84 protein-coding genes and 4 pseudogenes are annotated in these 92,984 nt (G+C 36.2%); 53 read left to right on the top strand and 35 right to left on the bottom strand.

The annotated features are described in order from the left end of the window. The first annotated feature begins 585 nt into the window (after window positions 1–585). The gene (locus IC621_RS17600; RefSeq protein WP_191159833.1) at window positions 586–1,044 is read left to right on the top strand and encodes a YopX family protein; all 459 of its coding nucleotides are present in this window, start codon (window positions 586–588) and stop codon (window positions 1,042–1,044) included. Window positions 1,045–1,268: 224 nt separating this feature from the next. Here IC621_RS17600 and IC621_RS17595 read toward each other — a convergent pair whose 3' ends face one another. After that, complete coding sequence (locus IC621_RS17595) at window positions 1,269–1,424, bottom strand: hypothetical protein (protein ID WP_191159831.1); 156 nt, start codon at window positions 1,422–1,424, stop codon at window positions 1,269–1,271. A gap of 523 nt (window positions 1,425–1,947) precedes the next feature. Here IC621_RS17595 and IC621_RS17590 point away from each other — a divergent pair. From IC621_RS17590 to IC621_RS26885, 6 genes are all read left to right on the top strand, one after another. Further along, the gene (locus IC621_RS17590) at window positions 1,948–2,967 is read left to right on the top strand and encodes a LacI family DNA-binding transcriptional regulator (protein WP_191159830.1); all 1,020 of its coding nucleotides are present in this window, start codon (window positions 1,948–1,950) and stop codon (window positions 2,965–2,967) included. Between the two features lie 15 nt (window positions 2,968–2,982). After that, window positions 2,983–4,305 carry an ABC transporter substrate-binding protein gene (locus IC621_RS17585; RefSeq protein WP_191159828.1) on the top strand — a complete coding sequence of 441 codons (1,323 nt, stop codon included), beginning with the start codon at window positions 2,983–2,985 and terminating at the stop codon, window positions 4,303–4,305. Between the two features lie 69 nt (window positions 4,306–4,374). After that, a complete protein-coding gene (locus IC621_RS17580) occupies window positions 4,375–5,241 on the top strand; it encodes a carbohydrate ABC transporter permease (RefSeq protein ID WP_191159826.1) in 867 nt (288 codons plus the stop codon). Further along, the gene (locus IC621_RS17575) at window positions 5,241–6,071 is read left to right on the top strand and encodes a carbohydrate ABC transporter permease (RefSeq protein WP_191159824.1); all 831 of its coding nucleotides are present in this window, start codon (window positions 5,241–5,243) and stop codon (window positions 6,069–6,071) included. The genes IC621_RS17580 and IC621_RS17575 overlap by 1 nt, the downstream gene beginning before the upstream one ends. Window positions 6,072–6,091: 20 nt before the next feature. Further along, window positions 6,092–8,428, top strand: coding sequence for an FAD-dependent oxidoreductase (locus IC621_RS17570; RefSeq protein ID WP_318153077.1), 2,337 nt, complete (start codon window positions 6,092–6,094; stop codon window positions 8,426–8,428). 169 nt (window positions 8,429–8,597) lie between these two features. Then, window positions 8,598–8,720: a hypothetical protein gene (locus tag IC621_RS26885; protein WP_263575995.1), complete on the top strand. Its 123-nt coding sequence runs from the start codon at window positions 8,598–8,600 to the stop codon at window positions 8,718–8,720. Window positions 8,721–9,375: 655 nt separating this feature from the next. Here the strand turns inward: IC621_RS26885 and IC621_RS17565 are convergent. Genes IC621_RS17565 through IC621_RS17555 form a run of 3 tightly spaced genes read right to left on the bottom strand, consistent with a single transcriptional unit; the run spans window position 9,376 to window position 11,649 of the window. Further along, window positions 9,376–10,122 (bottom strand): glycosyltransferase family 2 protein, encoded by a 747-nt coding sequence (locus IC621_RS17565; RefSeq protein WP_191159820.1) that lies wholly within the window; start codon window positions 10,120–10,122, stop codon window positions 9,376–9,378. After that, window positions 10,119–11,054, bottom strand: a complete 936-nt coding sequence (locus IC621_RS17560; protein ID WP_191159818.1) for a Gfo/Idh/MocA family protein — start codon at window positions 11,052–11,054, stop codon at window positions 10,119–10,121. Before IC621_RS17560 ends, IC621_RS17565 begins: the two co-directional genes overlap by 4 nt. A gap of 37 nt (window positions 11,055–11,091) precedes the next feature. Further along, a complete protein-coding gene (locus IC621_RS17555; RefSeq protein ID WP_191159816.1) occupies window positions 11,092–11,649 on the bottom strand; it encodes a dTDP-4-dehydrorhamnose 3,5-epimerase family protein in 558 nt (185 codons plus the stop codon). Between the two features lie 1,142 nt (window positions 11,650–12,791). Here IC621_RS17555 and IC621_RS17550 point away from each other — a divergent pair. Both IC621_RS17550 and IC621_RS17545 read left to right on the top strand, forming a co-directional pair. Continuing rightward, window positions 12,792–13,667: an endonuclease/exonuclease/phosphatase family protein gene (locus IC621_RS17550; protein WP_191159814.1), complete on the top strand. Its 876-nt coding sequence runs from the start codon at window positions 12,792–12,794 to the stop codon at window positions 13,665–13,667. A 253-nt stretch (window positions 13,668–13,920) separates the two neighbouring features. Next, complete coding sequence (locus IC621_RS17545; RefSeq protein ID WP_191159812.1) at window positions 13,921–14,787, top strand: glycerophosphodiester phosphodiesterase; 867 nt, start codon at window positions 13,921–13,923, stop codon at window positions 14,785–14,787. Window positions 14,788–14,986: 199 nt separating this feature from the next. Here IC621_RS17545 and IC621_RS26580 read toward each other — a convergent pair. Continuing rightward, window positions 14,987–15,121 (bottom strand): annotated as a pseudogene (locus tag IC621_RS26580) (hypothetical protein); the annotation flags it as partial. 331 nt (window positions 15,122–15,452) lie between these two features. On the opposite strand from IC621_RS26580, the gene IC621_RS17540 reads away from it, so the two are divergent. Further along, entirely contained in the window at window positions 15,453–16,016 is a 564-nt protein-coding gene (locus IC621_RS17540; RefSeq protein ID WP_191159810.1) for a Uma2 family endonuclease, read from the top strand. A 95-nt stretch (window positions 16,017–16,111) separates the two neighbouring features. Here the strand turns inward: IC621_RS17540 and IC621_RS17535 are convergent, their stop codons facing one another. Both IC621_RS17535 and IC621_RS17530 read right to left on the bottom strand, forming a co-directional pair. Continuing rightward, entirely contained in the window at window positions 16,112–16,639 is a 528-nt protein-coding gene (locus IC621_RS17535) for a helix-turn-helix transcriptional regulator (protein WP_191159808.1), read from the bottom strand. Window positions 16,640–16,832: 193 nt separating this feature from the next. Then, on the bottom strand, window positions 16,833–17,162 hold the full coding sequence (locus IC621_RS17530; protein ID WP_191159806.1) for a YckD family protein: 330 nt from the start codon (window positions 17,160–17,162) through the stop codon (window positions 16,833–16,835). Between the two features lie 218 nt (window positions 17,163–17,380). On the opposite strand from IC621_RS17530, the gene IC621_RS17525 reads away from it, so the two are divergent. The 6 genes from IC621_RS17525 to IC621_RS17500 all read left to right on the top strand — a co-directional run bounded on the left by IC621_RS17525 (window position 17,381) and on the right by IC621_RS17500 (window position 22,890). Further along, the gene (locus IC621_RS17525) at window positions 17,381–18,028 is read left to right on the top strand and encodes a helix-turn-helix transcriptional regulator (RefSeq protein ID WP_318153079.1); all 648 of its coding nucleotides are present in this window, start codon (window positions 17,381–17,383) and stop codon (window positions 18,026–18,028) included. Window positions 18,029–18,284: 256 nt separating this feature from the next. Further along, a complete protein-coding gene (locus tag IC621_RS17520; RefSeq protein ID WP_191159802.1) occupies window positions 18,285–19,367 on the top strand; it encodes an alanine racemase in 1,083 nt (360 codons plus the stop codon). 13 nt (window positions 19,368–19,380) lie between these two features. Further along, on the top strand, window positions 19,381–20,574 hold the full coding sequence (locus IC621_RS17515) for a M20 family metallopeptidase (RefSeq protein ID WP_191159799.1): 1,194 nt from the start codon (window positions 19,381–19,383) through the stop codon (window positions 20,572–20,574). Between the two features lie 23 nt (window positions 20,575–20,597). Further along, window positions 20,598–21,059, top strand: a complete 462-nt coding sequence (locus tag IC621_RS17510; protein WP_191159797.1) for a RidA family protein — start codon at window positions 20,598–20,600, stop codon at window positions 21,057–21,059. A gap of 117 nt (window positions 21,060–21,176) precedes the next feature. Further along, complete coding sequence (locus tag IC621_RS17505) at window positions 21,177–21,395, top strand: hypothetical protein (protein ID WP_191159795.1); 219 nt, start codon at window positions 21,177–21,179, stop codon at window positions 21,393–21,395. Between the two features lie 31 nt (window positions 21,396–21,426). Continuing rightward, complete coding sequence (locus IC621_RS17500) at window positions 21,427–22,890, top strand: sodium:solute symporter family protein (protein WP_191159793.1); 1,464 nt, start codon at window positions 21,427–21,429, stop codon at window positions 22,888–22,890. Window positions 22,891–23,160: 270 nt separating this feature from the next. Here IC621_RS17500 and IC621_RS17495 read toward each other — a convergent pair whose 3' ends face one another. Beyond that, window positions 23,161–23,748 carry a CBO0543 family protein gene (locus IC621_RS17495; protein ID WP_224752616.1) on the bottom strand — a complete coding sequence of 196 codons (588 nt, stop codon included), beginning with the start codon at window positions 23,746–23,748 and terminating at the stop codon, window positions 23,161–23,163. 373 nt (window positions 23,749–24,121) lie between these two features. Here IC621_RS17495 and IC621_RS17490 point away from each other — a divergent pair, with 373 nt between their 5' ends. Beyond that, on the top strand, window positions 24,122–24,700 hold the full coding sequence (locus IC621_RS17490; protein ID WP_191159791.1) for a TetR family transcriptional regulator: 579 nt from the start codon (window positions 24,122–24,124) through the stop codon (window positions 24,698–24,700). A gap of 423 nt (window positions 24,701–25,123) precedes the next feature. Continuing rightward, complete coding sequence (locus tag IC621_RS17485) at window positions 25,124–25,864, top strand: SDR family oxidoreductase (RefSeq protein WP_191159789.1); 741 nt, start codon at window positions 25,124–25,126, stop codon at window positions 25,862–25,864. Window positions 25,865–26,074: 210 nt separating this feature from the next. On the opposite strand, the gene IC621_RS17480 is transcribed toward IC621_RS17485, so the two are convergent. The 6 genes from IC621_RS17480 to IC621_RS17455 all read right to left on the bottom strand — a co-directional run bounded on the left by IC621_RS17480 (window position 26,075) and on the right by IC621_RS17455 (window position 31,592). Next, window positions 26,075–26,668 (bottom strand): DUF6944 family repetitive protein, encoded by a 594-nt coding sequence (locus tag IC621_RS17480; protein WP_191159787.1) that lies wholly within the window; start codon window positions 26,666–26,668, stop codon window positions 26,075–26,077. A gap of 200 nt (window positions 26,669–26,868) precedes the next feature. Continuing rightward, entirely contained in the window at window positions 26,869–27,348 is a 480-nt protein-coding gene (locus IC621_RS17475; protein WP_191159785.1) for a hypothetical protein, read from the bottom strand. 430 nt (window positions 27,349–27,778) lie between these two features. Further along, a complete protein-coding gene (locus IC621_RS17470; RefSeq protein ID WP_191159783.1) occupies window positions 27,779–28,549 on the bottom strand; it encodes a hydroxypyruvate isomerase family protein in 771 nt (256 codons plus the stop codon). 38 nt (window positions 28,550–28,587) lie between these two features. Beyond that, complete coding sequence (locus tag IC621_RS17465) at window positions 28,588–30,252, bottom strand: GMC oxidoreductase (RefSeq protein WP_191159781.1); 1,665 nt, start codon at window positions 30,250–30,252, stop codon at window positions 28,588–28,590. Window positions 30,253–30,543: 291 nt separating this feature from the next. Continuing rightward, window positions 30,544–30,870 (bottom strand): AzlD domain-containing protein, encoded by a 327-nt coding sequence (locus tag IC621_RS17460; protein WP_191159778.1) that lies wholly within the window; start codon window positions 30,868–30,870, stop codon window positions 30,544–30,546. Continuing rightward, window positions 30,867–31,592: an AzlC family ABC transporter permease gene (locus tag IC621_RS17455; protein WP_191159776.1), complete on the bottom strand. Its 726-nt coding sequence runs from the start codon at window positions 31,590–31,592 to the stop codon at window positions 30,867–30,869. Before IC621_RS17455 ends, IC621_RS17460 begins: the two co-directional genes overlap by 4 nt. Window positions 31,593–31,687: 95 nt before the next feature. On the opposite strand from IC621_RS17455, the gene IC621_RS17450 reads away from it, so the two are divergent. Further along, a complete protein-coding gene (locus IC621_RS17450; RefSeq protein WP_191159775.1) occupies window positions 31,688–32,245 on the top strand; it encodes a helix-turn-helix domain-containing protein in 558 nt (185 codons plus the stop codon). A gap of 103 nt (window positions 32,246–32,348) precedes the next feature. Here the strand turns inward: IC621_RS17450 and IC621_RS17445 are convergent, their stop codons facing one another. Both IC621_RS17445 and IC621_RS17440 read right to left on the bottom strand, forming a co-directional pair. Further along, the gene (locus IC621_RS17445; RefSeq protein ID WP_191159773.1) at window positions 32,349–32,759 is read right to left on the bottom strand and encodes a VOC family protein; all 411 of its coding nucleotides are present in this window, start codon (window positions 32,757–32,759) and stop codon (window positions 32,349–32,351) included. Window positions 32,760–33,219: 460 nt separating this feature from the next. Continuing rightward, window positions 33,220–34,506 (bottom strand): MFS transporter, encoded by a 1,287-nt coding sequence (locus IC621_RS17440; protein ID WP_224752615.1) that lies wholly within the window; start codon window positions 34,504–34,506, stop codon window positions 33,220–33,222. A 765-nt stretch (window positions 34,507–35,271) separates the two neighbouring features. On the opposite strand from IC621_RS17440, the gene rpe reads away from it, so the two are divergent. Beyond that, complete coding sequence (gene rpe / locus IC621_RS17435; protein ID WP_191159771.1) at window positions 35,272–35,967, top strand: ribulose-phosphate 3-epimerase; 696 nt, start codon at window positions 35,272–35,274, stop codon at window positions 35,965–35,967. Between the two features lie 17 nt (window positions 35,968–35,984). Beyond that, window positions 35,985–36,938, top strand: a complete 954-nt coding sequence (rbsK, locus tag IC621_RS17430) for a ribokinase (protein ID WP_191159769.1) — start codon at window positions 35,985–35,987, stop codon at window positions 36,936–36,938. Window positions 36,939–37,043: 105 nt separating this feature from the next. Here the strand turns inward: rbsK and IC621_RS17425 are convergent, their stop codons facing one another. Next, a complete protein-coding gene (locus IC621_RS17425) occupies window positions 37,044–38,036 on the bottom strand; it encodes a LacI family DNA-binding transcriptional regulator (RefSeq protein WP_191159767.1) in 993 nt (330 codons plus the stop codon). A 443-nt stretch (window positions 38,037–38,479) separates the two neighbouring features. Here IC621_RS17425 and IC621_RS17420 point away from each other — a divergent pair, with 443 nt between their 5' ends. The 6 genes from IC621_RS17420 to IC621_RS17395 all read left to right on the top strand — a co-directional run bounded on the left by IC621_RS17420 (window position 38,480) and on the right by IC621_RS17395 (window position 43,285). After that, window positions 38,480–38,980: a VOC family protein gene (locus IC621_RS17420; RefSeq protein WP_318153075.1), complete on the top strand. Its 501-nt coding sequence runs from the start codon at window positions 38,480–38,482 to the stop codon at window positions 38,978–38,980. A gap of 431 nt (window positions 38,981–39,411) precedes the next feature. Further along, window positions 39,412–39,735, top strand: a complete 324-nt coding sequence (locus IC621_RS17415; protein WP_191159763.1) for a hypothetical protein — start codon at window positions 39,412–39,414, stop codon at window positions 39,733–39,735. 71 nt (window positions 39,736–39,806) lie between these two features. Further along, on the top strand, window positions 39,807–40,517 hold the full coding sequence (locus IC621_RS17410) for a response regulator transcription factor (protein ID WP_191159761.1): 711 nt from the start codon (window positions 39,807–39,809) through the stop codon (window positions 40,515–40,517). After that, window positions 40,514–41,596 carry a HAMP domain-containing sensor histidine kinase gene (locus IC621_RS17405; protein WP_191159759.1) on the top strand — a complete coding sequence of 361 codons (1,083 nt, stop codon included), beginning with the start codon at window positions 40,514–40,516 and terminating at the stop codon, window positions 41,594–41,596. The genes IC621_RS17410 and IC621_RS17405 overlap by 4 nt, the downstream gene beginning before the upstream one ends. Beyond that, window positions 41,568–42,794: a molybdopterin-dependent oxidoreductase gene (locus tag IC621_RS17400; RefSeq protein ID WP_318153074.1), complete on the top strand. Its 1,227-nt coding sequence runs from the start codon at window positions 41,568–41,570 to the stop codon at window positions 42,792–42,794. The genes IC621_RS17405 and IC621_RS17400 overlap by 29 nt, the downstream gene beginning before the upstream one ends. A 68-nt stretch (window positions 42,795–42,862) precedes the next feature. After that, complete coding sequence (locus IC621_RS17395) at window positions 42,863–43,285, top strand: VOC family protein (protein ID WP_191159757.1); 423 nt, start codon at window positions 42,863–42,865, stop codon at window positions 43,283–43,285. A 558-nt stretch (window positions 43,286–43,843) separates the two neighbouring features. Here IC621_RS17395 and IC621_RS17390 read toward each other — a convergent pair. Further along, window positions 43,844–44,497, bottom strand: coding sequence for a flavodoxin family protein (locus IC621_RS17390; protein WP_224752614.1), 654 nt, complete (start codon window positions 44,495–44,497; stop codon window positions 43,844–43,846). A 291-nt stretch (window positions 44,498–44,788) separates the two neighbouring features. Here IC621_RS17390 and IC621_RS17385 point away from each other — a divergent pair, with 291 nt between their 5' ends. After that, window positions 44,789–45,640, top strand: a complete 852-nt coding sequence (locus IC621_RS17385; RefSeq protein ID WP_191159755.1) for a LysR family transcriptional regulator — start codon at window positions 44,789–44,791, stop codon at window positions 45,638–45,640. Between the two features lie 479 nt (window positions 45,641–46,119). Here IC621_RS17385 and dhaL read toward each other — a convergent pair whose 3' ends face one another. The 3 genes from dhaL to IC621_RS17370 are packed head-to-tail and all read right to left on the bottom strand — an operon-like array spanning window position 46,120 to window position 48,714. Next, on the bottom strand, window positions 46,120–46,758 hold the full coding sequence (dhaL, locus tag IC621_RS17380) for a dihydroxyacetone kinase subunit DhaL (RefSeq protein ID WP_191159753.1): 639 nt from the start codon (window positions 46,756–46,758) through the stop codon (window positions 46,120–46,122). An 18-nt stretch (window positions 46,759–46,776) separates the two neighbouring features. Then, window positions 46,777–47,781 carry a dihydroxyacetone kinase subunit DhaK gene (locus IC621_RS17375; RefSeq protein ID WP_191159751.1) on the bottom strand — a complete coding sequence of 335 codons (1,005 nt, stop codon included), beginning with the start codon at window positions 47,779–47,781 and terminating at the stop codon, window positions 46,777–46,779. A 33-nt stretch (window positions 47,782–47,814) separates the two neighbouring features. Then, complete coding sequence (locus IC621_RS17370) at window positions 47,815–48,714, bottom strand: dihydrodipicolinate synthase family protein (protein ID WP_191159749.1); 900 nt, start codon at window positions 48,712–48,714, stop codon at window positions 47,815–47,817. A 201-nt stretch (window positions 48,715–48,915) separates the two neighbouring features. Between IC621_RS17370 and IC621_RS17365 the strand changes: the two genes are divergently transcribed. Next, a complete protein-coding gene (locus tag IC621_RS17365; protein WP_191159747.1) occupies window positions 48,916–49,563 on the top strand; it encodes a GntR family transcriptional regulator in 648 nt (215 codons plus the stop codon). Window positions 49,564–49,584: 21 nt separating this feature from the next. Then, window positions 49,585–50,595, top strand: coding sequence for a tripartite tricarboxylate transporter substrate binding protein (locus IC621_RS17360; RefSeq protein ID WP_318153073.1), 1,011 nt, complete (start codon window positions 49,585–49,587; stop codon window positions 50,593–50,595). A 50-nt stretch (window positions 50,596–50,645) separates the two neighbouring features. Here IC621_RS17360 and IC621_RS17355 read toward each other — a convergent pair whose 3' ends face one another. Then, window positions 50,646–50,816 (bottom strand): hypothetical protein, encoded by a 171-nt coding sequence (locus IC621_RS17355; RefSeq protein ID WP_191159745.1) that lies wholly within the window; start codon window positions 50,814–50,816, stop codon window positions 50,646–50,648. A 267-nt stretch (window positions 50,817–51,083) separates the two neighbouring features. On the opposite strand from IC621_RS17355, the gene IC621_RS17350 reads away from it, so the two are divergent. From IC621_RS17350 to IC621_RS17325, 6 genes are all read left to right on the top strand, one after another. Further along, entirely contained in the window at window positions 51,084–51,530 is a 447-nt protein-coding gene (locus IC621_RS17350; RefSeq protein WP_191159743.1) for a tripartite tricarboxylate transporter TctB family protein, read from the top strand. Between the two features lie 13 nt (window positions 51,531–51,543). Continuing rightward, a complete protein-coding gene (locus IC621_RS17345; protein ID WP_191159741.1) occupies window positions 51,544–53,016 on the top strand; it encodes a tripartite tricarboxylate transporter permease in 1,473 nt (490 codons plus the stop codon). Window positions 53,017–53,052: 36 nt separating this feature from the next. Continuing rightward, window positions 53,053–54,522 carry an alpha-ketoglutaric semialdehyde dehydrogenase GucD gene (gene gucD / locus IC621_RS17340; RefSeq protein WP_191159739.1) on the top strand — a complete coding sequence of 490 codons (1,470 nt, stop codon included), beginning with the start codon at window positions 53,053–53,055 and terminating at the stop codon, window positions 54,520–54,522. Window positions 54,523–54,784: 262 nt separating this feature from the next. After that, window positions 54,785–55,165 (top strand): VOC family protein, encoded by a 381-nt coding sequence (locus tag IC621_RS17335; RefSeq protein WP_191159737.1) that lies wholly within the window; start codon window positions 54,785–54,787, stop codon window positions 55,163–55,165. Window positions 55,166–56,134: 969 nt separating this feature from the next. Continuing rightward, window positions 56,135–56,770 carry an RNA polymerase sporulation sigma factor SigH gene (sigH, locus tag IC621_RS17330; protein ID WP_191159735.1) on the top strand — a complete coding sequence of 212 codons (636 nt, stop codon included), beginning with the start codon at window positions 56,135–56,137 and terminating at the stop codon, window positions 56,768–56,770. Window positions 56,771–57,033: 263 nt separating this feature from the next. Beyond that, the gene (locus IC621_RS17325) at window positions 57,034–58,308 is read left to right on the top strand and encodes a DUF418 domain-containing protein (RefSeq protein WP_191159733.1); all 1,275 of its coding nucleotides are present in this window, start codon (window positions 57,034–57,036) and stop codon (window positions 58,306–58,308) included. 342 nt (window positions 58,309–58,650) lie between these two features. On the opposite strand, the gene IC621_RS17320 is transcribed toward IC621_RS17325, so the two are convergent. Both IC621_RS17320 and IC621_RS17315 read right to left on the bottom strand, forming a co-directional pair. Next, a complete protein-coding gene (locus tag IC621_RS17320) occupies window positions 58,651–61,296 on the bottom strand; it encodes a polysaccharide lyase 8 family protein (protein WP_191159731.1) in 2,646 nt (881 codons plus the stop codon). 863 nt (window positions 61,297–62,159) lie between these two features. Further along, the gene (locus tag IC621_RS17315; protein ID WP_191159729.1) at window positions 62,160–63,587 is read right to left on the bottom strand and encodes an NAD(P)H-dependent oxidoreductase; all 1,428 of its coding nucleotides are present in this window, start codon (window positions 63,585–63,587) and stop codon (window positions 62,160–62,162) included. A 197-nt stretch (window positions 63,588–63,784) separates the two neighbouring features. On the opposite strand from IC621_RS17315, the gene IC621_RS17310 reads away from it, so the two are divergent. Then, on the top strand, window positions 63,785–65,695 hold the full coding sequence (locus IC621_RS17310) for a sigma-54-dependent Fis family transcriptional regulator (RefSeq protein ID WP_191159727.1): 1,911 nt from the start codon (window positions 63,785–63,787) through the stop codon (window positions 65,693–65,695). Window positions 65,696–65,933: 238 nt separating this feature from the next. On the opposite strand, the gene IC621_RS17305 is transcribed toward IC621_RS17310, so the two are convergent. Further along, window positions 65,934–67,235, bottom strand: a complete 1,302-nt coding sequence (locus IC621_RS17305) for an SLC13 family permease (RefSeq protein ID WP_191159725.1) — start codon at window positions 67,233–67,235, stop codon at window positions 65,934–65,936. 624 nt (window positions 67,236–67,859) lie between these two features. On the opposite strand from IC621_RS17305, the gene IC621_RS17300 reads away from it, so the two are divergent. From IC621_RS17300 to IC621_RS17255, 10 genes are all read left to right on the top strand, one after another. Beyond that, entirely contained in the window at window positions 67,860–69,194 is a 1,335-nt protein-coding gene (locus IC621_RS17300) for a four-carbon acid sugar kinase family protein (RefSeq protein WP_191159723.1), read from the top strand. Continuing rightward, complete coding sequence (locus tag IC621_RS17295) at window positions 69,154–69,819, top strand: class II aldolase/adducin family protein (RefSeq protein WP_191159721.1); 666 nt, start codon at window positions 69,154–69,156, stop codon at window positions 69,817–69,819. Before IC621_RS17300 ends, IC621_RS17295 begins: the two co-directional genes overlap by 41 nt. A 401-nt stretch (window positions 69,820–70,220) precedes the next feature. Further along, on the top strand, window positions 70,221–70,910 hold the full coding sequence (locus IC621_RS17290; protein WP_191159719.1) for a methyltransferase family protein: 690 nt from the start codon (window positions 70,221–70,223) through the stop codon (window positions 70,908–70,910). 296 nt (window positions 70,911–71,206) lie between these two features. Continuing rightward, window positions 71,207–73,309 carry a BglG family transcription antiterminator gene (locus IC621_RS17285; RefSeq protein WP_191159718.1) on the top strand — a complete coding sequence of 701 codons (2,103 nt, stop codon included), beginning with the start codon at window positions 71,207–71,209 and terminating at the stop codon, window positions 73,307–73,309. Between the two features lie 12 nt (window positions 73,310–73,321). Further along, window positions 73,322–74,338: a 6-phosphofructokinase gene (locus tag IC621_RS17280; RefSeq protein WP_191159716.1), complete on the top strand. Its 1,017-nt coding sequence runs from the start codon at window positions 73,322–73,324 to the stop codon at window positions 74,336–74,338. Continuing rightward, a complete protein-coding gene (locus tag IC621_RS17275; RefSeq protein WP_191159714.1) occupies window positions 74,335–74,634 on the top strand; it encodes a PTS sugar transporter subunit IIB in 300 nt (99 codons plus the stop codon). The genes IC621_RS17280 and IC621_RS17275 overlap by 4 nt, the downstream gene beginning before the upstream one ends. A 30-nt stretch (window positions 74,635–74,664) precedes the next feature. Further along, on the top strand, window positions 74,665–75,924 hold the full coding sequence (locus IC621_RS17270; protein ID WP_318153078.1) for a PTS sugar transporter subunit IIC: 1,260 nt from the start codon (window positions 74,665–74,667) through the stop codon (window positions 75,922–75,924). A gap of 28 nt (window positions 75,925–75,952) precedes the next feature. Further along, window positions 75,953–76,336 (top strand): hypothetical protein, encoded by a 384-nt coding sequence (locus IC621_RS17265; protein ID WP_191159710.1) that lies wholly within the window; start codon window positions 75,953–75,955, stop codon window positions 76,334–76,336. Window positions 76,337–76,354: 18 nt separating this feature from the next. Continuing rightward, window positions 76,355–77,209, top strand: a complete 855-nt coding sequence (locus IC621_RS17260; RefSeq protein WP_191159708.1) for a class II fructose-bisphosphate aldolase — start codon at window positions 76,355–76,357, stop codon at window positions 77,207–77,209. A gap of 503 nt (window positions 77,210–77,712) precedes the next feature. Next, window positions 77,713–77,895 carry a YolD-like family protein gene (locus tag IC621_RS17255; RefSeq protein WP_191159706.1) on the top strand — a complete coding sequence of 61 codons (183 nt, stop codon included), beginning with the start codon at window positions 77,713–77,715 and terminating at the stop codon, window positions 77,893–77,895. A 341-nt stretch (window positions 77,896–78,236) separates the two neighbouring features. Here IC621_RS17255 and IC621_RS17250 read toward each other — a convergent pair. Further along, window positions 78,237–78,776, bottom strand: a pseudogene (locus tag IC621_RS17250) (SDR family oxidoreductase); the annotation flags it as partial. A 335-nt stretch (window positions 78,777–79,111) separates the two neighbouring features. Between IC621_RS17250 and IC621_RS17245 the strand changes: the two are divergent. Together IC621_RS17245 and IC621_RS17240 are read left to right on the top strand one after the other, a co-directional pair. Next, window positions 79,112–79,433 (top strand): annotated as a pseudogene (locus IC621_RS17245) (ArsR/SmtB family transcription factor); the annotation flags it as partial. Next, window positions 79,434–79,952: an SRPBCC domain-containing protein gene (locus IC621_RS17240; protein WP_224752618.1), complete on the top strand. Its 519-nt coding sequence runs from the start codon at window positions 79,434–79,436 to the stop codon at window positions 79,950–79,952. Between the two features lie 610 nt (window positions 79,953–80,562). On the opposite strand, the gene IC621_RS17235 is transcribed toward IC621_RS17240, so the two are convergent. Continuing rightward, complete coding sequence (locus IC621_RS17235) at window positions 80,563–81,585, bottom strand: alpha/beta fold hydrolase (protein ID WP_191159704.1); 1,023 nt, start codon at window positions 81,583–81,585, stop codon at window positions 80,563–80,565. A 143-nt stretch (window positions 81,586–81,728) separates the two neighbouring features. Between IC621_RS17235 and IC621_RS17230 the strand changes: the two genes are divergently transcribed. After that, window positions 81,729–82,637 (top strand): LysR family transcriptional regulator, encoded by a 909-nt coding sequence (locus IC621_RS17230; RefSeq protein WP_191159702.1) that lies wholly within the window; start codon window positions 81,729–81,731, stop codon window positions 82,635–82,637. Between the two features lie 1,051 nt (window positions 82,638–83,688). On the opposite strand, the gene IC621_RS27205 is transcribed toward IC621_RS17230, so the two are convergent. The 5 genes and pseudogenes from IC621_RS27205 to IC621_RS17205 form a co-directional block, all read right to left on the bottom strand. After that, window positions 83,689–83,934, bottom strand: a complete 246-nt coding sequence (locus IC621_RS27205; protein WP_191159700.1) for a methyltransferase domain-containing protein — start codon at window positions 83,932–83,934, stop codon at window positions 83,689–83,691. Then, a complete protein-coding gene (locus tag IC621_RS17220; RefSeq protein ID WP_191159699.1) occupies window positions 83,927–84,073 on the bottom strand; it encodes a hypothetical protein in 147 nt (48 codons plus the stop codon). The genes IC621_RS27205 and IC621_RS17220 overlap by 8 nt, the downstream gene beginning before the upstream one ends. A gap of 304 nt (window positions 84,074–84,377) precedes the next feature. Next, window positions 84,378–84,839 (bottom strand): annotated as a pseudogene (locus IC621_RS17215) (aldo/keto reductase); the annotation flags it as partial. 104 nt (window positions 84,840–84,943) lie between these two features. Further along, the gene (locus IC621_RS17210; protein ID WP_191159697.1) at window positions 84,944–85,348 is read right to left on the bottom strand and encodes a MerR family transcriptional regulator; all 405 of its coding nucleotides are present in this window, start codon (window positions 85,346–85,348) and stop codon (window positions 84,944–84,946) included. A gap of 161 nt (window positions 85,349–85,509) precedes the next feature. Further along, complete coding sequence (locus tag IC621_RS17205; protein ID WP_191159696.1) at window positions 85,510–86,070, bottom strand: sugar O-acetyltransferase; 561 nt, start codon at window positions 86,068–86,070, stop codon at window positions 85,510–85,512. 191 nt (window positions 86,071–86,261) lie between these two features. On the opposite strand from IC621_RS17205, the gene IC621_RS17200 reads away from it, so the two are divergent. Beyond that, window positions 86,262–87,602 (top strand): MATE family efflux transporter, encoded by a 1,341-nt coding sequence (locus IC621_RS17200; RefSeq protein ID WP_191159695.1) that lies wholly within the window; start codon window positions 86,262–86,264, stop codon window positions 87,600–87,602. Between the two features lie 315 nt (window positions 87,603–87,917). Here the strand turns inward: IC621_RS17200 and IC621_RS17195 are convergent, their stop codons facing one another. Continuing rightward, window positions 87,918–88,661, bottom strand: a complete 744-nt coding sequence (locus IC621_RS17195; RefSeq protein ID WP_191159694.1) for an SDR family oxidoreductase — start codon at window positions 88,659–88,661, stop codon at window positions 87,918–87,920. A gap of 172 nt (window positions 88,662–88,833) precedes the next feature. Then, window positions 88,834–89,616 carry an SDR family NAD(P)-dependent oxidoreductase gene (locus IC621_RS17190; RefSeq protein WP_191159693.1) on the bottom strand — a complete coding sequence of 261 codons (783 nt, stop codon included), beginning with the start codon at window positions 89,614–89,616 and terminating at the stop codon, window positions 88,834–88,836. A gap of 299 nt (window positions 89,617–89,915) precedes the next feature. Here IC621_RS17190 and IC621_RS17185 point away from each other — a divergent pair, with 299 nt between their 5' ends. Next, window positions 89,916–91,100, top strand: a complete 1,185-nt coding sequence (locus IC621_RS17185; RefSeq protein WP_191159692.1) for an MFS transporter — start codon at window positions 89,916–89,918, stop codon at window positions 91,098–91,100. A gap of 218 nt (window positions 91,101–91,318) precedes the next feature. On the opposite strand, the gene IC621_RS17180 is transcribed toward IC621_RS17185, so the two are convergent. Then, complete coding sequence (locus IC621_RS17180) at window positions 91,319–92,185, bottom strand: SDR family oxidoreductase (protein WP_191159691.1); 867 nt, start codon at window positions 92,183–92,185, stop codon at window positions 91,319–91,321. Window positions 92,186–92,328: 143 nt separating this feature from the next. Between IC621_RS17180 and IC621_RS17175 the strand changes: the two genes are divergently transcribed. Beyond that, on the top strand, window positions 92,329–92,709 hold the full coding sequence (locus IC621_RS17175; protein ID WP_191159690.1) for a winged helix-turn-helix transcriptional regulator: 381 nt from the start codon (window positions 92,329–92,331) through the stop codon (window positions 92,707–92,709). Window positions 92,710–92,984: the final 275 nt, after the last annotated feature.

The following is a 92,984-nucleotide window of genomic DNA, read 5'->3' as shown; positions in this document are numbered from 1 at the left end:
AAAATAAGCGGAGATTTTCCGGTTAAACTGTAGAATAGAGCTCAGTTAGGTGTATATAAGCGGAAGTTTTCCGATTAAGCAAAGCAAATGTACCCATTTTCACTTTTTTCGAGTCAATAGTCGGAATCTTTCCGTCTATTTTGGCTATTTTCAGTGCTATTAGATAAATAAGAGAAATTTCTCCGCTTATTTATCAAACTCGCTTTAGCGGTTAATTAACTTGTACAACTTAAAAAAGTGAAAATTTAAAAAAGGCTTAGAGATATTTGCATCTCTAAGCTTTTTTATTGTGTTGTAAAATTTATGAGTTTTGCTATGTGATTAGGTTTGTGATTTGCCGTTTTGCACCTCACAAGTAAACCCGTTATCTATCACACTGGTGGTTTTGATTATCCATATTGTAGAAAAGGTCCAGATTATCGAAGATAGTTTTGAAGGTATTTAGGAGGATTTATCAGCATCCGCAACTAGGTTTTTGTCGATTCATTCGACAATTTTCGGCTAGTGACAGGTCTCTCATGCTAATGTTAAAATGGGTTATACATGGAAATCGTTTATAACATGGGGACAAAGGGGGCATGGATCATGAAAAAGAATAAATTTAGAATTTGGGACACAAATGGAATGTACAGTGGCACTCCAGGAATGCTGGAGGATGCAGCAAGTATGGAGATTGGACAAGCAGTCTGGAATGATCATAATTACATAAAAATGCAATTTATCGGGATAACAGACCAAAAGGGGAACGAAATTTACGAGGGAGATATTTTAAAAGGTTTTAAACAAATGTATATTCCAAGTTGGGACGGGTTCCAATCCGATTCGAATAATTATCACGTCGAACTGGATGAAGAGGAAATCGGAATCGTCGTTCACCAAACAAAAGGATTCAAATCAGAGTTTGTCATTCAAAGCCTTCATGAAGATAAGCATTTCACTTTCCACGAAATAAGCCGAATGGAAGTAATCGGAACCGTCCATAAAAATCCTGAGCTGCTTAATGGACAAGCTGCTTCTTTCCTTAAAGAACAAACAGTGATGTAATCTTAACACTCTCAATAATAGGAGCTCATTGTCGACTCTTTTGACGGAACATTTCAATTTTTCAAACTATATTCAAATACGATTGTTCTGAACCACTCATAAACATGAACTTTATAAAAAAGGACCGTCACGGAACCCTTAATTTTACTGGATTTTCATGACAGGTCCTTTCAGGGGATGAATCAAAACGGTGTTTTTTACCCTGTTGATTCATCCTCTACTTTTTAATCTGTTAGAGCGAAACAAGGATCATTAAAGTAAACAACTTCGGTAATAATCCTGCATCCTTGAATATTCTCAAAAGCTTCTCTTGCTTCTGTTTCTGTGTCAAATTCAAACATCGTAGTGTTTCCCTTTGAATAGGTAGTGATGATCCACAAAAAAATCTCCTCCTTTTCCATATATTTATAGATAATTTTTTAGAAACAATATAACATTTTTTATATGCTTTCAGGGACAAGTAAGGGAATGGAGTATACTAATAAAATTTACTTTTCAGGCGCATTAATATTGAACAATTTTCACATATAATCTTTTGCTATTTTCAATGTAATTTTACTCATATCTTATCTCCTCTCTAAAAATTTTTTAGTAGATTCCACATTTATAATTATGATTCAATCAATTGTGTTCGCCAACCCATGTGTAATATTTATTAACAGAAAATTTAAAATTTTTAGAAATAAATAATGGTTTCTTATTTTTGATGAATCAAAGGGATAGTACCAGCGAAGCTAAAATTACTCGCTAATTATATGGATATATATGTAAATTCTGGTATCTAAATATTCAAACTAAAAAACTTGCAATAGTCTGAATTTTCATTTATATTAATTATTGTAAGCGATATCAGAAACGTTACCGGTAACGTTTCCGAAAAAGTTAATGTTAAGGAGGGAAGTAATGAAAACAATAAAAGATATAGCAAAAGAACTGGGATTGTCCGTCTCAACCGTATCAAGAGCATTAAATGATAAACCTGATATTAAAAAAGAAACAAAAGAAAAAATATTAGAGGAGATGAAACGATTAAATTATTCGCCGAATGCAAATGCGAGAAGTTTAATTCAAAAGAAGTCAAATATAATAGGACTTATGCTTTCTGATATTACAGACCCTTTCTTTTCTGAAGTAGCTTTGGGTGTAGAAGAAGTTTCTTCAAAAAGCGGCTACCAAGTTATCTATGGAAATACATTTTTAAATCTTGAAAAGGAGAAACGGTTTTTATCTAGTTTATTAGAAAGAAAAATAGATGGGTTAATTATGAAGCCTGGTAAATTGGATGAAGAACTTTTAAGGCTAATTGAACAATTAGAAATTCCAATTGTATTCTTAAGGAAATTAAGGGAAAATGAACAACATTTAAATGTATCTTCAATCGACGTGAATCACTATAAAGCTGCTTATAGAGCAGTTGAATATCTTATAAAACTAGGTCATGTGAATATTGGTTTTATAGGTATGTCAAAGGATGTATCAGAAGAAGAAGATAGGTTAAAAGGTTTTTTAGATTGTTTGGAAAACCACAACATTAACTATACAGATGACAACATTATCATTTCTGGAACTGGAATAGAACATGGTGGAACGGGTGTTAAGCAACTATTAAATAAAAAGTCGAATATTACTGCAATTTTTACAGCAAATGATCTATTAGCTATTGGCGCCTTAGAGTGGTTGGTGAAAAACAACTATAAAGTTCCAGAGAATATTTCAGTCGTAGGTTTTGAAAATCTAGAGATTTCTAGTTTGCATTGGATCAATTTAACGACTGTTGATTTACCGAGAAAGAAAATTGGTATTCAGGCTGCAGAAATGCTAATGAACATGGTGTCTTCTGATCATGTTAAAAAAGAAGAGGTTGAACTGGATACGAAATTAATTATTAGAAAGTCTACTGGCGGCAATCAACTACATTCTTAAATATAGGAGGAGCAAATGAAATATGCTAATTTCTCCAAAAACTTGTTGTTGGGTGTAACAATGATCTTCATGATAATTTTGACTGCGGGGTGCTCAAGTGATGCGGAAACTGGAGGTGAGAACGGAAAAACAAAGATTAAAGTTTGGCTTTTACCATTTATTGAGCCAGAAGAATTTGAATCGCTAGTATCAGAATTTAATGCGTCACATCACTCAGTTGAAGTCGAACTAACCATGTTAGGATGGTCGGATGGTCGGGAACAAATAAAGACTGCGATTACCTCAGGTACTGGACCAGATGTTTTTTATTTAGGATCATTGGATGAAGAATATACTCAAGCAAATGTATTAGTGCCCGCAGAAGTCTTAGGATTCTCCCAAAAAGAGATCGAAACTTTTAATCCACTAATTGAAGGATATAAAGAAAACGGCCAAATCATGGCATTTCCTCTAGGGTATGAAATGAATATGTTATTTTACAGAAAAGATATATTAAGTAAATATGGCTTTGAAGGACCGCCTGCAACTTGGGATGAGTTGTATCATACCGCTAAAACTATTTCAGAAGCAACTATGGATAATGGAAAACCTGGGGTTATGGGACTACAGATCAATGGCATGGATGAACATCGAAATGCGATGAATCTTTCATGGGGATCCATGTTTGCAGCTGCAGGGGGACAGTATATTAAAGACGGAGAATCTGTGTTGAATTCTCCAGAAGGTCAGGAAGCATTATCTTTTATGAAAAGATTTTATGAGGAAAACCTTGCAATTCCGGGGCTTAGCGCTGTAAACGGTTTCGCTAATGGCGAAGTGGCGATGTTCTACTTTACACAGCCTACAGCTGACCAGCAAGATTGGTATAACGATTCCAATATGGCAGATAAATGGGGGATGGCACCTATGCCGAAAGGGCCTGAATCAGCTGCAGGTCACTTTGGTGGACATGGGGTTGCTGTAAACTCAAGATCTGACAAGATTGAAGCTGCTGGAGAATTTGTAAGGTGGCTTGCATCACCGGAAAGAACAAGAGTATTTATGGAAAGTGCACATTATATCTCTCCATTTAACCTTGAAAAAGTAGATTCAGAAGTAAAAGCAGAAATTGAGGAATTTACGAGTAAGCAGCCTGAAGTATGGGAAGCTCTTAACCAGCAGCTTGATAATAATATAAATGCTGATTCTGCGGAATTATTCATTCAATCTAGACAAGGATACACAGAGAGGTGGGCTGCTCAGCCTTCTCACCTCATTCCTGCTATAACCGGTGAAACATCTATTGAAGAATCTTTAGAAAATATTGATGTTCAAGTTAATCATGCCATCAACTATTAATCTTGCAGATATGATGGGTTATCCTATCATATCTACAAAATTCTCATAAAAAAGGGGGAAGGAAGATTCTTGTTAACAAACAAAAATCATAATTTACTAGGTTGGACCCTCTCATTACCAGGAATTATTTTTTTAGGCGGTTTTTTCATTTTTCCAATGTTCTATGCTTTTGTAATAAGTTTTTTTAATTGGAATCTACTAGGGGATAAAACGTTTATTGGATTATCTAATTATAAGTTTTTATTACTTGAAGACAGCGTTTTTAAAACAACTTTGTGGAATACACTGTACTTCTCACTTTTTTATGTCTTTGGCAGCTTAATTTTGTCATTAGGAACAGCTTTAATTGTTCATAAACCTTTAAGAGGTGTTCGTGTAATTCGAACCATACTGCTTACACCTCTTGTTATCCCAATGGCTATAACCGGAATTATATGGACTTTGCTTTATTCACCTCATGGTTTCATCAACGCATTTCTGAATACATTTGGGATTCAAGGTCAACAATGGCTTTTTGACTCCGATTTAGCGATGCCAGCAATTATTTTGGTTAGTATTTGGCAAAGCTTCGGTTTGTACGCAATTATCTATGTGACAGGGCTGCAACAAATACCTCAAGAATTATATGAAGGAATGGAAATAGATGGAGCAGGAACTTGGCAAAAATTTATACATCTTACTCTTCCTTTGCTTCGTCCAACTACATTTTTTGTTGTAGTATTACTACTTATCAATTCATTTAAAATTTTCGATCAGATATGGGTCATGACTAAGGGGGGACCAGGAAACGCAACAATGACTTTAGTTGTCTACATGTATCAAAAAATCTTTACATCTTATGGTCTCGCAACAGCAGCATCCGGTATTCTGTTTATCATAGTCTTTGGTCTTGTATATGGCCAGTATTACTTTATGGGAAGGGAGGATAAAAGATAGTGAATAGGTATAAAAACTCATCGGGTTTTATTTCATATGTAATATTAATCCCAATCGCGCTTTTTGCGTTATTTCCTTTTTACATTATGTTTAAAAGTTCATTTGAGCCGCTTAGTCAAATTATATCTAGCTTTCATTTCTTCCCTGAAAGTTGGTTATATCTAGAAAACTTTAAGGAGGTATTTGAAAAATATCCAATATCTCGTTGGTTTATTAATAGTTTTATAATCGCAATAATTGCAGTAATAGGCAATTTAGTCTTTTGTCCATTAATAGCTTACGCATTAGCACGACTCGAATTTAAGGGTAAAAAACTCTTATTTTTTGTAGTGATTGCTACGCTTATTATTCCTGTCCAAGTATTGGTTGTTCCATTGTACTTGATGTTGGCACCTCTAGGATTACAGAATAATTTCATTGCAGTAATATTACCTGATTTAGTTAGTCCTTTTGGTGTTTTCTTACTAAGGCAAGCTTTTTTAGCGTTACCGTATGAACTTGAGGAAGCTGCGTTTATGGACGGATGTGGAAGAATTCGTTCCTTGTTTAAAATTATTATTCCGAACGCATTACCGACGCTTTGTACGATTGCTGTTCTTAAGTTCATGTGGGTTTGGGGTGATTTCATGTGGCCATCTCTTATTTTAACAAAGGAACATATGAAAACGCTACCAATAGGGATAGCATCTTTCCAAACCACTTCCTCATTAGTTCCTTGGGGATTAGTCATTAGTGCATCTGTGATTGCTGTTGTTCCAATTATTTTACTCTTCTTTATGTTACAAAAGTATTTTGTGAGAGGTTTAACAGATGGTGCCGTAAAAGGGTAATTAACTAAAATTTAAATGAGGTGTATGTTTTGAAAACGAGAAACGAAACATTTGATGTTGTTGTATGTGGTGGAGGATTAGCAGGATTTTGTGCAGCTGTATCAGCAGCGAGAAATGGAGCGAAGACGGCAATTATTCAGGACCGCCCTGTGTTTGGTGGTAATAGTTCTTCCGAGGTTAGAGTGACAACACATGGTTCAGCAGCCTTTCATGCGTACGCAAGAGAAACAGGGATTATTTCTGAGTTGCTAATTGAAGAAAGAGCGAGAAACCACGAGGAAATAAATGAAAACGGTTGGACCAATAGTGTATGGGATATGACGATGTATGATATGGCTATTAGAACTTCAAATTTGGAAGTTTTTTTGAATACTACTGTGCAAGGAGTGAATAAAGCAGACAATCGTACAATCGAGAGTGTTGTCTGCCATGTTCTTAACGCTGAAGTCGAACTAACTATTAAAGGAAAAGTTTTTATCGATTGTACAGGTGACGGTATCGTGGCAGACAGATCGGGTTGTGAATGGCGGTTTGGAGAGGAAGCTCATGAAGAGTTTAATGAACCTCACGCTCCTGAAAAAGCAAGTGAAAATGTAATGGGAAGCTCTATACATTTTAAAGCAGTTGATATGGGCCGGCCTGTTCCATATAAAGCCCCGAGCTGGATAAAAAATTACGAAGATGCTAGTTTTTTCTATAAACAGGGAAGGCCATTAGAACATACTGGTCATAAAGAAAACGACCGCTATCGTGGCGGATACTGGTGGCTGGAAATTGGCATTCCGTGGGACACAATCTATGAAAATGAAGATATCCGACATGAATTAACACGACACACTCTGGGGGTTTGGGATTGGATTAAAAATAAAGATCCCGAATTAAAGGAAATTGCAAAAAACTATGCTCTTGAATGGATCGGTCAAGTACCAGGAAAAAGAGAGAGTCGTAGAATTATGGGCAGGTACCTAATGACTGAGCACGATCCTCTTAATAAAAAAGTATTTGAAGATGAGGTCGCATTTGGAGGATGGAATGTTGACTTACACGCACCTGGAGGTTTGCTTGCATCTTCAAGTGAACCTGCTGCAATGGAAGGATACAAAGTGGTAAGTGAATTCCAAAGAGCGACACTTTGCGGCCCATACGGTATCCCTTTGAATATGATGATCTCAAAAGACATTGACAATTTAATGATGGCAGGAAGAAACGTAAGTGCCACACATGCAGCTTTAGGAACTGTAAGGGTTATGGGTACAACTGCAATAATGGGTCAAGGTGTAGGGACGGCAGCTGCAGTGTCAGTTAATCTAGATTTAAAATTACCTGAAGTAGCTGACAACTATATCGATACAGTAAAACAAAAATTACTTAGAGACGGCTGTTTTTTACTAAACAATAAGAATGAAGACGAAAACGACATAGCAAGAAAAGCAAAAGTGACCGCAAGTAGTGAAGCAAAATGTGTTGGTGTTGGTCCGAACACACAAGGAGTACACGAAGGACTGAGGTTTTGGAAAACACAACATCAAACGTCAAAAACAGATAAACTAATGCAACGTCGAGGCCAGTGGATTGCTGTAGGTAATGATAAAATCAAAACTTTATCGGTTTGCTTAACGAACCATTCTGATGAAATACAACATGTTCAAGCAAAGGTTGTTACGGTAGAAGATATTTGGGATTATTCAGTAGATGGTAGTGAAGAATTAGCTGACACAACTTTAGAGGTGACGCCTGGTGAAAATAAATGGATCTCTTGGTCAGTACAACTCAATACCTCAAATGGGTTACCTAAAAGTGGATATATTCGACTAGATCTTTTGGAGAATGAAAATGTAGAGTGGCATAGAGCAGGAAAAATTGAACCTGGTCATGTGTGTGCTTTCGATATTGGGAATCGGATGAGACGATATGATCATGGTATTTCGATGAGTTATAAAGTAGAGCCTGCACAAAGATGCTTTTCAGCAGAAAATATTCTTAGTGGCTTTACAAGGCCATATCGTTCTACAAATTTATGGAGATCAGATGAAAAGTCTCCAGATGCTCCTTGGATAGAATTGTCCTGGGATGAGGTCATGTCTATTTCGCAAGTTGAATTAACGTTCCCAGGTAATATCTTGCGTGAGTATCACGCCTACGAGTCATTTTATCGCGACCCGCAATGTGCAAAGGATTATAGTATAAGTGCATGGGTCAACGGAGAGTGGAAAGAGATTCTCCAAGTGAACGATAACTATCAACGTCAACGCAAACATAAATTGAATTCGACCGTTCATACAGATCGTTTAAGATTAACGATTCATGCCACAAATGGAGATCCTTCGGCGGCAGTATATGAAATTAGATGCTATTGAATGTAGTAGGTATCTTGCTAATTTAATGTGGGGGATAGTTTCTATCAAAGGACTATTTCTAACATCTCCTTGATACAGATAGATTTCTTTATAGGGGGGTCTGACCTCGCTCCCCTTAAGGCAGGAATAAACCCTTATTCGGGCAAAATTGCTTTAAGGGGTGATTTTGATGGCAACAAAAAGACAAGTATTCAAAACTTATTCAGTAGAACTTAAATTAGAAGTGATAAAGATGAAAGAAGATGGATATACCATTCAACAATTGGAATGTCTAATGGATATGTTTATATGAGTCGAACATGGAAAAAAATGAATCCTTTATTTGTAGGGTGAACTAAATTCAAACTATTTTGTTAAAGAAATAAGTGAAATTGAAAAACATTCTTTTCAAATTAGTGATTTAGCAAAATAAAAATCTGAATATCAAAAATATCCGCGGTTTAAATTTGGTTCGACTATTAGAGGTATATCAATAAGTGATATAGACATAGCATATTTATCAGACTCTTTAAAAGTTTATAATGTTTATACCTTAAAATTTTATAGATTCCAGAAGGTACGATCTTATCTAAACTTAAAATTAAATGAAAAACAGAGGAAAAAGGCGTAATATTGAGGAAATACAATATTTTATACGCTTTCAAGTTCTTTGTTTTCGCTTTTATAGGAGTTGTTTCCGTTTTCAGTAACTTTGCTTAAGTAATACCAAACATGACATAATTAGAGCAACAATTCACAAGGGGGGAAAGCGGAATGAGAAAAATAGTTGAATTCATCGCTAATACAATGAGAGCGTATGAGAAAGCAATGGATAACTACGGAACTGCAATTTTAAAAACAAAAATGAAGTAAGGTGTACACTAGTATTGAGAACGATTTGGTCTACCATGTCAAGATTTTGTTTTATAATAGTTCTACTGAGAAAAATTAAAAACAGGAATTTAGAATTAAAGCATAAAGAAAGTATCTTGGATAGTGGTGCGAAAAGAAAGGCAACTGATTCTTTTTGCCCAAAAAGCTGTTTCTGCTTCTCTTTCCTTTAATGACATGGTTGTTCTGAAATTTGAGGGTAGAATAAGAGCGGTTACAGCTAGTATAGCGTGGAAAGTTATTTTTTCTAGTTTCAGAAATTTTCGCCACATATTAAGATCACTCCATACATTCTCTGGACCAGGGCTCCATCCTTCAGGAAGACGGCGGTAGGTATCTAGGCGGTGTCCAGCAATCGTAGGACCAAAAATATTATATCGCTCCTTCAGCATTCGATCCCGAATCTCGGTGTCCTCCAGCGATTCGTGAATGGCCACCATCTTCTCCTTTTGCAAAACGGCAACATAGCGGCTGTGTACAAAATCAGCTTTTAATAAAGCTTCCTCCATGTGTTGTAAATGATCTGGAAACCACAAATCATCATCAGACAGATAACATACAAACTTTCCTTTTGCAGTTTGCAATGCCTCATGTCGATAAGCCTCTCCGTGGCGTGTACCTTTAGGTCGATCTAATACACGGAATCGCGGGTCTTTTCGAGCATATTGCCAGGCGATTTCAACACCCTCGTCCATAGCGCCGTCACAGATGATAAAGACCTCAAAATTCTGACAGGATTGTTGAAGTATGCTGGCAAGCGCATAACGAAGCAGGCTGCCATGGTTATATGTTGGCACCAGAATTGTAAACATTGGATCCATCATACCTTTCCCCCATAAAGTTCATTTCGCACCGCAGTTATACGTCGGAGAATCAGTAGTTCGTCCTCAAGGGAACTCAGTGGAGGGAGATCGCCACATAGATAATCTAAAAAGGATCGGAGTTGCTGCAGCAAGGGCATCTCCTTTGAAATCAAACGGGTTTCAGGTGGATTTTTTGTACCATATTGGCAAACAGTGATCCCCTCAGCGTAGCTGTCGGTTAAGGCTGCCACACCTTTCTCAAATCCCACCGCTACAGAACGTACATTTCCGGGAGCGATGTTATTGACATCATAAGTACTATAAATGTCTCTATCTCGATCAAACAGAGTTGCAAAAAAGCCAAAGTGGTTATTTCCCAACGGATTCCGGATAACAGTTTCTACAGGGGGCAGGTATCCTAAAATATGCAAGGTTATGGACAGATCATGGGGGAGAAGATGGAGACAACAATCGACATCCTCATGCTGTCTTCCCCAATTTGTTCGTTGAAGACGCAGGCCCTTTATTTTACCAAATTCCTCTGATTGAACTAATTTTGCAAGTGCATCAATACCTGGATGATAACGCCACTTATGCATGACAAAAACCAACCCTTTCGATTCTAACGCGAGCATTTCTGCTTCATCTAATTTCGTCCCTAAGGGTTTTTCTACAAATATGGGGCGCTGACGCGGCAGTAAGGCACGGATATTCTCTATATGGGCACTGGCAATGCTCGCAATTACGTAACCGCTAATGGTCTCATCCAAAGCTTCGATGGTGTCTACAAGATGATCAGCCCCGTAAGAGAGCGCATTGGCCCGACTTGTTTCAGAGCGTGCAACTACACTTGTTTTGACTCCTAATTGCTTCAGATCGTGCAAAATGTGCCGTCCCCAGTTTCCACACCCTACTAACCCGAGGTGCAGGCTGGAATAAGAATACTTATTCATTAATGTTCCTCCCTGATTTGTAAATAATTTAACTTACTTATTCTATCGGAGGTAAAAGATGCTTTAGTAAACTAGCCTGCATTTGGTCGAATGTCCCTGCTTTTTGATCCTTTTCAGACAGTAATTTAGGCTCTCTACAAGGCCAAGGAACTTTGATATTCCTATCATCCCAGCGACAGGCTAACTCGTCATGAGTATTCCAGTAATGAGTGACACCATATATATGTGTTGTTTCTTTATCAAACCAGAATCCATGCCCAACTCCTGGTGGGATATATACGAGTGCAGGTTCACCAGCATCAAGGATTGTCAAAGCTGCCAATTCATAAGTGGGAGACCAAGGACGCATATCTTGCAATCCAATGTGAAGCCTTCCTGATAAGGCGCAAAGAAAATCATGATGTTTCCAATGAACATGGAAGCCACGAAGTGTACCTGGATAGCTAATATTCACATTCCACTGTACAACTGGTGGAGCATAGGCCAACCATTCAGCACGGTAAGTCTCCATTAATGATCCTCGAGTATCCTTTATTCTCTTTAGGGGCAACCTTTGTACACCATGAGGCAGGCTTTCTGCATTTGTTTCGTCCATAAATACATCCTTTCTCTTTTTTATTGTTGAATAGATGATTTTGATTTAGTTTGGAGATAACTTATTTCATAAGTAGAACTATAAAATTTCTTGATTTTATGGGTACATCCTATTCAATCTCTGTTATTCCTACAATTGGCCCTTATATATAGTATCCGTTTCAAATCATTGATATGGTGCACCTTTTATCATTGTTTACATGTAACCATAGAAAAGCGTTTAAGGACTTGACTTGGAGCCTCTGTGGGCATGATTGGTCTTGAAAGGATGAAGCCGTTGTTTCATCTGGCATGCAGCCTATCATACCCACCCCTCCAAGTAAAGTCCTATCGTTGTTTACGTTGAAAACTATAATTACTTACTCAATATAATGGGTAAACAAAGTTAGAAAATAGGCTGTTTTTGTTTCGTTATTTACGATGAATACGGTCAAAAATCATACTACATATAATATATTTATTGTAGAACAAGCATTTTTCATTACTTAATTTTAATCTGACTTATATAAATATATTGAAAAATTTTATTTATCTATTGCTTTGCATACCGTTTTAGGGAGGGAATCTAAGGTGTTTTGTGAATTTTTGATAAACCGTATATTTCCATTTTAGTGTGTGGAAAAACATCATAAATATATACTAATTAACCGACCAAATTACATATAGATTTGGTCTTTTTGTTACCTTTATATCAACGCTTATTCACTTTTGATGTATAAAATAACATAGCAAATAGTGTGGCATATAGGGAGCAAAAGCTACTCCATATCTGACCTCACTTTCATCCCTCGCTTAAAGGCGGTCTAAAGCCCTCTTACAAAATTAAGCAATAATAAGGAAAAATAACACCAGCCCTTCTCTTGTACTTCGAGTTTAGGGCTATTTTTTATTAACTAGTTATAAAGGGTGGAAAAAACTAAGAAATATGAACATTAGGAGTACTAAATCATGTGTCTTTCAATAGATTGATATTAAAAATTTTTTATAAGAGAATGGCCAACAGGAATTTATACATAAGTTAAATGGCTAGAATTAATAAAAAAATAACATAACCTAAACTACTTTTTTACATAAAAGAAATAGTGGCTACTAAATCATTTGATAACATTTTATAGAAATAAATGATAGGAGGAGAAACTTGTAATGGAAAATAAAAAGAGAATAGGAAGAAAAGTAGGGATAAGAAAGGTTTTATTCGTATTAACGATTACATTTTTGATTATGTCGCTCTCAGGTTTAGGAAACAGCTCCTTTGCCAAAGAAAGCAATGTTGGTAGAGGTAAATCGGTTAACGTAAAGGTCATGTCTTTTAACATTCATCACGCTGAAGGAGTCGACGGTGTTTTAGATCTTGAACGAATTGCCAAAATTATTGAAGATTCGAATACGGCTATTGTCGGTTTGCAGGAGGTGGACAACCATTGGTCTGAACGCAGCGATTTTCAAGATCAGGCAAAATGGCTGGCAAAACGTCTTGGAATGTTTTATACATATGCGGCAAACCTTGACCGTGAACCAGTGAATGATGGAGAACCCCGTCGTCAATATGGCACAGCCATTTTAAGCAAATATCCAATCATAGCTTCTGAAAATCATTTTCTAACGAAAATTGGAAATACTGAGCAGCGCGGACTACTCGAAGCAACAATCAATGTAAAAGGAAATCACCTGCATTTTTATAACACTCATCTTGCGTTGACTTCTGCTGAACGAGAAATCCAAATCAACGAGGTTATTGATATAGCAAGCCAATCAAAAGGACCAAAAGTGATTGTAGGAGATTTAAACGCTACTCCGGAAAGCAACGAAATGAAGCCTATGAACTCTCATTATCTTGATGTATTTGCAGGACAAACGTCAAATAGCAACACGTATCCTGCAGAAAACCCTGCAAAGAGAATCGATTACATTTTCACATCTGATGATATTGAAACAGTAAATACCGAAGTGATTGACACTTTAGCTTCCGATCATCTTCCGATCACTGCAAAGATCGTATTGGATCGTAAAAAGAAATAAGTAAAGCGTGGTTGTGATTTAGATCTTATCGGAAAAATCGGTAAGGTCTTTTTTATGATTATAATAGTTGAATTGTAAACAAGGATTGTTTATTTTTGAACACATTAGCGTGAGCATTCATATATCTTCACATGGCAACTCCTATCATTTTTACCAACTTGTAATCTAGCATGTTAGCAGTCTTTACCTTTGTGTAAAAGGAAATTAATAATCTACTGATATTCTTGAAACGTAAATTATTTAGAGATGGGAGATGTGCAAAGTGAAAAGAAAATGGTTGTCAGTGATTGCGGCTCTTGTAATTGGAGCTAGTATTTCGGCAGGCGGCGGAGCAACTGCAATGGCAAAGGAAAAACATAAGGATATTGTCAATGTTTCACACCGCGGCGCTTCTGGTCATGCTCCAGAACATACAATTAAAGCCTACAAAATGGGTGAGAAGATGCATGGTGACTATATTGAAATCGATTTGCAGATGACAAAGGACGGCAAATTAATCGCTATGCACGATGAAAAAGTTGATCGGACGACAAACGGTACAGGCCTAGTAAAAGATTATACTCTAGAAGAAATCAAGCAGTTGGACGCAGGCAGCTGGTTTAATGAAGCATACCCGGAATATGCAAAACCTAAATATGAAGGGTTAAAAGTGCCAACTCTTGAAGAGGTTTTTAAAAAGTTTGGAAAGAATAAAAGATATTATATTGAAACAAAATCACCAGAAGTTTATCCAGGTATGGAAAAAGAACTTTTGCGTCTAGTGAATAAATACGATATTAACAAAAAAACCCTCCTTGTTCAGTCTTTCAGTTCTCTCAGCCTAAAAACGATGCACGAACTAGATCCATCTATTAACCTAGTACAATTGCTTTCTTATAAATCCAATGCAGTTATTACTGATGCTGAAATTGCAGCGATAAAAGAATATGCCATTGGAGTTGGCCCAAACCATACATATTTGAACAAAGAGTATGTACAAAAAGTAGTAAACAGCGGGCTCGAAATACACCCATATACAGTTAACGAAAAGGAAAGAATGAATCAGCTGATTGACTGGGGCGTGACAGGAATGTTTACGAACTTTCCAGACAGGCTTCATGAGGTCAAGAAAGGAAAGTAGGCTTTAAGATAAGGAAGAGGAAACCAAGCAAGGAATAAGAATGAGTGGGATATTTATTTCAAAAAGTCCCCCAGTAAATCTACCTCATCTAAATGTTCAGATGAGGTAGAGATGTTTAAAATTAAGTTGATCAAATTGATACTAATAAATTAATAACTGGACATAAGAAAAGAACGTGTTTGAAAAAAGATTGTTATTTTTATTGGGCCTTAACAATTGATTTATTCGCGTTACCTTTATCAAATTGTGTCCGAAAATGCTCTTCCAATTCTTCCAGTGTACGGCCATTTGTTTCTGGCATAAACGTGTAAACGAAACCAACGAAAACAAAAAAGGGTTTTTTGGATCATCAACGCCCCAGCAACAAGGGGATCCTGAAATTTTAATCTCATTTTGAAACACCTCCAAATCTTATACTTTCATTATAAATTCCTCTAAAATTAAACGCTTTCACAAAATTGTTTAATTTAAGCAGCTTTTTCATATATTAAAATAAAAACTTTCACAATCTTGTTTTTGCTATGGATTACCAGTAACTATTAGCGGTGTTTGCATGGGTAGTGGGACTAAATCCCATTTTCGTAATAGACTCAACAGTGTATTTGATTATTGAATGTACTATAATTACCATAAGGCATACTCTTTATGATGAAAGGGTGAGAATATTGAGTCTACCAGAGAAAAGAAACCTGTCAGTGGACGAATTTTATAAGCTAAGAGAGAATTCTGATCAAATAATTGAATATATAGATGGAGTAATTTTTATGTCTCCTTCTCCATCTACAAAGCATCAAAGAATTTCTGGACGTCTACATGCCCAGCTTTTTCAATTGTTAGATGGTTCTGAATGTGAAGTGTTTCATGCACCTTTTGATGTTGAATTGACACATGAGAAAATGGATGGCACAAAGATTGTGATACCTGATTTGTCAGTGATATGTGACAAAAGTGGGTTAAATGAGGAAAAATATGTTGGGGTTCCTACTATAATTATTGAGATTGTCAGCCCTTCAAATCAATCCCATGACTTGGTTTTTAAACTCAATCTGTACATGCAATATGGCGTAAAAGAGTATTGGATTGTAAATCCTATACTAAATACAGTCCAAGTGTATACCCTTGATGACCATAAAAAATACCGACTACATGATATTGCAAAAGATAAAGGATGCATTCATTCAACAATACTAACAAAATTTATAGTTGATGTTGAAAAAATTTTCGCTTAATGCATAGTTTGAGAATACAGTACATTAGGAAAGTTAATTAAAGGCCGATACTTAAATCGGCTTTCATCTTTTTTCAGGCGGTTACGTAAAGAGTACTAATTTTTAATCCACAACTGTCGATATTTATTTGGAGACATTCCGACTGTTTTAGAAAAAAGTTTCGTAAAATAGCTAGTATTATCATAACCAACCATACCAGCAATCTTTGTAATACTATCGTTTGTATTAATAAGTAATGACTGTGCTTCCCCAATTCGACGCCGAATCATATATTGAATGGGTGAAAAGCCAGTAGATTTCTTGAAAACATGGACTAAATAATATGAACTAATGTGAAATCGTTGAGAAAGGAAATTTAAAGTAATATCTTCCTGATAATGCTCATCAATGTGAAATTTAATATCATTTACTAATACTGATTCTTCAGATTTCGATAATACGAAGTTCTCCTTTGGAATTTGTAAAATAAGCGTAATAAGTGCGCGGAGCAGATAGCTGCAAACTTCCTCTGCACCAGGCTTTTCCTCCAAAACTTGTGAATACATCATTTCTAGCAATGATTCAATATTTGGAGCATACTCTCCACATAACCGTAAATAAAAATATTTAATCGTGTTATCCAACAATACACGATTGGAGTTTTAAAACTTCAACAAGCGCAAAAAAGAAAAATCCTGATTAAATGAATACAGGATTTTGATCAAACTTTATTTTATAGACACAGATGATTAAAGGATGTTATCTGCCTATATTGATATACTTGTTTACCCGTCATTTGTATAGCCTCTTAATTTTCTCTCTGAATCCTTTAGTTTCTTAAGAATCTCGCTCATGGTGATGTTTACTATGCTTTTTATCCAATTTTGGAACAAAGCCGTTCTGCTTTAACTTGTTATAGTGCTTTTCTAAATGAGAAATAATTTTTTGGCCTTTTTCCTCTGTGAATACTCCATATTCAATATATTTGTTGATAATTTCTTTTTTCTGCTCCATGACTTCTTTTTGTAAAGCGGACATTTCTTTTTTCTGCTCTTCGGTTAATTTTACATCTGTAAAACTTTCAGCTCCTGCGGCTGATGGGATGAAGCCGAGGACACCTATTGACAATGTGATCGATGCGATCAAACCTAACCAAAATTCTCTCAAAAACATCAACTCCATTATACATAGTTAGGTATATTGTGTGTGAGATGATGAATTTAATACATTAAGATTTAAATTGAAAAAGTGTTTTAAGTAGGTATTGCAGCTTTTCAATCTTTCTATCGGTTGACTTAAAAGGGAAGCGATGTATAATGAAGGAAACTAACTATTTTTTTGGTGCGAAAATTTTTTTTTAGAATGGTGTGGTTTGGTTGGAAAATGTGAAAGACGAATTTGGATTATTGGGCTCATTAATAAAAGGGATTGCTGCTCAATTTGGTGATAAATGTGAAGTTGTTTTGCACGATTTAACCGGAAGCTATGAAAGTACAATAGTTGCCATTGAAAACGGGCATATAACAGGCAGGAAAATAGGGGACCCCGGCAGCAACTTAGGACTGGAAGTACTAAGAGGAACAGTCAAAGACGGTGATAGGTACAACTATATCACCCAAACAAAAGATGGCAAAATATTAAGATCTACATCCGTTTATTTGAAGAATAGTAAAGAAGAGACAATTGGAGCCTTATGCATAAACTTGGATATTTCCGACTTTATTGTAGCCGAAAATACAATTAAATCCATTACAATGCACAGCATGAATCAGGATATCAAAGAAGTGTTTGTTAATGATGTGAATGATCTTTTAGATTATTTACTTAAAGAGTGCCAAAAGGATATTGGCAAGCCTGTGTCCCATATGTCAAAGGAAGAAAAGATAAAAGCGATAGAGTTTTTAGATAAAAGAGGAGCATTCCTTATTAAAAAAGCTGGAGATAGGGTTTGTACCTTTTTTGATATTTCTAAATTTACGTTATACAACTACTTAGATGATATTCGATCACAAAATAAGAAAACAACTTTTTAAATATCTTTGACAAAGCCAATATTCACTGAATATTGGCTTTTTTGTTATCTCAATTATTTTCAGATTCTCTATTTATAAATGACGATTTTATATAAAAACCTAATTTTTTAACTTTTTAGAAAATTATTGACAATGAAAAGAAATGACCTATAATAAACATTAATAAGAATATTTTTTTTTATACAAAAAAATTTTTTAGAATGATCATGATTAACTATTCTATTTTGCAACATATGAAAAAGCAAGGAGTGATAGTATGAACAGTACCCCTTATGTATTAGTAGATTTAGAAAAGGTTGATAAGAACATTCAAGCAATGGCCAACCGATTGAAATTGGCTGGAATTGACCACTGGCCGCATATAAAAACACATAAAAGTGTGGAACTTGCTAAAAAACAGTTACAGGCAGGGGCAAAAGGAATTACATGTGCAAAATTATCAGAGGCGGAAATTATGGCCGAGGCCGGCATTAATAAGATTTTAATTGCTTATCCAATACTAGGCTCAGAGAATTTGCAACGACTTAGCAGATTAGCGGAGGAAGTTCAAGTTCGTGTGACAGTTGACAGTTATATTACAGCTGAAGGTATATCAAAGGTTGGTGAAGCATTAGGAAGAAAGATTGAAGTGTTAATTGAGATTGATGGCGGAAGTCATAGAGGCGGTGTTCAGCCTGGTGAAGCTGCAGTGAAGTTTGCGTTAGATATTTCTAAATTACCGGGGATTGAAACGATTGGTGTGTTTACATACGTTGGCCAAATATATGGGTTCAATGGAGAAGAAGAAGTAAAAAGAGAAACATTACGAGAGGCCAATATTCTACTTGATACTAAAGAGATGCTTCGGAAGAGGGGAATCGATGTGTCTGTCACATCGGGAGGGTCAACTTTATCTTCCTTTTATGCTGAACAACTGAAAGGAATAAGTGAAAGCAGGGCAGGTAATTACATTTTTGGAGATATGAATTCCATCTATCATGGAGTTCATTCCAGTGATGATTGTGCTTTAAAGGTATGTTCAACTGTTGTAAGCGTACCATTGCCTGGTTATGCAACGATTGATGCAGGCAGTAAAACATTAACTAGTGATCTCTCTGTTGAAGGGAGTAATTATGGTTATGTTGTCGGTAAACCAGATGTAAAGATTACAAAGCTGAATGAAGAACATGGTTACCTGCGCTATAATCCTGAGAAGGACTCCTTTAATGTAGGGGATCGAATCGAAATTATTCCAAATCATAGCTGTGTGATCCCTAATTTAAATGATTTCATTTACACACATAGGAGCGGTAAATATATAGGGGAATTAACGATCGATGCACGAGGTAAAAATTATTAAAAGGGTGTGCCAAATGACAAATACTAAAATCACGTATTCTTACTTTGATTCTGATGAATTAATTGAAATACTATGCGGTTTGATAGCTAAAAACAGTGAAAATCCACTAAGAACGGAAGAAGCTGCGGCATTATATATTCATCAGATCCTTGAGGAAAATGAAATTGAAACTGAGCTATCATGGGCTGGAGAGGGAAGACCAAATGTTATTGCTAGATTAAAAGGGAATCAACCTGGTCCAACCCTATTGTATAACGGCCATTTAGATGTTGTTCCTGCAGGTGCTGGATGGAGTGTCGACCCATTCGAAGGTGTTATTCGTGAAAATAAGGTATTTGGACGAGGAGCAGCTGATATGAAATCCGGGGTAGCTGCAATGATCTATGCAATGATTGTACTAAAACGAATGGGTACCCCATTTACAGGAGAACTAATTCTTTTTCTAAATGTTGATGAAGAAAGAGAAAATCTAGGTATGAAGAAATTCCTAAAAGAGAACATTACCGCTGATTACGCGATAATCGGCGAGCCGACGGAGTTAAATATTTGTATTGCACATAAAGGGGTTGCCCGCTACCGCCTTCATACAAAAGGGACTTCCCAACATGCAGCGAATGTAAAAGATGCGGATAATGCTATAACTAAAATGGCTGAGATCATTCATGTATTAGCTGAGTTAGATAAGAAAATTAGTGCAAAAGAGGATCCGCTGCTGGGAAATAGTTCTTTAACAATTACTGAAATTAAAGGTGGAACAGCACCTAATATCGTTCCGAAGCAATGTGTCATCGAGATAGACCGCCGATTATTACCAGGCGATACAAAAGAATCTGTAGAGAGTGAAATTAAACATGCTTTGAGAACTAATTCGAGTTTGAACGAATTGGACTTTGAGCTGGAAGAATATTTATTTCTCCCCGCAAGTTCCATATCGAAAGACCATTTGCTTGTCGGGAATCTAGTAAAGGTAAATAAAGAGTTACGAAAGGAAGAAGCGAAAGTTAAGGTATTCGAAGCAACATGTGAGGCGCCTTTTTTATCTGTTTATAAAGGTATACCCACAGTCATTTTTGGTCCAGGTTCCTTATCACAAGCCCACGTTGTTGATGAATATGTCGAGCTAAAGGAAGTCACACAGGCCTCGATTGTTTATGCTGAATTAGCTTTACAATTACTTAAATCAAATAATCGACTTGTGAAAAACTAATATGGTCTATTGGGGAGGATACTATGTCGATTGAAGCAAGAATAAAAGAATTAAACATCGTTTTACAAGAAGTTAATACTCCTAAATTTTCATATATTCCAGTAAATCAAACAGGTAACTTAGTTTATACATCAGGACAGGATTGCAGGGTAAACGGAGAACTTATTTTAAAAGGCAAACTCGGTAAGGATTTAACTATTGAGGAAGGCCAAAAAGCAGCTCGTCAATGTGTAATCAATTGCTTATCAGTGCTTAAATGGCATTTAGGAAGTTTGGATAGAGTAAAGAAAATTGTGAAGTTATTAGGATTTGTACAAAGTGAGGAAGGGTTTAAGGATCAACCTTATGTGATGAATGGAGCTTCAGATTTATTAATCGATGTTTTCGGTGAAAAAGGAAAACATGCACGTTCAGCGATTGGAACAAATGAATTACCTTTTGATACCCCCGTAGAAATTGAGATTATTGTAGAAGTAGAAGAATGAGGGGCTGCTCAACCTAATGAATTTCGATCTTTCATTCATTAGGTTGAGAAAGGAATCATTTGAATTAAAATATCTGATTATTCTGACTTTATAACGTAATAAAGGGAGAGATAGTATATGGGTAATTCAGAAAAGGGCAAAAAAATAGTCTTATTGCTAATTATTTTTTCACTATTGATGACAGCTACTCCCATTGTCATATTGGCGAATAAAATCCAACCATTTGTACTTGGTATCCCTTTTTTCGCCTTTTGGAATATTTTTTGGCCATTTATGTTATTTGTTTTAGTTGTTGTCTACTCAAAAATTGTAGACAGTAAGCCGGATGAACAATAATTTAATCTCGAAAAAAGCTGAGGTGTAAGTAATGACCGTAATCATTATCATCTTCTCCTGTTTAATACTAACGTTAGGTATTGGGCTGCTTCCTGCAATTGGTGCAAAAAAGGTCAATGAAAAATTATCTGTAGACGAGTTTTTCCTTGGAAAAAGAGGTTTAGGGGTTGTGTTAATATTTTTCACAACGATGGCAACATGGTATAGCTCTTCTCTCTTTTTAGGGGCAGTTGCAGAGGTTTATACAAAAGGTTTGCAATGGATGTTTGGTTTTACAAGCAGTGCGATAGCAGGGCTCGTCTTTTTCTTTCTTGGACCTAAAATAAAAGAAATTAGTGATCGGAAACAATATATTACCCAGGCTGATATGTTTATTGATAGATTTAAAAGTAATACAATGGGCTATTTAGCAAGTCTTATAGGAATTATTTTTATGATTCCCTATATTGTCGTTCAAATGGTTGGGACCGGGTACATTTTAGAAGTGTTTACGGATGGAAAAATCCCATACTGGTTGGGAGTATTAATAGGATTACTCATTTGTCTGACCTTCATTTATTTTGGCGGGGTAAGAAGCGTTGCTTGGACAGATGTGTTTTTAGGGATCCTTTTCTTAATTAGTATTTGGGGAGTTGTAGCTTTAATTACAATAAAAGGATTCGGTACAGTTCCGAATTTATTTAGGCAAGCCGAATTAAAAGTTCCTGAATTACTGACAATGCCTGGGCCTGAAGGTGTGACATGGACATACTTTTTATCCATGACATGGGTAATTGGACTAGGCGGATACATGTGGCCGCATCTCTTTATGAGAATATATGCATCAGATTCAGTGAAATCAGTAAGGAAAGTAGGCTCTTTCATTATATTTGCAAGTCTTTTTGCACAGCTTCCAATTGTTTTTGGAGCACTAGTTGCTGCCGTATTATTACCGAATTTAGATGCCCCTGATACAGCACTATTAGTTTTGGCAAATCAATTTGCACCGCCATGGGTGATTGGAATATTGGGTGCAGGAGGCATCGCAGCATCTTTATCAACTGTCAATAGCCTCATCCATGCAGAGGGCGTTTTAATATCGAAAGATTTATACTCTAAGATTGCAAAAAAAGACGCACAAGATGACAGTGTATTGAAAGTATCAAGGTTATGTATTGTGTTAATTTGTATCCTTTCTTACTTTTTGTCTTTAACAAAACCCGCTTTCTTATGGACAATTTTAGCACAAGCATACGGAGGAGTCTGCCAATTCTTCCCGTTAACTATCGCAGCACTGTATTGGAAAAAGGTCACCAAGGAAGGAGCAATCACCGGATTCATCGTGGGTATAGCCACATCATTATTCTTCACTTTTGGGCCGATTCCAGCTCCATTTGGTATTGTCCCGCAAATGTGGGGAATGCTTGCTAATACTGTTTGCTTAGTAGCTGTAAGCTTGTTGACTCAAAGTGCCCAAAATCAAAAAATCACCAATCAATTCTTCTTGCAGCAATAAAAATTTTATTCAAACTCTATAGGAGTGCTTGGGGCTGTGTTTTTTATAACGCAGTCTTTTTTGTTCTATTAAATTTTTAAAAAAACCGCACAAAAGCGAAGTTCCGAAATTTATTGCCTAAGCATAAGAGCTTCGTTAGTTAAAGGAGTTAGGTCGTATTTTACTCCTACTATTGGGTATATTTATAAAAGTTGATATATTAGGATTTATAAAGAGCTGTAATCACAAATGCGACATAGGAAAACACTGCAATTTTGTTGGCTTAGATGTTTAATTAGCTCCTTTTTTCTGCATTGTTATAAAAATATTTGTAATGAGTTTTGAAAAAAGAAATACTAAACAATACGCTATGAAGAAATGATAATAATGAACCCACTTATGCAACACGAATAGATTGTGCATCACTAATATTGGTTTTAAAACAAAAGATAAAATGAGGGATAAGCCTATCGAGTATAAATAGTAATTTTTTCTATGATGATGTGTCCACTGGTAGACCAGCATAAATAGGATAGGAATTAATGCTGCATCTAGAGATAGACTACCTGGAATTAACGGAATAAGTTCATAAGGATAGCCCCATAAACCTTTGTTATTTCCCCATGAGTCTATATATCCAAACCAAACATGAATGTTAAATCCATAAAATCCAATAAGAAATATCTTCTTTCTATCAATAAAAAAGTACAATACAACTAACGGTACAATAAACATGAATAGTAAAATAACCCAAAATTGCCAGGTGCTTAAATTTGAATAATCATACCAATAATCTGTTCGTAATTGTGTGGTTTCCTCTGTGAAGGATCTTACTTTTTCATAAAATTCTAACTGTTCTTTTTCAATTGTTTCTTTCAAAACGAACACTCCACAATTGTTTTTTATTAGTATCTGTAAAATTTAGAATTAAATGTATGGAGATTTTTAAAAGCACTCATTTTTGAGTGCTTCTTTCGTATTTCTCCCAACGTTTTTTTAATTCTTTCATAGATAGATTGATCCAAGTTGAAATGTTATTTCTTTTTTCAGACATAGTTTGGTTATATTGGCCAAAATTCACAATTATTTATCAATACAAAAGTGTTGATAGAAAATCCTATTACGGAAATGTAGGATTTTTCAAGTTATAACTTTAAAATGACAAAAAATGAAATTTGTCATTTGATATTTGTTATGCTATTATGATTTCAAGGAGGTGACACATACGACGAATTTAGTTGGTCGTAGTATTATGAAGAAATCTTCAGAAGTGTTAACCAAAGAGCAAATACTTTTAGCAACGGAAGAAACTCTCAGACGATTTGGGGTAGCCAAAACCTCTGTAACGGATGTAGCTAAAGTATTGAACGTAAGTCACGGAACGATTTATCGTCATTTCAAGAACAAGAAAGAGATTTTGGAAGCAGCTACTGAAATGTGGCTGGATGAAAGGATTCTTAAACCTTTGACGGATGTGTATGAGAAATCTTCCATGAAAGGTGCTGAACGTGTAAGAGCTTATGTACAGAAATTAATTGAGCTTAAGAGGTACTATGCTCGAGAAGATGAAGAACTGTTTAACATGTATGCCAAAGTAACAAATGAAGCTACCGAGCTAATTAACAGACATATTGGTCACATTTTAGAGCAAATACGTGACATGATTATCGGCGGCGGCATCGATTCGGGTGACCCTGCACAATTGGCACGCAGCATCTTTTACGCGACAGCACGATATCATCATCCTGCTCATGCGTATGAATGGAAAAGAGATACGATTGATCAAGAATTTAATGACGTTTGGGAACTGTTAGAAAAAGGCTTTTTATAAAAAAGTGAAAAGCGGAGAAAATAAAAAGTTTAATAATTTTTGTAACAGACACTCCAAAAGGTGTTGAGAATCGATCGGAAAAAGCACTTGTAGAAAAAGGACATACCGTTTATGCAGGTATACGAAATATAAATTCTGGCAATAAATTCTGCCATTGATACCTGAAGATGCTCATAATCCGCAGGCTGTTGCTCTTTTTTTCCAACTTCGGGGTATCAAGTGCCTCTTATGATGCCCGATTTGCACTTTTTTTCGACTTAGGGGCATCAAGAACCTAAAGGGAAACGACCCTCCAGGTCGGTAATCGATTTTGTCGGCAAGGGTGCTGAACAAGTAACCAAACTTTCTGAATAATTTCGCATCGATTTTTTGAAGCGTATCGGTTTCGACTCAAATAACAGAACGGAAAGAAGGTAAATAAAAATGAAACACTTAAAAGGAAAGGTAGCCATCATAACAGGGTCTTCGAGAGGAATTGGCCGTTCCATTGCCGAACAACTAGCCGATCTGGGTGCTAAAGTGGTGATCAATTATTCAAGCAGTTCGGGAAAAGCAGAAGACGTAGTGGAAGGCATTCATCAAAAGGGCGGAGAAGCCGTGGCAATTCGTGCTGATCTTAGTATGGTCAGCGGCGTGGAATCCTTGTTCACAAAAACCATCGAAGCATTCGGTAAAGTAGATATTCTGATTAACAACGCAGGGCTGATGATCACGAAGCCGCTTGCAGAAGTAACAGAAGCCGACTTCGACAAACAATTTGCCGTTAATGTAAAAGGCACTTTCTTTGCTTGCCAGCAAGCGATGAAATACATGGAAGATCAAGGCAGAATTGTGAACTTTTCTACGTCCGTCGTCGGGCAAATGTTTCCGGCATACAGCGTATATACGGGCACAAAAGGTGCTATCGAACAATTCACCCGTCAGCTTGCAAAGGAATTCGGTCCAAAACAAATTACGATTAATGCAGTTGCTCCGGGACCGGTTAACACCGAGCTATTCAATGTAGGAAAAACAGAACAGCAAATCGAAGGAATCAAAAAGATGAATGCATTCGGCCGCCTCGGTGAAACGGAAGATATTGCGAACGTTATCGAATTCTTAGTAAGTGAGAAATCGCAATGGGTAACCGGTCAGACTTTGCGAGTAAATGGCGGATTTATTTAAATGATTCCACCAAAAAAGGCCTGTTCGATCTACTTTCAGACAAGCAGGCCTTATGATTTGGACAAGAAGAAGCAGGTCATGCTGGATTTAATTGCTTGAACACAAGAACTGTTGGTTAAACGATAACCTGATAATATATAGAAAAATATCTTTTGGCTGATAACATTAAGAAAAGTTTAATCTACCGATTAATCCAAACCACGGCTAAGTCTAAATATCATTTGTTTCCTGTGACTCTTCTTTTATCTGTCCAATGACTGAAAGGACAGAGCCGATCGCTTGAATCCAGCTTCCATTCGTAATTAATACTTGACCGTTTTTATCTTGATAACGGTCAATATACCGGCTATAATTCTCTTTTAATTCATACCCTCCGCCTATAGCCTGCATTGAATTCCCAATTGATTGTAATAAATTTCCGATTATGCTGTATGACCGGCCTGCACTTGAATCATCGTCCCCAATCTCGTCCGCCATTGAAACAAGTCCACCTAAAGCTTGTAATAAATTCCCGCTAATCACCAATTTCTGTTGTGATTCTTTTTCAAAGTCAATAACTGTCCCTGCAATGACTGTAATATTTCCAATTGATTGAACCTCATTCCCAATCTTTTCAAGAGAAATTTCTTCTTGTCCGTCCGCTTGTAGAGCATTCCCAGCTGCCTGAAGGACATTTCCCCACAAATCAAGGCTGTTTTGCAAATCACTTGGTATGGATATTGAAGGCGTATTTCCAATTGCAGACATAATTGTTCCTACTGCAGCTATCTCCGAACCAAGGATTTCTTTGAATTGGGTATTCATGTTTAAACTCCCACTGTTAAATACTTATCTAAAAATTATATTCAAGTGGGTATTCCAACGTCAGAAAAAAGTTTTAGAGTGAAATACACTGCACCAAGTGTATGATGTAGATTGATGAAAAGGGGGATTGGGAAGATTCCCATGATTATAAATGAAAAAACACTAGAAAATGTGAAGCCTAAGAAAGAAAATTTTTTAGATCAAGATTCTGTTTTAACGAGCTTTTTTGAAAGTAATCTTAATAAAAATGGAAAGAAGAATTTAAAGAAGAAGAAATAAACAGGTATCCCATACCATGTTTTCCAATTAATATTTTCCATGTAGCCAACTATAACTAACAGCCATTCTAAAACAAAACACACTAGGGTAAAAGTAATTGCAAAGAACCATCCTTTTTGAGGGTTATAAAAATTAACATAAATAGTAGCGATACATGGGGGAACAAAGGTAAGTAAACTAGCATCACTAAACTCAGTAGTCTTTTTTTGAGCTAGATCGAATAAATCAATTGAGCTTCCAATAACAGAATTAGAAAACCAAGCCAAGTATCCTCCTACACTCAAAGTAATAAAGACACCTGCCCAAGTTAAATTTTTTTTAGGCATCATCAAAATGGTCAATATGGAAATCAACACTAAGGTCCAAACATACCATTCACCATCATTCATCAAAAATTCCATTCAATCACCTTTTTTTAATATTTTTACGATCATAAATTTTATAGTAGGTTTATCTTGAGTTAATGAGTTCAAAAATATACCAATCCCTACTATTGCTGCCGGAAGTTATGACAGAATGAGTTGAAAAAAGCCCACTGCTCTGAGCTATGGGGATAAATTTGATAATTAAAAAAATGAAATATAGTGTCAATTCTTGTCTCTTCCTTCTCAGGATAGTATAATAAATAAAACATGTGTTCGATTTGGGGGGAAACTGCGATGGGAAAATGATGAGTATATTAGTGAAGATGAGTAAAGCAAAAGGTTGTTCACAAAAATAAAAATTATTTCATAAAAAGGAACAATAAGGTAGTTATTTATCTTTGGTCATGTTAATATAATGAAAAGAATAGAGTCATTGACAAAGAGAATGTTGATGCTTCAAATCTTGTTAGATAAGCCCCTCCGCTTTAATCCAATTGAAAAACTTCGTCAGACTTAGCTTAGGATTTAAAAGTGGAAAATATTCCAATCCAACATACCCTTTAAATCCAGTTTCCTGAATAGCTTTTAATATATTTATATAATAGAGTTCTCCGGTATAGGGTTCGTGTCTTCCTGGAACGCCAGCAATATGGAAGGAACCAATATGGTCGATATTATTAACAATAGTAGAGATAATATTGCCCTCCATAATTTGCATATGGTAAATATCGTAAAGAACCTTGATATAAGGACTGGCTACCTGTTCAACAATTTGAAATCCTTCCTTTGAACTGTCCAAGTAGTATCCCGGATGGTCAACGATTGTATTGAGAGGTTCAATAACAAGCATCATTCCTGCTTCTTCTAAGAAAGGAACACATGCTTTTAGCCCTGCTACAATGCTTTGGTGCTGTTCTCTTCTTGGAACACCGGCTATTTCTTGGCCAACCTGGGATATAATTGTTTTGCACCTAAGCATCTTTGCAATTTCAATCGTTTGCCTAAGCCCCTCTACGTATTCTTGTCTCTTAGAAGGGTCAGTTAAACTGATAAATTGGGTAACAACTCCTGTTATTCTTAGTTGAAGCCTCTGACTTGCAACAAAAATCTCCTGTAAATTTTTGTCCCACCAAACTCCTATCTCAATAGCATGAAAGCCTATCCGTTTTACTTCTACCATTCCTCTAATATAATCATGGTTTGAATAAACCGTTTCAATATTAACCGAAAATTCCATTCCCTTTCCCCCTAAAATTTTTGAACAAACACTATTAATTAAAAGTGTTTCATTATTTTATCGGCAGTCCGCGTTGCCAAAGCAACAGTTGTTAATGTATTGTTTGCTGCTCCGCTCGTCGGTATTACACTATTGTCCGCTACATAAAGTCCTTGGATACCATGAATTTGGCCATCTGGATTGGTTGCAGAAGTAGCAGGGTCAATCCCCATCCGGCAAGTACCCATATCATGATAGACAAGGCCGGGATCACCTAAACAAAGTGATCTTAACAAGCCTTGCGCAGCAACCGACGCGCTTTTTATTCCTTCAATCATCTGCTGGATTACTTCCTTGTCCTTCAAACTATATGAGAATTGAATTTCAAGTTCAGGGATTCCATAATCATCTACTTTGTCTGGATTTAGTGATACGTAATTTTCATATCGTGATTCAATTACCCCAGAAGCACCAAACCAGACATCCTCTTGCATGGCTCTAGGGATTAATTCGTATAAATAGGCATTGTAACCGATTTGAATTTGATACTCTCTTTCTGTTGTTCGAGGAATTAACACCCCCGCAGTCCCTAGAATTTCAGGGAAGTCGGCTGTTAGAAAGTTGACCATTCCTTCTACACGAGAATGAGTTGTAAAATAATGCCCAATTGCTTTGCCGGGAATACCAGAGTAAAGTAATATTCGCGGAGTTTCAAACGTACTTGCGGATAAGACAACATTCTTCCCTTTTATGTGATACTTCTTTTTATCGCGGGACATGACTTCAACACCTACAGTCTTTCCTTGGTCGGTAAGCACTTTCGCCACACGTGCTCTTACAGCAAGATCAAAGCTCGACAAACTTAAGGCCCAGGCAAAAAACTCCAAAGAACTAAAAAATACATTAGAATGAACATTTCCAAATTGTGTTGGCTGTGTGTCAGCTGCAATAGGTAATAAAGATGTTTCTGGAAATCCATTATTAAGCAAGCGGTTAAGAAGGATTTCTGAAAATGTAGAGTTTTTAACGTATTCAGTAGAAACATTCATCATTTGCTCGGAAATCGTGTAATATCGGTTCATCTCCTTCAAAGAGACAGGCCATTGCGCTATATCAATTGGGTGCATTCGAGGGGTAACAGCGCCCCAAAACAAACTTCTTCCTCCTAATCCAAAGAATTCATTGAAATAGTAGGGGGACGATTTTAGAGGAGTCGATTCGTCTAAACTAATTGAATTTACAGTAGAAATGGTTCTCCAACGCTTAGGATTTGTAAAAAAACGCATATTGCGATCACCGTTTAGTGTAGGAATATTATTCATGTTCGTTGGCAAGACCAAATCACCTGCTTCGATGACAGCAATACGTTTACCGGTATTTCTCCATTTTTCACATAGCCTCCAAAGCACAGCTCCACCACCGAATCCTGTACCTGCAATGATGAAGTCGTATTCTTTGCTGGCCATCTCTTCAATTGAGGTCAAAGGGATCCACTGATCCAAATAATATTCAAAAGGATATAGAAACGGATTAGCGCAATTCGGAATATCTGAAAAAGGAGGTGAACGATGAGAATCAGGTGGCAAACAAATTTGTACACCTGCTACTTCATGATCGGGGTTGGTTATGTTTGGGTTTAATGAAAGCAGCGTCTCTATAGAGAAGTTGAATTTTTTTGCAATCGTTCGCAAAGTATCATTAATGTCTGCAATATAGATTCTCAACTCTATCACCTAACCTTTTGTTTTTTAGGGCTTTTCTACAAAAATTTGTAATCCAACTTCAATGTATTCAATGATTTGGTGGTTTATGACTTTATGTTTTTTTTTGAAAATTGCCCATCAATACAGATTTATCAATTCGAAACAGGCAGCAGGTTACATGATATTAAAAAGGGTCATAACATGGTGACTCATTGACCATTTATAACCCTTTTTGTGCTCCGTTTTATATAATTTGTAGATTATAAAGAGACAGCTTGCAGCAGCATTGTCTCCTTGTTAATGATTATTTTGTTAATACATAAAAAATCGTAAGACAGCCATTAAGACGACACCGCTAATTACAGTTATTGACAAACTTTTTGTTTTAATAGCAATTAGAAGAGTAGGGATTAAGACTACAATGACGGACCAATCAATTCTTAACGACTGATTGGTTTGGATAATAAAATTTTCTGCCACAAGTGCTGTAAGTATACACACGGGTACATAAGACAGCCACTTTAATGCTGGTTCTGGCAGGGCTATATTCCGAACAACTAAAAAAGGAATAATTCGCGGAATAATGGTGACTAATGCACAGCAAATTATCACTATAAGGGTGGTTAATCCAACAGTCATTTATCTGTCACCACCCCAATAGTAGCTACGATAATGGTTGCTATAATAACAGCTAGATGAGATTCTATAAAAAGAGATAAAAGAATCATAGCTATTGTCATATAAACTATTAAACATAAATACTGCTTTAATTTTGAATGTATAACACTTTCTAATTGCAAAACAAGTAAAGCTAAAAACATGGCAATTAGGGCAAAGTCCAAGCCGAACACTTCTGGATTGGAGATCCAATTACCGCAAATGGCACCTGCCACACAAGATAGTATCCAAAAAATATAAGCTGTAACATTTAATCCATTCATCCAACGGTCATTAATCGGTTCACCCTTTATGATTTTGTTTGAGGCCACACCAAACGACTCATCTGTAACGAGAATTCCAATACCTAAATTCTTCATTAAAGAATACTTAGTAAAATGAGGAGCAAGAGTTGCGCTTAAAAGAAAGTTACGTAAATTTACAATGAAGGTTGTTATGATAATTGCTGACATAGGACTATTCACCACTAACAAAGCACATATAATGAATTGAGCTGCTCCAGCATATACTAACGCTGATAATAGGGCGATTTCCATTACACTCAGATTTGAGGCCACACCAACGATCCCAAATGCAAAACCAATACTCATATATCCCAACAATGTTGGTACACAATCCTTCATCCCTTGAGTAAACGTTGGGCTTTTCTCTTCTTGATTAACTACTGTTGTTTCTGTAATCATTATTCCTCCTCCTTGTTTATCATATTATACAAATTTACGTTATAACAAACAAGGGTGTGTTATAATCATTTCAAAAGAATTTAAGGAGAGCATTCATGGATAATATACAGGCTATTATTGCGAGAAACCTGTCCAATCTCAGGAAAAGCAGAAATCTTACTCTTGATCAAGTTTCTGAATTTACAGGAGTTAGTAAAGCTATGCTTGCCCAAATTGAAAAAGGTAAATCCAATCCCACTGTCACCACTCTGTGGAAAATTGCGAATGGACTTCAGGTATCATTTTCTCTATTTATGAAGGAAGACGTTCCTAAAGTAAAAAAAATAAATATAAAGGAATTAGATCCTGTCTCAGATAATGAAGGTAATTACCTCGTCTATTCTTTCTTTCCTTATCATCCTGAGAAAAAGTTTGAAATTTACATAGTTGAACTTAAACCAGGGTGTTCACATGAAGCGAAATCCCATTTAGGGGAGGAGTATCTATTAATAAAAGAAGGTAAATTAACAGTAAATCTTCAAGGGAAGGAACATGTAATGGAATCTGGAGATGCCCTGCAATTTACAGGAATGACACCTCATAGTTATATAAATTCTACCGATGAATTAGCAAGTTTTTTTCTACTTATGTATTACCCAGAACCAGAAGCATGAACAATTTTATTTGCGAAGGATAAACGGATATGGCTTATTTTGATACAAATTATGTAATAAAAAAAGAGCAGCTCATTATTTTAAGCAGCTCTTTTTCCGTAATTTATTTTTGACCTTCAGTATAAATTTGAAAGGTTACGCCGAATTTGTCCGTTACATCACCAAAAGCAGGGCTAAAGGAAGTTTTTTCAAGTGGCATATTAACCTGACCATTTTGTCGCAAGGCTTCAAAAATTTGTTTGGATTTCTCTACATCGTTAGTTGAAATACAAATCGTAACTTGATTACCCTTTTTAATAGGCGAACCTGGTGAATCGGAAAACATGAGTTCTGCTTCATCAACTTTTATCATTGCGTGTGCCACAAGGTTTTTCAGATCGTCAGAGGGAGAATCAGGCATTTCTCCGTATGTAATGATCGAGAGGACTTCAGCACCCAATGCTTTTTCATAAAACTGAATAGCTTCCTTTGCGTTTCCTTCCAGAGTGATATAAGGGGTGAGACTTACTGTCATGGTTATTCCTCCTTGAGTTTTGATTAAGAACTATTTCAATTATATCAATTCACTTTATATTGATTTCTTTTCGATTGCTATTTTTGAGATTTTTTTGAAAACATTGTTTAATGACAGAGTGAGTTGAAGAAAAACCGCTGCTTTAGCTGTGGGAGAAACAGTGTTATTACTTTGGGTAGAAAAAGCGGTAGAATTATATCACGATGGACTAGACTATCGACAGAAGGTATAGTTGGCAAAGAAAGTTGTATTAGAATCATCTTTATTTTGTAGCATGAGGATAGTTGTCATCTGTATTATTCCAAACAAACGATTAGGAAAAGCCTCATATTACCAAGGGTGAACACGTTATGTGAAATAAAATAAGTATTAAGGCAACCCGTTTTAAAATTTGCTATTTTCGTAAAATTTAAAAATCCCAATAGGGTTTACCCTATTGGGATTGAAGAAGACTTCATGATTATAATGCTTTATTTACAAGGTTAGGACTCTCTTTCTCTGCTAAAGGTTGTTCTTGTTCAATTTTTAAGAATTGCGCAAGGACAAACCCTAATAGATAGAATCCTGCTAATGACCAAACTAATCCCTCTGTTCCGAATAATGAAAATAGTAGACCTGCTAATGCTGGCCCTATAAATTGACTTAATCCAGCAGATAGATTGTGAATTGACATTGCTGCTCCTCTGTTCTCTGGATCAATTGCTGCAAAAATTGCAGACATTTGAGCGAATGCTCCAAGAACGGCTCCAAAGAAACCTGATACACATAGCATTAACCAATAATTGGGGCCAAAAGTGATTGGAACGTAATAGAATAATAAACAAGCAATCGCTAATCCAATACAACCGAAATACTGAACCACTTTGTTCCATGCCATTTTATTTGCGACAAATCCCCAAAATAAATTAAAGAAAATATTTACTAAGTACATAGCAGCCCATATTTGCAGCCATTGAGAAGTCGTAAAACCAACTTCCTCACTTGTTAAAAATAATGGCATTGCTACAACAAAACCATAGACAGCTAACTGATTTATAATCCTTACTGCTGACGCAATAGCTATCTTATTATTAGTAAAAAGGATTGTAATCCCTTTCTTTATTGTTTCAGCAGGGTTTTCATTTTTAGGTTTTTCATAGTTTCCTTTTGTCATAAGTACGCCTACTAATCCACCAATAATGACAAAAATTAACCCTAACCAAAGCGAACCATTATAGCCGATAGCGGGAATAGTAAAGCTAGGCATGTAAGAACCGAATACACCAAGCCCTAGTGAGTGAGCAAACCAGAACCATCCCATCGCTGTAGGGAGTTTTTTGTGCGGTGTAGCATAAGCAATCCAAACAACAAACGAATAGGCAAATAGCGGAAACCCAAAGCCGCGTAAACCATACATAATCAACATCATATTTAAATCTTCCGGCACTGTTCCAAGAGAGATAAAACCAACATGAAAAACGATCCATATCATTAGTCCGATTAACATAGTCCGTCTTGGACCCCAAATATCAGCAAATAAAGCTGCTAACCATGAACCAAGTGCAACAGTAACCCCGTATACTGTAAAAACCATAGCTGAATCTGCAGGAGAAAACCCCATTTCTACGATTTGTTTTGAAAGAAATGCTTGTTCAACCCCGTCTCCTGTCATAAAGATTAATATTGCAACAAATCCCCAAAATAGAGATTTAGGCATTCCAAGGATTGTTTTTTGACCTATATTAGTAATAGCGTTTACATTTTTCAACTGTAACCCTCCTAAATATGTAGATTAGTATAACCCGACTATTAAATAGATTTATTTAGTACATGATCAGGAATTAAGAACAACGGCGTAATTTATAAGAAATCTAAAGGACCAATAGCGCTTACACTATCAGCACTATTTTTTTCTGTTTCTTTTTTATTTTCACGTCACATCTTAAGTAACCTCCGCCACTTTTTGAAACTACTTTTGCTGCACTCTCACATAGTTCTTGTGGTAAATCTAATTACAGAATTTCCTGTTGTTAATAATGTTTAGCCATTTCCTCATGTTTCCTCAATTTAATCCCCCTAAAACTGTTTACTATTATTAATAAATTCAGGTAACCGGTTACGTAAAAAGTAATACACTTTTTTACTAGGTGTAGCACTTATTTCTGTATATTATCACAACCCTTTTATACATGCAAGCGGTTACGGATGGTTATTTATTTTTAGATTTTTATTAAAATCCTGTATTTAACTTAAAATAATAACCTCTTTATATTATATATCATGAAAAAAATTTCTGTTTGACAAAATCAAACCATAAGTGATACGATTTTTCGTAACCGGTTACGTAATGTTCTTGATAGTTTTTTGTTATGGTTTTTGTAACAAATGTAACAAATTAAGTTTTTCACAAAAACGCAAAGAACTAAATTTTTACTAAGTATCTATAACAGTCACTATTCTACTAAAGTGGAACTTTGAAGGTAGAACAATTCTACATAAAAAGTTTTATACAAAATTAGGAGGCTTTGAAACTATGACTTTAATTGGTCCATCTTTAATGTGTGCGGATATGGGAGTACTAAAAGAATCAGTAATTATATTAGATCAAGCTGGTGTAGACTTTTTTCATTTGGATGTAATGGATGGCAGCTTCGTTCCTAATTTCACAATGGGACCTGACATGATTAAAAGTATAAGACCTTATACAAAAAAACCTTTTGATGTTCATTTAATGGTTAAAAATCCTGAAAACCACTTATCTACTTTTATTGAAGCAGGTGCTGACATGATTTCCGTTCATACTGAAGCAACAGAGCATTTACAAAGAACATTGCAAACAATTCGTGATAATGGATTGAGAGCAGGAGTTGCTCTTAACCCATCTACTCCAATCGAGGAACTTAAATACGTCTTAGATGTAGTAGATTATATAACTGTCATGACAGTTAACCCAGGATTCGCTGGTCAAAAATTCATCCCTTTAATGTATCAAAAATTAAGTGATTTAAAAGATATGCTCTTTAAAGAAGGCTATAACATAAATATTCAGGTTGACGGAAACATTGGATATGAAACGATTCCTGGAGTCTTAGAAAATGGAGCAAATATGCTGGTATGTGGTACGTCTTCATTATTTAAACCAGATATCACATTTGAAGAAGCTGTAACAAACTTAAGACAGTTTATAGAACATAACAATACAAGTAATTTTGAACCTAATCTCATTTAAAGATCGGAGGTGTAGTAATGGGGGAGATAACCGTAGTTGGAAGTATTAATGTTGATATCGTATCCTTTACGAACCAATATCCCAATCGTGGGGAAACCATTTTTGGGAGGAAAATGGTAACGCTTCCTGGCGGGAAAGGTGCTAATCAGGCTGTTGCAAGTGCACGATTAGGAAAAACAGTGAATATGATTGGTTCGATTGGTTGTGATTTATATGGTGATACCATGATTCGTGCTTTAAAAGAGAATCATGTTAACACTTCTTTTGTAAAACAGGTAAATAATACTTCCACTGGTTGTGCAATTATTACTGTAGACCATACAGCTGAAAATACAATGCTAGTTGTTAAAGGGGCAAACGATGATTTAACCTCAAAGGATATTCGAGATGCTTTCTCAAAAATCAATAATAGTAAAGTTTTATTAGTACAGATGGAAATTCCTGAGGAAGCAGTTATTGAGTCAATGATTCAAGCAAAAAATAAAGGAATGTTAGTTGTTCTAGATCCTGCTCCAGCAGATGGCATTACAGAACGTGCATTGCACTATGCGGATCTAATTGTTCCTAATAAACAAGAAACGAAACAAATAACAGGCATAGATATCTCGGATTTAGATTCCGCCTTCCAAGCTGCTGAATATTTCAATCAAATTGGTGTAAAGAACTCCATCATTAAAATGGGAGAGAAAGGATCTCTAGTCTATCAAAGTGGAAATACAGAATATATCGAAGCTATTCAAGTGAAAGCAATGGATACTGTTGGTGCGGGAGATTCATTTGCTGGAGCTCTTGCTTTTGCTTTATCAGATGGAACTGATATTGCTGCAGCAGCCAAATTTGCAAACATTGTAGCTGCATTAAAGGTAACAAAACAAGGTGCACAAGCAGGGGTGCCAACAATTGAAGAAGTCAATAAATTTTGTGAAGAGAGAGGGATTTCACATTATTTATTTGAAACTTTGCAAGCATAAATTTATTAAGTAACTATTGATTTAGAGCAACACTGTTTACTAATTATCATATAAAAAGAGAAACCAAAAATCGATTCAAATCTTCCCTTTGGTTTCTCTTTTTTATTATCGCATAGATGATTCTCGTAACATGAGTTCAACATCGAGTTCTCTTTTATTATAATCAAGCTTTGGGTCTTTAATTAACCTTAATAGATCCTCCATTGCCATTTTTCCCATTTCATAGATGGGTTGTTTAATGGTAGAGAGCGGAGGGTAAGTATATTGCGACATATCAATCCCATCAAAACCTATAATTGCTAATTCATCTGGCACCTTTCGTCCCCATTCATGAGCAGCTTTTAATAAACCAATCGCCATTAAATCATTAGATGCAAAGACTCCATCTATATCCGGATGACGCTGGAAAAGTTCTTTCATACAATAATAACCACTTTGTACACTAAAATCTCCAAGAGCAATCCAACTTTGGTCAAACCAATCAAAATCTTTTACATAATCTCTATATCCCCACATTCTTTGAACAGCAGTAATATCATCTTCTGGTCCACGAATCATTCCAATTCGCCTGCAACCAATGTCAATTAGATGCTTTGTAGCAAGTTGGGCACCTTCTCTATGTTTAACGGTGATAGAAGAGAAATTATGAGTGGAGATGGATCGGTCTAATGTAACAGAGGGAATTCCATTAGAATGAAGCTCATCTAAGTCTTCATTGTTTAAGGTAAGAGAATTAATAATAATCCCATCTACATATCTTTCTTGTAGGGAAACAAGGTAGTTCTTTAATTTTACTCTCTCATCATCTGTATTACATAGAAAGATGTTCATTCCATTAGAATTCGCAACATCTTCTATCCCTCGAGCTAACTCTGGGAAGAAAGGGTTTTTTATTGTTGGAACAAGTAAAGCAATTGTATTTGACTTTTTACTTGTTAAGCTTTGTGCAACAACGTTAGGTTTATAACCCAATTCTTTAATAATTGCATGTACTCTAGCAATCGTCTCAGGTGTTGCTTGGCCTTTATTATTAATAATTCTTGATACAGTTGCTGTAGACACTCCTGCTTTCTCAGCAACATCTCTAATTGTAGCCAACTGAACTACCTCCACTAACGTTACATATGTTACGTAAAAAGTAAAACGAAATTATAAATCCTTACACGTAACCGATTCCCAAAATCTTATCACTCTTTAATTTAATCTGTCAATCTTAGTGGTATCAAGGAAGCCTGATCTGATACTCCCGCAGCTAAAGAATACAATCACCTATTGGGAGTGCTTCATTCTTAAGTTAGCGGGTGAGGAATAGAACATGTTCTTCCGTTTTTGGAAATACGGTAGATGATTATTGCAGCTGCTTGTCTGTTTTTCTCAGGTCTAAACATATAAATATAGCAATTTAGAAGAAACGACGTCTTGTTTTTTATGTAATAGTAGGATTAGAAATATTTTATGAGATAGAAAGGAGCCTTTACACAAATCATAACGCTTACATAACGGTGATTTAACAAACACCCGAAAACGAGGAGGAGAAAATGGTGGAAAACAAAATCGAAAAAATTACACCTAATTTGTGGTTTGATATGCAAGCTGAGGAGGCAGTGAATTTTTACGTTTCTATCTTCAATAATTCCAAGATCGGCAGGATTACTCGATATGGGAAAGAAACGTATGAGATCAACAGGATACCAGAGGGAACAGTCATGACCTTGGAATTCCAGCTGGAAGGACAGCCTTTCGTAGCATTAAATGGCGGTCCGCACTTCCAATTCAATGAGGCCATATCCTTTATCGTCAATTGCGAGGGACAAGAAGAAGTAGATTATTATTGGGAAAATCTCTCAGAAGGTGGAGATGAAAAGGCGCAAGTGTGCGGTTGGCTGAAAGATAAATACGGGGTATCATGGCAAATTGTGCCTACAATCCTATACGAGATGATAAGCGGCCCCGATCCTGAAAAGTCGGGAAGAGTTATGAATGCAATGCTCAAAATGAAGAAAATGGATGTAAAAACTTTAAGGCAAGCGTATGAAGGATAACGATACTAAAAAAAGTGCAGCCGACCTGCCTGAACTTTTAGAATTAAATCGTGCACATCATTGAATCAAAGAGTTAAATCCCAATTTCTCAATTTAAACTGAGAGATTGGGATTTTTTTTTCAGAATATCCTTAAAGTTGTATACCGCATGTTTACATATGCTGCTACTATAATAAATGTTGATTTATCGGGTAACTGTACAGTCAATGAGTTCATAGAGAAAGGAGCCCGCCAGACACTTGCTAATGAGGCTCCTTTCCCATGTTAGGAGTTAGAGAATATGAAATATTTATTCTTTTAGGCAGTGATCAAAGTATTTTATAGTATTTATCAAAATGTAAGACTTATTTAATACTTTGTTTATTTTGAAGCAAGATTTACTTAGTACGATAAATAGCGAATCGAATGATAGAACAAAGGAGAGAGTGAAAATGAAAAATTGGAAGTTTTTATTTATGACGATGACGATGGCAGGTGTATTATTTCTAGCTGCTTGTGGAAATGCAAACGAAGATACCTCAAACACAGGTGATATGAAAGAAGAAGAAATGAGCGACGATATGGAAAAAGAAGAAAATGGGGACATGAGTAACGGAGAAGAGATGGAAAAAAACGATGAGATGAAAGAAAACGGGGATATGGAAGAGAAAAGTGATATGGAAGAAAAAGACATGATGGAAAAAGAGGAGAAAATGGAAGATGAAGAAATGATGGAAGATGGCATGGAGAGCGAAGAAAAGAAGGATGGGATGTAATCTGGCAATTATTTATTTAGAAGAAGTTAGTGTTAATATAAAGGTAAAATGTATAAAGGAATGAAAAGTACTTGAATAAACGCATCTTACTTGTAGATGATGAACCTGCGATTCTAGATGTATGCAGGCGGTATTTGGAACGGGAAGGCTATTTGGTTGTAACTGCTGTTAATGGAGAAGAGGCTCTCCAGCTTTGGCGAGAAAATGAGTTTCACGTGATAATCTTAGATTTAATGATGCCTTATGTAGATGGTTGGAAGGTGTGTGAAGAAATTCGCCAAAGTGATGATATCCCCGTTGTGATTTTAACAGCTAAAGGTGAGGAATATGATCGGTTAGTGGGCTTAACGATCGGTGCGAATGATTATATAACAAAACCTTTTAACCCAAGAGAATTAGTGTTAAGAATAAATGCCATTTGTCGATTATTAGATTACAGCAAACGTTCTATACATGAGAAGGATGAAGAACATATCCTTAAAGCAGATTCGTTAACCATTCACACTGCAAATAGAGAAGTGTTTCTTCTTGGGAAAAAAATCGAATTAACTATGAAAGAATTTGATTTACTCAATCTACTTGCTTCACATCCGAAGCAAGTATTCTCTCGTTCTCAGCTTTTATATAAAGTATGGCAAACAGAATTTGATGATGATACGACAACTGTTACGGTGCATGTACGGCGGCTGCGTGAAAAAATTGAGGAAAATCCTTCAAAGCCAAAATATATTCAAACAGTATGGGGAATTGGATATAAATTCTCGCCTGGTGAAATCGAATGAAAATAAAATGGATTTTTTTGATTGCCAATAGTGTAAGTGTTTTAATCATGTTTACCTTCTTATTTGTAAGTTATATGTACATGGTATTACCAAATCACATCATTATTTGGTTATCAATCATCACGATTTTTTCATCCCTTTTGTCTAGTTTTGTTCATTATCTTCTTACAAAACCAGTGGAACGATCTATTCAATTACTCGTAAAACAGTCTCACCAAATGGAAAAAGGTAAGTTTGATCACTCCCTTCCTGTTGAAGGTCCAGCTGAAATTAAAGAATTAACAATCCGTTTCAATCATATGAATGTCAGGTTAAATGACGCTTTTAACCAAATTAAACAGGCAGAGACAAGGCGGAGGGAATTGGTAGCCAATATCTCTCATGATTTAAGAACACCGATGTCATCTATAAAAGCATTTGTTGCTGCAATTCAAGATGGAGTTGTAGAAGATGATGCTACCTTTCATCGGTATTTACGTACAATTGGGCTGGAAACAGAACGCCTTGATCAACTTATTCAACAGTTGTTCCAGCTATCCTTACTGGATTCGGGCGGGATCAGGCTCTCATACGAACCAATTCGAGTTGATGAATTGTTACTCGCAGTCCTTGAGCATGAGCAAATCCATTTAGAACAAAAAAATATTGAAATCGATGTGAAGCTTCCCAATCAAATTCCATCCATTCATGTTGACCGGCTTTATTTTCAAAAAGTCTTATTTAATTTATTGGACAATGCCATTCGGTTTTCAGAAGAAGGTGGATTAATTACACTATCCGTTGTTACTTTGCCAAATCAAAAAATTAAAGTCTCTATTCGAGATAGGGGTGAAGGAATTAGTAAGGAAGAGCTTCCTCATATTTTTGAAAGAACATATCGAATTGAAAAATCCCGTAATAAAAAATTTGGTGGTGCTGGACTTGGGCTGGCCATAGCGAAAACAATTGTAGAAAAACATAACGGCGTCATTACAGCCGGAAGTGAAGTGGGAAAAGGGAGCGAATTTATGATTGTCTTGCCAATTAATAGAAATGAGGTGGAAGAAAAGAGTGAATTTGAGGATTTTATTTCAAGGTAACATAAATTTCGGTAAGAAGCTTATTCAATTGCATCATTATAATGCAATCTCGTTTTTCTTATTAAGCTTGACCGGTTTGCTTTTGTTTTCTTCTACTTTTCGCTCTGCTTTTCCATCTATCCGTGTCTTGATGAAAGATCTTCATATTTGGGTAGGTGTTATTAGCTGTATTCCCTTGTTCTTTTATTTTCCTAAAATGAAAAAGCATGTTAGAACTTTGAGTAAAAAGAAGAATAATCGGCTGAATCTTAGGCTAGTATTAACGATTTTAATTATCCTCATTATTTCTGGTATTTTATTAACTTTTCATAGGATCACTCCACCCATCGTTAGTTCATGGGCTTTAATCATCCATGATGCTGCAACTTGGGTAGGGTTGCCATATGTCATTTATCATAGTATGACGAGAAGTAAATGGTTTAAAAAACTGGAAAAACGCTTTAATAAAGTAGAAATTAAAGAAGAGCCGATGCTTATTGAAAATGGAAATCCAATCTATAAGCGAAGAACGTTTTTGCGTATGTTAAGTGGAAGCGTTATTGCCCTTATGTTCTTTCCAGTGGTTGGTAGATGGTTTCAGCTGAATTTCGCATCAGTTACCGAGAAGGCTTCTGTTTCAAATGGGAATCAATTTTCTCCAATTCCAAAAGCAAATGCAAAGTCTGCCCCGCCAATTGGGGGTGGAAGGAAGGGGCAATTTCGTTACTACACAGTAACTGAAATTCCAAAATTAAACGATAAGAATTGGAGTTTTACAATTGATGGTCTAGTAGAAAAACTGAGTACCTATAATTGGGATCAATTTGTTCAGCTTAAAAGAGATGTCCAAGTAAGTGATTTCCATTGTGTGACTGGCTGGAGTGTTTATTCAGTAACATGGGAAGGCATACCTTTAAGAACTCTGTTACAGCAAGCAGGTGTCAAAGAGTCAGCAAAATACGTAAAGTTTTATTCAGCAGATGGTGTTTACACAGATACATTATCGCTGGATCAAGCCATGCTTGATGATGTAATGGCAGCCGTTTTAATAGATGGAGAATTAATCACAGAAAAGAATGGTGGACCGGTCAGATTGATCGTTCCGAAAATGTATGCCTACAAGTCTGTCAAGTGGTTGAACCGAGTTGAGTTAATTGAGAATGAACATATCGGATATTGGGAAAAACGAGGATACTCCCAAGATGCGTGGGTGAACTAGCAAATTAAATATTAGTAGGAATAATGACCATCCGTTGGTATCCTTAATATAAGGAGGATGGTCATTTTATGAATCCAAGAATCACTGTCATTACATTGGGTGTAGATGATTTGGAAAGAGCGTTGGAATTTTATCGGGACGGAATAGGGCTGCCGACAGAAGGCATAGTTGGCAAAGAATTTGAGCATGGTGCTGTTGCCTTTTTCGACTTACAGGCAGGCTTAAAGCTTGCCATTTGGAATCGCAAAGATATCGCTCATGAGGCAAAGGTTTCTCAAACCCCAGCAAGTCCTACAGAGTTTACGATTGGTCACAATGTAGGAAGTAAAGAAGAAGTGGATAGCGTATTGGAACAAGCAAAAAAAGCTGGTGCTTTTATAACTGACCCGGCACACGACACATTTTGGGGTGGATACTCTGGGCACTTCCAAGACCCAGATGGCCATTTGTGGGAAGTAGTCTGGAATCCACATTGGGAAATCAACGAATAACTTTAGCTTGTAGTTGCTGACCTTGAAGGTATTTTGATCAATAAGCTGTTAAAGAGTCTTCATTGTTTACGCATTTATCAGATGGACTGAGTATGTGTCCCTGAGTAATTGGAATACGGTAATGCCAGTTTTTCGTTACCCGGTCTTCAAAACTACATCTATCTTTTCCAACAATAGGGGAAAGTGCTTTACTTACTATTTTCCTGAAAATTTTTCTTGGAGAAAGATTATGTCAATCACTTATGCTGGTATTTAATATTCTAAACTGGCGCTATCTGCCCCCAGTCAAACTTCGTTTAATAGTTAGTACCTTTATCACTATTTGAAAATAGCGTGGTAATGAAGTAACTAAAGCCTAATTTCTTAGCTTTGTAAGTGAGAAATTAGGCTTTATAATACTGGGGCTTCCTTAACATTGTATATCCGCCTTTCCTAAAGGTACCCCCATTTTATCTTTTACTAATAAGAAAAGTAATTTTTCTCTGAACAAGGCGTGATTCCACATGCTTATATGTGTGTCGATTGATTTCAATCAGGTGTTACCTCATCTCCATTATCTTAAGTTGGCCATACTTTTTTGCTCCTTTCTGTATCTAAGCGATAATCGGAATATTTACGACTGAAAAATTCCCGACCAAGCTGTTCAGCTAATAACACGGGTGAGCCTGGATCGACACTGACTTCTCCTCGGCTGTTGCCTATCCCATGGACGACGCCAACAAATTCAGAATGGGTATAGCGTGAAAACTCCTGAAGCTGGTGAATAATTCCGAGCGATGCACCTGGGTACGTCTCTTCGGAAGCTAGCACTAAGCCAGTGCGCTTGCTGGACATAGTCTTTAAGACTTGATCTGAATTGGGATAAGATGCAGCATAATAACAGAACGTGCGGTCAAAAAAAGATTTGATCTGAGCGGACAAGCCGTACCAATATACTGGAGAACAAATTACCACCCCATCAGCAGCAAGAAAATCATCGAAAAACAGCGTTCGGAAATTATCCTTAATTGAACATTCTCCGTCAGATAAGCGGCAGGTTCGGCAGTCACGGAGAAAGCTCGAAATGTAATCATCAATGAAGCGTAGTGAAACCTGTGTACCGACTTCCTCTGCTCCACGCTGAACTGCTTTAGCCAGTGTGGCAGAATTCCCCTTACGTCTTGGGCTACCGACAAGAACTAGCATTTTTTGTGTATTTGTTATAGAATCCAACTCGAATCAGCTCCTCTTTTATTTGTAATTTACCCTCGTATCAAACCTTGTTATGTTGCCTGAAAGTCATCAAAACTAATTGCAGCTAGCCTTACTGATTATCAGTATTATCTTTTATTAGTTCATTAAGAATCCTCGTTCCTATTAGCGTTACCAATAGAAATCGATTCCTTTTTAAATTGCGTTTCCTCCTTTTGTTCTTTGTTCTATAAGTCGAGTATAAATGTGTATTTATATCATGTATAATGATTATTCAAGATATGGATATCATAAAAAGTGATGGGGGTTACTATGGAACTAAGTGATTTGAGACTGTTTCAGGCAATTGCTGAAGAAGGAAGCATTTCACGCGCTGCAGTAAAATTGGATTATGTACAATCAAATGTGACAACTCGTTTACGAAGACTTGAGGAGGAGCTAGGTGTTCTTCTTTTTTATAGAAGACCAAAAGGTGTTCAAATAACTGAGAAAGGGATGCTTTTTCGTCAATATGCTGATTCCATTTTGCAAATGGCGGATGAATCTATAAAAATATTACAAGATCACGGTAAACCAGCTGGATCATTACGAATAGGAGTGGTTGAAACGGTCACATGCGGTAATTTTATGAATCTTATTGCCGAGTATCAATCACAGTATGAACAGGTGTCGCTTCGTTTAGATACTGGAAATTCTCTTGAGTTGATGGAGAAGGTGAAGAACTATGAACTAGACGCAGCTTTTGTGACGGGAGATCTGACCTCAACAAACTTTGTTATCGATTACTTGTTATCCGATGAAATTGTTCTTTTGTCTGGCAAGGAATTAAGTTTGTCTTCACTATCAGACCAGAAGTGGGCCGTATCTCTAAGAGGTTGTCCATTTAGAGGAATTTTGGAGCAATGGTTCAGGGACGAAGGGCTGACTTTGAGAAATTACATTGAAATTAGCTCGCTTGAAACACTCTTAAGCAGCGTGAGAGCGAAACTAACGTCTACACTTCTGCCAAAGTCTGTGTTAAATGGCTCTTATAAAGATTTACATGTACATCCAATTCCTGAGTCTTACCAGTTTATTGAGACCGGACTAATCAGAAGGAAAGAGAAACACTTAGGCTATTCATACAAGGCTTTTGTAGAGATGGTCAAGATGCAAGGGTTATAAATCGTATATTTAGAATTGCCTGAGTTTTTATGGATCATTTGTTGGAGAAAAGGTATACAAAACACCCTTTTTTTTGATGTACCTTTAAAAGGGTGCTCATTTGATAAATAACAATTTAGACAAGCAAAAACAATAGATTATTTAATCCAAAGTGTTTGTCCGTTATCAATGATAAATACTTGACCTGTAATAGATTGAACGAAGTTCGTAACCTTCCAATAAACTGATAAGCCTATTAACCATGACTCGAACGTCTATATCGGTACGGATTTGTTCTAGCTCTTGTCCCCTTAGAATAATCTTTGTCATCAAATCAACCCAAGCATGATACTGTTAGCCATCGACGGGACAGGATTGTGTCTATCTGATGGTAATCAGCTGGTTAAAGAGAAAGTAACGATTGTCTATAGTTATGCAGAAGATTTAGGTAAGAAAAAAATTAATAAAATCCCGTCTTTCAATTAAGACGGGAAAATAATTTAAATCTCTTTTTTTGACACATACTGCAGAATGCCTTCGAAGAACAATGCTCCTACCGTTGCTCCTGGATCTTGCTTTCCTATAGAATCTTCTAGATAACGAGCTGCTCTGCCTTTTCGTGATTTTAAATTAATTGTATTTTTCATCCCTTTTTCAGCAGAATTATGTGCCTTTTGGATTGATTGTAAAATATTTTCTTTCTTTTCTGCAGAGTTTTTTAGAGATTCCAATGCTGGTATGAAAGAATCAAGTATTGTCTTATCCCCAAATTGTGCTTTACCCCGCTCTTTTATTCCTTGAATCATGGTTTCAATAAAGATAACAAAGTCATTAAAAGATAATTGTTGTTTTCCTTTAAACTGATTTCCAGCCTTTAAGAATGCCGAGGCTAATAAAGTACCCATTGTAGAAGGTGCCTTTTCTGCCATTATCATGCCATATGAAAATACTAAAGAGCCAATGTCTTGCTCTTTATCTTTTAAACTAGCTTCTTTAATTGCTGAAAACCCCTTTGACATTGTTATTCCAATATCTCCATCACCAAGAGTGCCATCTAGTTGACACAAAAACTCTTTATTGGAATCCATTAAGCGGCTGATTTCTTTGAAAATATTTTTGATATCTTGGACATTGAACAAAATAAGAGCCTCCTATTTTTATTGTTGAACATGAAAAGGAGTTTCAAAGGGCATATCAAGAAGGTCTTTTAGTTCTTCATCTAGATTTAACAGTGAAACGGAAAGACCAGTCATTTCTAAAGATGTTGCATACTCTCCAATAAAAACTTTGTAAACTTTAATACCTTTATTTTCTAAATGATGATGGATCTTTCTGTATACAACATAAAGCTCTTCTAATGGGGTAGAACCAAGACCGTTTACTAGGACAGATACTTCTTTAATTTCTTGGTTGGTATATAAATCTTCTAATATAGCAACTACCAAAGATTCAGCTATTTTATCAGCTGAATCAATTTTTCCCCTCTTTATTCCCGGTTCTCCATGGATCCCCATGCCAATTTCCATTTCGTCTTCTCCAAGCTTGAAGTTAGGTTTACCTACCGATGGTAAAATGCAAGGAGAAAGTGCAACGCCAATGGAACGAACTGAATTGTTTACTTTTTCTGTAACAGCCTTAACCTCATCTAAACTGGCACCAGTTGCTGCTTTTGCAGAAGCAATTTTATATAAATAAAAGATCCCGGCAACGCCTCTTCTTTGATCTTCAAATTCTTTTGGCATTGATCCTACATCATCTCTTGCAACAACACTTTCAACACGAATTCCTTCGGTTTCGGCTAACTCAGCAGCCATCTCAAAATTCATTACATCCCCACTGTAGTTTCCATAAACATAGAGGACTCCTTCACCACCATCTACAGCTCTTGTAACATCAAGCATTTGTTGGACACTTGAGGCAGCAAAAACTTCTCCCACTGACGCCCCATCTAACATTCCTTTACCAACATATCCCAGAAAGAGAGGGAGATGTCCTGAGCCTCCACCAGTAACAATAGCGACCTTATTTTTCACTGGAGCATCAATTCTTACAAGTCCTCGATTATCGTCCCGAATACTTCTAAGGTGATTAGGGTTGGCAAGCAGTATACCCTCTAACATTTCATCTACGAAATCATCTGGATCGTTTATGAATTTTTTCAATATTTATCCTCCTTTGTTGAAAATTTAACCACATCAACTTAAGCTTTTTGCAAGTAATCCGGCATTCTTTAAGGCCTCATAAATTTTTTCTGATTCCTCTTTTGTCACAGGCTGAATTGGTTTTCGGGCTTTACCAACATTTCTTCCTTGTAAACGAAGTGCTTCCTTAAGTTTTGAAGGCATGTTAGGCTCTTTTATCGCATTCCAAATAGGAAGGATCGTCTCGTGTAATTTCAATGCTTTTTCATAGTTTCCGTTTTGTACTTCTTTCCACAGTTGGACAGTAAGATGAGGAGTAACTGTTGGAATTGCTGCTAAAGTCCCATCTACTCCCATAACGAATGCTGGGTAGTGGAGGTCATCAATTGCAGCTAAAATGGTAATTTTTCCTTTAACTTTTATTAGAAGATCTGCTAACAAATGCATTTCTCCTGCACTTTGTTTTATTCCGATTACGTGAGGCAGTTCTGCTAAGTCTTCAATGACTTCAATCGGAATAAGGGCCCATGGAACGACATTGTAGATAATAATTGGCATATCAAGCACTTCACCAAGCTCTTTGAAATAATTGATTGTTCCCTCGATTCCAGGATCAAAGAGGTAATGAACTGGGGTAATCTGTAGGGCATCTACTCCCACATCCTTAAGAGCCTTACCGTATTTAATTACTTGATGGGTGGAATTTTGAATGATTCCCCCAACCACTGGAATTTTCCCTTTTACCTCTTCAACAACAATTTCACAAATCCGGGCACTTTCTTCGATTGTTAACGTATGACCCTCACCAGTCGAACCACAAGCGCATATTCCATCTACTTCTGAATCAAGAATATAACGAACTTCATTCCTAAGCATTTCTTCATTCACCGAATCGTCCGCATTGAAAGGGGTTACAATTGTAGAGATGACACCATCAATTTTTACATTTTTCATTAACAAAACCTCCTAAAAATATTTTGACTATTTTGAATAAGGTGTGTTATTCTAAAACTGGAATTCCAGATTTCAGATTCCAGATCATTATAAAATGAATTTTTAGAAAAATCAAACACTATTTTTAAAAAAGGAGAGTTGATAAAAATGTAAATAAGATGTTTTAATAAGTTTTAGTGAGTTAAAGGTGGGGATTATCCAATGATTAATAAAGAGAAATTTTCCGAACAAATCTATAGAATTCTAAAAGAACAAATTATAAATAATGAAATTCCACCGGGAAGTAAAATTAATGTTGAAGAAGTTCAAAACCAGTATCAAATTAGTAAAACTCCTTTAAAAGAAGCATTAAATAAGCTTCAGTTTGAAGGTCTAGTTACAGTTAAACCACGTTCTGGGACATATGTGTCAAAGCCAAGTAAAGAGGAGATTATCCAAGTATATGACTTAAGACAAGCGATTGAATGGAAGGCAATTCAGCTGGCAATACCTCATATTCCGGAAAAAAATATTATTGACTTGAAAAACAAAGTAATTTCAGCTGAAAAACAAATATTTGAAGGAAACTACCAACCTTTCTTTGCAACGGATATCGAAATACACAAGATCATTTTTGATTATTCGAAAAATAGATATATTCAAAGAGTAAAGGATACAATAGACAGTCATATTCATTGGTTTCGAATTCTTGGTGCAACGGGACAACAAAGACCATACAAATCAAGCATTAGGCATCGCGAGATTTTAGATGCTATGCATAATTATGATATAAGTTTAGCTGCTGATCTAATAAAGACACATATAGAAGAAGTTAAAGTAGCAGTTATTGAAGATATTACATCTGATTAACATAAAACGGGGGGAAGAATTGTGAAAAAAATATTTAAAACGTTCCTTTGTGTATTATCTGTTATTTTTGTAAGCGCTTTTATTTCTGGATGTTCAGAAATGAGCTCTAATAATCAAAACGGAAAAAATTCCTCGAAAGATTACTCTTTGCCAAATGGTGATATAACGGATATTGTGCCAGTAGCTGCAGGGGGCGGGACCGATTTAACGCATAGAGCTATTGCAGAAGCTGCTCAAGAATATTTGGATAAAAATATTAATGTTGTTAATGTAACTGGTGCAGGCGGGAGTGTTGGATTTTCACAAACGGCAACTAAAAAGGCGAACGGGCTGACTATTCACTCCTATACATCGGAAATTTTTACTTTACCAATCTTTCAAAAAGCTTCTTTCTCCCCAGATGATTTTAAGCCATTCATCCTTATGAACGAAGATCCAGCGGCAATTGTAGTACCGGCGAACTCAGAATTCGAAACAATAGAAGATTTTATTAAAGCGGCAAAAGACAAACCAGGAAAAATCAGCATTGGTAATTCAGGATTTGGGAACATATGGCATTTATCTGCGGCAGCTTTTGCCAATAAAGCTGAGGTTGAATTAAAACATGTTCCCTTTGATGGTGCTGCCCCTACTTTACAAGCTGCTTTAGGCGGACATATCGATGCATTTGTAGCAAGTCCGCCGGAAGTATCATCCCAGGTCGAAACAGGTACATTAAGAATTCTTGCTGTTATGGCTGAAGAGAGATCTGAAAAATTTTCTGATGTTCCGACACTGAAAGAAAAGGGAATCGATTTAAGCATTGGAACTTGGAGAGGTTTAGGAGTTCCAGCTGATACCCCAGATGAAGCCGTTCAGATTCTACATGATGCATTTGCTAAGGCTGTAAAAGAAGAAGATTTTCAAAGTTTTATGAAAGAGAGAGGACTTACTATCAGATATATGAACACGGAGGAATTTACCCAATTTGTGGAAGGACAACGACCGTTTTTTGAGGAATTAGCAAAAGAAGTTAGTAAAACAAAAGAATAAAAAATATAATTTTTTTTCCTCAGTTTAGAAAATTTAAGTTAATTAAAGTATTAACGTGATAAAGAGTGGTATCTTTGTCCAGCTCCAGCGCCTAGCCCCTCGAGGTCAAAAGCCAATCCTCCCAAAAAGGCAAAAGCAGCCTTTTCGGGAGGCTCGTCTTGTGCTTGTCGGGGCTGTTCAAGACGCTTCCGCTTTTCCTTATTGTCCAGCTCGAGCGCCATCAGCCCCTAGGTCTCAGGGTCAATCCGTCAAGAAGGTTAAAGAACAACTTTCATGCCGGCTCCTTGTGCTTGTCGCCGAAGGACTAGCGCTCTGGGCTTTTCGTTCTTTGTTTTAGTGTCTAGCTCCCGGCGCCATCGGCCCTTAGGTCATAAGCCAAACCGGCAAGAAGGTTAAAGAACAACCTTTTTGCCGGCTCGCCCGAATGCTTGTCGACGATAAACGGGCGCCTTACGCTTTTCTCATTATACTATTTGGAGGTATGGAGGATGAAATATTCATTCTTTAATCGTGAAGCTGTAATAGGGTGGGCTCTGTTCCTCCTTTCAATAATATATGGATTCTTAGCCATAGGGTTTCCAAAAGGAGGAAATGAACCAGGTCCTTCTTTTCTTCCTTTAGTTTTATCAGGAGGAATGCTGGTTTGCAGCTTAATTATAGTCTTTAAACATAGAAAGGTAGAGGAAGCTAAAGAGGAAAATCCGGCTTTTCGCATTGGAAGAAAACATCTTTTTTTAGTAATCTATTTAGCTATATATTTAATATTATTACCAGTGATCGGATTCATTGGTATGAGTCTAATTTTCCTATTTTTAACCTTTCGTTTATATGATAATAAGGGAATTTTTCGCCCAATTATTTATTCTGTCATTTTGACGTTTTCAATGTATGGTTTGTTTAAGTTATTTTTGAATGTACCTTTAGATTTAATGTAAAGGGGCTAAATATATGGAACTCTTTCAAGGATTTCTTACTGTTTTTAGTGGTTGGACTTTTTTTGCAGTATTAATAGGAACTTTGTTTGGGATGATTTTAGGGGCAATTCCAGGGTTAACATCGACTATGGCATTAGCGATATTAGCTCCTTTAACTTTCGGGTTTGACCCAATAGTAGCTATTTGTATGCTAATGGGGATATACATTGGCGGAATAGCTGGCGGTTCAATATCAGCAATATGTTTAAATATTCCTGGAACACCAGCATCAGCAGCAACAGCTATTGATGGTTATTGTTTATCCCGGCAAGGAGAAAGTCAAAAGGCGTTAAATGTTAGTTTCTTAGCTTCAGCCGTAGGAGGGTTATTTAGTGGTGCGATATTGATTACACTAGCACCCTATATAGCAAAGGTTGGGTTGAAATTTAGTTCCCCGGAATATTTTGCTTTAGGTATTCTAGGGATTTCTATCATCCTATCAATATCAGGAAAGCAACTAGTCAAAGGATTGGCTGTTGCCTTACTTGGTTTTATGATTGCCACAATTGGAATTGATCCAATAAGCGGTTTTTCTAGATACACATTTGAAAACTCAAACTTAACAAATGGGATTTCATATATTCCAGCGTTGATTGGTCTTTTTGGTTTATCAGAAGTTTTTTCATTTGTAAATGATTCCTATCAAAGCAAAAGTAAGAATTTTAAGTATCGAATAAAATTGAAATCTTTTGAATGGAAAAGAATTATGGGAACTTTATTCCGTTCCTCTTCTATAGGTACATTTATAGGAGCAATTCCAGGAGCAGGTGCCGATATTGCCTCATGGGCAAGCTATGATGTTGCCACTCGTTTTGCAAAAAAAGATGACAAATATGGAAAAGGAGAACTGAAAGGTGTAGTAGCATCTGAAGCTGCTAACAATGCCAATGTAGGTGGAGCTTTAATTCCGATGATGACCTTTGGAATTCCAGGTGATGGTCAAACAGCCATGTTAATCGCTTTTTTGCTTATACAGGGTTTAGAACCAGGTCCTTTACTTTTTCAAAATAATCCTGACTTTGTTTGGGCAATGTTCGCCAGCGTTTTAATTGCAAATGTATTAGTGTTTTTATATGGAATATCTCTAACTAATTCAATAGTTAAGATTATTTCACAGCCAACTAAAATAATTTATCCATGTGTGATTATGTTTTGTTTAATAGGATCATTCGCTGTTAATAACAATATCTTTGACATCGGTATGATGTGTTTATTTGGGGTGATAGGGTTTTTACTGAAGAAATTTGATTATCCTATTGCTCCTTTAATGCTAGCCCTGATTTTAGCTCCGATGATTGAATCAAATTTAAGAAGGGGCCTAGTCATGTATGAAAATAATTTTCTTATGTTTTTTCAACGTCCGATCTTTCTTGGAATTCTTGCACTAGGGATTATTTTAATCATAAGTACGCTTTGGCTGAGAAAAAGCACCAATAATATTGGCTAGAAACTAAAGATTTTTTATAGAGGAAGGATGGAATACATGCAAAGCACAGGAACTAACGTTAAGACATATCTTAATTATATTGACGGTGAATGGGCATCTGGTATCTTTAATAAAACAGATAAAAGCATTAATCCTGCAAATAAAAATGAGATTGTTGGCTATATTCAACATTCTGCAATAGAAGATTTAGATCAAGCGGTAATCTCAGCAAAAAAAGCCCAATTATCTTGGAGTCAACAATCTGGGGCTATTCGCGGGGAGTACCTTTATAAAGCAGCTGATATCCTTGAGAAAAGGTTGAATGACATTGCAGAAACAATGACTAGAGAAATGGGTAAGACATTAAATGAAGCAAAAGCAGAAACAGCTAGAGGAGTATCAATTCTCCGATATTATGGAGGCGAAGGGGTACGGAAGGTAGGCGATGTTATTCCATCAACTGATTCTGAAGCACTAATGTTTACAACTCGTGTCCCGCTTGGAGTAGTAGGTGTTATCACTCCATGGAACTTTCCAGTAGCCATACCGATATGGAAAATCGCACCTGCTCTAATATATGGAAACTCTGTTATCTTTAAGCCGGCCCAAGAGACAGCTGTAACTGCTTCTAAAGTTGTGGAATGCTTTCATGAAGCAAAAATTCCAAAAGGGGTTATCAATATGGTTACCGGTTCTGGTTCTATAATTGGCCAGGGGATTGTTGACAACCGTTCTATTAATGGGATTACATTTACTGGATCAGGCGAGGTTGGTAAACAAGTAGGCCTAGGAGCGTTTAAACGCGGTGCAAAATACCAACTTGAAATGGGTGGAAAAAACCCTTTAATTGTAGTTAATGATGCTGATCTGGATCAAGCTGTCGATGCTGCTATCAGTGGAGGACTACGGTCAACAGGGCAGAAATGTACAGCTACTAGCCGGGTTATTGTACAAAGCGGTATATATGAAACGTTCAAAGAAAAGCTTATCAAAAAGGTAAAAGAAATAAGGGTTGGTAACGGTTTAAATGAAGAAACATGGATGGGACCTTGTGCCAGTGAAAACCAACTAAACACTGTTCTTTCTTATATTGATAAAGGTGTCGAAGAAGGAGCTAAATTAATTTATGGTGGTAAGAGAGTGGAATCCGGAGAATGTAAGGAGGGATTCTATATTGAACCAAGTGTATTTGAAAACATTCATAGCAAGATGACCATTGCTCAAGAGGAAATCTTTGGGCCTGTCCTAGCCCTTATGAAATTTGAAACGATTGAAGAGGCATTACAAATTGCCAATGATGTTCAATATGGCTTAAGTGCATCGATTTTCACTAAAGATATCAGTAAAATGTTATCCTTTATCAATGAAATGGACGCAGGGCTTATCCGTATTAATTCTGAGTCAGCTGGAGTTGAACTTCAAGCACCATTTGGTGGAATGAAGCAATCAAGTTCCCATTCGCGAGAGCAAGGGCAAGCTGCAATAGAATTTTTCACATCAATTAAAACGGTATTTGTAAAAAGTTAATGAGTTTCTAAATGTACTCAATTAAGCGAGTTGACAAAATTATGGATATCATGGCTATAATCATTATGTCTGATATGAGATGCTTAGAACTATACCACTAACGAAACCCTTTATTTGGGTATCTGTAGTAAGTAGTTTTCAACTGCAGCCGCGGTGGATGATCAGCTTTAAGGAGTTCTTCTCGGTTGAACGATAATAGGTCCTCAGAAAAATGCATTGTTATCAACCGAAAAATACCTGTCATTAATAAGGAGAATTTACTATGTATACCAGTATTCACCATGTTTCATTAATCGTAACAGATCTGGAACGTTCAAAACACTTTTATGGAAATGTTCTTGGTTTTGAAGAAATCGAGAGGCCGAATTTTGATACAAAAGGTGCATGGTATCAATTAGGAAACACCCAATTGCACTTGATTGTTTATGACGAAGGAAAAACATTAAGAGGAACAATTGAACTGGACAGCCAAGACGGACACTTTGCAGTTCGTGTTACAGATATCGATGCCTTTATCAAGCGGATGGAAGAGCAAAACATTTCGATGCTGACCATTCCGAGCAACGCCGCAGGATGGCATCAGGTTTACGTCAGTGATCCAGACGGCAATTTGATTGAGTTTAACTATTATGCTGAAAAGTGAGGATGTGTAGGTTTTACACATTTATCATTTAATAATTGGTTACGGTTCGGGTTTAGAAAAAGACGCGATCATATGTTCTCTTAGTGCAGTAGTTATGGTAAGATAATAGATGCAACTACATAAAGCAGGTAAGGCGGTTAGCCACTTCCCTGAAGAAGGGAGGTGGAAAAATGACGGCATATGAAGCAATATCTATTGCACTAAATTCAAATTTAGTTTTGATAGGTGTACTGACAGTTGTGGTTATGTTTAGTCAACACAAAAAGAAGTAACCGCCCTCCTCACCACAGGTTAATGGGTAGTTACTTCTTTTCCTAATTACAAGCTGGTTAGCCGCTAACTTTGCGGCATGTAGTTGCCATGGTCAGGTGTTACAGCACCTGATCTTTTTTATTCTTATCTTGATTATAAATAAATTATACATATATATCAAGAATCTTGATGTCGTATTCCTTTCAATAAACCTGATGTCCTGCCTATTCTGTTTAGAACGCTTTAGACTAAATGCCTAAGAATTGCCCCTCTAGAATTACTTAATGTTATTCACATATAATTTATTCATATGAGATTTTTCAATAGGGTCTTGAAATTATCATTATATTAAATGGTAATTGCATAGGGGAAAAAGACAACTAGTTCTTCTCAATAAAGTGCCGCCTTTTTGTGGTAGGTTTTCGGAGTCTTGTCTACTAGGATTATTTTCTATTAAAAATATTTCTGAAAACGATTCCATAAAATTATTGACAGTATAGAAAAATAGGTGATAAATTTATTGTGTAAGCGATACCATTTATTAGAATATGAAAACGATATCATAATTGTCAAAAGTATTTTCGAATTTTAATATAATTATTGGCTCAATAATAGAAAAGCATTATGTCAATATGGTTTAGTTAAGTTAAGGAAAAGACAATGATCTATCAGTTTATTAAACATCAAAACTCAGGTGGAGTCGGCGGAGGGATATGAGTGAGTGTAGCTATCGAAGTAGAACTGATTGTAAATTATGCTAAATTAGAAGATAGAGTGTTGATAGAAATGGCTCATAGGGGAGATAGCGAGTCATTGGCTTTTTTAATAAACAAATATCAGAATTTAGTCCGCAAGAAAGCAAGGCCGTACTTTTTAATTGGTGCAGATAAAGAAGATCTCATCCAAGAGGGAATGATTGGTTTATATAATGCTATTCGGGATTTTAGAGAGGACAAGAGGGCCTCTTTTAAAGCTTTTGCTGAACTTTGTATCACTAGACAGATGATCACGGCGATCAAATCGGCTGCTTGTCAAAAACACAGCCCTCTAAATTCGTATTTTCCCCTGGACAAGCCTCTTTATGATGAAGATTCAAATTTTACGCTTATGGATATGATAACCGGAGAAAAAATAACGAATCCGGAAGCATTAATGATTCATCAAGAAAAAGCTGACCATATCGAACTAAAAATTCGAGAATTGCTAAGTAATTTGGAAAAAATAGTGTTGACCTTATATATGGATGGAAAATCCTATATGGAAATTTCCGCAGAACTAAACATTCATGTTAAGTCAATTGATAATGCTCTCCAACGAGTAAAAAGAAAACTGAGACGGCATCTGGATTTATGAATGGTAATCATCAATTAATAATCTTAGAATACCTTTTCAGTCTGTCAACCTATTACTCTTTTTAGTTCTGAAAGGCATAGTAATTTAGATTTCGCAATATAATTGACACATACAAGCATCCTTTATTTCGAGTTGAACTTAAGGAGGGATGTTTTTTAAGCCGATGCTTTGTGAAGGTATTGTGAGCGCAAAAGTTGAAACACTTGAATAAAACTTTATGAAGCATCGCTACCAATTTATCAACATTAGGAGGCAAATTTTCGATGATGACACAATCAATGACAACTGCCCCGATTCCAAAACAAGAAAGAGTTCGTGAACTCGATATCATTCGGGGATTTGCGTTGCTGGGGATTTTGGCGGCGAACATGAGCTTTTTCTCCACACCAGGTGTTTATTTACTTATGACGGAGGTAGAGTGGTGGAATAGTCCCTGGGATCAACTTGCTGATAAGCTTATTCACTTCTTTGCTACGTCCAAGTTTTTTACAATGTTTTCCTTCTTGTTTGGTCTGGGATTTGTTCTTTTTTTGCAACGTGCTGAGCAGAAAGTGAAGCGACCAAAGACCTTATTTCTTAAAAGACTGTTCATCTTACTCATTATCGGTCTTATCCATGCATTCGGGATTTGGTATGGTGACATTCTGATTATTTATTCTATAACAGGTTTGTTTTTATTATTATTTTATCATTTGAAGCCAAAAACGCTATTAACATGGGGTTTTATGAGCTTATTTCTTCCCGCTTTGTTAATGTTCCTTGCATCTATTGGGGTTTTAATGGCAGGAGGTGGTAGTCCTGAGGATACAACAGGGGCAGCCTTTGCTGATCAAATGATAGAGCAATCAGTCACTGCCTATGGATCCGGAACGTTCGCGGAAATAATGAGTCAGCGTGCACAAGATTATGCTTTCGCATTGACCGGATATATCTTTATGGTCCCGACTATTTTTAGCATGTTTTTGTTTGGTGCCTATGCAGCAAAAACAGAACGGTATAAAAACATCCAGGCGCAGCTTCCTTTTTATAGAAAATGCTGGCTGGCGGGTCTGATTATTGGTCTTCCATTTAACAGTTTAGCTGTCTATAGCATTACGCAAGTCGATTCCTCTTCTTCCATCTATTTACTGACGTATTTCATTGGAACGGCTATCGGCGGACCAGCTCTTTGTTTCTTTTATATGACTTCCGTTGTATTGCTTTGTCAGAAAAAATTATGGCTGAAGATTCTCACACCTCTGCAGGCAGTCGGCAGGCTTGCATTAAGCAATTACCTGCTTCAGTCATTGGTTTGTACGACCATATTTTACAGTTATGGATTTGGGCTGTTTGGTCAAGTCGGACCAGCCATGTGGCTCCTGATTGTAGTTTTGTTATACTCTTTACAAATAGGGATCAGCCACCTTTGGTTAAAAAAGTTTCGATTTGGTCCAGCAGAATGGCTATGGCGGAGTTTAACCTATGGCAAACGACAGCCCTTTATTGAGAAGAATGTAACAGTTAGTAGAAACACGGATGGAAACACCAAACAGTTTTGATGAATAGCAAGCCGCCATCTAGTTTTAGATGGTTGTAATTTTTGGATACGTCAGTAATTGGCTGGTTTAATTGGAGCAACCCCGAAATGGAAGACATTCTAGCTTTAGATAGAATATTAAAATGATTACGTATATTCAGTGTATAAATCATAATAAATGCATTAAAATACGAATGGCCTCAAATCCACTGTTTTAAGTGGGATTGAGGCCATTGATACTCTTTTAGAGTCTCGTCAGCAAAACACAGATTAAAACAACGTTAAGGGGATCTTGATGTCGCATTCCTGTTAATAAGCCTGATGACTTGCATATTTCGATAATGAAAATCTCGTTTAGTGATTCTTAATCCGCGTTCATTTTTAGTGTTATTTCAAAGCTTTTTCCATTTGAATTCTTAGAATCAATTTTAATTAAAGCTTTTTTGCGAGATACTGAGGCTTTTACACCTTCACTAGCCGCTACTAATTCAGGATCTGGAATTACTATTTCCAGCTTCATTTTATCTAAACTTAAAGTAGGATCAGAAACTGCTATCGTGACCGTGCCATTATGATTATTCTTAATCATAATTGAGGCTTTATTAAAGGATGTGACATTGCTGACTGTATTTTTTTTATCGCTAAAGAAATTGAATCCTTTCATTCCCAGCTTCGTATTTTCCACAGCATGAACATTTTCGGTATTTGATAAAATTTTAACACTAGGGTTATTGGAATACTCGTTTGTTTTCGCTTCATCAAAATTAGGTAAAATCACGTATGCATATTTTTCGTTTTCTGGATCCTTTCCATGGTCAATTCCCAATGTAAAGAAATTCTTCGTTACATTTGTATCTGGATTTGATGTGCGAATTCTATTTATGCTTTCAGTAACGGTATCTTTCGTAACATTTATTTTAGAATTCTCTGGGAAGTAATAACCTACTTGTGTTCCCTCAGCATCTGTTTTAAAGTTCATCCACTTTAGATCGTATTCTCCATTAATCGGATCATTTAATCTGCGATCATCATATGTCTCTCCCGTTATCGTACCTGTTTCATTTTCAGCAAACATTCTATTATCAATTGTAGTAATTACGTCCCTGCCCATTTCATCTTTGATGCCAGATCCCATTAATACAAGCTCATCGTCAAACAAAAAGACGGATTTATTTGCCTCAGCGTTTTTATACATAACAAGGTCTTCAGGCAATAGCCCTGCCTGTTTGTCTCTATATCCTACCTCATCCCCAAGCTGGATACCAGATACTCCGTATTCTCCAAGCTTAACTCCGCCAGAATAATCATTGGTACCTACAGGAAAATAAACATATTTATTTTGTGATTCAGATGATGAATGAAAATTAAGTGGGTGTTCGGTATTTAAATAGAAAAGCATTCCATCATATAATTGGGGAACCGTTTTTCTTTCTTCCACGGGAACCGTTGTTCCAGGCAGCTTATAAGGATCTATTGTCGCAAAATAATGACTGCCAAAAGATTTTGTTTGATCTCTGCCTGATAGATATAAGTAATATGCTCCATCTCCATGGAACCATGGCATTAAATTTTCTCCGCTCATATATTCATACTTACTAATTCGATTTGAACTTCTTGAAAAAGCAAAAGCATATGAATTTCTTAAATGCACAGTTTTATCCATTAAGTTAAAGGCATAGTGACTATTTTCATCAATCCCCTTGTTAGCTTCAATAGCAGGATCCGTCAAGATGTCATTAAATTTTATAATCGTTTCAAAAGAAGTAAATAATCCTGTAGAGAAACTGCTTTTATTAGAATTAGCAATATATTTTAAATGTGATTTTAAAATTTCACTTTCCTCATCACTTAAGTAATTACTTACTTCAACCATCGCTTCAATTATAGTAAACACATCTTGATAACCTGTTCCAGTTCTTGATATCGATCTTCCTTTTACTATTTCCATCATATAGCCTTCAAAAATAACTGGCGAGAACCCATTGTATATCCAATCCTTTACAGTAGGCACCAATATTTCTTTTTTATCATATTTACTATTATTTAATATTCTTATGGTTTGGATAACTCGATTTAATAGTACCTTTCCATAAGACCCTGTATATGCCACACTTTGATGCTGTATAAAGGATCCGTCTTCATAAAATCCGGCAGTATTACCATTAACGATATTATGGGGATCAATGGTTTTAAAAACAGTTAGAATATGATCAATTGCAGTAGTAATTCTTTCCTCGTTCCCAAGAAGTGCCCCTTGTATAATTCTATTCGTCGCAATATCTGCCAGGTTTGCCCCTCTATGAAAACGAGAATCTAAATCGATATCTCCATTTTTTCCATTCCGAAGATACTGATCCATTGATGCCACATAGGAATCTATTAAATGAGGTTTATACCTTTTAATCTCATCCTCTAAAAGTAGCATCGTTTTCGTTATATTCATTGGGATACCGATTTCCCAAAAATACCAATTTCCATAGTAACCCTTTTCTTGGTCTTCAAAGAAATTCGTGTACAGCCAATCTAATCCATCAATTACTTTATGAATTGTCTCTTCATTTTGATAGTAATTTACACCACTTAAATCCGTTCTTTTATATGTTTTAGCAGCAAGTGCCATTTGGTATAAATATAAATAGGAGCTGTTTAAATTGTTAACGTTTTCACCGAGGGGTAAATTCTTAAATAGGGATTTTTCTTCTCCTTTAACTCTGTCCTCAATAGGGAGAAAAGAAGTAAGCCTTGCCTTTGCTGTGTTATGGACAGAATTAATTTTACTATCTAATAAATGATTACTATTAATACTCTCATTTCCTGCAAGATACTCTCGATAGTTTAACTTTAAAATATCCATTTCATTTGAAACATTAGCATTACTAGTATTGTTCACAACAATGGAATTTGATTTTTCAGAGGCTTTAACATAACTTGTAGAATCTGGAATAGGAATTGTTAAAAAGGTTGTTAATGTGAGTGAAGAAGCCAAAAATATTTTTATTTTTTTTCTCATTATACCCACCCTCTATTAAATTGTGTTTCACATTTGCAAATAGTAACCTCCCCAAATACAGCTTTCATCAACACCACATCTCGTTTTCTCTAATCACCCCTCTTTTGGACTATTAATAAAGTTTTTTCCTGTTTAGTATAGTGTATAAGGATTCAAATAACGAAATAAGGCGAAAGTTTTATACCCCTTTTTTCTGACTTTTCAGAATATAAATATATTTTTCTCAAAGAGTTTTATTTATGGTGAAAATAAAATTCGAAAACGAGATCATACGTTCCCTTTGTGTGGGTTTTTGTGGTAAGATAATAGCAGCAGCTGCATAAAGCAGGTAGGCGGTTAACCACTTCCCTTAAAGAAGGGAGGTGGAAAAATGACGATATATGAAGCAATCTCTATGGCACTATATTCAAATTTAGTTTTGATAGGTGCACTGACAGTTGTAATTATGTTTAGTCAAAACAAAAAGAAGTAACCGCCCGCCTCACCAAGGTAATGGGTAGTTACTTCATTTTGTTATCCCTGTAAAATTGGTTAGCCGCTAACTTTGCGGCATGTAGCATGCGCTGGTCAGGTGTTAACGCACCTGATCTTTTTTAGTCTTATTTAGATTATAAATAAATTATACATAGATATCAAGAACCTTGATATCCCATTCCTATAATAAGTCTGATGACCGGTCTATATCATGAATGAAAATCTGGTTTTACTGGCGAATTTTAAATTGTTCTTGACAAGTGGTGATAAACTCGTGCATAGAACTAGAAAAGCCCCGGATCACTGCTTCCCATAAACTCTGTCTGTAGGAGTAACCCTAAATAAAAAACTCCGCCCCTATCAATAATTAGAGACGGAATTTCCTTTATTTATTGAGCTACTGTCGATTTAAGAAAGGTTTCATCCTGCAGCTGTCTAAGGTTCCATAAAGTCGAATCCACAGGAGTCTCAACCATTCCATAAGTGATAATTGTTCCTTTTTTAATGTCCACCTTTGCTTTGTTTCCATCCAGCATATGACCTGGGATCGGGTTGTTATCGTCCTGTATAGAAGCAGGCATGATCATGGCGGTTATGTTATAGTCGTGGTCATTGCCGAATATTTCTCCTGCTTTGATATCTCTGGCCGCTTTTTTAACAAGGTCGAAGCGCGGCTTGTATTCAAGGGATCCAGTATCAAGTCCGAGTAAGCCGGCAACCAGCAGGGAACTGGATGTTTCAGCACCGCAAAGATGGTATGGGCGATAGATGACAGCTGTTGATTTATCGTAGTTCGGAATTTGCCCCTTGGTTGTTAGGATGTAGTTTGAGTAGGCGTTATCGCAACGAACGACCATATATACACCTCCGCCCATACCAGGCTCATCAGATCTGCGGAAGCACGTTATTAAATCAATGATACCCTCATCCTTGAAAATACCTCCGTCCTTTTTACTGCAATATGCTACAGGGAGCTCTGTAATTCTAAGTGTTGCCTCAATCATCTCTGCGCAATCAGGAGTGAGTCCCGTTGAGTTAGCCATGATGGTCAGCTCACATAAGTCAAATGCACCTGCACCGGGAAGTGTGCTTAAAATTTCTGATCTTTTTTGAATGTATTCTTCTGATTTCCCTTCTGGAATCATTTCAAAATATTTTGTTTCCTCTTCTGATATTTTCACTGAAGCAGCTTCATGTACCGTTATGCCATCCGCTTCGATTGAGATGCTCCGGTTCTTTTCATCATAGACGAATTCCCCGTCACGAGCTTTACCGGCAGAAATAACAGTGAGGCCCACAATTTTAGCCCATTCCACCATTGAGATAAGCAAGCCGTGTTGATCGCCGTCAACTGGTGTATAAACGACCCCTTTTTCTTGTGCCAGCTTTTTAAGGATCGGACCGATAACTGAATCCGCTTCCTTATTTATCATGGCAACATGCTTTCCTTTTTCAATCGCAAGCTTTGCAAAATAAGCACCCGCTTCTGGAACTCCTGTCCCTTCCCCAACAATATCAATGATTTGAACATCCATGATCATTTCAGCCTTATCCGTATATATGAATTTCCCTGCTTCAATTGCTTTTTGAGCATCCGCCGCATTATCCGTGTATACAATAAGTTCATCAGGGATCTCAGCCTTTATAAAGGAAGACTTTGCTGCGTCCAGGTTGGTGTCTGCAACAATACATACCTTTAAATATTGATTATAGTTCTGTTGGGTCACCACTGCTGTACCAAAATGGCCTGCTCCGATAATTGCTGCATGAACAACTTCCTGTTTTCTCATTTTGTCAAAAAGATGATGATAAATCATAGTAAAACCTCCTCCTAAGTTTTCAATAAGTTATTATGCAAGATTAGTGCCAACTACTGAAGGAATATCAAAGCAGATTTTATTTAAATTTTTTATAGAAAACTTATCAAATCATCTTCTCTTTGATTAGAAAGCTATTGCAGGAAGTGTTGCATCGTTGTATAGTTGCAACAAATAAGAAGGAGGTGATCACCTTTATGATTAATGTTACTTATATTGTTCCATATCCTGAGCTTGAAGATCTGGTTTACAAAATTTTTAATGCACATCCGCAAAAAGATATTGTAAACCGCCAAATATCTGTCATCTCAGCAGATAAACTAGAAGGTGTTAGATTTAACTGTGACGTGCTGGTTGCCAGAGGATATACAGCTAAAAAGCTGAAAAGACTGAAGCCGCATATTCCGCAAATTGAAATACCTATAACAGGATACGACATCATTAAAACAATAGAGAAATGCCGAAAGCAATTTACTCCTCGAAAAATTGGATTCGTGGGCACTCAATCTACAATTGAAGGCGTCAATCAGCTTTGCGGATTATTTGATTGTGAAATTGAGATTTATAATCCCGAAAAGCTGAACAACATCGAAAAAACAATTGAAAATGCTGTCCAAAATGGATGCGATGTCCTCGTTGGCGGATATTATGTCAATATGTGTGCGAAAAGGATGGATGTCCATTCTATTCTTATAGAAACAGGTGAGGAAGCGATTACACAAGCATTAAATGAGGCCATTAGAACGGTGGAGGTGATGCGGCAGGAGCGAGCGAAAGCCGATATATTTCAAACCATTGCCCAATGTTCCCAAGACGGCATTATATATGTTACCTGTAACGGACGAATAGAAGTCATTAATAAAAGTGCAATCAGCATGTACCAAGAGAAAGGTACAGATTTCTATCATAAGGACCTTAAAGATGTCTTCCCAATCATGGAAAATAGTTTTAAAGATATTATGAAATCCGGAAAAGAAAAAAACAATGTTCTCCATAAGACAAACAATAAGGTTTTATCTGCTAGTTATATTCCTGTTATGTCTGATGGGAAAATAGCCGGGATCGTGATAAATTTTCAAGATAGTACAAAAATACAACAGGTTGAAATCCAAATCCGAAAAAAGATGAGTGCAAAAGGGTTATTCGCGAAATATCATTTTGACAACATCATTCATAAAAGTGAGCTCATGGCCCAGACGATTGAAACGGCGAAAAAGTTTTCGCGTGTATCATCTAATATTTTAATAGTTGGTGAAACAGGTACGGGTAAGGAGCTTATGGCCCAAAGCATTCACAATGCCAGCAGTAGAAGCAGCGGGCCGTTTGTAGCTGTAAACTGTGCTGCATTGCCGGAGGCTTTATTAGAAAGCGAGCTTTTCGGATATGTAGATGGCGCATTTACAGGAGCCTCTAAAGGTGGAAAGATTGGACTTTTTGAGCTTGCCCACAGTGGTACCCTTTTTCTCGATGAAGTATCAGAGATTCCCATATCTTTTCAAAGTAAGCTGCTGAGAGTTCTTCAGGAAAAAGAAATTAGAAGAGTAGGGGGAGATAAGGTTGTGCCGATTGATGTACGAATCATCGCGGCTGCAAACAAGAATCTGAAGAATCTTGTTCAGAAGGATGAATTTAGACAAGACTTATTATACCGGCTCGACATTTTAAAGCTATATATACCGCCGCTTAGAATGCGAAAAGAAGACATATCAGAACTGTTTTTGCACTATTTAGAAAAATATAACCGGAAATTTAATAACCATCTACAAACCCTTTCATCAGATGCGCTGGAAATGTTGATGAATTATGATTTTAAAGGGAATGTTCGTGAATTAAAGAATGTAGTGGAACGATTATGTGTATTAAACACATCAGCCATAATCGACAAAGCTTCAATGAGAATGACTCTTTATCCTCAAGACATAGGTGAAGAGATTGAGATAGCTGAAACAGAAAATATCATTCAAGCGTTTCAAGTAAAAGGTGAGAAAGATCTGATAGAAAAGGCCCTGCATGAGGCAAACTATAATAAAAGCAAAGCTGCCAAGGCATTGGGAATAGACCGAAGTACATTGTGGAGAAAGCTGAAAAAATATGAGATAAAAATTTAATAGTTTTTGAGTTGCAACAAAATGTTGTAAAGTACTGCAGGAAAAGAGGTTAATCAATGATAACCATAAAGGAAGGAAATCGATTTTTATAAACGCAAACATAGAAATAATTTTTTGTTTCTAAAGATAAACCAGCATGACATCAAATATGGTGTCATGCTGGGCAATATGTCGAGATTTTAATAGACTGTTTTACAGAATGAGTCGAAGAAAGCCTACTGCTTTAGTTGTGGGAGTATCAGAATAGCACCACAAATATAAGCCAGGCTAATCCAGGTCCGGCAGCAACGAAGATGCCTGCAATGATCAAGAGTCTTTTATAAAAGACGTTTTCCTTGATCCCTTGAGCGTTAGCAAGCAGGACGGCACCTGTAGTAGAGAAGGGGCTGATATCGACGACGCTTGCGGCAATTGATATTGCTGAGATAACCCCTACGGATGACATGCTTGGATCCTGCAGGATAGGAACGGACAAGGGTATGACTGCTGCCAGGAACCCTGTCGTGGAGGCAAAGGCAGAGATGATCCCTCCAATATATGAGGTTATGAGTGCAGCGAGCACCGGGCTTTTCACATTTGCTATTTGTTCAGTTAAATAATCCATAACACCAATTGATTCCATTACCCCTACGTATGTGACGATACCGCTAACCATGAATATGATTGACCATGGTATGCTGCCCATGATTTCAGCTTGCTTTTTAGGAGCCATCAAGGCTAGGGCGAGGCCGACCATAAGTGCTGCAAAGCCCATGTTTATATCAAGCCAAATGGCACATATAATAAGGATGCCTATGCCAGCAAGAGTAGCGCCTTTATACGGTGTCAGCCGCTCATTTTGACCAATATTACTTTCAGTTGGTAATTCAGTTTCATCTTCTACATCAGCATCTGCTGCCGCAGCTACATAACTTTGAGAGTTATTTCTCCCCATCTTAAGCAGGCGCAGCCCTCCAAAAACGACGTAAATCAGAAATGCAACCGCAAAGGAAAAGAGAAATGTATTCATAAAAAACAGTCCTTGAGAATGGGAAAGGTTCCGTGAGTCCATGACACCGTTTACAACAAGCCCCATGAGATTAAGCGGGGAAAAGATTCCTCCAGTCATGCCTAGTGCTACCATAAGAGCCATCATGATCGGGTTAATTTTACATTGTGCAGCCAGTCGTAAGGCAATCGGGGCAATGATAATGACCGCGGCCGTCCCCTGTGTACCTACACTGCACAACAGAAAACTCAAAGAAAACATGACCCATGGAATCAAACCGGTATTCCCTTTGACTAACCGGAGTCCCCAGCTTGTAATCAGGTCGATGGTGCCATTATTCTTAACGATTGCGAACAAATAGGTGACCCCTGCAAGGATAATGAATAAGTCTGCCGGAAATACAGCAAAAATGTCATCAACGCTCATCCCGCTAATGAGAGCGCCCACTAAAAATGCAGCGACGAAGCCTAATACTCCAATATTGATTGGTAAGAAAGAACCGATAATAAACATAGCCAATAGGATGATGATGGAAATAATTTCTATACTCAACTGTTTATCCTCCTCAAAATGTATTTACTTTTAAAAGCAAGAGTAACGTTTCCCCTATTATGAGTGGGATAGTAGTCTCTTCCAAAGTAACAGAAAGCGGTTTCAATTAACGATCAATAAGGAGTCCATTGTCTAAGCCGGTAACGCTGTTGTTCCATTTTGTTAATAAGTTGTTGATAGATCATAATTATACCTCCTTTTATGGTTTCGAATGAATATAATGCAAAATTCGTGCCTAATTTATCGGTTTTATTATTTAAGTTATAAAATCACTCTTATTAATAGGATAAAGATTTAGGAGAAACAATCATTGGTAGTAGTAAAATGACATAATGTCAAAGAGGGTTGTTGCAACATGTTGTGTATGTTGTTGCAATGTCGTTGTATTTCTACAACACTAAAAAACAATAATTATTTTTACTAGAGTTAAAGAGGTTGTTTATACGAGTTTTCAAGGGCAAATAAAAGGAATAGGTGCTCCAAGCAAATATTTAGAATTACATGATCCAGTTGTGACAATCGTTTGATTTTTAAAATTTAGTTCAATAGCTTTTGCATCGTTCTAAAGATGGCATATAACTTGCATAAATAAATATGAATTCATTTTTTGGGAGGGAAAGATAGATGCTTGGAATAGTCGGAGATGACATTACTGGTTCCAGTGATATAGGCTTGTTGTTTTCAAAGTGGAATTTCAAAACAGAGATATACTCTTATGAGGTTCTCGACAAATTGAATAAGGTCTCAAGCGATGTTCTTATTATTGATACAAATAGTCGATTTGATGACAGGGATACCGCCTACCAAAAGGTGAAAAAAGCGACAAGAAAGCTAAAAGAGCTGGGGTGTACAACATTCTTCAATAAGACTTGCTCAGTTTTTAGAGGGAATATCGGGTCCGAGTTTGATGCGATGCAGGATGAATTAGGAATCTATTTTTCTATTGTCGTTTTAGGCTACCCCGAGAATGGCAGGACGACCAAAGATGGTATCCATTATGTAAATGGGGTAAAGCTTTCTGAATCAGTATTTCGGAATGACCCAATTCATCCAATGGAAGAGGATCATTTAGTCGATATCCTTCAGAAGCAAACAAGTCGAAAAGTAGGCTCTATTCATTATTCAATCATTCAAAAGGGAGCAGAAGCATTAAAAGCCGAGATTGAATTAATGAAAGATAAGTATAACTATGTCATTTTAGATGTTGAATCAGGAGAATGCATGGAAGTAATTGCAAAAGCGGTTCAGCATTATCCTATTCTTTGCGGAAGTGCGGGACTCGGTTCCTATTTGCCGGCTTTTTGGGCTAATAAAGAAAAGAATGATCTTTTAAAGGGTGTAGATCTAAAACAAGAAAAAGGGGTTTTTATACCAAACGGAAGCTTAATGCCGCAAATGAAGGAGCAAATCGACTATATTGTTGACCAAGGTGCAGTTGATCTGATTCTTCATACAGAGAACTTGTTCACAGAAGAAGGGTATCAGCAAGAGATAGAGTGGGCAAAGGAGGAAAGCCAGAAATATTTAAATGAAGGACATAATGTAGTCCTGCGTTCTCCTTATACACCGGATCGAATTCAAAGCACCCGCAAAAACGGCTTAAAATATATGGGACTGGACAAGGTGCAAAGCTCGGAATATGTTTCCAAAGCATTAGCCGATATTACTTTCAATGTAGTAAATGAGTTAAAACTGAAAAAGCTAATCATTGGCGGGGGGAACACCTCTAACGCCATTTGCAAACGTCTGGGGATCGAAGGCATTCTTATAATAGACGAAATCGATCAGGGAGTATGTTCATGCCTTTCATTGAATGACAATCCAATGCTTGTCATCTTAAAGTCAGGCAGCTTTGGAAAAGAAGACCTTTTACAAAGGGCGATCGATTATATGAATAAGGTTGAAGGTGGTTATGAGAATGGTGTTAGAGAATCAGGAGTTAGCTCAGAAGTTAAGTGAGACTGGAAAATACTTACTGGTTAATCAATTGGCATGGGGAACTTCAGGGAATATGAGCGCCCGTATCGATGAAAAACAGATGCTTATTACCTCATCGGGGACGAATATGGGGAATCTCTCAACAGATGATTTTACTGTTTGTACAATAGACAGCGGTGACTGGTCAGGCTTGCGAAAGCCATCAAAGGAGGTTCCAATGCATAAAGGGATCTACCAGGAACGCAAAGACGCGAGGGTGATCTTACATTCATCTCCTTTCTATACAACTCTGCTAGCCTGCAGCGGGGAAAGGATTATGTCCGAATTATTTATTGAAACGATGTACTACCTTGAAAACGTTGCCTTTGTAGACTACCACCATCCAGGAACAAAAGAGCTTGGTGATGCTGTCAAAAAACAAGCCGCCTGTGCTAACATTATGATCATGAAAAACCATGGTGTCATCCTCTTCGACGATAGCTTTTCAGATGCAATAATGAGGCTCGAGACATTAGAAATGACATGCAGGATGATCGTGACAGCAAAATCTGCAGGAGTTGAACTAAAAAAAATCCCGGACCATGTTGTCCAAGAGTTTCGGGAAAAATCTATTTATAAGCCTAGGAAAAGTAAAATATATAGATAAGAGATTATGATTTTAGTACAGGGTTCTTTCATAAGTACATGATGTAAAAATGTCTAAAGTATTACTTTTATTTGAGTAAGACAGCTTTCATTTCAGCCTAACCTTTGGTGGAGAAGGATGAAGTTGAAGCTGTCTTTGAAACAACCATTCCCTCTTAATCTTATCACTTTCCAGTCCCATCCTTTAACTTCACTACCGATTAATCTCCAACTCTTCTTCATTCACACTCACTTACTCTATTATTACTTCAACAGACTTCACAACCACCTATCTATATATCCACGATCTACATCCCTGATGACAATCGCCAGTTTGTTGAGGAACCATTTTTAGGAATTTATGATAAAATTGGTGTGGGAATGTGTGTAGAATTTCAACTGTTTTTCTGGGAGGTATTCTTATTGAATTTGTATAAAGACAAAGGAAAAAGCTTACCCCAAAAAATAACTTTATTACTCCTTGAAACAATTATTATAATGATAGCCGGGTGGCTTTTATTGTTTCAGGGTGGACAACAATTGCATAAATGGATTGGATGGGGGTTTTCAGAAAGTAATACTATACGAAATACTATCTTATTTATCTTGTTTTTAATTGTATATGGACGTATGTATATTACACTATTTTATCTATTAAAAAGAAAAATGCCGTGGGGGGAAGCCTTTACCATTCCTTTAGCTTTTTCGTTATATTATATTGGTTTTTCACTTTTTTCTCTAACAACAAATAAATCTCTAATATTTCTAGATATAGGATCTATTTTTCTATTCTTATTTGGTTCATTTCTTAACACCTATTCTGAACTGCAGCGAAATGAATGGAAAAAGAACCTAGATACTGAAGGGAAATTATATACTAATGGGCTATTTAAGTACTCCATGCATATTAATTACTTTGGAGATCTAGTTTGGGTAACAGCTTTGGCCTTATTTACCAGAACACCTTGGGCGATGAGCATACCGATCATTTTGTTCTGCTTGTTTGCTTTTTATAACATCCCTATTTTAGATAAGTACTTGTCAGAAAAATACGGAAGTCAATTTGCCGAGTATAGAAGGGTTACCAAGAAATTTATTCCTTTTATTTATTGAATATTCATTTTCAAAGAAGTAATCGCCTTACTCCTCCCATAGGTAATAGGCAATTACTTCTTTTTGATTGTTCACCATCCTTTCGGTTAGCCTCGTTCTTAACGACAAGATAATTAAATAATATTTTCTTAGCGTCCGAACCTATTTAATCTTCAGATCTATTATTTAATGCTTCTTTTGTTGGTCTGGTATATAGAAATTCCCCCATAAATTTTGCAGAAATGAACTGGCAATTATATAAGATTGTTAACGCTTACACACCCCCATATGATGAATATATAAGAGGTGAGTTACTGATGAATAAGCGCTGTTCACAAATAATCCACTTTCTTTTAGAAAGAGAGGATCCCGTTAAAGTTATAGACATCGCAAAGAATTTTCAGGTTTCAGAACGAATCATTCGTTATGATCTAGTCTGTATCGATGAATTTCTAGATCATAAGATTCATAAAAAACTGAGAAGAAAAAGAAAAGAAGGGATCGCTCTTTCTTTAACAGGAGAAGAGCTAAGGCGGGTGAATCAAGTCTTATTGCCGAGTAAGCCTGGGTACTACATCCTAAATCAGGAAGAACGCTGCACATTTATCTTATCTGATATGTTTAATGCCAGTTCATGGAGAACGTACCAAACCTATGAAAACCTGCTGCAAGTCAGCAAAAGCAGTATAGAGAAGGATATCGTGAGGATAAAAAAAGACCTTACCCCGTTTCAGCTTAGATTGCATGCCGAGCCTGGCAAAGGAATAAAGATCGATGGCAATGAAAAAGACATTAGAAGATGCATTGCCTCTATACTTCAGAATTATTTAGATTTAAGTGCTTTGTTAAATGACAATCAGATATCCAAGTCGATACAAGGAGGGATTAGCAGTAAAGTCAAAGAGCTTATAGATGTAGAGCAACTACATCCAATCCTTTCTATTATTAAGGAAGCAGAAAGAAAACTAAACCGATCATTTTCAGATGAAAGCTTCAATCAGTTAATTCTTCAACTTGGTCTTATATTAAAAAGAATTAGTATTGGAAAAACAATATCTATTCAAAAGCAAGAATTTAATCAAGCAAAAAAGTTAAAGGAATACTCAGTTCTTGTCTCTCTCAAAACGATGAATCCACTTAAATTTATGTTATATGAAGAGGAACTTTGTTATTTTGCTGTCTTTTTAAAGGGTGCAAAGGAAAGCTTGCCACGTGAGTACAGGAATGAGAATTGGGCAGAAATCCAAATACTCGTTTTAAAGCTGATTGAAGAAATGGATAAGAGGACTCCCTATCATTTTGCAAAGGATAAGGAACTTTATAAGAGTTTATGTTTACATTTAGGCCCGACCATTTATAGGCTTCGTAATGATGTGCAGCCTTATCAAAATAATGTTCAATTTATTAGGAATACTTATCCGGAAATGTTCAATTATGTTAAGAAAGCCCTTCATTTGATTGAAAAGCATATTGGCATCGAAATGCAAGAAAGTGATATTAGTTATATTGTTCTTCATTTTTGTTCCTCGTTGGAGAGAGCGCGGAGAAGTATGAGTAAGTTTAAGATTGCTATCACGTGTGGACACGGTTTTGGTGCAGCAAAGCTAATTGAAGAAACTTTAAATTCTAAATTTCAAAATATAGATATTATCCTGTCAACTGCCGTTCATTTGCTTGAAGAAATGAAAAATATTCAAGCTGATTTGATCGTTTCAACTGCTCCATTGCATATTGAAAATATTCCAGTCATTGTTGTTAAACCAATTTTAACAAAACAGGATCTATCAAAAATTGAACAATTCCTTTATGAGAATATTCCTAGTTTTACAGGGCCATCTCAGGATCACACTACTTTTTTTAAAGAAGTCTTAGAAATTGCTAACAATAACTCAAAAATTTTTTCACAGGAAAAACTTATTAATGAATTATCAAACTGCTTTTATAAAAATGGAATGAACTTTAGAAGGGAGGCCGTTCAGCCAATGTTGGGAGAACTATTGCAAGAAGAATTTACAAGATTTGAAGTAGAGGCTAAGAATTGGCAGGATGCAATCATGATCGGAGGAGGCATTTTAGTCGAAAACGGTTGTGTTCACCCTTCCTATGTCAATGAAATGATAGATTCTGTAAAAACAATGGGACCTTATGTAGTGATACATCCAGGAATCGCCCTTCCCCATGCTCGGCCTGAAAATGGTGTCAAAAAATTAGGTATTAGTTTAATAAATCTAAAAAAACCAATTCATTTTGGTAATCCTGACAATGATCCTGTTTATACAGTGATATGTCTTGCAGCGACTGATAATTTCTCACATTTGAAAGCGTTATCTAAGATTGTTGAAATTATTAACAATGAAAAAACACTTGAGGAATTGCAAAATGCTAAAAACTATCAGGAGCTCGATCAATTACTTGAATAGAGGTGAAAACCAATGATTATAAAAAGAAACATAGGGATTATCACAAGCGGTGGTGATGCATCAGGAATCAATGCAGCAATTTACGGATTACTATATGAAAAACACTATTCCTATTATCTGTTTAATCAAGGTTTTGATGGAATCGTTTCGAATGACCCGATATTGGTTAAGGATAAGGATTTTCATAAGCATGTGGTTCAGGGAGAACATGTACTCAAGACGAGCAGAAGCAAACTTCCCTATTCAGAAGAAGGCAGATCAAAAATTATTAGTAGATTAAAAGAGTTAGGGATCGATACATTGATTGTATTTGGAGGGAACGGTTCCTCTAAAGCTTTAAAGCTCTTATGTGATGAAGGGATAAACGGTCTGCTTATTCCGATGACAATAGATAATGATCTATATGGAACGGATTATACGATTGGTCATGATACCGCTGTTGCATCTATTCAACGAGTGTTATCAGATCTTCATCAAACCGCTGCAAATATGCCAGGCAGAGTATTTATGGCAGAGGTATTCGGAGCTGATTCAGGTCATTTGGCATTGGCGTCTGCATTGTCCGGAGGAGCGGATCTAGTTATTCTTCCCGAATATAAGCTGGATATCGATGCACTCCACCAAAGGATAGAAGACATTTTTAACAGCGGAAAAGACTACGTTCTAATTATATGTGCTGAGGGTGTTAGATTGAAGGGTGAATACAAGTCTGGTGACCAAGGAATCTGTTTTGAGATTGGGAAGCAGTTGACTGAAAAATCCAGCAGACGGATCAGGTACAGTATGCTCGGGTATTCTCAAAGAGCTGGAGATCCAACAAGTCATGAAAATTTGACTTCCATGAGGTTTGGCAGCTTTGCCCTCCAAAATCTAAAGCGACCTAACCTTAATTATTTGCTTGGAGTCGAGAATGGAGAAGTTTTATTACAGCCTCTGGAAATCGTCACCGAAAGAAAAAAACAATTAAATGCTGAGTTGTTGCAAATTGCCTTTAGAAAAAACATGTTGATTGGAGATGTTCATATATGAAAAAAACAAAAATTTTAATGGTATGCGGTGCTGGCCTTGGAAGCAGCTTTGCTTGTGAAATGAGTGTTGAAGCTGTCTTGAATGATCTCAATGTTTCAGCTGAATTAGGTCACTGTGATATTTCTTCTGCAGCTTCGGAAAAATCAGACATTATTATTACTGGAGCAAATTTTGAATCTCAGTTTAACCACTATGACATAAAGTCCAGAATGATTTATTTAAAAAGAATGGTAGATAAGCAGGAAATTAAAGAGAAATTAGCTCCAATATTAAAAGAAATGGGTGTGCTTTCCTAAGAAAAACAGAAGGGGGTTGAAGACATGGAGATTTTAAAATTCATCGTTAATGATATTTTAGGCCAAGCTTCCATATTGGTGTCTTTGATAGCAATGATCGGCTTAATAGCACTAAAGAAACCAGCTGGACAGGTGATTTCCGGAACACTTAAAACTCTTCTAGGATTTCTGATCATCATTGCTGGAGCCGAAATTATCGTAGGCACATTGAATTTCTTGGGAGAGATTTTCCAGACTGGGTTTCAAATGCGAGGCGTCGTAACTGATGTAGGGGCGATTGCTGGTATTGCTCAACAAACGCTTGGCAGAGAAACAGCTCTTATTATGGTTTTGGCTTTCGTTATCAACGTTTTAATCGCCCGTTTTACAAAGTATAAATACATTTTCCTAACCGGCCAAGCATCACTTTGGATGGCAACCATTTGTTCAGTTATCGGATATATGGGAGGACTGCGAGGCGTTACCCTTATTTTAACTGGAGGTATTATTGGCGGTTTAATGGCTGTATTTATGCCTGCAATAGCTCAGCCGATTGTAAGAAAAATAACCGGTTCAAATGATATTGCACTAGGGCATTATTGTACACTTGGCTATCTAGTTCAAGCAGGTGTGGCAAAAGTAGTTGGAAATCCCAAGAAAAGTACAGAGGATATCTCACTTCCTAAAGGATTATCTTTTTTACAAGACACATATTTATCCATGATGGTTGTCATGATTCCAATCTACTTAATTCCAGCCATTGCAGCTGGTCCAGAGGTTGTGAAAGAGTTTGCAGGAACTACAAATTATCTTGTCTATTCATTTATGCAGGCCATTCAATTTGTTGTAGGTGTCTATGTTCTCTTATCTGGGGTCCGACTTCTTCTTGCAGAAATAGTCCCTGCTTTCAGAGGAATTGCCCTTAAGATCGTCCCTAAAGCGGTTCCGGCTCTTGATTGTCCTGTCTTATTCCCCTATGCACCAAATGCTGTCGTACTTGGATTTATTTTTACAACGATCGGAGCTGTCATTGGAATGTTTTTATTCCCGGTTTTTGGCTTGGCGATGATTCTGCCTGGAATGCTGACCAATTTCTTTGCGGGAGGTACTGCAGGAATCTTTGGGAATGCGATTGGTGGTATTAAAGGGGTCATATTTGGAGGAATCATTCACGGTTTATTTATCACTCTGCTCCCGGCATTACTGCTCCCACTTCTCGGGTCATTTGGCTTTGAAAATGTAACCTTCAGCGATTCTGACGTTATTACTGCAGGACTTTTACTCGGGAAATTTCTTCAAATGTTCCAATAAGCATCAGTTGATGTAAGGAGGTATAACGGTGTTTAAAAAGTGGTTTGGTAAAGAAAAATCTGATTCTAAAAGTAGTCATTCTGAAGAATCAAAATTACCAGAAATCATTCAACAAAAATTGACAGAGCTTGAAAAAGTTTTAAACCACGAAAGAAAAGCTGAATTACTCTTAGAGGCAGGCTCTTTATATTTGGAGCTCGGAAAGAGTGACCAAGCCCTTATATATTTGGAGGAAGCATTTGAGAGCGAAGAATGCCCTCGGGAGGTTCAGGTGAAATTAATGAATCTCTACAATACTAAAAGACGTGAAGCCTTAGTTTCAGGCAATAATCAGTTAGCTGAAACTTACTCCAATAAAATCGAAGGGTTACTTAAATTCGCAAAAGATTCTATTCGAAATAGCCATTATTAAGAAAGGATGATGAAAAAAATGTATACTGACTTAAAAGCTTTAGTAGATACAGCGAAAAAAGGAGGCTATGCTGTAGGGTCTTTTAACCTGCACTGTATGGAGATGCTCCCTGCTATGATAGCTGCAGCAGAAAAAGCCCAGTCTCCAATCATTATTCAAATTTCGACTGGAACTGCAAACTATATTTCAATGCCGCTTATCGTCTCAATGGTCAGAACGCTTGCCGAAAAGTCATCGGTACCGGTTGCTTTACACTTAGATCATACAACAGACTATGAGGAAATTAAAAAAGCTATCGACGCGGGATTTACATCAGTAATGGTAGACGGCTCCCATTTGCCTATTGAAGAAAACATTGAACTTACTAAAAAAGTAGTTGCCTACGCCCACCCTAGAAATGTATCTGTTGAAGCAGAGCTTGGTACAATCGGTGGTACAGAAGAGGGTGTTACAGTCACTTCTGAAGAAATAATGTACACAAGTCCTGATGAAGCAAAGTACTTTGTAGATGAAACTGGGGTAGATGCACTTGCTGTGGCAATTGGAACTGCACACGGCCAGTACAAATCAAAAGCTAAGCTTAATTTTGAAATTCTTGAAGCCATTCATAAAAAAGTTGATCTTCCGCTTGTATTGCACGGTGGAACTGGAGTTGCCTACAGTGATCTAGAAAGGTGTATCTCTGGCGGCATTGCAAAAGTTAATGTCGGGACCGAAATCAACATCGGCTGGATTGAGACAGCAAAACAAGAATTTGAAAAATCGAAAATTACAAATTCCCTAAGAAATGTACTAATTCCTTGCAATCAAAAGGTCGAAGATATCGTTTACGAAAAGATAATTCAATTAAAAAGCGCAGATAAAGTCAGATAAACATTGGTGAAAAAGAGAGTTGCTTTTTTAAGTAAGCTCTCTTTTCTTTGTTTGTAAGGTTTGTAATCTTTACGAAATAACTATTAACTGCCTAAATTGAAATGCTACCTGTAGTACTGGGCTTTTAAATAAGAGAAGAAGATCAAGAAAATCCTAACATATTGAGTGGATGCCAACTTATCTTCGAAAATAGCAGGTTTATCTTCGAATTTAGAGATTTATCTTCGAAATCGGCATATTTTTCTTCGAAAATTAAGAAATATCGATTTTTCGACAAAAATCGTCATGTGTTGACTCCACTACTATTCAGGAAGTCCCGATTTAGACCTGGAAAAATAGTAATTATGAATCAACTGAGGTACGAATCCTAACCTCAAGTAGATCAAGATGAAATCATTTATGTTCGAAAGTTCACAAACTGTTCATAGTTAAATGTAAACGCTTACCTATTTTTGTTGTAAAATAAATATAAGATATCTAATTAGAAAAGGGGCCTGAAACTGATGATCTTGAAAGAATTAAGAAAAAATCGATATATTACCGTTAATTATTTTGAAAACGGTTTATTAAAAAGTTGTGATGGTCAAGTATGGAATCTTAATCTTTATGAGCAATCATTAACATTGAAGGATAAACAGCAAAAGGAGTTTTCGATTCAATTATCCAAAATTAAAGCAATCAGTTAAATAGAAATAGGAAAAAGGAAAGTACCTAGGGTCTTATGAAGACTTTCTTTGTATTTGTTTCTTTGTTGTACACATTATCTTCTAGTACTAAATGAAGAATGCATTCAATTTGATGGAAATGCAAAATTAATGCAATTTAAGTCTAGTTATGGACCACAAAGAAGGTTTGTCTTAAATCTCTTCTTGATTCCTCGAATACCTCATGATCTATTCTGCTGATTATTAAATCCTCTAAGTAGCGAGACAATTGATTTCAAATTAAAAAAGAGCCTGCTTTTTGAAAGTTTCATTCGAAAGCAGGTTCTTTATATCAGACTCAATTTAACTTGTTCTAATCATCATTAACTCATATCAATACCGCCATTAACCGGAATATAAGCATTGATATGGTTGTTCCAGTCAGCTGCCATGCTTAAGATAGCGCCGGCGATATTCTCGGGTTTTGCTATGCGCTGTAATGGGGTTAGGCTTCTTAGCATGTCGTGCATTTCTGAAGGTTGATCTTTTGTTGCGTCTGTTAAGACAAGCCTAGGGGAAACAATGTTTGTGACAATATTTTTAGGGCCTGATTCTTGAGCTAAATATTTAGCAAATGTAGAAAGGGCGGCCTTGGCCGTTCCATGTGCAATAAAACCTTGGGCAGGGGTGCGCGATAATCCGCTTGAGATTAATACAATTTTTCCGCCGCCTTGTTTCTCCATAAGCGGGACGACTTCTTGACATAAGTGGAAAGCGGCTTTCATCTCATTATTTAACTTATAGGAAAACTCTTCCCAATTCATTTCCGTGAAAGGCTTAAAAGCAAAGTTGATATTTGCATTGTTAATTAAAATATCAATCTGTCCAAATTCGCTTACCGTCTGATCTACCAGTTTATTAACATCTTCAGGGCTTCTTTTTCAGAGTTTTATCACGTTCGACTGATAAGGTCTTCTCAATTGCCAAAAGTTCTTTCTCTATGCAATTAAATGGCCCTTAAATAAAAAATGAGCACTTATCCTTGTTCCAGGATATCTCCCTTTAATTGAAGATCTTGCAAAAATAATTTTAGATAAATAGCTACCTATGATATTGCACAAAAATCCGTTAGCCTAAGTAAAGTCTGTAAGAGCTTGTGATGAAGATTTGTTATATTTATTCCTTGACAAGAATATTCTTATTTAGGTATATTCAAATCAAGAAGAATATTGATTAAAAGGAGTTGGAAAAGTAAGAGGTGGATTATACAACAATCTTAAGTGCTCTTGCCGAGCCCAGTAGGTTACAGATTGTTGAATTACTTCGTAAGGGCCCACTAACAGTGGGGGAAATAGCAGATCATCTTCATTATTCACCAGCCTCAAGCATCTAAACATCTCCGTGTACTGTATGAAGCAGGAGTAGTGGATTTTTATGTTGAAGCGAATCGTCGCATATACAAGCTGAGGTCAGAGCCCTTCAAAGCTTTAGACTTATGGCTGGAAGAAAACCGTAATATTTGGGAAGAAAAATTCGACAACTTGGATCGTTATTTGCAGGATCTGCAAAAGAGAAAAAGAATGATAACTAGAATTATTGGAGGAATCACAATGTCAACTCAAATCAAAATCACTCATACTTTCAATGCTCCACGTGAACTTGTGTTTAAGGCATTCACCGAATCTGAACATTTACAGAACTGGTGGGGGCCAAAAGGATGGACTTTTGAGGTTTCTAAATCAGATTTCCGTACGGGTGGTGTCTTTCATTACAGCCAGAAGCCTGCTGACGGCGACGTAATGTGGGTTAAATTTGTATACAATGAAATTATTGCACCAGAGAAAATCGTTTACACTAGTTTCTTTTCTGATGAGGAAGGTAACTCTGTACGTGCACCCTTTAACGAAAATTGGCCTATGGAAACCCTGAATACCATTACGTTCATCGAGAATGAAGGAAAAACAACCCTTACAATGATTGTGATTCCCGTATCTCCGACTGAGGAAGAGATTAAAACCTTCGAGGATTCAAAAGAGATGGCTCAGGATGGATATACCGGAACCTTTGATCAATTAGACGAATATCTAACAAAGCTTTAAACCGGTTGATATAGCCGCAGCAAAAAACATCGACTACCGGTGTTTTTTGTTATTTTATCAATATCCTGCCCGTTAACACGACGCGTTGCTCGATAAACGCGCCCGATTGCTGAATATACTTTACTGTTAAACAGTATATTTGTACTGTTCAATAATTAGAAAATAGATATAAAAAATTCCACACATTTTCAAACAAATATTACAAGACCTTTCAAAGTGTCTCTATTAAGAGTTGTGGGAATTTATCATAAACTCTGCCAAGCAAAAGGAAAGTATGAAATTTAGTAATAATCCCATAAGACAAAGAATTACTTATTCATACATAAAATTATAAACTCAGTTTCTTTATTTTTTATGGCTTTTTGGTCATTGTGGAAAAAAAAAAGACGATTACCCCTGAGTTAATCGTCTCTTAATTGTAGTTATGCTAGTATCGTTATACTACACTAAAAATTTCTACATTCGAAAAAACTAACTAGACATTTGAGTTAAACTTAAAGGACTTAAAGCAACAAATTTTATAAGACAAAGTAGACATTAGATCGTTTTGGTTTTTGCTCACATCGGAAATGGGAATGATTAGCTATCCACTAGTAACTAACAAAATAATCTACCTCTTTGTACGAAGTGCCAATAAGCGCTTTAAATTATCATCAATAAATCTATTATCGGTACTGTTAATCCCACGACCGGCAAAATGGCCCCATACTGATTTGATAGGATGATATTCACTATTAGGTACTAGATTAGCCTCATATTCGTTATTATCTGCAGTGCAGAAAAGATCTGTACTTCCTGGCATGATATAAGTAATCGCTTCTATGTTTTTGAGTGCCCCATCAAACTCTCCGTTATACACAGAGTTTGCACTAATATCTGCATGTTGTCCTGTCCATAACATGGCTAGTACATTGTGCGGATCCATTCTCATAAAACTATTTTCCCAAACTCCTACCGCAAAATCTTCCAGGGAGGCAAATCCCAGTTCTCGAAAAAGCTCTTCTTTATAGAAGGTCTGCGATAATCCCCATCCTGCATAGACACGTCCTACAGCACGCATGTCTTCAGAAGTCAATTGGTTTAACTTAGTAGAATCTGAGCCAATTGAGGCCATGAGTGCTGCCTTAAGTCCATCGAGGACCACATACGTTTGCGGCCAAGTCTTTGCATTTCCACAGAAGGAAGCAATTCGTTCCACCATATCAGGATAAATCGCCCCCCATTGGAATGACTGAAGACCTCCCATTGACCATCCAACTACAAGAGCAATCTTCTGAATGCCGAATTTTTCGGTAACTAGTCGATACTGTAATTGAATGTTGTCATAGATTGTTACCTGTGGAAAATTAGCCCTATCGAATGGTTCTGGCGTATTACTTGGAGATGAAGATAATCCGTTCCCTAACAGATTGGGGACAATAATGAAATATTTCTGTGGATCTAGTGCCATCCCTTTTCCAATTAACCATTCATTATTAACATGCTGGTCGCCAAAAGCCGTTGGATAAACGATAACATTATCTTTCCTTTCATTCAATGTTCCGTAAGTCTTGTAAGCAAGAAAAGCATTTGGTAATGTCACTCCAGACTGCAATGTTACATCACCTAAATTATAAATCTCAAAATCTTCCATGAGTTGACTCTCCTTTCTAAATGAAACACAAACGTTTAAGATGTATTTCTTGTTATTAAGTATAAAGCCGTGTTATTTTCAATAAAAGTGAACAAATTTAATAACAGTATTCAATAATATTGAAAGTTTGAGGGGGAATTATGATGGAATTACGCCAACTGAATACATTCCGTACGGTTGCAACAACTTTAAATTTCAGTCGAGCTGCTGAAGCACTAAACTATGTACCCTCTAACGTCACGATGCAAATAAAAGCATTGGAGGAAGAGCTTAATGTCCGTCTCTTTGATCGCTTGGGAAAGCAGCTCGTTCTCACAACTGCGGGTAAACGTTTTTTAACTCATGTCCAGGACATTCTAAACAAATTGGACGAGGCCCGCAGCTCCGTTCATGACAATGAAATTCTAAGTGGTACTCTAACGATCAGTGCCAACGAGGTTGTTTGCGCCTATCGACTTCCAGAGGTCTTTAAACTTTTCCGTTTGCGGTATCCGGGAGTTCGCCTTATCTTTCGCTCCGTTCCAAATCAACAACTCAAACAAACGCTCTTTGAGGGTACCTCAGATGTCGTCTTTATACTAGACGAACCCATTCAATCAACGGGACTTGCAGTGGAAGCATTGGCAGAAGAAACTTTTCACTTTTTCGTCGCTCCAGATCATTCACTTGCGAAACGAACTATATTACATCTTGAAGATTTTCGGGAAGAAGTTTTCCTCATTAATGAAAAGGGTTGTCCCTATCGAACCATGTTTGACCGATCATTTAAGAAAGGAGACGTTAATAGTATTTCTCCTTTAGAGTTTCAAAGTGCCGAAGCCATTAAACAGTGTGCAATCTCGGGAATCGGTATTGCCTTTCTTCCTAAAATAGTAACTGAAGTCGAAGTTGAACGTGGTGAACTTGTTGCTCTTCCTTGGAGAATTTCAGACTTAGATGTATATACACAGATGTCATGGCATAAAGATAAGTGGCTTTCACCGATTATATTATCTTTCATAGAAACAGCAAGGGAGGTTATGGCTATAGAAGAAGACAATATGTCTAAATAGGTCAACCTATTTAGACATATTGTCTTAAATTTTTTTGCATTTCTAGGAAACAGGTAACTCAATACCTATACAATACTAGGCATCAATACATTTATCAGATCCTCTATACATAATAATCTAAAACACCTTTAACATATATTAAAAGCTATTAGATGATACTGTTAAGAAATATATAAATTTCCCACCAAAAAGTATAACCCCTTTACTTAAAAAACATTTTTTATTCATGAACAAAATTATTTAATGCAAAGTATTTAGTCTACTACGATATTAGGGTTACTCTAAAAACTGGCCCTAAAATGGAAAATGGCGCTTATCCTTGTTCAAGGATAGCGCCCGATTGTTGAATAATATAAATTGCATTAGTTGGATTTAAAAATACTAATGAAATAATCTTCTTTCGGTAAATCACCTAGATACTCAAAGCCATTTTTCAAATAAAAATCTTTTAACTTTTCATTTCCAGCAAATTCCGTTATTACTGAACCGATATTATTCCCTTGGTATTCAGGTAGAATGGCAATCTAACACAAGTATTTACTTTTAGAATCAATTGCTAAAGCAATCGATTTCTTTTATGCAAAAAGCACCTATTATTTCTGTGTCAAAAAATAATATATACGAGCATTGTAATTCTTTATTTCGCTTACCATTTTATTCTCATCCCATGGATAGTCCCATTGGTTAATACCATTTTTTTGTAAACGTAACGTAACCATATTTAACACATTCAGCACTTGTAGCTGATCGTTTAACTTAGCTTCTCTTATTTTTATCAACTTTTTAATCCTTTTATCTACCTATATAAAGTAAGTGAGATGAAATTTTTAGAATATAGGGATCTGTTGCCTTTTCCTTAATTAAGTCTATTATTTTCTTAACCTCTAGTTCACCTTTGTCTCTTCAGTAATTCTAACTATCATTGTTTAAAATTGCTCCTACATTTGAACCTATTAATTCCAAGCTTTTAAATCCTTGAGCTTCCATAAAAGGCTTAATATCTTCAATATTAAAATAATATGCACCTGTAAAACGTCCTTCATCGGCGTGGTTAAAGCAACCAGATTGAGAAAATTCTAATATAGTATCTATTATTATCGTTTGGTTTCCAATTCTCTGGTGATAAAAGTGATGAAAATATATGTCTAATTCTTGGCATTAATGCTACAAAAACAAGCCCATTCTTTTTGGTCACTCTTTTTAACACTTGAACCGCCTTAATTCGATCATTTTCTTCCTGTAAGTGATACATTGGGCCAAGCATTAATGATACGTCGAATTGTTCATCTTTAAGCATTAATTTCTCTAGCATCAGCTGAATAAAAACCATTAAATTGTCCTATTAAATCAAGTTCTTTTGCCTTATTTTCTGCAATTTCCACTAATTTTGGCGTAATGGTTAGTGTTACCTTATAACCTTCTTTAGCAAGCTCCATTGAGTATTTTCCTGGTCCGGCACCATTTTCCAGTACATATCCCGTTTTGGGCATATATTTTTTTATAAAGTGCCAATTTACTTGGAATTATCACCTTTAATTCCACAAAAAAGCTTTTAATGTAAAGAAAGACGCTTTTCATATTATAGAAAAACACCCGATTAAGGAAGATAGTTTTAATGTATTATGGCTGTACATTTAATCCTGAATACCAGCTAATAGAAGGTCAATAGGTAGGACTAAAAAAGTTAAAAAAGTCATGTTACAATAAAATGGACATACTAAATAAACTTCAAACACAGAAGGGATGCAATTCTACTTGGTTAACCATCGGTTTAATTTGAGCTACTTGAAGCAAATTATCTAAATGGTGCTCAGTAAAATTACTGACCCCAATTGCTTTAACTTTCCCTTCATTATAGAGCTTTTCCATTGCTCGCCATGTATCTTTATATTTATTAGGTACAGGCCAATGAATAAGGTAAAGATCTAAATACTCTAGACCTAACTTTTTCATACTCCTGTCAAAAGCCTCTAAAGTTTCTTCATAGCCTTGCTCGTTGTTCCACACCTTAGTGGTAATAAAAAAATCTTGTCTTGGGACAGGTGTTTCTTGAAGTGCTTCTCCTACAGCTTCTTCATTAAAGTAATAGGATGCTGCTGTATCGATACTTCGATAACCGACTTCTAGTGCAGAGAGGACAGCATCTTTTGTTTCCCCAGTTTTTCCTTCCATCTGAAAGACTCCAAGACCTATCCAAGGCATTTTAATTCCGTTATGCAATTTAGTTAATTCGGTTGATTACATTTCTTTCTCCCCTTTTTATCTTTAAATCTTCAGTGTAATTAATAGATAATCTACTAAAAAATTCAAGACAATATATCTTTATCTTTTTCACTTGCAGCTATATATTCTTCTTCTAACTTATCAAAGTACTCAAGTTTTGTTTTCACTTTTTCAAATGCATTATCAAGCTGCTCTTGTTGTTTGAGTAATTCCTTTCGATGTTCGATGAGAATTGATCTTCTCACATCAAAATTATCTCCTCCTTCAATAGTAAGGGTGATTATCTCTCTCAGGTCTGGAATTGACATTTCTGTAACGCGGAGGCATCGAATAAAATCTAACCAACCTAAGTCTTTTTCATGAAAAAGGCGATACCCATTTTTATCTCTTTGTACAAATGGTAATAATCCCTCTTTTTCATAGTACCTAATAGTTGAAGTAGGCAAATCCATCATCTCTGATACTTCTTTAATCGAGTAAATAGTCATTTTTCCCCTCCTTTACTGCATTAGGAAGTTATAAAAGCAATCAATACGATAATTCATTATTAATAATAAACTTTGAAGTTGACTTTAAAGCAAGTGTCTTCTCTTTCCTTTAAATGAAGACCATTTTACAAGTACAAATTAACAATTCAACTATATCCATTTTACTCTTTAAGCTCTTTTATTACTTTTGCAGGAACACCTGCAACTACACTATTATCAGGTACATCTTTTGTAACAACAGCCCCGGCTCCAACAATTACATTATTACCAATCGTTACACCTGGATTTATAACACAGTTTGCTCCAATCCATACATCGTTTCCGATTACAACCGGTTTTGTTATTGACAGTTTCTCTCTTCTTCCCTTAGCGGTCATAGGATGATTGACCGTAGAGATCACACTATTTGGACCTATCATGCAATAATCCCCGATAGTCACAGAAGTTACATCAAGAATTTTAACATTAAAATTTGTAAGAAAATCTTCTCCAACATGGATGTTAGTCCCAACATCACAATTAAAAGGTGGTTGCATGTACACATTTTCTCCAGTTGATCCAAACAATTCCTTAATTACTACCTTTTGTTCGTCTAAGTTGGATGGGTCTATATCGTTAAACTTTTTACAAAGTTGAGTTGCATGTTCTTTCATTGCTGCAATTTCTGAATCTAGAAAGCAAAATTCTTCTCCAGCCAAATATTTTTCCATTTCTGATTTCATGTGAATCTCCTCCTACAAAAATTTCTTTATTAGGGTACTTCTTAAAGTTCACTTTAATGCAAGAGTTAACTGTTCACTAAGAGATATTAATCTAATCTCTTGTATTAAAGTCGACTTTAAACTCTATACTTTAAATCGGCAATTACAAATCAAAGATAAATATTTAAATCTTTTTTAGGAGTGTTTAAACAATGGAGAGTACACTAACTCAAGGAAAACCATATAAACAAATAATAAGATTTACACTTCCATTATTAATAGGTAACCTATTTCAACAAATTTATAACATGGTTGATGCTTTTATTGTTAGTAGAACTTTGGGTGTAAATGCATTTGCTGGAGTTAGTAGTACAGCAGGAATCATTCTCCTTATTATTGGGTCAGCTCAAGGATTAACAGTGGGACTTTCCATACTAATTTCACATAGTTTTGGAGCTGGGGAAGAAAATAATGTACGGAACAACTATACGAATAATATGATTATTTGTGTGGTTAGTGCTTTGTTGTTAACCCTTCTTAGTTTATCAATCAATAGCTGGATTTTGGAGATAACACAAACGCCTGATGATATATGGGATTATTCTTACGATTACTTACAAATAATGTTTGTAGGTATCATTGGTCCTATGATGTTCAATTTTTTTTCAAATACTATTCGAGCTTTGGGAGATAGTAAAACACCGCTTTATTACCTTCTGATCGCTTCGATACTAAATATTATTTTGGACTACGTCCTTATTAGTTATACACCGCTTGGGGTACGTGGTGCCGCACTGGCTACGGTGTTATCCCAAATAGTATCAGCAGTACTGTGTGCAATAACAATAAGAAAAAAGTTTAAAATTATTTCTATTGAACATTTTCATTTTAAAATTTCTAGTTCCACCATATTAAAAAACCTTAAAATTGGCTTACCTATGGCTTTTCAATCATCTATAATTGCATTAGGTGTTATTATTATCCAGGTTGCAACTAATACAATGGGAACCACAGCCGTTGCAGCATACGCAGTAGGCGTTAAGATAGACGGTATTGCTGTTGAGCCTTTACGATCATTTGGAATGGCAATGACCACATTTACAGCACAAAATTATGGAGCAAGAAAATATAAAAGAGTTATTGATAGTGTAAAACAATGTATTTTTATTACTATAAGTATAGCTATCACTTTAGGACTACTTATGATTTTTGGAGGTAGACACTTATCAGCCATATTCGTTGGTGTAGAACAGTCAGAAATATTGTCAATGTCACATTCTTTTTTAATTATCCACGGCTCTCTTTATATTGTTCTGTCTCTGTTATTTGTTTTCCGTTACACCTTACAAGGAATTGGTCAAACAGCCATTCCAACAATTGCTGGTGTAATGGAGCTATTAATGCGTTTTTTAGCTGCCGTGTTTCTAGTTGATAATTATGAATTTATAGGGGCATCCTTTGCCACTCCACTTTCATGGATCGGGGCTTTTATCCCTGTTTGTATAGCATACGTTTTTACTTTACAGAAATTAAAGAAAAGTATTAAACCCTGACTTTCCAATTATGTTATATGTATTAAGGGCAATATATTTTAAACCGATTAATAAAAATAGCTACTTCCTCATGCGTTAACGTTTTGTTCTAGAATGAGTATTTTTTATAAAAAATACTCATCCCCTTCTTTTTAGGACCATAATTTTATTTAATTAAAACGTCACGCTGAATGCGTTTATATATATTTTCACTTAAATTATTATCTATCAGAACTAGTTCAAATAATTGAAACACTTTTAAGTAAATATTAAGTACACCAAAAGAAACCACCTTCAAAATTGAAGGTGGTTTCTTTTGCTTAAAGTAATTTTTAATTACCACTCTTGGAGTGTAGGGCTAACAATTACATCATTAATCAGTACATCAGGTGGCTGGTTAACCACGAATGCTATGGTTTCTGCAACATGCTCGACATCAATGGCTACTTCTTTCATGTAATCTAATGTGTCTTGTACATCATTATCAGTTACCTCGTCTTGCCAATTTGTTGATATTACACCAGGTGATACCATTGAAGCTTGGATACCATGTTTGACAGATATTTCTTTACGCAGACTTTCTGTAATGGCTTTAATCGCATATTTGGTAGAGCTGTACACCCCATGGCCATCACCAACTGCATGTCCAGCGATAGATCCTACATTAATAATTTGACCTTTACCTCGCTCTATCATATGCGGAAGTACAGATGCTATACCATAAAGTGTGCCCTCTAGGTTTACTTCAATCATTTTTTTCCACTCATCTACTTTTGCATTATCCCACATAGAAAACAACATAAGACCTGCACAATTAATGAGTGTATCCACATGACCAAACTCTTCAATTGCAAAGGTTAAAAGTTCTTGAACATTTTCTTCGTTAGTGACATCTGTTACTTTGTAAGAAGCTGTGCCAGAATTTGATTGAATGTCGCTTACAATTTTTTGTAGCTTATCTTCACTCCTTGCAGCTATGACTACTTTAGCTCCTCTTTCGGCGAGGTGTTTAGCTGTTGCTTTTCCGATACCACTTGATGCACCAGTAATGACAACTACTTTATTTTCAATATAAGACATTGTCTAAAACCTCCTCTAAATTTGTTAAGTATATCTGGGTTCTTCTTATAAAATTTCTGAGTTCTTTAAATGATATGAGCACCCAAAAGTATGCATTGCGCATACTTTAGGGGTGCAAACTCCAACAATAACGATCATGTTAACTATTAAAGCAACTTAATCAAATCGAAGTTTAAGGACGAGCTTTTTCTGCATGTCGAGCTGCCTTGATAGTTTCAGGTGTAGTGCGGTTATTTTCAGCTTCTTGCTTCGTTTTTTGGTCTCCACCAACAACATGATCTTCATCGTTCATTAGTGCATCATAACCTTGTTTAGCTACAAGTTCTTTGTCATTCTTGCTAGAAGAACCAATTTCTGTATCCCCCATTCCTGCATTATCATGGAAGTTCGTATCTGTTGCTCCAGGCAGTAAAGCTGTGACTGTAACTCCTGAATCACGAAGCTCTTCACGAAGAGATTCGGCGAATGAGAAACCAAATGCTTTAGATGGGCCATATACAGTTTCATATGGTGTAGGGGTTGTTGCAGAGAGTGATGAGACAATTAGTATTTTTCCTCTACCATTAGGCACCATATGGTTTACTACGCGTTTAGCCATATGAACTGTACCTGTGATATTAATAGAAATTAGTCTCATCTCCTCTTCAAGGCTGGTCTCGGCAAATGAACCACCACCAATACCAATTCCAACGTTGAGGATTGCAGCATCAACTGAACGATCTAAATCATTAACAAATGTCCAAAAGCTCTCAACACCTTCGTAAGTCGCAGCGTCTGCCTTATGAGGGTAGGCCTCAACTCCGTATTCCTGAATAACTTCAGCAGCTTCAAAAATTCGGTCGCTTGAACCGGTTATGGCAATATCATAACCGTCTTTTGCAAATAGCTTTGCAATCTCAAGACCTAGTCCAGATGATGCTCCAGTAATCATTACAAGTGAACGTTTTTTTGACATGTAAAATTCTCCTTTGTTTTTAGAATTGAACTTTACTATAAACGTTGAAGTCGACTTTAAGGCAAAGAATAAGCATTACAGGTGATAAATTTCCAGTCTTACATTCTTTAAATCAACAGTAATTATTCACTTCTATATAGATAGAAACAATCTTGAAACAATCTATTGTATTTGAGTTTGAAAGCTTGCTTTAAAGTCGACTTTAAATGATACATTTTCTATGTTTTAGAGAGATAACTAAATAAGAAGTAAATTTTAACAACGTGGAGTCATTGAACTTTAATAAGGAGGATAATTAAATGATCAATAAGTATAAGGGTAGTTATGTAAGTTATGTTTTAATGTTTACTTTTTATTTTTTCGCTTTGGGCATTTTCAGTTCAATTATGTCTATATATTTGTCAGGTATAGGTAAATCAGCTTCGGAGATTTCGTTTATCGTATCTTCTGTAGGGATTTTTTCAGTTTTAACTCAACCCTTTGTTGGTTACTTAATCGATAAAACACAAAAGCCTAAACTTGTCTCTGCTATTACCTTATTACTAGCTGGAGTAACGGGTGTAGTTTTTATTTTTTTTCATAATAATGTGCTTTTGTTCATCCTTAACGGTTTCACCTTGGCTTTTATCAATTCTGTGTCGCCAATTAATGAGAAATTAGCTACAAATAGTAGATTTCGATATGGAATCATTCGTATGTGGGGAGCTATAGGTTTTGCTATTGCCTCTCAAATAGCAGGTCTTGTATATGACCATATATCACCTAGTTTTAACTTTGTTCTATTTTTCGTTGCTATCATAATATCAATAATAGGTTACTATGGAACAACACAAATTGAAGTTGACATTAATAACTCATCGCAATCCCTGTCTTTTAAAGAAGTAAATTCCGCATTATTGAAAAACAAGCGTTATTTTCTATTTTTACTTTTAACATTTATATTCACTGGAATGACAGGAGTTAACAACACTTTTTTACCTTTACTAATTACGGAAAAAGGCGGGAGTGTCTCAATCGTTGGAACTATTATATTTTTTGCAACTTTGGTAGAGATACCAATTATTCTACTTTCACACCTCTTTCTAGATAGGGTGTCAGGCAGAGTTTTACTTATCATTTCATTTGTTGTTATACTATTACAATTCAGTGCCTATAGCTTAATTTCTTCTTTAAACATTATTATTGTAAGTACAGTTCTGTTCAAAGCCTTAGCAACTATGTTATTTATCATGATTACTCTAAAAATTGTCATCAATATCGTTGAGTCAAGCTACATCAATTCAGCATTAGCTATTGCTGCAACAGGGAAAGCACTTGGGGGGTTAGTGTTCCAATTAGTTGGAGGGAAAATTGTTGTGATGTATGACATTGAAACATTATACTTCTTTTTCACCTTTATCTCCTTATTAGGTATAATCATTTCATTTATGATGAAAATTGAGGGCAATAGCAAGAATCTTTTCAACGGACAGAACTCAGATTAAAGCAAACCCGGATAGTACTTTCATTATTCATTGATCGTCCTTAAAATGTTTTGTGTTATTAATTATGTTTCATTTATCCACAACACGCTGAGGGCTAAAACAAAACAAATGAAAAGCCTAATAACAGGTCCCTATAAACAAAATTTAAAACCATAATACTTTAATAAAAAACGACCTTCATAATATCGAGAAGGTCGTTTTTATTAAAGTTATATTTCTTATTGAGATAATTGACTGACAATTTGACCTAAAGCTTCGTTTATTGGTTTAGCAGGACGACCTAATAATTTTTCTAAATTATTACTCTCAAAGTCTAATCCACCATCTCGAATTCCTTTTTGCGTGTTTACGAGCATAGGAAGATAGGCTTCTGGTACACCTGCTCTTCTCATAATGTTTGCATAAGTTGTATCATCTACATGATTTACAGGTACTTCTTTCCCTAATACATCTCCAAGTACAGATGCAAATTCCTTTTGCGTCATTAGCTTACCAGAAAGTTCGTAAACTGTATTTTCGTTTCCTTCCCGAGTCAATACATTTGCTGCTGCCTCCGCTAAATCCTGTCTAAGTACCCAACCTACTTTTCCTTCTCCAGCAGATGTAATCCAAGGTGCTCCTGCCATTGCGCCTTTTATACTGCCAATTTCATTTTCAAAATACCAATTATTTCTTAAAAATGAGTATGGAATGCCTGTACTTAAAATAGCTTCCTCTCTAGCACGATGAGATGGGGCTAGGAAAAATTGGCTTTCACTTGCATTTGTTACGCTGGTATAAGCAATAAATTTTACTTTAGCACGCTGAGCAGCACTTACAGCATTCGTATGCTGTTTAACGATAGTTTCATGATCGCCAAACGTAGATATAATTAAAAGCCGCTCAACTCCAGAAAAAGCAGAATCTAATGTTTCTGGCTTATCAAAGTCACCGTATCGAATATCTACTCCACGAGCTTGCAACCCCTCTGCATTTTCTGGATTTCGAACACTAACAGCTATTTCATTTGCTGGAATTTTATTTAATAATTCTTCTACAACCAATGACCCTAATTGACCTGTTGCACCTGTAACTAATATTTTCATTTTTTTCCTCCATTAATTTTTTCTTATTGATTTATATATCTTAGATATATATTATAAGTACAGTCGCGATAATAAAAGTAGGCATTTAAAAAAGACATAGTCACAAAAAAAGCACTATTAAAAAGAAAGAGGATATACAACCTATGGCTAGATTTAACTTTGAAGGAAAACCGCCTCTTGAAAAACAAGAAGTGATCTGTCCTTTAACACTTACTCAAAATGTTATTGCTGGAAGATGGAAAGTTATCATTTTATGGCACCTAAGCCAGCGGACTATAAGGTTTAATGAATTTCAAAGGTGTTTACCTGGTATTTCAAAAGGAATATTAACAAGACAATTGAGAGAATTGGAAGATGACGGAATGGTTCACAGAGAAGTATATAAAGAAGTTCCTCCAAAAGTAGAATACTCTCTGACAGAGCTAGGGAAAAGGTTTATTCCGATACTAGATGCAATGGAAGTGTGGGGGAAAGAGTTTATGGAAATAAAATTAGTTGAACATAACTACTATATTTCTAAATGAATAATTTTAGGTGCATATAACTATTTTGCGCTTTTAGAACAGTAGAAAGGATTTTCAAGTTTGAACTTTTTTAAAGAATTGCTTATTTAGTAATATAATTCACTAATATTAATCTCACACCGATTAATATTAGTAAATTATCCAGTTTTGTTCAGATACTTTATTCAATTAAATGGCCCTTCGTATTATAAGGTCAACTAGAAATGAAAATATTTCTTGTTGACCATTTTTTATATCGATTTATGATAACCGTAGCCGGGGTAGAACGTAATGGC

It is taken from the genome of Metabacillus arenae, assembly GCF_014773385.1.
Taxonomy (GTDB): Bacteria; Bacillota; Bacilli; order Bacillales; family Bacillaceae; genus Metabacillus_D; species Metabacillus_D arenae.
Note: the sequence above shows the minus strand (reverse complement) of the source record. Positions and strands in the feature narration are given on the sequence as shown.

Excerpts from the sequence above, each read along its gene's own strand:
- IC621_RS17600 (WP_191159833.1), top strand. The coding sequence starts at position 586 with ATGAAAAAGAATAAATTTAGAATTTGGGACACAAATGGAATGTACAGT.
- IC621_RS17590 (WP_191159830.1), top strand. The coding sequence starts at position 1,948 with ATGAAAACAATAAAAGATATAGCAAAAGAACTGGGATTGTCCGTCTCA.
- IC621_RS17585 (WP_191159828.1), top strand. The coding sequence starts at position 2,983 with ATGAAATATGCTAATTTCTCCAAAAACTTGTTGTTGGGTGTAACAATG.
- IC621_RS26885 (WP_263575995.1), top strand. The coding sequence starts at position 8,598 with ATGGCAACAAAAAGACAAGTATTCAAAACTTATTCAGTAGAACTTAAA.
- IC621_RS17565 (WP_191159820.1), bottom strand. The coding sequence starts at position 10,122 with ATGATGGATCCAATGTTTACAATTCTGGTGCCAACATATAACCATGGC.
- IC621_RS17560 (WP_191159818.1), bottom strand. The coding sequence starts at position 11,054 with ATGAATAAGTATTCTTATTCCAGCCTGCACCTCGGGTTAGTAGGGTGT.
- IC621_RS17555 (WP_191159816.1), bottom strand. The coding sequence starts at position 11,649 with ATGGACGAAACAAATGCAGAAAGCCTGCCTCATGGTGTACAAAGGTTG.
- IC621_RS17550 (WP_191159814.1), top strand. The coding sequence starts at position 12,792 with ATGGAAAATAAAAAGAGAATAGGAAGAAAAGTAGGGATAAGAAAGGTT.
- IC621_RS17545 (WP_191159812.1), top strand. The coding sequence starts at position 13,921 with ATGTGCAAAGTGAAAAGAAAATGGTTGTCAGTGATTGCGGCTCTTGTA.
- IC621_RS17520 (WP_191159802.1), top strand. The coding sequence starts at position 18,285 with ATGAACAGTACCCCTTATGTATTAGTAGATTTAGAAAAGGTTGATAAG.
- IC621_RS17515 (WP_191159799.1), top strand. The coding sequence starts at position 19,381 with ATGACAAATACTAAAATCACGTATTCTTACTTTGATTCTGATGAATTA.
- IC621_RS17510 (WP_191159797.1), top strand. The coding sequence starts at position 20,598 with ATGTCGATTGAAGCAAGAATAAAAGAATTAAACATCGTTTTACAAGAA.
- IC621_RS17505 (WP_191159795.1), top strand. The coding sequence starts at position 21,177 with ATGGGTAATTCAGAAAAGGGCAAAAAAATAGTCTTATTGCTAATTATT.
- IC621_RS17500 (WP_191159793.1), top strand. The coding sequence starts at position 21,427 with ATGACCGTAATCATTATCATCTTCTCCTGTTTAATACTAACGTTAGGT.
- IC621_RS17490 (WP_191159791.1), top strand. The coding sequence starts at position 24,122 with ATGAAGAAATCTTCAGAAGTGTTAACCAAAGAGCAAATACTTTTAGCA.
- IC621_RS17485 (WP_191159789.1), top strand. The coding sequence starts at position 25,124 with ATGAAACACTTAAAAGGAAAGGTAGCCATCATAACAGGGTCTTCGAGA.
- IC621_RS17480 (WP_191159787.1), bottom strand. The coding sequence starts at position 26,668 with ATGAATACCCAATTCAAAGAAATCCTTGGTTCGGAGATAGCTGCAGTA.
- IC621_RS17475 (WP_191159785.1), bottom strand. The coding sequence starts at position 27,348 with ATGGAATTTTTGATGAATGATGGTGAATGGTATGTTTGGACCTTAGTG.
- IC621_RS17470 (WP_191159783.1), bottom strand. The coding sequence starts at position 28,549 with ATGGAATTTTCGGTTAATATTGAAACGGTTTATTCAAACCATGATTAT.
- IC621_RS17460 (WP_191159778.1), bottom strand. The coding sequence starts at position 30,870 with ATGACTGTTGGATTAACCACCCTTATAGTGATAATTTGCTGTGCATTA.
- IC621_RS17455 (WP_191159776.1), bottom strand. The coding sequence starts at position 31,592 with ATGATTACAGAAACAACAGTAGTTAATCAAGAAGAGAAAAGCCCAACG.
- IC621_RS17450 (WP_191159775.1), top strand. The coding sequence starts at position 31,688 with ATGGATAATATACAGGCTATTATTGCGAGAAACCTGTCCAATCTCAGG.
- IC621_RS17445 (WP_191159773.1), bottom strand. The coding sequence starts at position 32,759 with ATGACAGTAAGTCTCACCCCTTATATCACTCTGGAAGGAAACGCAAAG.
- rpe (WP_191159771.1), top strand. The coding sequence starts at position 35,272 with ATGACTTTAATTGGTCCATCTTTAATGTGTGCGGATATGGGAGTACTA.
- rbsK (WP_191159769.1), top strand. The coding sequence starts at position 35,985 with ATGGGGGAGATAACCGTAGTTGGAAGTATTAATGTTGATATCGTATCC.
- IC621_RS17415 (WP_191159763.1), top strand. The coding sequence starts at position 39,412 with ATGAAAAATTGGAAGTTTTTATTTATGACGATGACGATGGCAGGTGTA.
- IC621_RS17405 (WP_191159759.1), top strand. The coding sequence starts at position 40,514 with ATGAAAATAAAATGGATTTTTTTGATTGCCAATAGTGTAAGTGTTTTA.
- IC621_RS17395 (WP_191159757.1), top strand. The coding sequence starts at position 42,863 with ATGAATCCAAGAATCACTGTCATTACATTGGGTGTAGATGATTTGGAA.
- IC621_RS17385 (WP_191159755.1), top strand. The coding sequence starts at position 44,789 with ATGGAACTAAGTGATTTGAGACTGTTTCAGGCAATTGCTGAAGAAGGA.
- IC621_RS17370 (WP_191159749.1), bottom strand. The coding sequence starts at position 48,714 with ATGAAAAATGTAAAAATTGATGGTGTCATCTCTACAATTGTAACCCCT.
- IC621_RS17365 (WP_191159747.1), top strand. The coding sequence starts at position 48,916 with ATGATTAATAAAGAGAAATTTTCCGAACAAATCTATAGAATTCTAAAA.
- IC621_RS17355 (WP_191159745.1), bottom strand. The coding sequence starts at position 50,816 with ATGGCGCTCGAGCTGGACAATAAGGAAAAGCGGAAGCGTCTTGAACAG.
- IC621_RS17350 (WP_191159743.1), top strand. The coding sequence starts at position 51,084 with ATGAAATATTCATTCTTTAATCGTGAAGCTGTAATAGGGTGGGCTCTG.
- IC621_RS17345 (WP_191159741.1), top strand. The coding sequence starts at position 51,544 with ATGGAACTCTTTCAAGGATTTCTTACTGTTTTTAGTGGTTGGACTTTT.
- gucD (WP_191159739.1), top strand. The coding sequence starts at position 53,053 with ATGCAAAGCACAGGAACTAACGTTAAGACATATCTTAATTATATTGAC.
- IC621_RS17335 (WP_191159737.1), top strand. The coding sequence starts at position 54,785 with ATGTATACCAGTATTCACCATGTTTCATTAATCGTAACAGATCTGGAA.
- IC621_RS17325 (WP_191159733.1), top strand. The coding sequence starts at position 57,034 with ATGATGACACAATCAATGACAACTGCCCCGATTCCAAAACAAGAAAGA.
- IC621_RS17320 (WP_191159731.1), bottom strand. The coding sequence starts at position 61,296 with ATGAGAAAAAAAATAAAAATATTTTTGGCTTCTTCACTCACATTAACA.
- IC621_RS17315 (WP_191159729.1), bottom strand. The coding sequence starts at position 63,587 with ATGATTTATCATCATCTTTTTGACAAAATGAGAAAACAGGAAGTTGTT.
- IC621_RS17310 (WP_191159727.1), top strand. The coding sequence starts at position 63,785 with ATGATTAATGTTACTTATATTGTTCCATATCCTGAGCTTGAAGATCTG.
- IC621_RS17300 (WP_191159723.1), top strand. The coding sequence starts at position 67,860 with ATGCTTGGAATAGTCGGAGATGACATTACTGGTTCCAGTGATATAGGC.
- IC621_RS17295 (WP_191159721.1), top strand. The coding sequence starts at position 69,154 with ATGGTGTTAGAGAATCAGGAGTTAGCTCAGAAGTTAAGTGAGACTGGA.
- IC621_RS17285 (WP_191159718.1), top strand. The coding sequence starts at position 71,207 with ATGAATAAGCGCTGTTCACAAATAATCCACTTTCTTTTAGAAAGAGAG.
- IC621_RS17280 (WP_191159716.1), top strand. The coding sequence starts at position 73,322 with ATGATTATAAAAAGAAACATAGGGATTATCACAAGCGGTGGTGATGCA.
- IC621_RS17275 (WP_191159714.1), top strand. The coding sequence starts at position 74,335 with ATGAAAAAAACAAAAATTTTAATGGTATGCGGTGCTGGCCTTGGAAGC.
- IC621_RS17260 (WP_191159708.1), top strand. The coding sequence starts at position 76,355 with ATGTATACTGACTTAAAAGCTTTAGTAGATACAGCGAAAAAAGGAGGC.
- IC621_RS17255 (WP_191159706.1), top strand. The coding sequence starts at position 77,713 with ATGATCTTGAAAGAATTAAGAAAAAATCGATATATTACCGTTAATTAT.
- IC621_RS17240 (WP_224752618.1), top strand. The coding sequence starts at position 79,434 with ATGATAACTAGAATTATTGGAGGAATCACAATGTCAACTCAAATCAAA.
- IC621_RS17235 (WP_191159704.1), bottom strand. The coding sequence starts at position 81,585 with ATGGAAGATTTTGAGATTTATAATTTAGGTGATGTAACATTGCAGTCT.
- IC621_RS17230 (WP_191159702.1), top strand. The coding sequence starts at position 81,729 with ATGGAATTACGCCAACTGAATACATTCCGTACGGTTGCAACAACTTTA.
- IC621_RS27205 (WP_191159700.1), bottom strand. The coding sequence starts at position 83,934 with ATGCTTAAAGATGAACAATTCGACGTATCATTAATGCTTGGCCCAATG.
- IC621_RS17220 (WP_191159699.1), bottom strand. The coding sequence starts at position 84,073 with ATGGAGCTTGCTAAAGAAGGTTATAAGGTAACACTAACCATTACGCCA.
- IC621_RS17210 (WP_191159697.1), bottom strand. The coding sequence starts at position 85,348 with ATGACTATTTACTCGATTAAAGAAGTATCAGAGATGATGGATTTGCCT.
- IC621_RS17205 (WP_191159696.1), bottom strand. The coding sequence starts at position 86,070 with ATGAAATCAGAAATGGAAAAATATTTGGCTGGAGAAGAATTTTGCTTT.
- IC621_RS17200 (WP_191159695.1), top strand. The coding sequence starts at position 86,262 with ATGGAGAGTACACTAACTCAAGGAAAACCATATAAACAAATAATAAGA.
- IC621_RS17195 (WP_191159694.1), bottom strand. The coding sequence starts at position 88,661 with ATGTCTTATATTGAAAATAAAGTAGTTGTCATTACTGGTGCATCAAGT.
- IC621_RS17190 (WP_191159693.1), bottom strand. The coding sequence starts at position 89,616 with ATGTCAAAAAAACGTTCACTTGTAATGATTACTGGAGCATCATCTGGA.
- IC621_RS17185 (WP_191159692.1), top strand. The coding sequence starts at position 89,916 with ATGATCAATAAGTATAAGGGTAGTTATGTAAGTTATGTTTTAATGTTT.
- IC621_RS17180 (WP_191159691.1), bottom strand. The coding sequence starts at position 92,185 with ATGAAAATATTAGTTACAGGTGCAACAGGTCAATTAGGGTCATTGGTT.
- IC621_RS17175 (WP_191159690.1), top strand. The coding sequence starts at position 92,329 with ATGGCTAGATTTAACTTTGAAGGAAAACCGCCTCTTGAAAAACAAGAA.